Genomic DNA, 114,075 nt, shown 5'->3' with positions numbered 1-114,075 from the left:
CCGAACCAGCACATCACGATGAGCGGGCCAAGACCCAGCGCACCCGAGTGCGCCGCGTAGCCCGCAAATAGCGCTAGCAGCAGGCTATGCGAGGCCGCATAGGCAAACATGAGACTGTAGGCCACATCGCCGTGTTGGCGTATGATGTCGAGGAACGAGGTGAGGTCCGTCGGAAACAGCAATGTAAGCCCGCCCAAACTGGTTCATATGAATATTCCCCCGATTAGCGGGTTCGGGTTGAACGCTAGCACTTCGAAGGACAAGGAAGCCAGTGGGCATACCCACAGCCGCCAGCTTGCACGCCGAGCGTGTTTGCAAGTGAGGCGGGCCGTACAACGGGTTAGGACGCGCACCCATTAATCGAGCTTGATCGGTGCGGCTTGATCGATGTCCACCATGCCCCGATCGCGACCAAATTCCAGAGCACAGCAAAATGACCCGATGTGCCAGAAGGAGACCTCAGCACGAAACTACTCGGCTGCCTTGGTGGATCGACTGAACTCAGCAAAACGCATTGCTGGCCTAGAGCTTCCCAAACTTCAGTTGCTTCCGAAGCTGCTGCGTCTGACCTCTCAGCGTCTCCGAAGGACTTTCTCCAAAGTGCGTGCGGTACGTGACTGAGAACCGGCCCATGTGGGTGAACCCCGTGCTCATGGCAATGTCGGTGACATTCGCTTCCGGATCGGCTCGCAGCAAGGCTTGGCGAACTTGCCTCAAGCGGGCGTTCCGTAGGTAGCGCATCGGCGAGACGCCCTTGAAATCCCTGAAGTGCATATAGAGTGTTCGGCCCGCAACGCCGGTCGCCGTAACGAGGTCGGCCACTGTGACTGCCTGGTCGAGGTGGGCTTCGATATAGTCGACCGCACGCTTCACGTCACGCGGCGCAACCGGCCTCTCGAGACGTCGCAGCGCGTTGCTGTAATTGTGGGGGTGCGACAGCAGCAGCGCGGTAATAATGAACTGCTCGAATTGGCTCATCGTCGTCGGGCTCCAGAGCACCGATCCCGCCTGTTCCAGGTCCGCGACGGCCATCAGCACGTAGCGTGCCAGGCTGCGGCCGTACCCCGCGGCGAGGTCGATGGTGGGCGCAAAGTCGAGGGGGGCGGTTGGTGGCTCGCCGAGTAGGGCGGCAAGCTGACCGGTAAGGCTGGATTTGGTCAAAGACAGTTGGATGCGGCTGCTATCGGCCTCCGATACCAGCCGACAACTCTCGCGCATCGGCGAGATGATCGTGGCGAGGTTCGGATTGCAAACGATGTTGTCATGGCCAATGGTAGCTTCAAGTTGCCCGCGAAGCGGCAGGTGGATCCAGGTGTCCGTGCGGGCGGGGCTCGGAGACAGGACGACCGATGCGCCGCCGTACTGCACGTAACCCACGTAGAAGCCCGGCATGTAAACGCCGTTGAGGCGCGCATCGAGCTGGCGGGCCTGCCGCGCTGCGATGTCGAAGCGGTAGCCTTTCGCGCGCAGAAATGCACCGGTTTCTTCCACATTGCGGCTGTGGAAGATGGGGAGCTGCTCCAGAAGCGGCGCTGTGCCAAGCTGCATGCTCGCCTCCGTGTTGATCGAACATACCACGCATACCGGGGCATGGGCACCGGGGCCGGCAATGTTCCGATCATTCTTGCAGTTTTTGGATAATGATCGTTGGTTCCCGGAGGCGATTTACGCGCCTTGCGGATAGGCCCTCGCGGCAATCGGATATCTAGCACCCAAATGCGCCAGTTAAGCTTCGCGCCCAATGGGGCGGTGCCTATCGACAGAGTGGCCCATCAAGGAGGGAAGCGTCGTGACTGCAGGGCATGTTCACAGAATAGCTCGGCGCCAATTTCTGGGTGAATCGGCTGCAGCGGCTCTGGCCGCAGCCGCGTGCGTGTCTTCGCTGCGACCGACAAGGGCAGCCGTCCATACGGTACCGGTCCACAAATCAGGCAGCCTCGAGACTCTGGTCGTAAGCGACGGCCATTTCTTCCTTCCAGCGGGCTTCCTGGTGACGCCGGACTCTCCGCCCGCCGAGCGCGAAGCCGCCCTGAACGCAGCCGGACAAACCGGCGAACAGCTCCAGCTCGTGAACACTGTCGCGGTGATCCGTAGCCAGTCCGATGTGGTCCTGGTCGACACGGGCACCGGCCCGCGCCACCAGCCCACGGCGGGAAAGCTTGCGGAGAATCTCAAAGCTGCCGGCATCCCACCTGCGGCCGTGACCAAGATCGTTCTGACCCACGGCCATCCCGACCACCTCTGGGGCATCCTCGACGCGAATGACAACCCGATCTATCCGAATGCGAGCTATCTCGTTTCGGCCGCCGAATGGAACCTTTGGGCCAGCCCGGATGTGATGCGAAGGTTGCCGCCAGTGTTGGCAACCAGCGATCGCATCATCAATGGCGCCAAGAACCATTTCTCGCACGTCAAGGACAAGATAAGGACGGTACGGGATGGCGAGGAGATCGTCAGTGGCGTCCAGGTCATCGATACGCCAGGGCATACGCAGGGCCACATCTCGGTCGAAATCGCCGGTGGGGATGGTCTCGTCGTCGTTGCGGACGCGCTTACGCACGCTGTGATCTCGTTCCAGCATCCGTCGTGGCCGGTGCCAGCCGACCATGAGCCCGATCGCGGCATCTCGACCCGCCTACGCCTGCTTGATCGACTCGTCATCGATAAGCGCCGGCTGATCGGCGCGCACCTGCCATTTCCTGGCACGGGCTTCGTCGAGCGCAAGGACGGCGCCTATCGCTTCGTTCCGACCTGAAGTTCGCGCAAAGTCACGTTGAGCGTCATCGCTTTCGGAAGGCGCAGTGAGATGACTGATCAATGGCTGTTCAAGAGCGAGACTTATGACAACTGCAACTGCGCTATGAATTGCGGTTGCCAGTTCAACTTGCCGAGTACCCACGGCTATTGTCAGTCGGCCTTCGTCGGCACCATCGTCGAGGGCCACTTCAACGATACGCCGCTCTCAGGCTTGAACTGGGCGGCGCTGTACAAGTGGCCTGGCGAAATCAAGGACGGAAACGGCCGGCGCCAGATCGTTATCGACGAGCGTGCGGATGAAGCTCAACGGATCGCGCTTGAAACGATCGTCTCAGGCGAGGCATGCGAACCATTGAGCAATCTTTTCGCCGTATTCGCGTCCACATGCTCGGAATTTTGCGAGACGTTGTTCCTGCCGATTGATCTCGATGCGGACTTGGAACTCAGAACCGCAAGGGTAGAGATACCCGGCGTCATGCGGAGCATCGGCAGGCCGAAGATCGACGAGTTTACTGGTCAACCATTCCACATTGCGCTTGCGCGTCCTAGTGGCAGTTTCGAGTTTACCTACGCAGAAGTCGGGCTAGGTACCACGTCGGTCACAGGTGACATGGAAATGGCGTTCGACGATTCATGGGCGCACTTTTGTGTTCACCACTTCAATCAGGATGGCTTGGTCAGGGAGAGATCAAGGCTCACGAAATAGCTTGGCACATGACCGCGCGCTCCCGTGAATGACGCCAGCGTTACCGTTCTGGAAGCGTGACTCCGGAGACGCTTTGAACGCTCACTCGCTGGAGACTCTGTATTGGGTCAAAAGTGGAAGTGGCGGCATTTCCAGAACATGTCGGGTTGGAAAACTCAGGACAGCTTTGCTTGATCGAGAAATGGTTTCCAGCAGAGCGCCTCACAAATCCACCACCACGTAATCGCTCTCCACCGAGACCGCGATGGTCTCTGCCACATACGGTCCCTTCACCACGGCTGATCCCGGCTCGACATTGACCGGATAGGCGCGGGCGCGGAAGCGTTTCGGGTCGCAATAGGACTGCCCGGTGCGGATGTCGAACTCCCAGCCGTGCCAGGGACAGCGGATGATTTCGCCGAGTTTTGTGTATTCGATTTCGCCGGGGTCGGAGGATTGCGCGAGGCCAATCAACGGGCCCTCGCACAGGGCCGCGCCCTGGTGCGGGCAGCGGTTCAGCAGGCCGAAGAACTCGCCCTTGATGTTGAAAATCGCGATCGGCCGGCCGTCGATGTCGAGGAATTTTCGTGTCCCCGGCGGCAATTCGTCCACCGGCGCAATGACGTGCCGAACCATCAAGAAATTCCGTACAGCTTCTTGGCGTTGCCGAGATAGAACGCTTCGCGGTTGGTATCGCTGACGCCGGCCGGCAGGACGCGCGACGGCTCATCAAAGTCCCAATGCGGGTAGTCGGTGGCGAACAGCAGCTTGTCCCAACCGATCCATTCGATGGTCTGGAACAGGTGATCGCGGCGCTCCGGATCTTCCATCGGCTGCGTCGTCCACCAGATGTGGTCGCGGATATATTCCGACGGTTTTCGCTTGAGATGCGGCACCTCGCTGTGCAGCCTCTCAAATGTCTTGTCGAGCCGCCAGCTAAGTGACGGCGCCCAGCCGAAGCCGGCCTCGATCATGACCATCTTCAGTTTCGGGTACCGCTCGAACACGCCTTCGAGCACGAGGCTCGCCAGCGCGGTCTGCTGGCACTGCGAGTGGCCGACCATCTCCTCGATGTAGAAGCTCGGCCAGCCGGACGGCGTGAGCGGATTGCCGCCGAAGCCGAAGGCGTGGACGCCGACCGGCAGCCCGATCTCGTGCGCGGCCTCGTAGATCGGCCAATAGCGGCGCTGGCCGAGCGGTTCGACATTGCGCGAGAGCAGCAGCACCTGAACGAAATTCGGATCGCCCGCGCGCTTGCGGATTTCGACGGCCGAGGCAGGACCGTCCTCATTGGGAACGACGATCGAGGCCTTCAGACGCTTGTCCTTGCTGGTCCATTTCTCGATCTGCCAGTCGTTGATCGCGGAGCAGATCGCGCCGGCCAGATCCTGGTTGCGCAGGCCCTGCCCGCTGGCGAGCGGATTGAGCACCCCGAGTGCTACATTGTAGGGATCGAGAAGCTGTTTCTGCATGAAGGACAGCGAGGAGCCCTGTGGCCCGCCTTCCGGCGGCCAGGCATCGCGGCGCGAGGCGTTGGGCTGCGCCTTCGGATAGGGCGGGCCCTCCATCATGCCGTGATAGGCCTGCTTGCCGTAGGCCTCGAGGTGTTCGTGCCAGCGTTTTGCGAGGAAGGGATAGAGTTCGGTCGCGGTCGCGCGCGCCGGATGGATATCGCAATCGGCGATCGCGGTTTTGAGGCTGACCGGTGATGCGGGCTCCGGACGGTCGCGGAACTGCACATTCATGGCGTCGTCTCCTTCGCGAATTCCAACCGGCCGTAGGTCGCGAGTGGATTATCTATCATAATCTTGCGCACCAGATCGGGCGACAATCCCGGCGGCAGCACCTCGTCGCCATCGAACTGCCAGTGCGGATAGTCGGTCGAGAATAGGAGCAATTCGTCCGACTGCATATGGTCAAACAGGCGGTTCAGGGTTGCGGGATCCGGCGGCGCATCTACCGGCTGAAGCGAGAAGCGGATGTTGCTGCGCACAATCTCCAGCGGCGCGCGATCGACCCACGGCGTTTCCATCCGAATGCCGCGCCAGAATTTGTGCAGCCGCCAGAGATAGGCCGGCAACCAGGTGAAGCCTGATTCCAGCATCACCATTTTCAGATTCGGATGGCGCGCGAACACGCCTTCGACGATCAGGCTGGTGAGCTGAGTCTGGAACGCGGTCGCTTGGGCCACGTAATCCTCGATGTGGTAGGAGCCCCAACCGATCGATGTCGGCGGGTTGTGATAGGCGCTGCCGGCATGGATGCCGACGGCCAGGCCCAACCGTTCGGCGGCGGCGTAGATCGGCCAGTAGGCGCGTTTTCCGAGCGGCATGTCGCCCATGACCAGCATCAGCACCTGGACGAAGCGCTTATCCTCAGCGCAGCGTTCGATCTCCGCGACCGACTTCTCGACGCTTTGCGTCGGGATCACGATCGAGCCGCGCAGCCGATCGTCCTTGTCGAGCCATTCTTTGGCCAGCCAGTCATTCAGCGCGCGGCAGAACGCGTCCTGCATGTCCTCGGAGAACACCATCTGCACGCCGTAGAGCGGATTACAGATGCCGAAACGAACGCCGAACCGGTCGAGCGCCTGCTTCTGCATGTCGGCCAGATCGGCGCCCGGCTTGCCCTGCGCCGGCCTCCAGTCCGGCCGCGACGAGATCGGCGAATGGGTGGGATAGGATTGCGAGACCAGATCGGTCATGCCGCGGGTCGTCACCTGGTCGCGCCAGTAGTCGTTCATGTAGGGCAACAGGCTGGTCAGATGCGGAACGGCGGGATGCAGGTCGCAGTCCACGCCACCCGCGATCGGCGACGTCATGGTGTTTCCTCGTATGGCCGCGTCGACGCAGTTGTTTGAGGCATTCAATCAGGGCGGCCCGCGTGCCGCAACTCGGCAAACGTGAACCTCCTGTGCTAGGAGGACATGACTGGCAAGTGGCTACGCGCAGGAGTTGAAATGAAAGAGCTTGTTACGATCGCCGAAAAGATCGCGACCCAAATGATCGCGCGGAAACAGACGATTTCGGTGGCGGAATCCTCTACCGGCGGGCTGATCTCGGCGGCGCTATTGTCGGTGCCGGGCGCATCGGCCTATTTCCTCGGCGGCGCCGTGGTCTATACCCGCGACGCGCGTCGGCTGCTGATGGATATCCCGGACGAGGCGATGACGGGCATCCGCTCGGCGTCCGAACCATACGCGAAATTGCTCGCCGCCCAAGTCCGCCAGCGCTTTGCGACCGACTGGGGATTGTCGGAAACCGGCGCGACGGGACCAACCGGCAACCGCTACGGCGATGCCGCGGGCCATAGCTGCATGGCGGTAGCGGGTCCGCAAAACGAAGTGTTCACGCTGGAAACTGGGAGCGGCGACCGACAGGCGAACATGCAGCAATTTGCGAGCACGGCGTTGAATTTGCTGTTGGAGAATTTGTCCAGGTGACACGTCGTCCCTGCGAACGCAGGGACCCATACGCCGCGGCGATTTTTTGAGACACGCTGTTCGACGGCTTCGGCTCAACAACCAGACCCGGTGGTTATGGGTCCCTGCGTTCGCAGGGACGACAGCACCTACGCGACAACCTCACCTCTCCCGGAACGAGCGCATCAATTGGTCGCTGAACGGCTTCATCAGATAGGAGAGCATGGTGCGGTCGCCGGTTTGCACGAAGGCTTCCACCGGCATGCCCGGGATGATCTTTACCTCGCCGAGGCGGGCGACTTCGTCCGGCGGCATCGAGACGCGGATGGTGTAGTAGCTCTGACCGGTGCGCTGGTCGGTGGTGACGTCGGCGGAGACGCGGGTCACCACGCCGTTGAGCTCCGGCGTGGTGCGCTGATTGAAGGCGGATAGCCGCAAGAGCGTCTTCTGGCCGATCTGCAGCTTGTCGATGTCCTGCGGGTTGACCTTGGCCTCGACCGAGAGATCGTCGGCCTTCGGCACGATCATCATGATGGCGTCGCCCGCGGTGATAACGCCGCCGACGGTGTGCACGGTCGACTGCAGCACCACGCCGTCCTGCGGCGCGCGGATGTCGATGCGGCGCAGTTGATCCTCCGCGGTGACCTTGCGCTCGACGAACTCGCCGATCTTGTCGTTGGTCTCGCGCAGATCCTTGGAGACTTCGCTGACGACGTCCTTGTCGACCTGGATGATCTGCAGTTCGGTTTCGGTGATCTTGCCCCTCGCCTGCGCGCGCGCGGCGATGTATTGCGCACGCTCGCCCGACAGCCGGGCGAGATCGCGCTCCAAAACCGTCAGGCGCGAGATCTGGATCAGGCGCTGCTCGTAGAGCTGACGGACGCCGATCAGCTCTTTCTCGACCAGCGCGATTTCCTTTTCCTTGGCCTGTTCTTGTGCGGTGAGGCCGGCGATTTCCTCATTGAGCTGGGCCACGCGCTCGCGCAGTTGCGATTTCTGCCCCGCGCGCCCGAACACGCGAACCTCGAACAGTTTGGTTTCGCTCGCGATGATGTCGCGGACGTCAGGGTCGTCGGCGCGATCGGAGAGCTGCGGCGGGAACTTGATCTTGTCGAGGCCGCGCTGCTCGGCTTCCAGCCGCGCCGCCCGCGCCCACAAGCCGTTCAGCGTCTTGACCACGATGGCCAAGCTCGCCTTGACCACGGTCTCGTCGAGCCGCACCACGACGTCGCCCGCCTTGACCACGTCGCCGTCGCGCACCCGGACCTCGCCGACCACGCCACCGGTCGGGTGCTGCACCTTCTTGACGTTGGAATCGACCACCACCGAACCCGGCGCGATCAGCGCGCCCGAGATCTGCACGGTCGAGGCCCAGCCGCCGAACCCGCCGGCAATGACCAGCATCAGCGCCAGACCTACGATGAGATGCGAGCGTATCGAGCGGCGCGCGCCTTTCAGGTCCGCGGTCATGATTTTTTCGCAGCTCCCGCTTCGGACACGATCTTGATCGGCGGCGGCGCCGGGACGCGCTGCAGCACCTGGCCGAGCACGGTTTCCTTGGGACCGAACGCGTGCATACGGCCGTCCTTCAAGACCAGCAATTGATCGACGGCCTCGATGCCGATCGGCCGGTGCGCCACCACAACCACGATGGCGCCGCGCTCGCGGGCGGCGCGCACGGCGCGGGTCAGCGCCTCGTCGCCCTCGCTGTCGAGATTGGAGTTCGGCTCGTCGAGCACGATCAGGAACGGATTGCCGTAGAGCGCGCGCGCCAGCGCCACGCGCTGCGCCTGACCGGCGGAGAGAGCAGCCCCCTGCTCGCCGATCTGGGTATCGTAGCCCTCGCGCATCTTGATGATCATCTCGTGCACGCCAGCCTCCTTGGCGGCGGCAATGATCGCCTCCGATTTCGCCTCGGGGTCAAAGCGGCAGATGTTCTGCGCCACGGTGCCGGCGAACAGTTCGACGTCCTGCGGCAGATAGCCGATGTGGCGGCCGAGTACGTCCGACGACCATTGGTCGAGCGCCGCGCCATCGAGCCGCACCTTGCCGCGGCCAGGTGTCCAGACGCCGACCAGCGCACGCACCAGCGACGACTTGCCGGAACCGCTCGGACCGATGACGCCGACGCCGGACCCGGCCTCGACGGCGAAGCTGACGTCCTGCACGATGACGCGCTGGTCGCCCGGCGGCACGATACTGACCGCCTCGACCGACAGCCGCTTCGTGGGCGCCTGCAACAGCGTCTGTTCATTTGCCGGCGGCATTTGCTGCAGGAGTTTTGACAGGCGATGCCAGCTCTGGCGCGCGGCGACAAAACCTTTCCAGTGGGCGATGGCGAGATCGACCGGCGCCAGCGCCCGCGCGCTCAAGATCGAGCCCGCAATGATGATGCCGGCGGTGGCTTCCTGGTGGATCACGAGGTAAGCGCCGACCGCGAGCACCGCCGATTGCAGCATCATGCGCAGGACCTTGGCGACCGCGCCGAGACCGCCGGCGATATCGCTGGCGCGCTGATTGCCTGCCAGATAGGTCTCGTTGGCCTCGCTCCAGCGCTTCATCAGCCGTCCGGACATGCCCATCGCCACCAGCACTTCGGCGTTGCGCCGGCTGGTGGCGGCGAGGTCGCTGCGCCGCGCGGCCAGCGTCATCGCCTCCTTCGCCGGCGTGCGCGACAGGAACTCGGTGATCAGCGTCAGCGTCACCAGAATGACGGCGCCGACCAAAGCGGTGACGCCGAGCAGCCAGTGGAACAGAAAGCAGATCGCCAGATAGAACGGCAGCCACGGCAGATCGAAGAACGCGCCCGGCCCCATGCTGCCGAGGAACGACCTGACATTGTCGAGATCGCGCAAGGGCTGCAGGCCTTCGTTACGGGCGCCGACCATCAGCGGCAGCCGCACCACGGTTTCGAACACGCGCGCATTGATGGCTTCGTCGAGCGCGGTTCCAATACGCCCGAGAATGCGGCCGCGGATCAGGTCGAGACCGCCCTGGGCGATGTAGAGTCCGCCAGCGAGAATCACGAGGCCGACCAGGGTGGGCACGCTGCGGCTGGGCAGCACGCGGTCGTAGACCTCCAGCATGAAAATCGAGCCGGTGAGGTACAGCAGATTGATCATGCAACTCATGACGCCAACGCCGATAAAGGCGTTGCGGCAGGCGCGCAGCGCCTCACCGAGCTCTGAACGCCGGACGCCGGGAGCGGCTGCCATAAATGCGTGTCTCGCCAAAAGGATCAGGTGACGTGCAGGTTTTACCGATGTTTTCGGACACCGTCCATTTAAGTCACGTTAACCCCGATCCAGTTCACCCCCCCATGACGCGGCCGGAGGCGGCATTCGCGTGATTGGGCAGCTAGTTTGACGGGTTCAGCCTTCGCCTGGCGCGGAAACGGCACCAGAATCACCGAATCGAGACCCGGCCGATCTCGCCGTTGGTATCGAGAAGGACGCCGCTTCCGGCGCCCAGCCCGCCCGTCGGCCGCCATCGGGCTTGCGCGCGAACGCCGACCCATTCGCCAGCAGGCCGGCGGAATGGGCGATGCCGTGGGAACGGTCCGCCGGGCCGGCGATGCTTGAGGTTGCCGAACAGGGCTTGGCGTGATGCTCGGCATGGCGCCGCTGATCAAGGCACGGCCCTTCTGCAGTGGATCGCAGATGTGGTGGCCGCGCCAAATAGCGCCGCGCTAGAACCGCCCGCCGGTCCGCAATAGCCGGACGATCAGCAGCAAGATGACGGCGCCGATGGTGGAGTAGACGATCTCGGACACCAGTCCGGTGCCGAGACGGATGCCGAGCTTGGGAAACAGCAGGCTCGCAAGCAGCGCGCCGGCGATGCCCACGAGAATATCGCCGATGATGCCAAAGCCGGTGCCGCGCACGATCTTGCCGGCGAGCCAGCCGGCCACCAGGCCGACAAACAGAATGACGAGAATGCCTTCGTTGGAAATCTGCATGTGAAGCCCCCGGGTTTGCGGCGCAGGCCGTACGACAGCCTATCCACGATTGTCCGATGTGACGAGCCGCAATCCGCGCGCCGGTCAACTGCACCTGCGAAGTGAACTTTTTTATGTCACGCGCGTTATGTCGGCATGAAACAGGGCGATATTTGGTATGTGACTTTCGGTCCGGACAAGACGGACGATACTGCGGAGAGCACGGCCCGCTCGACCCGCACCTTCAAATCTGAAATTGACGCCAAGCTGTTTGCAATGCAAATTTTGGCCAAGGGCTGGTCCGCCAGCGCCGGCACGCTCAATCCGCATCAGCCAAAGCAGGTGGTCGGGCCGTCGCAAATCGAGCAGTGGGCTGATCCCGGATTGGGTGGGTGAATCAAATCAGTGTATCGCTTCACCTCTCCCGCTTGCGGGAGAGGTCGCATCGCATCGGAGATGCGATGCGGGTGGGGCTCTCTCCATACGAAGGATGCGACTCGCGGCGGCACCCCCACCCATAGCCGATGCTACGCATCGGCGTTCTTAAATCAAGGACGGCGGCCCATCGGCCGCCTACGCCTCCCCCGCAAGCGGGAGAGGGAGTGCAGCGCCCGTGTGGCGATCAGGTCGCAGCAGAAACTTCCGCCGCCTCCGCCAGCACACAACGCGCCGTTCGATCCGGCGATACCTGCACATTCGGCGGCAGACGCTCGCTGCAGCGCGGCTGCGCAACCGTGCAGCGTGGCGCGAACGAACAACTGACGGGCGCCTTGTCGAGCGAGGGCGGCGTGCCCGGGATGGTCTCCAGCCGCTGGCCGCGTTTTGCGCCGTGGACGGTAGCAGCCAATAGCCCCTTGGCATAGGGATGCACCGGGGTGCGGACGATGTCGCGCAGGCGGCCCTGCTCCACGATCTGGCCGGCATACATGACCGCGACGCGGTCGCAGATTTCGATGGCGACGCCGATATCGTGGGTCACGAAAATCACGGACATGCCGAACTCGCGCTGCAATTCGCGGAGCAGCAGCAGGATCTGGATCTGCACGGTGGCGTCCAGCGCCGTGGTCGGCTCGTCCGCCAGCAGGATTTTCGGCTTGCACGCCAGCGCCAGCGCGATCATGGCGCGCTGCCGCATGCCACCGCTCATTTCGTGCGGATAGGCCTCTAAGCGGCGCTTGGCGGAGGGAATCCGCACCACCTCCAGCATTTCCAGCGCGCGCGCGAGTCCCTCCTTTTCGCTCTTGCCTTCGTGGCGGATCACGGTTTCCGCAATCTGGCGGCCGATCGTGTAGACGGGGTCGAGCGCCAGCGCGGGCTCTTGAAAGATCATCGAGACGGTCTGGCCGCGAAACGCCGACAGCTCCTCGTCGTTCATTGCGAGCACGTCGCGTCCCAACACCTTCACGGTGCCCGAAATCTGCGTCCGCTTCTTCGGCAACAGCCGCATCAGCGCGCGCAGCGTCACGCTCTTTCCCGAGCCGGATTCGCCGAGCAGGCCCAGCACCTCGCCCTCGCCAAGCGAGAGCGAAATGTCGTTGACGGCATGAACCGTACGTTCGCCGGTGAAGCGGATGTTGAGGTCGCGGATATCGACGAGGTTGCTCATGCCAGTTTGGGTACCTGCTGGTGATAGTCGGTGGCGCGCTGGAACGCCGCGCCGATCCGCACCAGCCCGGCCTCATCGAAGGGACGACCGATCAACTGCATGCCGATCGGCAGCGCCTTCTTGGTGAAGCCCGCGGGAATCGAAAGCGACGGCAGGCCGAGATAATTGATCGGGCGGGTGAACCGCGTGATGCGCTGAATCACGGCTTCCGCCTCCAGGCTGTTGCCGACATCGCTCTCGGCAATCGTCGCCGCGGGCATCGGGGCCACCGGCGCGATCACGGCGTTGGTGCCTTCGACCGCGGCGAGGTAGGCGGCCAGCGCCGGACCGCGCCAGCGCATCGCTTCGAGATAGGTCACGGCCGGAATGGCGAGCCCGTTCTGCAGCCGCATCAACACCTGACCGCCGTAATCCTGCGGTCGCTCGATCATCCAGCGCTTGTGGAAGGCAGCCGCCTCGGTGGCAAGCACGATCTGGCAGGCCGCCGTGAGCTGGCGCTGGTCCGGCAGTTCGACCTTGACGATCTCGGCCCCCTCGCCCCTGAGTGTAGCGATGGTCTGGTCCAGCACGCGCGCCACCTCGGGATCGAGGTCGTCTACATAGAAGGCTGTCGGTACGCCGATCTTCAGGCCCTTCATCGAGCCCGTGGTCGCGGCCATGTAGTTCGGCACCGGCCGCGTGGACGTGGTCGGGTCCTCGGGATCCGCACCCGCCATCAGCCCTACGAGCAGCGCGCAGTCCTCGACCGTTTGCGCCAGCGGGCCGACGGTGTCGAGCGATTGCGACAGCGGCATCGCGCCGGCGCGGCTGATCAGGCCGACCGTCGTCTTGAAACCGGTGACGCCGCAGAAATGCGCGGGCATCCGGATCGAGCCGCCAGTATCGGAGCCCAGTGCGGCAAAGGTCAGCCGCGCCGCGACTGCGGAGCCCGAGCCTGATGAAGAGCCGCCGGTGATGTGATCGACATTCCAGGGGTTGCGCACCGCGCCGTAATGCACGTTGTGGCCGGTCGGCCCGTAGGCGAACTCGGCCATCTGCAGCGAGCCGAGCCTGACGGATCCGGTATCTTTCAGGCGCTGCAACGCGGTCGAAGTCGTCGTCGCAACGAAATCGCGCCGGATTTTGGAGCCGCAGGTGACGACCTTGCCGGCCTCGTAATACATGTCCTTGTGCGCCATCGGGACGCCGTGCAGCGGGCCGAGATTTTGGCCCTTGGCGAGCGCGGCGTCAGCGGCATCAGCCGCGGCAAGTGCCTCCTCCGCCTCGATCGCCATGAAGGCGTTGACGCGCGGTTGCCATTGCGCGATGCGGTCGAGGCAGGATTGCGTCACTTCGCGCGAGGACAACTTCTTGCCGGCGATCGCCTTGGCGACCGCGACCGCTGACATCAAGGCCGGTTCGCCGCTCATTTCGACACCTTCGCGTTCTGCACCAGCAGGAAGCTCGCGGGCTCAAGATCCATCGGCAGCGTGCCGGCAATGGGCGCAAACCCGTCAAAGGCCGGGCCGATGGAACTGGCGATGCGGGCGGACACTTCCGCACCCTGCGGCACGCCGGCGACGTCGGTCATTACCTTGACCTGCTTGGGATCGGGTCTTGTCATGCAGCGGTTACTCCCATGTCACTTTTCTTGGCATTTTCTTTGGCCGGCGCGCGACTGTGCCCGGAGCCAGGTATGGCCATGTAGCACGCCGCCTGATGGCCCATTGTATCGACATCGCTGAGTTTTGGCGTCGCATTTGCGCAGAGCGGCTCCGCAAACGGGCAACGGGTGTGAAACCGGCAACCCGACGGCGGGTCGATCGGATTGGGCGGATCGCCGGAGATCGGCGGCGTCTCGGTGCGGTTATCGGGGTCGGACGACGGCATCGCCGCCAGGAGCGCCCGCGTGTAGGGATGTGCCGGCGCATCCCAGACCTTGTCGACCGGGCCGAGTTCGACCACCTCGCCGAGATACATCACCAGCACGCGATCCGAGATGTAGCGCACCACGTTGAGATCGTGGCTGATGAAAAGATAGGTCAGGCCGAATTCGCGCTTGAGGTCCGCCAACAGGTTCAGCACCTGGGCTTCGACCGATTTGTCGAGCGCAGACACCGCTTCATCAAGAATCACCAGCCGCGGCGACAACGCCAGCGCACGCGCGATATTGACGCGCTGGCGCTGGCCGCCGGAAATTTCGTGCGGGTAGCGGTTGGCGAAAGTTTCGGGACGCAAGCCAACTTTGCCGAGCAGCTCGCGCGCCAGCGTGCGCGCGGCAGCGTCGGCCATGCCGTGCACCTTGGGGCCGAAGGCGATCGATTCCTCGATGGTCAGGCGCGGATTGAGCGAGGCGTAGCTGTCCTGAAACACCATCTGCATGCCGCGACGCAATTCGCGCAGGGACAACGCGCGGCCGACCTGCATGCCGTCATAGACGATGTCGCCGGCATCGCGCTTCATCAGGTGCATCAGAAGCCGTGCCGTGGTCGACTTGCCGCAGCCGGATTCGCCGACGATGCCGACCGTTTCGCCCTTGGCGATCGAGAACGACACATCATCGACCGCACGCACCGTTTTACGAGGGCTGAACAGGTCGCCGCGCACCGGGAAATGTTTGGTCAGGCCGGTGACCTGCAGCAGCGGTTGCGCCGCCCCGCCGATGTCCTCGACCTGTTCCAGCAATTCGACTGAGGTGGACGTCTCACCCATGCGTCAGTTCCTGATGTCCATGGCGCTGCGCATGCCGTCGCTCAAAAGATTGAAGCAGATCGACACCGCAAAGATCATCACGCCCGGCAGCGCCGCCACCCAGGGATTGATATAGATCGCGGTGCGCAGCGTGTTCAGCATCAAGCCCCATTCCGGCTCCGGCGGTTTGGTGCCGAGCCCGAGGAATGACAGGCCGGCGGCGAGGATCATCGACACCGAGATCAAGCCTGTTGCGTAGACGAAGATCGGGCCGAGAACGTTTCCGAGCATATGCACGCGCATGATGGTAAAAGGTCCGGCGCCGGAGGCGCGCGCGGCTTCCACAAAATCCATGTTACGCACGCCGGTGGTAACGCTTTCGGCGACGCGGGTGATCTGCGGCACGAACACGATGGTCAGCGAGACGATGGAATTGACGATACCCGCGCCCAGCGCGCCGGAGATCGCGATTGCCAGCAGCACCGACGGGAAGGCGTAGAACACGTCCACCGTACGCATGATGGCAGTGTTGAGCCGGCCGCCGACATAGCCGGCGACGAGACCGAGCGAGGTGCCGATCACGAAGGCGAAAATCACCGGCAGGATGCCGATGATCAGCGACAGCCTTCCGCCATAGATCAGCCGCGCCAGCATGTCGCGGCCGAGCTCGTCGGTGCCGAGCGGATAGTTCGGCGTGCCGATATGGCGAAGCCGGCGGATCATCGAGCCCTGATAGGGATCGGCAAGGCCGAGCCACGGCGCCAGCAGCGCGGAGGCGAAGATCAGCACCAGCACGAAAGCGCAGACCATGCTGACCTTGTCGCGCGCGATGCGGCGACCGACGGTGGCCCAATAGCCGCGCGCCTTGGTCGCAGGCGCGGCTTGCAGGGCGGTATCCGACATCACGGTCATGGATCAACCCCGCTTGATGCGCGGATCGATCGCGGCCTGCGCGATATCGACCAGCAGATTGAGCGTGACGAAGAACAGCGCCAGCACCAAAATCGTGCCTTGCAGCAGCGGCAGGTCGCGCTGGAAGATCGCGGAATTGAGCAGCAAGCCCGAGCCGGGCCATGAGAATACGGTCTCGATCAGGATCGAGCCGCCAAGCATGTAACCCAATTGCAGGCCCATCACCGCGAGCGCGGTCGGCGCGGCGTTCTTGATGACGTGGCGGAACACGTCGAATTCGCGCAACCCTTTGGCGCGCAACGCTTCGACAAAATCCTGGCTCAGGATATCACCGGTCAGCGCGCGGACCGTGCGGGTGATGATGCCCATCGGGATCACCGAGGTCGTGATCGCCGGCAGGATCAGGTATTTCATGTGCTCCCAGTCCCAGCCCCACGAACCGGAGCCGCCGGGACCGGCGCCGACCGCGGGCAGCCAGTTGAGCTGCACCGAGAAGATGATGACCATCACCATGCCGAGCCAGTAATGCGGCACCGAGACGCCGGCGATCGCGATGGAGGTCGCGACCTTGTCGATCCAGGTGTCGCGGAAATAGCCGGCGATCAGGCCGAACATCAGCCCGAGAGTAAAGCCGATCAGCGCGGCGGCAACCGCAAGCGTGACGGTGTTGCCGACGGCGCGCAGGACTTCCGACAGCACCGGGCGGCCTGTCGCAATCGAGCTGCCGAGATCGCCATGGAGCGCGCGCCATAGCCAGAGGCCGAATTGCACCGGCAGCGGCCGGTCGAAGCCGTAAGCCGTGCGCAGTTGCGCCGCGAGTTCCTGCGACGCATCCGCCGGCAGCACCGCGACCAGGGGATCGCCGGGCGTGATGTGCACCAGCAGGAAGCACACCAGCGCGACGCTGATCACGATCGGAATGACGTAGACGATACGCCGGGCAATGTAAGCGAACACGGGTTACCTGACTTGATGCAACACGACGAATGCGCAGGTTACAGTAAAGGACGCACGATGCGAGGGTTCCCTCCCCCCTTGTGGGGGAGGGTTAGGGAGAGGGGTGGCCGCACCGGGACTGCCCGTGTGGACCCCTTCCCCCAACCTCGAGAGCGAGCTTCGCTCGCCTCGGACCCCGCAAGAAGGAGGGGAGCCTAACCAGTGTGCTCACCTCACGGCGCCATCGACACCGGCGAGAAGTCGACGAACCAGCTCTTCGGCTGCACGAAGCCTTTCACCTTCGGGCTCATGGCCCGCGGCGAGACGTCGTGGGCGACGTAGAGGAACGCCGCATCGTCCACCGAGGCTGCGTGCAGTTCGGCCAGCGCCGCGTCACGCGCGGCGGGGTCGAAGGTCTGGCGCGCCTTGGTCACCAGTTCGTCGAACTTGGGATTGTTGATGTAGCCCCAATTGTTCGAGACGGGAGGTGCCATCGACGATTGCAGGAAGCGCACCAGAGCGAAGAACGGATCCATCGCCGCGTAGGTGACGTTGGTGGCGTTGGCGCCGTTGGCGGTCGGATCCTTGGCGCCGCGGCGCCAGTTGGTAAACAGCGTGTTCCACTCGATGACGTCGAGCTGAACGTCGAAATAGCATTCCGCCAATGCCTGCTGCAGATATTCGTTCATCGGCAGAGGCTGCATCTGGCCCGAGCCTGACGCGGAGGTCTGGGTCTTCACCGTCAGCTTCTTGTTCGGGCCGTAGCCCGCCTCTTGCATCAGCTTCTGAGCGGCCTTCAGGTCATACTTGATCTCGAAAGTCGGCTTTCCGCGCCAGGGATGGCCGGGCTCGAACGTGCCGGTCGCCGGCACCATCAGGCCGGCAAGCAGGCCTTCCTTGAGCCCTTCGCGGTCGACGCAGAGATTGGCGGCCTTGCGGACGCGGATGTCGTTCCAGGGCGAGCCCTCGATGCGCGAGAACTGCCACGGCCAGACGTGCGGCGATTCATTGGCCTGGAGCTGGAAGCCCCGCTGCTTGATTTCCCTGACCGCGTCGGGTGCGGGCGCCTCGACCCAGTCGACCTGGCCGGACAGCAAGGCCGCGGTGCGGGCATTGGCCTCCGGCATCGGCAGCAGCACCATCCGATCGACCTTGGGCACGCGGCCCTTGTCCCAATAGCCTTCGTTCTTGACGAGTTCGAGCCGCTCGCGCGGCGTGAACTTCGACATCTTCCAAGGGCCGGTGCCCGAGGCGTCCCTGGCGAACGCCGCCCAGGCGGCCTGCGATTTCGCCTTGGCGTCGGCGCCTTCAGCCTTGTCATAGAAGGCCTGCCACTTGGCGGGGCTCGCCATGAACAGGTTGGTCAGATTGATCGGAAGAAAGCTGTCCGGCTCCTTGGTGGTCAATTCCACCGTCATGTCGTCGATCTTGCGTGCGGAGGCCAGCGTCGGCATGCGCGAGGCAGTGACGCCGACCTGGCTGGCGTCAAAATGCGGCGCATCCTGCTTCAGCACCTTCTCGACGTTCCAAACCACGGCGTCGGCATTGAAGTTGCTGCCGTCATGGAATTTGACGCCGGGGCGCAGCTTGAAGGTCCACTTCTTCTTGTCGGCCTCGTCCACCTTCCATTCGGTCGCGAGGCCCGGAATCATGACGCTTGCCTTGTCGCGGGATGAGAGGTCCCACATCGTCAGGCCGTCATACATCGTCAGCCCGGTGAAGCGGTTGCCCTCAAAACCCTGATCGGGCTGGCCGAGGGTGCGTGGAATATCGGCAGCCGTCATGCCGATCCGCAGCACCGTTTCGGCGCTTGCGAGTTGTGGCAACCCGACCACCAGCGCCGTTGCCAGCAGCCACGCGGTGGCCGTCTTCTTCGATTTGTCGTTACGCATATGCAGCAATCCTCTTTTCAACGCCTGGTGACTAATTCTTATGCAGCCGTATGCAACGCCTGTGCCAAACGGCATGCTTCCCTTCGGGCTATGCGTTTGACCGCACAACTCCTTGTGAAGCGCGCATGCAAGTCAAGTCCAATGCCTAAGCTGGCACCAAGCTTGCATTTTTAGCTCCAAACCCTGCCCGATGGAGCCTAATTCATGCGCACCCGAAATTCGATGCTTCTTGCTGCCGCAACTCTGGCCGTAGGCTTGGCTCTTGGCATCTCCACGATTTCGGCGCAGGCCGAGACCGTTGTGCGCTACGGCATTTCGATGGCGGACATCCCGCTGACGACCGGCCAGCCCGATCGCGGCGCCGGCGCCTATCAGTTTTCTGCCTATACGCTCTACGATCCGCTGGTCGCGTGGGAGATGGACGTCGCCGACCGGCCCGGCAAGCTGGTGCCGGGGCTCGCGACCGAATGGAGGGTTGACGAGCAAGACAAGAAGAAATGGCGCTTTTCGCTTCGCAAGGGCGTCAAGTTTCACGACGGCAGCGAGTTCAATGCCGACGCGGTGATCTGGAATCTCGACAAGGTGCTCAACGACAAGGCACCGCAGTTCGACAAGCGGCAGAGCGCGCAGGTGAAGACCCGCCTGCCCTCGGTCGCGAGCTACGCCAAGATCGACGACGCCACCATCGAGATCACGACCAAGGCGGTCGACTCCTTCTTTCCGTATCAGATGCTGTGGTTTCTGGTTTCCAGCCCGGCGCAATATGAAAAGCTTGGCAAGGATTGGGACAAGTTCGCCAGCCAGCCCTCCGGCACCGGGCCGTTCAAACTGACAAAACTCGTGCCGCGCGAACTCGCCGAGCTGACCAGGAATGCCGACTATTGGGACAAGAAGCGGCTTCCGAAGGCCGACAAGATCGTGCTGATCCCGATGCCGGAAGCGCTGACGCGCACCAACGCGCTATTGGCCGGCCAGGTCGACTTGATCGAGACCCCGGCGCCGGACGCGGTGCCGCAGCTCAAATCCGCCGGCATGAAGATCGTCGACAACGTCACGCCGCATGTCTGGAATTATCATTTGAGCGTGTTGCCCGGCTCGCCCTGGACCGACATCCGCCTGCGCAAGGCGCTCAACCTCGCGATCGACCGCGAGGCGGTGGTCGGGCTGATGAACGGTCTGGCGAAACCCGCCAAGGGCCAGGTCGACCCGTCGAGCCCATGGTTCGGCAAGCCGTCCTTCGAGCTCAAATATGATGTCGCGGCGGCGAAGAAGCTGGTGCAGGAGGCCGGCTATTCGAAGGAGAAGCCGCTGAAGACCACCTTCGTCATCGCGCAGGGCGGCACCGGACAGATGCTGTCGCTGCCGATGAACGAATTCCTGCAGCAGAGCTTCAAGGAGATTGGCATCGAGATCGACTTCAAGGTGGTCGAGCTCGAGACGCTATACACGGCCTGGCGCAAGGGCGCGGCCGACGAAATGAACGCCGGCATCACCTCCAACAACATCGCCTATGTCACGTCAGACCCGCTCTACGCCATCGTCCGCTTCTTCCACTCCGGCCAGATCGCGCCGGTTGGCGTCAACTGGGGCGGCTACAGAAATGCGAAGGTCGATGCACTGATCGACGAAGCCAAGCAGACTTTTGATGTCGCCAAGCAGGACGAGCTGCTGGCGCAGGCGCACGCGCAGATCGTCGACGACGCCACGCTGGTATGGGTCGTGCACGACACCAACCCGCATGCGCTGTCGCCGAAGGTGAAGAAATTCGTGCAGGCGCAGCACTGGTTCCAGGATCTGACGCAAATCGGGCTGGAGTAATCTTGTCGTTCCTGCGAACGCAGGGACCCATAACCACAGGACTTAGTTGGAGAGAAGCAAACGAGCTCCAGCGCAAAATAGCTACATCACGCGGTATGGGTCCCTGCGTTCGCAGCGACGAAAGATGAACGCGCTGCAGGATTGTATCGCTTCGCTCCACCCATCCTACACTCTTCCGCGCGTCACTTCGTCAGCAGCGCGAAGGCGCCGTTCCAGTCTTCCGGTGGCGGATTTTCGAGATAACCGCGGATGCGCGCTTCGTAGAGATTGTAGAGCAGCTCCAGCGCGTTTGCCTCGTCGGTCTTGCGGCCGCGGGCTATGACCGCCAGCGCGCCGTCCCAGTCGCGGTTGCGATAGCAGGCGAGCATCTCGATCGTCAGGTTGCGCAGGCGCTGGAAGCGGCCGGACTGCGCGGTGTCCTCGCGGCCAGCGATGGCGTAGATCACCTCCGGCTCCTTCTTGCCTTTCACCATGATGAAGTCGAGCTCAAGAATGGCGAACTTGTCCTTGACCGCGAGCGCGGTCTTGGAGCCGACAATGATAGGAAAACCATATTCTTTCGACTGCCCTTCGAGGCGCGAGGCGAGATTGACGCTGTCGCCGAACACCGAATAATCGAAGCGCTGGTCGGAACCCATGTTGCCGACCACGCAGACGCCGGTATTGAGCCCGATGCCGGCATTGAGCGGGATGAACGGACGTCCCTCCTGCTTGGCCTCCTGCTCGCGCGCCTGGTTGAGCTCGTCGACGCGGTCCAGCATGTCGAGCGCGGCTTCGCAGGCATTGAGCTCGTGGTCCTTGTCGTCCAGCGGCGCATTCCAGAACGCCATGATGGCGTCGCCCATATATTTGTCGATGGTGCCCTTGCGGTCGAGGATGGCGTTGGTCAACGGCGTCAGGAAACGGTTCATCAGCGCCGTGAGGCCCTGCGGATCGTTCTTGTAGGTCTCCGAGATCGAGGTGAAGCCGCGCATGTCGGAGAACATGATGGTCATCTCGCGCTCCTCGCCGCCAAGCACCAGCTTTTCCGGCGACTGCGCGAGCTGTTCGACCAAGGCCGGCGATAGATACTGGCCGAAGGCGGAGCGGATTTGCCGCCGCTGCGCCTGCTCGCGCACGAAGCTCGCAAAGATCAGCGTCAGATAGATCGACGTGGTCGACATCAGGGGATAGGTGAAATCGATCAGCAGCCGATGCTGCGCGTAGAAATACACCGACGTTCCGATCAGGGCGGTGGCAAACGCCGCACCGAGGGCAACCAGCGTGACCGGTCCGAACAGCGGCGCAAACGCGATCACCAGAAGCCCGAACAGAAGCGCGGTCGCGAACTCGACGGCGATGCCGTAGATCGGCGTCGAGATCACTTCGCCGGTCAAGGTGGTCTCGAGCACTTGGGCGTGGATCTCCACACCGGGCATGGCGCGCGATACCGGAGTGGTCTTGATGTCATTGAGGCCGACCGCCGAGGTGCCGATCAGCACCAGCTTGCCCGCGATCATGTCGGGCGCGACATTTTTCTCCAGCACATTGATCGCGGGGACATAGATGGAGGCATCGTTGCGGGCATAATGAACCCAGATCTGGCCATTACGGTCGGTTGGAATCTGAAACCCCTTGACGCCGATGCTCTTGATGCCGGCCTTTTCGGCCTTGATCAGGATCGTGCCCGAACCGCTGGCGACCCGCAGCATCTCGAACGTGAGCGACGGCAAGGTCTGGCCCTGCGCCTGCATGATCATCGGCACTCGCCGGATGATGCCGTCGCGTTCGGGCTTGATCGTGAACAGGCCCCGCCCGGCGGCGGCGTGCTCGAGCACCGGCACGTTGCGCAACAGGCCGGGGAAATCGAACATGAAGCGCTGCGGCTCCTCGCCCAACATCGCAAGCCCGGTGACCGGCAGCGTCTTGTCGAGCGCCGTGACTTCCTCTGGCAGGCCGGATTCGCCGAGCACGACGCGAGAAGCCTTGATGGCGTCGGCAAAGACCTGGTCGTTGCTGGGCAGCGCGCGCAGCCTGGCGCGGGTTTCCTCGTCGAGATTGCGGAAAGTATCTGCCGCCAAGGCAGGGTTGAGACGGTCGGGCTCCGAAAACACCGCGTCGAACGCGATCACGACCGCGCCGAGCTGGGTCAGTTCGTTGATGAGGTCAGCAAGCCGGGTGCGCGGCCACGGCCACTGCCCGAGTTTTTCCTGGCTCTTCTCGTCGATATCGACGATGGTAACCGGCCTTGCCGTTTTCTTGCGCGGGTCGATGCGCTGGAAAGCGTCAAAAGTCCTGATACGAATTTCCTCGACCGGCGCCGGGTCGGCAATGCGCAGCCAGGCAAACCCGATCAGCAGCGCAAGGCACAGCAGCCGGGCGTAGCCGACGCGCCGCTTGAACCACCTCGGTAGAACGCGGAGCTTCATGGCTTCGATTGTTGGCTAACTGACGGCGCCAGACAAGCCAGAAGATGGCATCGAAATCCCTGAGTTAGCACGGGTGGCGAAGCGCCATATTAGTGATGCGGCGACACGATGAAGTCGCTCGCATGCAGACCCGCGGTGGCAAGCCCCTTCAAGGTGATGGTGTCGCCAGTATCAAGCGTGATCAGCTTGTCATCGCCGCTGGTCGTCACATGGACTGGATTTGCAAGCCACGCAGTGATGTTCTCGGCGTTCACGAACTGGGCGAACGCACGGAGATCGATATGGTCCTCGCCTTGGATGAAGTCCATAATCGTATCGGCACTCGGGTCTTCCGGCGTGAAGACAAACTGGTCAGCGCCCGCACCTCCGGTCAGCGTATCGGCATAGCCGGTCGCAAAAATGACGTCCTTGCCGGACGTGCCGTTCAAGATCACTTCCGGGCCCGTTCCAGCGTGGTTGAAAATGAAATTGACCGTATCGGCGCCGCCAAAACTATCGGCAACCGTGAGCGTGACTATGTCGGTCTGCGGTTCGGCAGCGTCGTGCATGTAGGCGATACCGCTGTCCAGCGTCGTGTTGATTTCCTCAAAATCAAGGTCGCTGCCATTTGCCGGCGTCACACTAGTTAGCGGGCTGGCACCGGTCGTCGCTGACATCGCAAAGGTGGTGGATCCGGTAGCATCGACATCCGTGACGTAAAGGCCCGAAAAAGTCGTCGTTTCATCAACATCCTCTGTGACGACGACATCGGTTCCGATCACGGGCGCATCGTTCGCTCCCTCCACTTCCACCGTCAGCGTCGCAGTGCCGGCAGCACCGTGCACATCGATGGTGTGCACCGCGAAGGTATCCGTATAACTGCCTGCCAGCAGCGCATCAATGGCGGCAGCATTGGGCACATAGACGTAGCTGCCGTCGGCGTGCACCGTGAGCCAACCGTAGAGGCCGGCGACCGCGGTGTTCACCGCACTGGATCCGTCGAGCGCAGCATAACGCAGCGAGGCGGTGTCGTCGCTGTCGCGGTCATTGCCATCCAGCGTGCCCGTAAGATCGGCGAAACTGTCACCGGCCGCGGTATCGGTGAGTTTGCCCGCGATCTCCGCAGTCAATGTCGGCGCGTCGTTGGCGCCGTTCACATCGACGGTGAGAATGGCGGTGCTGACGGTGCCGTGCACGTCGGACGTTTGCACCGTAAACATATCGGTATGGCTGCCTTCGTGCAGCGCGTTGATCGCGGCGGCATTGGCAACGTAGGTGTAGGTGCCGTCGGCATTCACCGTGAGCGAACCGTAGAGGCCGGCGACCGCGGTGTTCACCGCACTGGATCCGTCGAGCGCAGCATAACTCAGCGAGGCGGTCTCATCGTGATCGACATCGTTCCCGGTCAGCGTCCCCGCGAGATTGCCAAAACCGTCATTCGCCGCGCTGTCGGTGAGCTCGCCCGCGATCTCGGCGTCCAGCGTCGGCGCGTCATTGGAGCCGGTGATGGTGACCGTGACCGGCTTGGTGACAACGCCGCCATGATGGTCATTGACCTTGGCGGCGTAGGTCAGCGTCAGCGTTTCGCCATAAGCGAGGAAATCGAACTGGCTGTCGGCCACGTCATAGGACCAATTCACCGAACCATTGTTGGTGTTGCCGAGAACCGGTGTCAGCGTCAGGGCGACCCCGATGTCGTCTTGCTGCTGTGCGGTCAGCAGCAGATCGGTGGTGCCGTCCGCGGCCTTGTAGGTGTAGCCGGCGTATGACGCGGATACGTCCGGCCGGTCGCTGAGATCGAGATCGGCAAAGGTGATGCTGCCGCCGGCGTGGTCCATCGTGGCGCTGCCGGTGCCGGCCATTTCTGTAAAGGTGCCGTTGGTTGTGGTAACCACGGGGTCATCATTGGCGCCGTTGACGGTAATGACCACGTCTTTGGCGGTGACGCCGCCGTGGTGGTCGTCAACCTGCACCGTGTAGGTGAGCGTGATGGCCTCGCCGTCAGCGAGATAGTCGAAATAATGATCCGGGGCCGAGAAGGTCCAGTTCTGGGAACCGGTCGCGCCGCCCGTGGAATCGGTCAACGCGCCCAGCGAAAGCCAGCCGAACTGGGTGTTGTAGTCGATTAGATCCGTCTGGGTGCCGGTTGCGACCACATTGGTAATCGTGACGGCATGCGTATCGGTCCAGTCGACATCGGTGAATGTGATCGCGCCGTTGGCGTGATCCGGCGCCGCCGAGCCAGAGGTGTCGGCGATCTCCGAAATTGCTGCGGATTGTGGACTGCTGGCGATGACGGCCGTATCGTTAGCGCCGGTCACGGTGACGGTGAGCGGCGTGTTGATGATCCCGCCGTGACCGTCATTGACGGTCGCGGTGTAGGTCAGCGTCAGGACTTCGCCATCTGCGAGAAAATCGAACGCGCTATCGGCGACGCTGTAGGTCCAGCTCGCCGAACCGTTGTTTGTGTTGCCGGCCGCCTGCGCCACCGTCAGCGCCGCATCGACCGCGTCGAGTTGCCCGGCCGTGAGCGTGAGACTGGCGTCGGCTGCGCTCTGATAGGTGTAGGAAGCAAAGGCGGCGCTCGCCACCGGACGATCGGTCAGGTCGACGTCGGTAAAGCTGATGGTGCCCGATACCGTATGAAGCGTCGGGGATCCGGTCGGATTCGGCTGGCTGGGATTCACCAGCTCGGGGAACGCAGCGTTCGTCACCTCGATGGTCGGAATGTCGTTGGTACCGGAGACGGCGACATCCGCGCCGTCGATCGAGACCGTGATCGACGTCGTAATGACGCCGCCATGGCCGTCATCGACCTGGGCGACGTAGTTGAGCACCAGCGTCTCGCCCTTGGCGATAAAATCGAACTTGTTATCCTCGACGCTGTAGGTCCAGGTCGCCGTGCCGATGTTGCTGTTTCCGGGAGCCTGCACCACGCCGAGCGGCACCTCGACGGCCAGGATCGCGGCCAACTGTTCCGGCGTCAGCGTCGCGGTGATGTCGTTGCCCGCTGCGTCGTAGTAGCGGAACGGATCGGTCGTGGAGATCGCCACGCTGACGACGGGACGGTCGGTCAGGTCGACATCGCCGAAGGTAACGGTGCCGGACACAGTATCGATCGTCGTATTGCCGGTGCCGATCCGCTCCGTGATCTCGCCCCCGATCGCGGAGATCGTCGGCTTGTCGTTGGTGCCGGTGATGACGATCGTAAACGGCACAAACGTCGTCTCGTTGTTCGGCGCAAAATTGTTGTCGACCCGCGCCATGTAGGTCAGCTTCAGCGTCTCGCCGGTGGCGAGGAAGTCGAACGCGCCGTCGGCGATGTTGTAGGTCCAGGTCGCCGTACCGATGTTCTTGCCGTTGGGATCCTGCACCACGGACAGCGGCACTTCGACCGCCTTGATCGCAGCCAGTTGCTGCGCCGTCAGCGTGGTGGTGACGTCGGCGCCCTGCGCGTCCTGATAGACGAAGGAAGAAAACTGCGTACTGACGCTCGGAGTGTCGCCGACGTTGACGTCGATATAGTTGACGATACCCGAGATGCTGTCGAGCGCGGAGCTCGCGGTCACATCGATTCGTTCGGTAGCCGCGCCGCCGAACGCCTCGGCCCGCGGCGGCCCCGGAATATGTACGAGCCTGGGGGGCGGCCCCGGATCCACGGGGGGAGTAGCCCCGCTCGGGATGTTGAGTAGCTGAAGCGTCACGGGAATGAACTCCCCGCCGGTCAGCTTGACGAACAATGTTTCCGGAACGATCGAATCGGTAAAATTGGTAGTGAGCTTGGTGTTCGGATTGTTCAGGTCGGTGAACTTCAGCGAGAACACGTCGCTGATGATCTTCTGCGCGTCGGGCGATAGCTGCACCGACGATTGAAAGCTGACCGTGCCCTGGCCGCTGACAATCGTCTGCGTGCCGGCCCGGTTGACGGTCGCGATCGGCGTCAGCGTGGTCTTGTCGAACAGGATGTAGGAGCCGGTGGTGCCGTCGGGCTCGACCAGCACCTGGAATTTCGCCGGCGGCGCGATACCCGAGCCGGGCACTTCGAAGTCGATCTCGACCAGCACAGCGGTGCCGCGGATGCCCATGGTCGCGACCGGGGTGTCGACCTTCATGTCGCCTTTCTTGGCGGTGGCGCCGGCGACGAACGAGATCGTGCCCTGCACCAGGCTAAGCAGCGACTTGTTGTCCGACCCGTTGGGGTCGTAGACCATTTCGTTCAGCACCATCCTGGCATTCGATGCGAGACCGAACACGCTGCCGTCGATGAAGGTGATACCAAGTGTCGAATCGGAGCCGGACTGGACGACGTCGCCCTTATGGACGGTTTCGCCCTGGTTCAGGATGATCGAGACGCCGTTGCGGATCGCGGTCGCATTGCCCGTCAGCTTGGTGACATGCCCGATCACAGGTGGCGCGACGCTGGCGCTGCCGTCGGCTTGCGCGAACTGGGTGTACCCGCTCAGCGCGTTGACGATGTCGCCGGTAAGATGGGCGCCATCGGGCGAGGCCAGCGCAGCGCGCTTCTCGCCCTTGAAGTAATCGCGCAGCACGAGCTCGCGGTCGCCGCTGCTGAGGATCAGATCGATGCCCGATCGCTTGAAGTCGCCGCTGAAGAGCAGATCAGCATCAGAAATAATTATGGCGTCGGACGGTGCATGTGTCGAAACTTTGTCGACATTGAACTTGCCGGAAGACGGAAGATGGCCGTGCGATGACAGCAGAGACCCAGAGCCAATATCCGCGCCGGAAAAAGGGTCGAGGGCGCCCGATCCGAATTTGCCGGCGTAGTTCAATGGAACACCAATCTAAATGGTTAAGAAGTATGAAATTTCCCTGCGGGGTTTTCATACCACGCAGGTAAGGAACACAAAAGCAGGCATGCCGCGAATACCCTCGATATGGGGTATGTCGGCAACAGGACCGAAAAGGTCCGGAAAAAGTGTCCGGCGAAAGTGTGGCAAGGAAAAGGCCGGAACTTACTCGGGCTGATCGAAAAATGAGCACGGCCTGCCACGGCATAAAGGTAAGCAGTCATAATCATTTATCTCTGCCGCAGCGCAGCGAATGCCGCTTCCTAGTCGCCTTAAGACTGATCACCTCGCGGATCCATTCGAAGCCGTCATCGCCTTCAAGGCGTCCGGGACAGGTTGCAATCGCGCACCGAGCGATCCCGTGGGTAAGGTTAATTCGGTGAGCTGTGACCCTTCCGCAACCGTAAACTTTTGCGCCGTGTCCGCCTCCTGTCTCGGATAGCCAAGCGGCCCCGATGAGCGCCGATCTGAGTGGATCGATAAAATCCTCTGCAAACCGGCAAGGCCACGTTCACGCTCCTTCGCAAACTTCCGATAGGCCTCCCCTCGTTTTAAACGGATCAAAAGCGCCGTTGCCCATCCTGCCCGTTCTGAAATGATCCGGGTACGAGCAGGCAGAGCAAGCCCGCCGATGCCCGGACAAGGGGTGTCAGATGGGGTTGTCAGTCTACGCGCGCGCATGGCGCGCGGGCATCGTCGCGTGCGGCCTGGCCTGGTTCGGGCCTGTCGACCTGCGCGCGGAGACGGGCGAGCCATCCGCGCCGGTGGAGATGATCCTGCGGTCGGCCGAGCCGTTCGGACTTGCCGCATCTTCCCTCGCCGGCGGCGGGCTGCGCGACAAATGGCTTGGCGTGCAGCGCCGGCTCGACGACGAAATGGTGCAGCTTGCGCTCTGCGAAGGCGACCGTGACGGCTGCGTGTCTCCGGCCGCGCTGAAATTCCTCGACATTGTCGACGCCGCGCGCTTGCGCGAAGGCCGCGCGCGGCTCGGCGAAATCAACCGCGCCGTCAATCTCGCCATCCGGCCGATGAGCGATCTCGCCGAGCACGGCCAAATCGACGTCTGGACGCCACCGCTCGCAACGCTCGCGCGCGGCGGCGGCGACTGCGAGGATTATGCGATCGCGAAATTCATGGCCTTGCGCCGCGCCGGCCTCGCGCCCGACGATCTCAGGATCGTGGTACTGCGCGATACCATCCGCGGCGAGGACCATGCGGTGGCTGCCGCGCGGCTGGAGGGGCGCTGGTTGACGCTCGATAACCGCCGCATGGCGATGGTCGAGGACGTCGACGTTAGAAACTTTCAGCCGACATTCGTGATCGGTCAGCACGGCGTGATGCGATATGCCGATGCTCCGCTGCTCGCCGACGCCTCGGGCAATAAGCTTGCGGCTCCGCTTGTCCTGAGCTCTCTGGCCGCTCCGCCGACCGGTCATTCGAACGTGCCAATGGAGTGACCGCGCGCAATTGTTGCGCGGCGACGGCGGGCAACAATCTGCTTTCCTTATCTGATCTTTCCTGCCTTACGGCCAATGGTGCGCTGCAGCCGGTATGCCAGCTTGCATTCGTTCGGTGAAAACGCTCGCGCAAAAACATGCGAGACAAATTTTCTCTTTTTCGTTTCGCGCATCGCGTTGATTGACGCGATCCTTCTCACCGGCATAGCATTCCACCAGATCCGCTAGAGATCACTGGGAGGGAATGAGATGACACGTTTGCCGCGCGTTGATCCCGCTTGCCTTTTATTTCCTGAAATTGCCGTTACTTCCCGTCGGCCGGCGCGCCTTGCGCAGGCCGTGATCGCAATCGGGCTGGGCCTGACGCTGGGCTGCAGCACAGCCCTTGCGCAGACACCCGCCAAGGGATCGCCCGAGCACATCAAGGCGGTTACCTCGGCGGTCGACGGCGCATCGATCAAGGCCAACACCGCGACCTCGGGCGACTGGCCGACCATCGGCCTCGACTATGCCGAGACGCGCTTTTCCAAGCTCAACCAGATCAACGCCGACAACGTGAAGAAGCTCGGACTGGTGTGGAGCTATCCGCTGGAATCCTCCCGCGGCGTCGAGGCGACGCCGGTCGTTGTCGACGGCGTCATGTATCAGACCGCGTCCTGGAGCGTGGTGCACGCCATCGATGCCCGCACCGGCAAGCGGCTCTGGACGTACGATCCGAAGGTCGATCGCACGAAGGGCTACAAAGGCTGCTGCGACGTGGTCAATCGCGGCGTCGCGCTCTGGAAAGGCAAGGTGTTCGTCGGCGCCTATGACGGGCGGCTGATCGCGCTCGATGCCGTCACCGGCAAAGTGGTCTGGGAAAAGGACACGCTGATCGACAAGGAGCATTCCTACACCATCACCGGCGCGCCGCGCGTGTTCAACGGCAAGGTCGTGATCGGCAATGGCGGCGCGGAATACGGCGCCCGCGGCTACGTCACCGCTTACGACGCCGAAACCGGCAATCAGGCCTGGCGCTGGTTCACGGTGCCGGGCGATCCGTCAAAACCGTTCGAAGATGAATCAATGGCGGCTGCCGCCAAGACCTGGGACCCCGCCGGTAAATACTGGATCAACGGCGGCGGCGGAACGGCGTGGGATACCATCACCTTCGATCCGGACCTCAACCTCGTCTATATCGGCACCGGCAACGGCTCACCGTGGAATCGGGATGTGCGCAGCCCGTCCGGCGGCGACAACCTCTATCTGGCCTCGCTGGTTGCGTTGAACGCCGACACCGGAAAATACGTCTGGCACTATCAGGAGACGCCCGGCGACCACTGGGACTACACCTCCACCCAGCCGATGATCCTCGCCGACCTCACCATCGATGGCACGCCGCGCAAGGTGATCCTGCACGCGCCGAAGAACGGCTTCTTCTTCGTCGTCGACCGCACCAACGGCAAGTTCATCTCGGCCAAGAACTTCGTCGATGTGAACTGGGCGACCGGCTACGACGCCAACGGCCGGCCGATCGAGGTGAAGGAGGCGCGCGGGAGGGAACAGTATGACAGCATCCCGGGCCCGTACGGCGCCCATAACTGGCATCCGATGTCGTTCAATCCGCAGACCGGGCTCGTCTATCTGCCGGCGCAGAACATTCCGGTGAACCTCACGCCGGAAACGGCGTTCAAGCACAACGCGCAGGAGCCCGGCAAATTCGCTTCTGCGGCGGGCTGGAACCTTGGCTTCATGCTCAACGCGACGCCGCCGAAGAGCGCGCCGTTCGGCCGCCTGATCGCCTGGGATCCGGTGAAGCAGAAGGAAGCCTGGCGCGCGGAATATGTAGCGCCGTGGAACGGCGGCACGCTCACCACCGCGGGCAACCTCGTTTTCCAGGGCACGGCGGACGGCCGCTTCATCGCCTACAACGCCACGACGGGCGAAAAGCTCTGGGAGACGCCGGTCGGTACCGGCGTGGTTGCGGCCGCCTCGACCTATCTGGTCGACGGCAAGCAGTATGTCTCGATCGCGGTCGGCTGGGGCGGCGTGTTCGGAATTGCCGCCCGCGCCACCGAACTGCAGAGCCCTGGCACGGTCTATACCTTCGCGATCGATGGCAAAGCGCCACCGCCGGCCTTCGTGAAGTACCAGACCGAAGGCCTGCTCGCCGGCGTCAAGTACGATCCGAAGGACGTTCCAGAAGGCACTGCGCTCTATGTCACCGCCTGCGCGCAATGCCATGGCGTGCCCGGCGTCGACAAGGGCGGCAATATCAGGAACCTCGGCTACGTTTCCAAGGAGACCATCGAGAACCTGAAGAACTTCGTGTTCAAGGGCCCGTTCCACGATCAGGGCATGCCCGACTTCACCGGCAAGCTGACCGAAGCCGACGTGGTGAAGATCCAGGCCTTTATCCAGGGTACCGCCGACGCGATAAGGCCGAAGTGACGACGACCGACCGCGGCGCGCGCCAGCGCGAACCCGGGATCTCGAGATTCTCAGATGCGCAGTTGCGCATCTGAGGTCCGGTTCTTCGGACCATCCGGAATGACGGGATGGATTGCTCTTTTCGCTCGGGCTACCTGCTCAGTGCGACCTCCTTGAACGCCGCCACGAGGGCCCTTTCCAACTTTCCCTGCATCCTGGACAGAATGCCGTATGCCTCCGCCCGGGGCATGGTGGGCTTGTAGTGCCGATGCTCAATCAGCGCGGCGAAGATATCGGAAATGGTCAGCACGCGAACGATATCGGGGATACTCTCGGCACAGAGCGCATCCGGATATCCGCTGCCATCGAGATACTCGTGATGATGCCGGACAGCATCCAGGATCTCGGCGGAAATACCTGTCTGGGCTTTGAGAAAATCGTATCCAGCCACCGGATGGCTCTCGATAAGTGCGCGCTCCTCGGCGTCCAGCCGTCCGGGCTTGTCCAGGATCGCCAGCGGGATGGTTGCTTTGCCGATATTATGAAACATGGCGGCAGAGTGCAGCCGCTCAAGATCGGTTCTCCGCAGTCCCAGGCTGAGCCCAAAGTCAATGGCCACGCCGGTTACGAGGAGGCAGTGCTGGTAGGTCCCCTCGTGATGGCGCCGCACAGTCGTGAGCCATTCAGTGAGCCCGCGCTCTGTGATGCGATCGGCGATTTTCCTGCCAGCTTCTTTCGTCCCGATCACATCTATCGGCTCGCCCAACGACGCCGCGGTGAACATCGATCCAATGGCGGCAGCCGCGACCTCAACCGCGTTGTCTTGCTGCGGCGCCCCGGGTGGAGAGGCGCGTTCCGGGTCGGCCGGATCGGCTAATGCAGCGAGCAATTTGGACTGGTTGATTGTGCTCGGTACAACGAGCGTCGCTCCCAGCGCATAGGCCTGCGAGATGCAGACGTGAGATGGTTCTTCGACAAGGAATATACGCTTTGGGACCTTGGCCATGCGGACACTCCTCTTCTTGAGCGCCGCGATGTTTCTGACTACACGTAGATCGGCGCAGACAACCACCGCGTGAGGCGCCTGCGAGAGATTTGCGTCGACATCAAGCCGTTCCGCTGCCACGCGACATCTGCGGTCAAGGATGCCGCAAAGGCCGGACAACTTGGCAGCATCATCAGCCAGAACATGCACAAGCATGAGGGCCGTCTCCGTTGAGCGACTTACTTGCGCGTCTTCAGGCCCAAAACGAACCCCGATCCTCAGGGGGCTCGTTCAACCATATCAGCGCCTCCCGCAATTCCAGGAACACGACTCGCTCTTTTGCGGTTGATGATACTTCTCCGCCGGAGAGATAGAGAAGGAAGCCCTTACCCTCGTCATAAAACAGAGCTTCCTTGGCCTCAAAAACTGCGAGGGAGGGGACTTCGATGAAGGAGATCGTTCGCGAAGAGACTAGCTGCATGTGAGATCGCTGGTCATCCAAGGTCCAGCCCTGCAATACTGACTTGATGTGCACCAGCAAGACGCTCATTCTTGCCAGAGTGCCCTTTCCCCTTCTCCGTGCGGAATCGAACGCCTGCCTGTGCCCCGTTGACCCAAACCAACTCGCACCGGCGAAACGCCATACCGGTGGAGGACAGAACCAGGAAAAATTCCTGTGTCTTGAGTACGTCGGTAGAGCCCTCCACCTCAAGCTTGGCGCCGCTATCAGAAACGTCGAGAAGAGTGCAACTTCGTCGCCATGTCCCATCGACACCCATGATGTTAACGAGATGCTTGCATTCAAAGTGAACGCGGGCTGCCTTTCGATTATTCCACCTCATTGCAATCCCCCGGAATAGAGGTACCAAGTTTAACTAAAGCAATTTTGGGCTCGAAGATGCGCGGCCTCGCCACGCGCGGCTTCGATGAGCTGATCGATCCCCGCGGACTGCGCGAGCAAATGTTCTCTGGCCGCCCCACTCCCGATCTGCCTGATGAACAATTGGATGCACATGTTTGCGAGATCAAGAATGAGGATGGCGCGGCGCAAATCCTCCGTCCGGTAAATTTGCAGACCTTCAATGCTCGACAGCAGCGCGGCGACGTTGGTCAGAACGTCAAATGGTCTCTCGCGCACGGAGCCTGGTCGAGGTTTCCGCTGGTGAGGCTGAAGGGGCTCTAGGACCGTAGACATTTGAGTGTCGCAATTCGTCTGAACCAATCAAAAAGTAAAATGAAACCCGACATGCCACGCACAAGCATACCACTGGGGCAGCTCAGCCTTGACTAGCTTTGCGCAGGCCATGACAAACCGGAGCTGCGCCGATCCGCTGTTGCCCGCGCATGTGTTGAATTCCACGCCATCGTTCTTAATGCGCGGTTATCTATTCGGCAGGATTGGTGGCTTGGCACCGAAAATTCGACGGAAAAGATGTCGAAATTCGGCAGGCCCGAGGCGAACCGCTGAGGCTGTTGTTTTCCGCCAAGCCAGCTCGACCCGTAATACTCCGGGGGTCAGAAGCTCGATCCGTAATGCTCCGGGGGTCAGAAGTTGATCAAAGTCAAACTCCGTTCTGGCGTCAATGATATGCTCATCATGTCGTTACCGGGGACGCCTACTACCTGATGAACAGCGACGCTCTGCCAACACTCGCGCCAAAAGCATTTCGCTTCAGCGACATTGATCAGTTTCGAAGTTCTGTACGAAATCTGGCCGTGGAATTCACCCCGCTTGTGCGGAAAATCTCGGCTGCGCAAATCATCCTGAATCTGCCGGGTTGCGACATCAATTTCACTCGGTCCTTCCCCCGAATTGTGGAAGGCCAACTTGCCCCAAATTGCACCGCCGTCGGATTTTCGATGGACGACGGTGTACCCATTCGCTTCAACGGGGTCGAAAGAGATCGGTCGGCCATTGCGATCGGAAGTAATGGTGCTGCATACACCACGGTCGAACGGGCCGAACGGCAGTACACATCGGTTATCTTCACGCAGGAAATGCAAGATCGTGGATGGCCCCAGGCGGGCCCGAATTGGAAGGTGTTTGAAACGAGCGTATCAGCGCACCATCGGCTCCGCGAGCTGGTGAGGCAGATCTTATCAAACACCTCGGGTTTCGACGCCTCCGAAGTGAGCGAGGTTTCCTCTGCGATGCGTGAGTCGCTGGTTGCCGCCATCGATGCCGCGTTCGCCAATGTTGTCGATGCAAAATGGGCGTCTCGTGCGAACTCCATCAGGCATTTCAAGATTTTTCGAGACATCCAGGCAGTATTGTCCGGTAGCATCGGGCGGCCGGTCTACAGCGGAGAACTTGCGAGACATGTCGGTGTCTCTGTGCGAACTATGCACGATGCGGTTCAGCGATACCAGGGCATGAGCCTCCATCGATATCTACGCATCAGACGGCTATGGCTCGCGCGCCAGCGATTGCTGGCAGGGACGGGCAGCGTCAAGGCGTGCGCACTTGCCTGCGGCTTTTGGCACCTCGGAGATTTCGCCAGGAGCTATCGCTTGCAATTTGGCGAGTCACCCTCAGAAACCCTGCCCAAATCGCTTCAGCGATGAAGCCGGCATGAGGTACTCAGTACCGGCCGCCGCCGGCCCTGAGTGGTTCTGCAGCCGCGCGAGCAGAACTGCAGGTCAGGGTGTAGCGCGCCATGCTTCACCGGCAAAAGATAAGGGCTGCGCGATCTTCTCGCGCAGCCCCCTTTCACGTGAATCCCTGTCGTTAGAGCAAAGCGCCGCTCAGAACATCAGGCCTTCCTTGACCAGCACCCAGCGGCCGTTCTTGATCTGCTGGACCTGGGTAATCGTGTTGGCCAGATGGTCGGTCTTTGAGAACTTGGTCGGCGGCGAGTTGAAGATGTCGCGGAACTGCTCGCCTGACTCCAGCGCGCTCATCATCTTCTGGCCGGTCAGGTCCTTGCCAGCCTTCTCGGCGTAGAACGCAAACGTCATCATGGCGTTGTAGCCGATGATCGCCTGGGTGTTGGCGTCCGAGCCGAACATCTTCTTGTAGTTGGCTAGCCAGTCCTTGACCTTGCCCTTGGCGGTGTCTTCGTACGGAATTTCGAAACCGGACGCCGCGTAGAGGCCTTCCACCGCGTCCTTGCCGAGCGCCGGCACTTCCAAAACGTTAGTCGGCGTCGCACCGAGGAAGGTGACGTCCCAACCAAGCTTCTTGGCCTCGCCCATCGCGCCGATGGTTTCGCGGATCACCGTGCCGAGCACGACGACATCGCAGCCGTCGGACTTCATCTTGGCGATCTGCGCACTGAAGTCGGAAGCGCCGCGCTTGTAGCTGGTGACAGAGGCCGGCTCCAGCTTCATCGCCTTGACCTGCTGCGTGAAGCCGTCAAGCACGTTCTTCCCGTACTCGTCGTCCTGATGCAGGATACAGGGTTTCTTGAAACCCTTGGTCTCAAGCATGTACTTGACGGCGGCGCGGGTGCTCTCGACGTAAGGCAACAGGTTGTTGAACTTCAGTCTCTCCTGCGGCTTCGCCGGATCGAACTTGAAGGTGAATTCGGCCGCTGTCAGCGGGAAGAGCTGCATGACACCGGCGTCGAACAGGATGTCCTGCGCGGCGAGCACGGTGGGCGATCCCATCGGGCCGACCATGGCGAAGACCTTGTCGCGCTCGACCATCTTCTGCGAGGCCAGCACGGCGCGCTTCGGATCGTAGCCGCTGTCTTCGATGATCAGCTTGATCTTGCGGCCGTGGATGCCGCCGGCAGTATTGATCTCTTCGGCTGCCATCTTCATGCCGTTGGATACCGGCACGCCCCAGACCTTGATCGGACCGGACAGGTCCTGATGGGTACCGATGACAATCTCATTGGCCGAGATGCCTTGATCGGTAACCTTGGTTTGGGCTGCGGCCGGCAATTGGGTCAGCGCAAGGGCGCTCACCGCAAGGCCCAGCACCTTGAACGATTTCGACATTGCAGTCTCCTCTTCCTTGGCCCGTGTTGCGCGAAGGGTGGGCCTTCTCAGTCCTTCGCCGTTTTCAAATACTTGGTTCCAAATGTTCGCCTACGCCACCGCCCGTTCGCGATACATGGCGTCGATCTCGGCGGCGTAGCGCTTGTTCACGAAGCTGCGCTTCAGCTTCATGGTCGGCGTCAGCTCCTCGTCCTCGGGAGTCAACTGACGCTCGATGAGGTAGAACTTCTTGATGGTTTCGACGCGCGCGAAGTTGGCGTTGACCGCCTCGATCTCGCGCTGGATCAAGTCCTGGATCTCCTGCGCACGGCACAGGCTGGCATAATTGGTGAAGGGAATATTGTGGTCCTGCGCGTATTTCTCGACATTCTCCTGGTCGATCATGACGAGGCAGGTCAAATACGGCCGCTTGTCGCCGATCACCACGGCATCCGAGACATAGGGCGAGAATTTTAGCTGGTTCTCGATCTCCGACGGCGTGATGTTCTTGCCGCCCGAGGTGATGATGATGTCCTTCATCCGGTCAGTGATCTTGACGAAGCCTTCATTGTCGATCGAGCCGACGTCGCCGGTGTGCAGCCATCCCTTGGCGTCGATGGTCTCGGCGGTCTTCTCCGGCTGGTTCAGATAGCCCATGAACAGGAAGTCGCCACGGATCAGGATTTCGCCCTGCGGCGATATCGCAACCTCGCCCCACGGCGCGGCCTTGCCGACCGACCCGAGCTTGATGCGATCGGGCGGCATGATGGTCGCGACGCCGCAATTCTCGGTCTGGCCGTAGACCTCGCGCATGTCGAGGCCGAGCGCGAGATACCAGCGGATCAGGTCCGGCGCGATCGGGGCCGCGCCGGTAAAGGCCAGCCGGCACCGGTCGAGCCCGAGCATGCGGCGGATGTTGCGGAACACCAGCCAATAGGCGGCGCGGTTGGCCAGCCGCAAGGACAGTGGCGGCGTATCGCCCTGCAGCTTGTACTCGGTCATCCGATTGCCGATGGCGAGCGCGTTGCGGTACATCCAGTTCTGGAACGTGGTCGCATCCTTCAGCGCGATCGTGATTCCGGAATAGAACTTTTCCCAAATTCTCGGCACCGCGAGGAAGGCGGTCGGCTGCACCTCGCGCAGATTGTCCGGCACGGTCTCCGGGCTCTCGGCGAAATTCATCACCGATCCCAGCGCCAGCGAGACGTAATAGCCGCCGATCCGCTCGGCGACGTGGCAGAGCGGCAGGAACACCAGCCGTTCCTCGTTGTCGGTCGACGGAAACAGGTCATTGGCGTGGCGCATCTGGTGCGTCACGCTGCGGTTGGAATGCATGGCGCCCTTGGGTGGGCCGGTGGTGCCCGAGGTGTAGACCAGGATGGCGAGATCGCCTGCGCTGCGGCTTCCGATCATCTCGTCCCACAGCCCCTCGTTGCCCAGCGCATGGTTGCGACCGAGCGCCATGAACTCGGCCAGCGACAACACCATAGGGTCGCTGAAACCGGTCAGGCCTTCCATGTCGAACACGACGATCTTCTGCAGCGTCGGACAACGCGAACGGCAGGCGAGTATCTTGTCGAGCTGTTCCTCGTCCTCGGCGAAGATCACCTTGGTCGAAGAATCGTTGATCAAATATTCAACCTGCGACGAGGAGTCGGTCGGGTAGATGCCGGATGAAACGCCGCCGGCGCAGAGGATGCCCATGTCGGCATAGACCCATTCCGGCACGGCGTTGGCGATGATCGAGGCGACGTCCCCGGGCCGGAACCCGCTGGCATGCAGACCATAGGCCACGTCCTTGGATATCTGCAGCCATTCGCGCCAACTGGTCGGCTGCCAGATGCCGAACTTCTTTTCGCGGATCGCCGGCCGGTCGCCGCGTGTTTCCACGGACAGCAAGAAGCTCTTCGCGATCGTGTCGGCGACCGTCAGCACTGCCGGTCTGGCCATGCGCATCTCCTCCCTCTGTCGCCTGCCTCCGGTGCCGGTGTTCGAACCGGTCTTGGTTTTCGAAGCAGGCTCGAATTTAGCTCTAACTCGTTCTTAACGCCATGCTTTTGACTGCGACGGTTAACGCCAGATCTTCTGACGCCAGATCTTCTAACGCCAAGTCTTCTAACGCCAAGTCTTCTAACGCCACGTCTTCTTCTTTTTCCAGCGCCGCTCGCCGCGGGCGCCCTCTTCCTTGGCACCGAGATAGAATTCCTGGATGTCCTTTGAACTCATCAGCCGCTCACAGGTGTCGTTCATCACGACTCGGCCGATTTCCAGCACGTAGCCGTAATGCGCGGTCTCCAGCGCTACCTTGGCGTTCTGCTCGACCAGCAGGATCGACATGCCCTGCTCCTCGTTGACGCGCTTGATGATGGTGAAGATCTCTTTCACCAAGATCGGCGACAGCCCGAGCGAGGGCTCGTCCAAAAGTAGTAGGGTCGGACGGTTCATCAGCGCCCGCCCGATCGCCAGCATCTGCTGCTCGCCGCCGGAAAGTTGCCCGGCCGGCTGGTTGATGCGTTCCCTCAGCCGCGGGAAATAGCCGTAGACGCGATCGAGATCCTCGGCGACGCCGGCCCGATCCTTGCGCGGATAGGCGCCCATCATCAGATTTTCGCGTACCGAGAGGAATGGAAACACCTCGCGCCCCTCCGGCACGTGGCTCAAGCCCAGCCGGACGATCTTGTCGGCTTCCATGCGCTGGATCGGCTTGCCCAGAAACTCGATCGAGCCTTTTTGCGGATCGAGAATGCCGGAGATGGTCTTGAGCACCGTGGTCTTGCCGGCGCCGTTGGCGCCGAGCAGGGTGACGATGCGGCCGCGCGGCACCTCGAGGCTGATGCCGCGGATGGCCATGATCGGCCCGTAATAGCTCTCGATATTGCTGAGCTTGAGAATGATGTCGGAAGCGCTCATGGCATCATCCTCATGCGCCGAGATAGGCGGCGACGACATCGGGATGGCGCTGCACCTCGGACGGCGAGCCCATCGCCAGCACGCGGCCGTAGTTAAGCGCAATCACACGGTCGGAGACGCGGTTGACCAGAGTCATGTCGTGCTCGACCATCAAGACGGTGATGCCAAGCTCGGTCTTCATGTCGCGGATCCAGAACGACATGTCCTCGGTCTCCTCGACATTGAGCCCGGAGGACGGCTCGTCCAGCAGGATCAGCTTCGGCTCGGAGCACAGCGCGCGCGCCAGCTCGATCACCTTGCGGACCCCGTAAGGCAGCCCCGAGATCAGCTTGTCGCGATAGGCTTCGAGATCGAGGAATTCGATCACCTGCTCGACGCGGCGGCGATGCATCTTTTCGCCGGCGCGCACGCTCGGCAGGAACAACAGTTCCTGCCAGAGCCGCGTGGTGGAGTGGCGGTGCCGGCCGACCAGAAGATTGCTCAGCATGGTCGCATTCTCGAACAATTCGATGTTCTGAAAGGTGCGGGCGATGCCGAGGCCTGCGATATCGTAGGCCGGCTGATTGGTAATATCCTGGTCCTCGAAGAAGATCCTGCCCGAGGTCGGCGGATAAATCCGCGAGATCAGGTTGAAGATTGAACTCTTGCCGGCGCCGTTCGGGCCGATGATCGAGAGTATCTCGCCCTTCTCCACAGCGAAGCTGACGGAATCGACAGCTTTGAGGCCGCCGAAGTGCAGAGAGAGATTTTCGGCACGGAAATAGCTCATCGGTTCCGCTCCGATTTCACGTAGATCTTCTGGCGTTTGAAGGTAGCGCGCTTGTAGAGCGGGAAGAGCTGGAAGAAGAGTTTTATCTTCAGCCAGCGGCCGTAGAGACCGAGCGGCTCGAACAGCACGAACAGCACGATGATCACCCCGTAGATGGCGCCCTTCAAGCCATTGGCGGACGCAATGGCGGCGACATTGTCGTGAATTTTGCCCGCCGCAATGCTGTCGGTGCCAAAGGTCGCTGCGATGCCGGCGATGATGCCGGGCAGGTCGTCCTTCAGGTACGTCAGGAACGGATCGATCATGACCAGAAAGATTGCACCTAACACCGCGCCGTGCAGGCTGAAGGCGCCGCCGATCAGGATCACGATGATGAACTCGATCGAGAGCTGCAGCGTGAACATTTCCGGCGAGATGAAGGAGAGCTTGTGCGCGAACAGCACGCCGGCGAGGCCTGTGATCGCCGCGCTGATCGCAAACGACTTCACCTTGTAGAGCGACACGTTGACGCCCATGCTGCGCGCCGCGGTTTCGCTGTCGCGGATCGCGACGAAGGCGCGTCCTGTCGGCGAGCGCAGCAGATTGAGCGTGCCGACGATAGTGAGGATCAGTACGGCAAGACAGAGATAGTAGAAGGTCGGGCCGTTTTGCGGCACTGCCTGCCCGAACAGGCTCAGCGTCTTGACCCGCATGCCCTCGTTGCCGTGGGTTACGCTTTCCCAACGCGCCAGCACCTCTTCAACGATGAAGGCGAAGGAAATCGTCGCGATGACGAGATAGATGCCCGTCAGCCGCAGCGCCGGGAATCCGACCAGCGCGCCGACCACGCCGGTCAACAGGCCGCCGGCCAGGAAATAGACCGGAAACGGCACGTTGAACTGCTGCAGATAGGCCGCCGTGTAGGCGCCGATCGCCAGAAAGGCGGCGTGCCCGAGTGAGGCCTGCCCGGTGAAGCCGGTGAGAATCATCAGTCCCACGCCGACCGTTGCATAGATACAGACGAACACCAGTTGGCTGACGAGGTAGCTGGAAAGCACAAAGGGCGCGATCAGGAGAAACGCCAGTAGGATACCGTAGGAGACGACGTAGCCGCTGTGCGGAAACAGTTTGATGTCGTCTTCGTAATCCGTCTTGAAGAGAAAACGCATTAGACCTTCTTCCGCATGTGAACACCGAACAGGCCTTCGGGCTTGAGCAGCAGCACCACCAGAAGGACGATGTAGGGAGCGACGTCTTTCCAGCCCTGCGGCAGGTAGAAGCCGGCCATGCTCTCGATCACGCCGATCAGCACGCCTCCGACCACGGCGCCGGGGATCGAGCCGAAACCGCCGAGCACGGCGGCGGGAAATGCTTTCAGACCCAGCACCAGTCCAACATTGGAGTGAATGAAAGTGATCGGCGCCAACAGCACGCCGGCTGCGGTCGCGACCGCCGCAGCGATCGCCCACACGATCGACACCACGCGCTTGACCGGAATGCCCATGTAGTAGGCAGCCAGCATGTTCTCGGAACTGGCGCGCATCGCGGTGCCGAGCGTGGTACGGTTGAAGAACAGGTACAGCAGCGCGCAGAGGATGATGGTGGCGGCGATCACCGACAGCTTGTCGTATGCGAGCACCAGCGAGCCGATTCGCAGCACACCGTCGCTGAACGGCGTTTCGATCTTGAAATCGTCGGTGCCCCAGATCATGCCGACGATGGAGCGCAGGAAGTATCCGAGCCCGATCGTTGCCATGATGATGGAAAACTGCGGATAACCGAGAATCGGACGCACGACGACGCGTTCGGCCAACATGCCGAACAGGGCCATGGCGATGACGGCACCGGCGAATCCGAGCCAGTAATTGAGACCAAGCATGCCGATGAATGTGAAGGCGAAGAATCCGCCCAGCATCATCAAATCGCCCTGGGCGAAATTGACGACCTCGGTTGCCTTGTAAATGAGCACGAAACCGAGCGCGATCAGGCCATAGACGCAGCCGAGCGCGATGCCACTCACGAGCTGCTGAACGAAGTCCAGCATCATTTCCCTCCCCGATGCCGGCGATTCTGTCGATCGCCTCTTTCGCATCTTGTGTCTACACGCTGCCCCGCATCCACGATGCCTGCAGCCGCATATGTCCCGTCGCATTGAGCCCAAAGCGCCGACCGCTGTCAACAAAGCGCTGCGAGCGGCGCCGTTAACAATTGCGGAGAAATGCCGCAGCCCGGGAAGTTGCGGGGGTCGGCGCGATTTGGTCCACCAGATTCACCGCGCCGAAAGTTCTTCGGTTCATGGTCCGCGACGAACAACTGGATCGTTCCGAAATCATGAAAGCGGATGTATCGGCGCTCGAGGTGCGAGGGTTAACGAAGCGTTTTGACCGCCCGGCGGTCGATGCGCTCGATCTCACCGTTCGCACCGGCGAGTTCTATGCCCTGCTCGGCCCCAACGGCGCCGGCAAGACCACGACCTTGCGCATGGTCGCCGGTCTGCTTAAGCCCGACGCCGGCTCTGTATCCATATTGGGCATCGATGCGCTTGCCGATCCCGTCGCCGCCAAGCAGATCATGGCCTGGGTTTCCGACGAGCCGATGATCTACGACAAGCTGACGCCGCTGGAATATCTCGAATTCGTCGCCGGCCTGTGGGGCATCGATCCCGCAACTTCCGAAACTTCCGCTCACCAGCTTCTGGCGTCGCTCGGACTGGAGCCGCATCTGCACGAACGCTGCGAGGGATTTTCCAAGGGCATGCGGCAGAAGGTGGCGCTCGCCGGCGCACTGGTTCACGATCCCCGGCTGATCATCCTGGACGAGCCGCTGACCGGGCTCGACGCGCTGTCGGCGCGTCACGTCAAGGGATTGCTGCAGGAGCTCGTCCGCTCCGGCTGCACCGTGATCATGACGACGCATATTCTCGAAGTCGCCGAGCGGATGGCCGACCGGATCGGCGTCATCGCCGCGGGACGGCTGGTGGCCGAGGGTACGCTCAGCGAGCTGCGCCAGCAGAATGGTCGCGGCGACACCAGCCTCGAAGACATGTTCATCGCGCTCGTCGACGCCGGGGCGGCAGCCGCATGAGTTCGGCCGCGGCGCTCACCTGGTTTGCCCGGCACGAAATCCGGCTGGCCTGGCGCGAATGGCTGGCCATGATGACCGGCAGCCGGGGAAAGCGAAAGCGCGCGATCATCGTCCTGGTCGGGTTCGCCGCCATCATGCACCTGCCAGCCTATGCCGTGATCGGCCGCTTTGCCGATTTGCAGGCGCCGCTAGGCAAGCCCGAACTGATCGTCATCACCGCGACGATCTTTCTCGCCTGGGCATTGATGCTGTCGCAGGCGATCGAATCCGTGACGCGGGTGTTTTACGCCCGCGCCGATCTCGACCTCCTGATGTCGTCACCGGCCAACCTCGCCAACGTGTTCTCGGTGCGGATCGCGGCGATCGCGCTGTCCGTCATCGGAATGGCGCTGCTGCTGTCGACGCCCTTTGTCGACGTTCTCGTGATCGGCGGCGGCGCGCGCTGGCTCTCGGCGTTCGGCGTCGTCGTCGCCATCGGCCTTTCGGCTGCAGCGGTAGCGATCGCGATCACCGTGCTGCTGTTCAGGCTGATCGGCCCGAGCCGTACCCGCCTCGTCGCACAGATCGTGGCCGCCGTCATCGGCGCCGGCTTCGTCATCGCGCTCCAGGTCGCGGCCATTCTTTCCTACGGTACGTTGTCACGCTTCGCCGTGCTGACCTCCGATGCCGCTTCAGCCAATGCGCCTGATCTCGACAGTCCGCTGTGGTGGCCGGCGCGCGCGGCGATCGGCGACGGCATGGTGCTGTCATGGCTCATGGCCGGCGGGCTCCTGCTGCTCGGCGCGGTGATGGCGGTCTTTTCGCCGCGATTTGCCGATACCGTCGTCCGCGTCGCCGCAACCACGCGCGCTGTCCGTCGCGGGCCGCACGCTACTGCATTTCGCGGCGGCTCGCGGCAACGGGCGCTACGCACCAAGGAGTTCCTGCTGCTGCGGCGCGACCCATGGCTGCTGTCGCAAAGCCTGATGCAACTGCTCTATCTGGTGCCGCCAGCCCTGATGCTGTGGCGAAGCTTTTCCGATAGCTCTGACGCGATCGTGCTGATCACGTCCGTGATCGTGATGGCGGCGGGCCAGCTTGCCGGTGGCCTCGCATGGCTGACGATCTCAGGAGAAGATGCCGCCGACCTGGTCGCAACCGCACCGCTGCCGCCCTCGCGCATGATCCGCGCCAAGGTCGAAGTGGTGCTGATCGCCATCGGCGCCATCTTCACGCCGCTGATCGCAGCCCTTGCGTTTGCTTCCTTGACGCAGGCGATCGTCACCGCGCTCGGCGTCATTATCGCGACCGTCTCCGCCGCCGCGATCCAGCTCTGGTTCCGCGTGCAGGCCAAACGCACCCAGTTCCGCCGCCGCCAGACCTCGTCGCGACTGGCGACCTTCGCGGAAGCCTTCTGCTCGATCGGCTGGGCTGCGACGTCAGCTCTCGCCGCCACCATTCCAGTTGCCGCCGTGATCAGCGGCGCGCTGACCGCCGGTATTCTGGCTGCGACATGGAAGATCAGCCCGCGGCGGGGCTGAGCGGCCTCCACCAATGTGCTAGCATCTCACGGTTGCGTTATATACCGCGGCGAAGTCGACTTATCGGCGAACCAGCTCCATCACAGCCGCCGCAAACGCCTCCGGCGCTTCCTGCGGCAGATTGTGCCCGACGCGCGGCACCACGCGATGGACGCGGCGGCCGGTGAATTTCGGTGCGCTGGCGGTGCCATCGGTTGCGGGGGCCACGCCATCGTCGGCGCCATCCAGCGTGATTGACGGCACGGTGATGGGAGGAAGTGCCGCCAGCCGGCGCTGGATGTCGGCATATTGCGGATCGCCTTCGGCCAGACCGAAGCGGTGGCGATAGCTGTGGATCACCACATCGACGTAATCGGGATTGTCGTGGGCCATTGCAGTCCGCTCGAAGCAGGCATCGTCGAACGACCAGTTCGGCGACCACTGCGTCCACAATATTCGGGCGATCTCGCGCCGGTTGGCGGCAAGGCCGGCGCGGCCGCGCTCGAGCTGGAAGTAATACTGGTACCACAGCGCCACCTCGCGTTCGCCGCGCATCGGCACCATGGCGTTGGCAATATCCTGGATCAGATAGGAATTGACGCAGACGAGCCCGAGGCAACGCTCCGGCCATAGCGCCGCGCCGACGCAGGCCGCGCGGCCACCCCAGTCGTAGCCGGCGAACACCGCGCGCTGGATGCCGAGCGCCTCCATCAGCGCCATCATGTCCGCGCCGACCGCCGCCTGTTCGCCCGAGCGCGGCGTTGCGGCATCGCGAAACCGGGTCGGACCATAGCCGCGCAGATAGGGAGCGATGACACGGCAGCCCTGGGCAGCCAGCTGCGGCGCGACGTCGACATAGGAATGAATGTCGTAGGGAAAGCCATGCATCAGCATCACGGCGGGGCCATCCGCCGGGCCCGCCTCGTAATAGGCGATGCTGAGCGGGCCGGCATCGACCTGCCGCAGCGGCTCCAGCCGCTTCGATGACGGGGCACGCGAGGCCGGGGCGGCGGGTTCTTCAGTCACGGCGAACTCCCAGGTTGTTTCTTACAATATGTCATAGCCCGGCCCCGATGAAGCAAATCCGGCGCGCTGCCGTGCGCGAATGCCATGACCTCTCCCGAATTCGGCGATACAGTGTCGCTCACGGCCTTCACCGCTGACGGGTCATGCCATGTTGCGATCCCTTGCTGTCGCCCTCGCCTTCCTCGGTTCGCTGATCGTCCCGGCGGCCGCCCAACAGCAGCCTTTACGCAGCGAATGCCTCGCGATGGCTAATGCGCCGCCACGCGCCGTTCCGGTCAGCCTGCGCCGCACCGCCGCCAAGGTGGAAGAGGTCGCGATTACCTATGTCGGACATTCCACCTACTACATCGACACGCCCGACGGCGTGCGGATCGCGACCGACTTCAACGGCGCCTACCGGACCGGCCGCCTGCCTGATGTCGTTACCATGAACCGCGCGCACTCGACGCATTACACGTTGTTCCCTGACCCGAAGATTGCGCACGTGTTGCATGGCTGGGGCGAGAATGGACAGGCGGCGCATATCTCAACGCGCGTCGGCGACGTCCATATCCGCAACGTGCCGACCGACATCCGCCGCTACTATGGCGAGGGCTCCAGCGGCGGCATGATCAAGGACGGCAACTCGATCTTCATCTTCGAAGTCGCCGGCCTCTGCATCGGCCATCTCGGACATCTGCACCACAAACTCGACGAGACGCATTTTGCGGCGATCGGCCGGCTCGACATCGTGATGGTGCCGATCGACGGCACCTATACGATGTCGCTCGACGGCGTTTCCGAGATCACCCGGCGGCTGCGTTCCTCCATCGTGCTGCCGATGCATCGCTTCGCCACTCCGCTCGACGAATTCATGCGTCTGATCGGGCAGCAATTCCAGATCGATCAGCGGAGCGAGCGAACCTTGAAGATTTCGCGCGACACGCTGCCGGGCACGCCGACGGTGATCATTCTGGAGGGCGTGTAGGCGCATCGCTAGTAACGCCGTCATTGCAAGCCAACCGGGCGCGCATTCGCGCGATCCGTTGGCACGCAACGACGGGCAACAACAATCAAGGGAGCGACGTCCATGGCCAGCACTGCACCCGCCTCCAGGAGCGGGCTCTATGCCGATCCGCGCGAAGACTGGCTGGCGCAGCACACCGAAGAGATCATCGATCCCGCCCTCCCGATCGTCGACCCGCATCACCATCTCTGGGACCGCGGCGGCCTGCGCTACATGATCGAGGAAATGGCTACAGACATTGCCTCCGGTCATAACATTATCGCGACCGTCTATGTCGATTGCCGCTCGATGTACCGCGCGCAGGGGCCGGAAGCGTTTCGCCCGGTCGGCGAAGTCGAGTTCGCCAATGGCGTTGCGGCGATGGCGGCGAGCGGCGGCTATGGCAAGGCCGCGATCTGTGCCGGCATCGTCAGCCACGTCAACCTGCTGCTCGGCGAAGGCGCAAGAGCCGTGCTGGAGGCGGAGATCGCTGCCGGCAACGGCCGCTTCCGCGGCATCCGGCACTCCTCGGCCTGGGATGCCGATCCCAATGTCGCCGGCATGTATGCGACGCGGCCGCAAGGGTTGTTGCTCGACAGCACGTTTCGCAGGGGCTTTGCCTGCCTCGCGCCATTGGGCCTGAGCTTCGACGCCTGGCTGTTTCATCCGCAGATCGGCGAACTCACCGATCTCGCCCGAGCTTTCCCTGACACCAAAATCGTGCTCGATCATTGCGGCGGTCCGGTCGGCATCGGCCGCTTTGCCGGCCGGCGCGAGGAGGTGTTCTCGGAATGGAAGGCCTCGATCCAGGAAATCGCGCGATGCCCGAACGTCGTGGTGAAGCTCGGCGGGCTCGCGATGTGCCTGCTCGGCTACGACTTTCATCTGCGCCCGAAGCCGCCGTCTTCGGAACAGACCGCCGCCGCGTGGCGTCCCTATATCGAAACCTGCATCGAGGCCTTTGGGCCCGATCGATGCATGTTCGAAAGCAATTTTCCGCCTGATAAAGGCCAGTGCAGCTATCAGGTGATTTTCAACGCGTTCAAGCGTATCGCCGCACAATACAGCGAGGCCGAGAAGACGGCGCTGTTTTCGAAGACGGCGACCGACTTCTACAGGCTCTTGCTGGGTTAGTTACGCCCACTCGCCCTTGCGGAATACCGGGACGCGGCTTCCGTCGGCGTGAATGCCGTCAATGTCGGTTTCGGCCGATCCGATCATCCAGTCGATGTGAATGAGGCTCTTGTTGCCGCCCTGTGCCGCAATCTGTTCCGGCGTCAGCTTGTCGCCGCCAACAAAGCATTTCGAGTAGCACTGGCCGAGCGCGATGTGGGAAGCGGCATTCTCGTCGAACAGCGTGTTGAAGAACAACAGACCGCTTTTTGAGATCGGCGAGGAATGCGGCACCAGCGCCACTTCGCCGAGACGCGCCGCGCCCTCGTCGGTGTCGAGCACCTTCTTGAGCACCTCCTCGCCGCGCGAGGCCCTTGCCTCGACGATGCGACCTTCCTCGAACCTGACCGCGATGTTGTCGATCAGCGTGCCCTGATAGGACAGCGGCTTGGAGGAGACGACATGCCCGCTGACGCGCCGGCAATGCGGCGTGGTGAAGACTTCCTCGGTCGGGATGTTGGCATTGCAGGTAATGCCGTTCTTCGCGGTCGAGGCGCCGCCTTCCCATTCGTGGCCGTCGGCAAGGCCGATCGTCAGATCAGTGCCCGGGCCGGAATATTTCAGCGCGTGGAAGCGCTGGCCGTTCAGCCATTCGGTGCGCTCGCGCAGCACGGCGTTGTGTTTTTCCCAGGCGGCGACGGCGCCATCCTGATCGACGCGGGACGCCGCAAAAATCGCATCCGCCAGTTTTTCCACCGCGACGTCCTCGGGGACGTCAGGGAAAACCTGTTTGGCCCAGGACGGACTCGGATAGGCGATGATGTTCCAGTTGGTATCGAAATTGACGATCTTCTCCAGCGCCGGCTGATAGGCGATCGAATTGGCCTTGCTGGCACGCGCCACTTTCACGGGATCCTCGCCCGACAGCAGCATCGGATTGTCGCCGACGATGGCCAAGCGCGCGGTGTTGGCGCCGAACGCCTTCGCCATGCCCTCATAGAGCCAGTTGGCGGCACGATCGAAACCGGCCTCGTGGCCGTAGCGGTAGCGCGCCAGCGTGATCGCCTCGTCCGACAGTAACGGCGTCACCAAACCCGCGCCGGCCTGGTACGCATGTACGGCAATCCGGCGCACCAGCGGCAGCGCGACCGAGGGCGCGGTCAGCAGCAGGTCCTGCCCCGGCTGTAGCCGCAAGCCGACCTTGACCGCGACTTCGGCGAGGCGGTCGAGCTTTACGGGATCAATCGAGACGGAAGCGTTTCGCTCAGGTGCGGTCATGATTCTTTCGGCCAATGCTGAAGGATTTTTAAGGCTTCGCAAGCTTCGACCATGATGACGCAATCATGTCAAAAGCGAGCGAAGCGCCTGACAGCAGCAATAGCACAAGAATGGCCCGGCGAAAGCCGGCCTCGTTGATGTTCCGGAATGCAATAATGCCAAGCCGGGAACCCCGGCTCGGATCAAGTCAACGTGGCAAAGGCGGACATCCTACAATCCCCTTACCGTCAGCACGATGGCGTCGGCGCCCGCTTTGCGATCGACGGAGATTTCCTGATATTCCGGCGAATTCTGAAATTCCTTTGCCGCGGCGTCATCGGGAAATTCCATGATCACGACCTTGTCGCGCGGCCATTCGCCTTCCAGTACGACCGGATCTGCGTCCGCTACCAGCAGCTTGCCACGGAATTTCTTGAATACGCCCATGAAACGCGCCTGATAGCGATCGTAGAGTTCGCGGCGGGTGAACTTCAACTGGGCGATGATGTAGACGCTCATGACGGCTCCTCATTTGAGGGTTGCGCGGCGGGGGCCGTTGAGGTCTCGGTCATGCCGGTCAGCCGCGAAACTTCTTCTTTTTCTTCTTACCGAGTGCAGGTGCCTCCTTCTTGCCGAATGCAGGCGCCTCGCGTTCATGCCGCGGTTTTCCGGCGTGAGCCGGCCTGTCCCGATGCGGTTTCTTCCTATCGTAATGCACTTCCTTGTCAAACCCTGCCCGGTCAGGGCGCTTTGCGTTTTTGCGGTGCGGTTTCGGTGTCCGTTCCTGCTCGCGTGCCTCGTCGCGCGGCGGAGCATTCGTCATCGCCTCGATGCGAATGCTGTCTTCCTTGTCGGGACGGCGGATTCGCGCGGCGAAGCGGTCGGCGACACGCGCGGAAATCTCGAACTCGGTGACGCTGTCCAGAATGCGGATGGTGCCGATATCTTCCTTCTTGATGCTGCCGCGGCGGCACAGCATCGGCAGCAGCCAACGCGCTTCTGCGTTCTTCCGGCGTCCGATCGCGGCGCTGAACCACACGGTGTCCTCCGCCATGCGATGGCGCGCCGCGGATTTCGTCGGCTTCACTCCCCTTCCAGCCTCGCGATCGGCCCGCTCGCGGGCGCGCTCGGCCCGAGATTTGACGCGCTCCTCGCCGGGATCGACGATGTCCTCGGGAGAGGGCAACCGCGCGCGATAGAGCCGTGCCAGCGCGGTGGCGATCTCTTGCGACGACCGTTCCGCAAGCAAGGTTTGCGCGAGTGCCTCATCCTCCGCCGTTATTTCGCCTGCGAACACATCATCGCGCAGCAGCCGCTCCTGATCCAGCTTGCGAATTTCATCGGGCTGCGGCGCCAGGCCCCAGGCCGCGTCGATCCCGGCGAGCTTGAGCAACATATCCGCGCGACGCCGCCGCGCCGGCGGCACCAGCAAGATGCTGACGCCCTTGCGACCGGCCCGCCCGGTGCGCCCCGAGCGATGCTGCATGACTTCCGGATCGTTCGGCAGATCGGCGTGGATGACGAGGTCCAGGTTCGGCAAATCGATGCCGCGCGCGGCAACGTCGGTCGCAACGCAAACGCGGGCGCGGCCGTCGCGCAAGGCCTGCAGCGCCAGCGTTCGCTCGTTCTGGGTCAACTCGCCCGACAGCGCCACCACGGAGAAGCCGCGCTCCAGCAGCGTTGCCTGCAGATGCCGCACGGCCTCGCGCGTGTTGCAGAACACCAGGGTGCCAGGCGATTCGAAATAGCGGAGAAGATTGACGACGGCGTGCTCGACATCACCGGCGGCGATCCGGATCGCGCGATACTCGATATCGGCATGACCGCCCTCGTCGCCGGCGACTTCTATGCGGAAGGCCTGCTGCTGATATTCCTTTGCCAGTGCGACGATACCCTGCGGCAGGGTCGCCGAGAACAGCAGCGTGCGGCGGTCGTCCGGCGTGGCCTGCAGGATGAATTCCATATCCTCACGGAAGCCGAGATCGAGCATCTCGTCAGCCTCGTCGAGCACGATCGCCTTCAACTCGCTGACGTCGAGTCGGCCGCGCCGCAAATGATCGCAGAGCCGCCCCGGCGTGCCGACCACGATATGGGCGCCCGCGGCCAGTTCGCGCTGCTCGCGGCGCGGATCCATACCGCCGACGCAGGAAACCACGAGCGCCTCCGCGTGCTGATAGAGCCAGCCGAGTTCGCGGTGCACCTGAAGCGCAAGCTCGCGGGTCGGCGCGACAATCAATGCAAGGGGCGCGGCAGCCCGCTCGAATCGTTCGGCGCCATCCAGCAGGTTCGTTCCAATCGCCAGACCATAGGCGACCGTTTTGCCGGAACCGGTTTGCGCAGAAACGAGCAGGTCACGGCCATCAGCTTCGTCGGCCAGCACCGCCGTCTGCACCGGTGTCAGCCGATCGTAGTTGCGTTCCGCCAAAGCTCGGGCGAGCGGCGCATGTGCGGGCAGTAATGTCACGAGATGTCAGACCTTGGTTGGCGTTGTCGGCCGGGAATATGAAAAGGGCGCCTCGAACCGAAATGACTTAAAAAGCTGCGCATTGACGACGCGCAGCCGCACGGCCTGACGGATTTGAATGAGCTAGGGATGCTTTAGGCGAAATCCAGCCGGGACGCCATCCATTCTTTGCAGGTCAGCCGATCACTTCTGCGACGGTTAACCTTCCACGCTGCCGGCTGGGAATTCCGGGATGATCCGCTACACTGGGGCTTTCCGGGTATTTCAGCCGTGGTTTTCAACTTAAGCTTATGGGCCATGCACCGTGACCGCGTTCAAGACCATCCGCGCCCGCGCCGAAAAGCGCAAGGGCGGGCCGAAAGCACTCGCCAAGCTGCTGCCGGCCAAGCCGGACCCGAAGGCGCTCGCCAAGCTCGGCGACGACCGCATTCTCGCCGAAATGACCAAGCGGGTGTTCTGCGCCGGCTTTGCCTGGAGCGTGATCGAGAGCAAATGGCCGGGCTTCGAGAAAGCGTTTCTCGGCTTCAAGCCCGGGCCGCTGACGCTGCAGCCGGATGATTTCTGGGACGGCCTGATGAAGGACACCCGCATCGTGCGCAACGGCGCCAAGATCATGTCGGTGCGCGCCAATGCCGGCTTCGTCCGCGACGTTGCGAAGGAGCACGGCAGTTTCGGCAAGTTCCTTGCGAATTGGCCTTCGTCGGACCAGGTCGGATTGCTGGAACTGCTGGCCAAGCGCGGCAGCCGGCTCGGCGGCAATACCGGGCAGATGATGCTGCGTTTCCTCGGCTGGGACGGATTCGTCACCTCCAGAGACGTCGTTCTGTGCCTGCGCGATGCCGGGCTCGACATTGCGGAGACGGTCACCTCCAAGCGCGATCTCGCCAAGGTGCAGGCGCAGTTCAACGAATGGGCGGAGGAGACCGGCCTTTCTTATGTGCATATCTCGCGGATTTGCGCGATGTCGATCGGCGAGAATTACGCCGCGGAGAAGCTCGCGAGCATGATGGGCGCCGACGATTGATGGGTATCGCTGCGCTCCACCATCCTACGCGATCTCAAATCACGAAAAATCCGTGCGTACCGTCGCGACGGAGCTGCTCGACGAGGCCGTATTCCCAGTCGAGATAGGCCTGCATCGCGCTTTCCTTGACATCGGTGCCCTCATAGGGCCGGCGATAGCGGTGTGACGGATCGGGTTTTGGGATCACGCGCGGCGGCCCGATTTCCAGCGTGGCGTCGTAGCCCCCTTCAAGCACGTAAGTTTCCCAGCCCATTTGTGCCAGCCAGGACGCCGTCATGTCAGCGCGCACGCTCATGTTGTCCGTCAGCACGATCCGGGCGCCGCGCACCGGCGCCGCCATGTCGATTTCCTGCACCAATTGCCCGCCGGCGTAATGACGGAAGCCCGTGATATGGCCGGCCGTATATTCCTCCTCCGAGCGGACGTCGAAGCAGTAGAGCGTACGGTTGGCCTGCGCCTGCAACGCCACCATTTCCTCTGATCCGATATGCCGGACGCCGGCGCGATAGGCGACGTCGCGGGCATTGGCTTCGCCGCCTTTGATAGCACCGACCTCGCCGCGCCTGTCACTGCCAAGTTCGAGATGTTGTTTGGCCAGCGTCCAGCCGATGGTGCCGTTGCGCAGCGCCCGCACCTTGTTCGCGACGCCGGCATTGATCAGCGACTGGGTGCCGATGATCGAGCGGGTGCGGCCTGCGCAATTGACGATGATGGTGGTCTCGGGATCCGGCGCGGCGCGGCCGGCGCGCAGCACCAGTTCGGCGCCGGGCACGCTGATGGAGCCCGGGATGTTCATGGTGGCGTATTCATCGAAGCGGCGGACATCGAGGATTTGGATATTGGCGCCGCTCGCAATCAGGGCGCCGACTTCCTCGGCGGCGAGTGAAGGCGTGTGGCGGCGCGACTCAACTAATTCGCCAAAGGCCTTGGCGTAGGAATTGACGTCCTCGAACACCTCATAGCCCGCCGACTTCCAGCCCTGCAGCCCGCCGTCGAGCTGGCGGACATTGGTATAGCCCAACGCTTTCAGGTGGTCCGCCGCTACGGTGACGAGGCCTTCACCGGCGTCATAGAGCACGATCGGCACATCCTTGCGCGGCAGCCGCGTCTCCGCTTCGAGCGCGATCCGGTCGGCCGCCATGTTGGCGGCAAACAGGGGATGGCCGCTGGCGAACACGGCCTCGTGCCTGACATCGAGCAGCGCGATTTCGTCGCGCAGCAGCAGCGCGGCGCGAACTTGCGAGGGGGTAACTGAGGGTACGGTCATGGACGGAGATTCCGAAAACGGCATATGATCGCTTGCATAACAGGCACTCTGGGCACTCGATGGATCTCAAACAACTGCGGACTTTCCGGGCCGTAGCCGAACTTGGAAGCCTGAGCAAGGCTGCGGACCGGCTGCGTGCCGCACAGCCGGCGCTGAGCCGCCACATCAAGCTGCTCGAGCACGAGCTTCGCGTCGAACTGTTCGTCCGCAACGGGCGCGGCATGCTCTTGACCAGCGCGGGCCGGATGCTGCTCGACCGCACCACCGGCCTGATCCGCCAGATCGAGCAGGTCAGCGACGACCTCAAATCGGCGAACGGCAATCCGGCGGGCCGCGTCATCCTCGGGCTGGTGCCGACGGTCAGCGCCGTCCTGTCCGGACGGTTTGCCCGCCGCGTCCTCAACGAGTTTCCCGACGTCTCGCTGCGCATCGTGGAGAGCTATGGCGGGCATCTGGTCGAATGGCTGCACCGCGGCGAGATGGATCTCGCGATCATCTATGGTCCTGCCGTCGATCTCCATCTTCAGGTCCAGTCGATCGGACGTGAGGATATCGTCGCTGTCGGGCCGCCGGGGTCGGGGCTGAACAAGCGCAAGCAGGTCGATCTCAAATGGCTGGTGAAGCAGAAGTTGATCCTGCCGAGCATCTCGCATGGTCTGCGGGCGCTCTTGGAGAAGGCGCTGGCGCGCGAAAAACTGAAGTTAGAGGCCATGATCGAGGTCGATTCCTACCGCGCCCAGATCAGCCTGATGGAGGAAGGGCTCGGCTACACGCTGCTGCCGCCTTCCGCCATCCGCACCGAGGTGGCGGCGAAACGGCTGGAGATGGCTGCGGTCAGCCCCGCCGTGTCGCGCGAATTGATTCTGGCCTCGCCGATCGCCCACCCGCCGTCGATCGCCACGACCACGATCGCGACGCTGATCGTATCGGAGATTCAACAGCTTTCCAGGGAAGGACGCTGGAAGATCAACATGACGGCGTAGCTGCGCCTCAATTATACAGCGCCTCGTCTCCCAACACCGATTGCCGGAAGCGCGTCGTCAGGATGACGCCGTCGGCAGGCGGCATCACGAACACCAGCGCCTCGGGATTGATCTTGATCTGCGCGAAAACCGTTCCTCGCCCTTCATGCGCGAGGTCGCGCAGTTCGGTGACTTCCGCCATCGTGCGAACAATGCGCGAGGTGCGGATGCCGCAGGCGGTCGCGATGGCGGCAAGGTCAACGCCAGAGGCGGTGGGGGTTTTCTGCATGCCGGTCTCGCCGAAGCGCTCGTTGTCGAGAACGGCGATCGTGAGATTCTTCGGCGCCTCCACCGCGATCGTGGCGAGCGAGCCGATATTCATCAGCATCTCGCCGTCTCCGGTGATGACGAGCACCTTGCGCTTGGGCTGCGCCAGCGCCAACCCAAGCCCGATCATCGAGGCGGCGCCCATGGCGCCCCAGAGCGGAAAATTGTTCGGATGGTCGCCGGCGGCGGAGACGTCCCAGTTCGGCGCGCCGAGCCCGGCGATGGCGAGGAGGTCGGCGCGGTCGCGCAACAATTCGTTGACGACATCGCGGCGATGCAGAAGCGCGTTCGGATTGCTCATTTGCGGGCAAGCTCCTTGAAATTCTTGGCGCCAAGCACGCGCTGGCCGATCAGGACCGCCACCGGCTTCCAGGTGTTGAAGGCGAGGTTCGCCGCGCCCTGCACGGTGGAGGCGACGAGATCAGGCTCGTCGACCTTGTTCACGATCACGCCCATGGCCTCCAGCGAGGGCCGCGTGCCCTGCCCCATCGGGATCTGCCACGGATTGAACTCGCCCCAATCGCCGCGCATGGTGACGATCATCAATAACGGCATGTGGCAGATGACGGGCAGCGACAGCATGTTGATGCAATTGCCGACGCCGCTCGACTGCAACAGCAGCACGCCGCGCTCGCCGCCGAGCCACGCGCCCGCCAGCATCGCTACGCCCTCTTCCTCCGTCGTCAGCGTGACGACGCGAGTCTCGGGATCGGCCTCGAAGGAGCGGATCAGGCGGCTGTGGCCGGCGTCCGGAACCATCGCGACCTGGCGAATGGCGGTGTCCTTGAGCACGCAGTAGATCTCGTCCGGCCACGTCGGCAGCGCCGGTGCGGCCTCGGCGCGTGATTTTGCTGCTTCCGCCATCGGGCTCAATTTCCTCCGCGATTCCAAGGGTTGGTTGACGTGCAGAATAGACCGCTATGAGAGTTCGAGGAATTTGAATGTGGACATGGCTTCTATCGCAAAATTGAAAGGCTGGGGGGAGCCGAAGCGTCATGCCGAATGGCTGGCACGCCGACGTTTGGCCCGTCCACGCAGCCGAAATTATTTCGGGAACCTGCTGGCTCCTGCAGCATCCAACCCCAATACCCTGTTATTGGTGGATATCATGCACCAGGCCCACATACCCGACATCGCGCGCCTCGATACCGGCGACGCCGAGTTGGTGCGCCGCGCGCTGGCCCGCGACGAGGCGGCGGTGCGCGCGATCATGCAGGCGAATAATCGCAGGCTGTACCGGCTCGCCCGCGGCATTCTGCGCAACGATGGCGAGGCCGAAGACGTCGTGCAGGAGGCCTATGTCCGTGCCTTCACCCATCTGGAAAACTTTCGCGGGGATTCCAGCCTGTCGACGTGGTTGTCGCGTATCACCATGAATGAGGCACTCGGCCGGCTGCGCCGCCAGCGGCCCACCGTCGAACTGGACTCATTGCCGCAGGGCGCGCTGGAGGCCCAGATCATCCAGTTTCCTCTTGCCACCGACGATCCGGAAAAATCCATGGCCCAGCGTGAAATTCAGCATGTCGTCGAACACGCCATCGACGAATTGCCGGAAGCGTTCCGTCTCGTCTTTATCACCCGCGTGATCGAGGGGATGAATGTGGAAGAGACCGCCGAAATTCTCGGGCTGAAGCCGGAGACGGTAAAAACCCGACTGCACCGCGCCCGCACCATGCTGCGCGACATCGTCGAGAACAAGATCGGTCCCGTGGTGATGGAGGCGTTCCCCTTTGCCGGCCGGCGCTGCGAGCGCCTGACGGAGGCCGTGCTGAAGCGGCTGGGCTTCGACTAACTTTTCCGGGAACCTCTGCACTCCACGCCCATCCAACTCCTGTTCATCAACGCGCGGTCCGCCGCGCTACAGGAGTATCAAACCATGTTCATACGATTGAGCGCGGCGATCGCCGCATTGAGCCTTCTTGGCAGCGCCGTGGTGGCGCAAGGCGCAAAACCCACCGATCCCCAGATCGCGCATATCGCCTACACGGCGGGCGTCATCGACATCAACGCCGCCAAACAGGCGATCGCGAAAGCCAGCAACAAGGACGTCAAGGCATTCGCGCAAGACATGGTGCGCGACCATGAGGCCGTGAACAAGCAGGCGCTCGACCTGGTCAAGAAGCTGAAGGTGACGCCGGAGGACAACGACACCAGCAAGACGCTGTCGAAGCAGGCCACCGAGAAACTCGCCGAGCTCGACAAGCTGAAAGGCGCCGAATACGACAAGGCCTATCTCGCCAACGAGGTCGCCTACCACAAGAACGTCAACAGCGCGCTGGAGGCGCAGTTGATTCCGTCAGCCAGCAATGCCGAGCTGAAGAGCCTGCTACAAACCGGCCTGAGGATTTTTCAAGGCCACCAGCAGCACGCCGAACAAGTCGCCGCCAAGCTGAAGTAGGAGGCCGCTATGCGTCTGGGACGATATCTGCCCCTCATCGCCGTCGCCCTGCTGCTTGGCGCGGCGGCCGTCCCGGCGCATGCAGCGACGATCCAAATCACGATCGACAATCTGGTGTTCGCGCCGGCCGAGGTGTCTGCCAAGGTCGGCGACACCATCGAATGGATCAACAAGGACGTGTTCGCCCACACCGCGACCGCGCGCAACGGCGATTTCGATGTCGCCACGCCGCCGAACAAGACAGTGACGTCGGTGCTAACGAAGGCCGGCAGCGTCGAATATTACTGCCGCTACCATCCCAACATGAAGGCGGTGCTGACGATTGCGCCGTAGCCGCTGGCGAGGCGGCTCAGGCGGCGCGCACCGAGCTGAGGAATTTGCCGACCTCGCGCTTCAGCCGGTCGCTTTCGCCGGACAGCGATTTTGCCGCTGATAGCACCTGCGCGGAGGCGGAGCCGGTCTCGCTGGCACCGCGCTGCACGTCCGTGATGTTGGCGGAGACCTGCTGCGTGCCGTTGGCGGCCTGCTGCACGTTGCGGGATATTTCCTGGGTCGCCGCGCCCTGCTGCTCGACGGCGGCGGCGATGGTGGCGGCAATCTCCGACATCCGTCCGATGGTATCGCCGATCTCCTTAATGGCGCCGACCGATTCCTGCGTCGCCGCCTGGATGCCCGATATCTGCTGGCTGATCTCGCCGGTCGCTTTCGCAGTCTGCTCGGCCAACGCTTTCACTTCGGAGGCGACCACCGCAAAACCGCGCCCCGCCTCGCCCGCGCGCGCCGCTTCGATGGTAGCATTCAGCGCCAAGAGGTTGGTCTGGCCCGCGATGGTGTTGATCAGCTCCACCACGTCGCCGATGCGGGCGGCAGCCTTGGCGAGTTCGGCGACGCGGTCATTGGTCTTCTGCGCCTGCTCCACCGCCTCGCTGGCGATGCGCGCCGAGCCCTGGACCTGACGGCTGATCTCGTTGACCGACGATGCCATCTCTTCGGTGGCGGATGCCACCGATTGCACGTTGGTGGAGGCTTCTTCGGATGCCGCCGCAACCATGGTGGTCAGCTCTTCGGAACGTTCCGCGGTTGCCGTCAGCGTGCCGGCGGAGGCTTCCAGCTCGGTCGACGCCTGTGACACGATCTCGATGATCTCGCCGATCATCGCCTCAAAATCGCTGGTGATCCGGTCGACGCGTTGGCTGCGCTGGATTTTTACATCGGCTTCCACCGCGGCCGCCTCGTCGGCGGCCGTCTTGGCGATAAGGGCGTCCTTGAAAACCTGCAGCGAGCCCGCCATGGCGCCGATTTCGTCGGCACGCTCGATGGTCGGGATCGTGACGTCATGCCGGCCGGCAGCGAGTTCGCCGACCACGCCGGTCAAGTTTGCCAGCGGCGTGATCACGCGCCGCCGCAGCATCACGGTGACGCCGGCAAGCACGGCGAGCAGCGCCGCGACGGCGATGCTTGCCAGCGCCAGCATCGTGAGCGCGCCATCGCGCGCGGCCCCTGCACGCTCGGCGGCTTCCGCGAGCGCCGCATCGCGCACTGCGAAGAAGGCCTGCACCGCAGGCACGATCGTTCCGGCAAGCTGATCCGAATTGATACTGTAGTTGCCGTCGGCGCGCCCAGCCGCCATCTCCTTTTCAAGCCATGGCGCGGCCTTGGCGAAATAGCCCTCGATGGCATCGTTCATCGCTTTCGCAAGCCGCGGCGGACTGCCGATCTGATCGACGCCGGCCTCGATCCGCTCGCGGTCGAGATCTACGCGGCCCTGGGCGCGGTCGGTGCTGGAAATTTCAGCCGCCGTGAGCGGGCGGCGCGTGCTGATCGCAAGCGACATGGTGGCGGCGCGGCCTCCGGCGGAGATCCGCAGATCCTGCGCGGTGCGGGCGACATTGAGCAGCGCCGTCAGCGACGCATCCGCCATCGCCACCTGGTTTTCCAGACGATTCAACAGCGGCTCGAGGATTCCGACGACGGCGGCAATGCCCGGCAGAAAGCCCTTGACCGCCGCCGGATCGCGCCCGCTCATCGGCAGACTCAGCGCGCGATCGCTCGCCGCGCGAACCTCGGCAAGCTTGGCCGCCGCCTGGTTCAGACCCTGGACAATCGCTGCGCCATCGTTGAGCGCGCCCACCACCGTTCGCGCCCTGGCGAACGCTGCATCGGCCGCCTGCACCGCTTTCGCGACGGTCTCCATCTGCTCGGGTGTCGCAGCCGTTTCCTTGAACAGCGGGCCGACATAGGGCGCCCGATAGCCGGCGACCTGCTGGCCAACCGCCAGCACCGCGCCATAGGCCTCCACGGTCTTGATCGCCTCGCTCTTGCTGGCAAAGGTGCGGTATTGCGGGACAAGGACTCCGGCGCCAAGGACGACCGCCAGGACCGTCACCGAGAGCATCGATAGTGCAAAAAGCCGACCGATCCGCATTTTTTGTTTCCGCTCTGCCAGGGAGAAGCGGGCAACGTAGGCAGGACGGACTAAGGCCGGCTTAAATCGGGGCCAGTAGTACTACGGGGTTAGCGTCTCAAATGTCGTGGTGCGGCTAGCCGGCAAGGCGAGAAAATTGGAGCGGGCGAAGGGAATCGAACCCTCGTATGCAGCTTGGGAAGCTGCCGTTCTACCATTGAACTACGCCCGCGGGTCGCATCTCATGATTAGCCGACCTTGCGCGATCCGCCAAGCCGTTCCATTGGCCGTCTTGCTCGCGGTCGACTTCGCCAGAATTCCATGCGATTCGTCCGGCCGGTGGTATGATTCGCGTCCGGGGCTGGTGGCGTATGACGGGGCGTGGCTACAGCATTTTCGACACGGCGATCGGCCGCTGCGGGATCGCGTGGAGCCCGGCGGGCATTATCGGCGTGCAGCTCCCGGAAGTCCGCGAGATCGACACGCGGCGGCGGCTCTATCAGCTCTATCCTGATGCCCGCGAGCTTCGCCCGCCAGCGAACGTCCAGGTCGCGATCGAAGGCATCATCGCGCTGTCGCGCGGGGCGGCGTGCGATCTGTCCGACGTTGCGCTCGATCTGACCGGCATTCCTGCCTTCAACCAGCGCGTCTATGCCTATACGCGCGCGATCCCGCGCGGCGAAACGCGGACCTATGCGGAAGTGGCCGCCAGCCTTCGTGCTTCAGGCGCGGTCTCTTCGGTGGCGTGGGTGATCGGCCGCAACCCCTTCATGATCATCGTGCCCTGTCATCGCGTGCTCGAAGCCGGCCATTATGCCGACAAGATCTCAGCCTTTGGCGGGGCGATCTCCAAGCGGCGGCTGCTCTCGATCGAGGGCGCCAGCCAGACCTCCAGCAAGACATTGTTCGACGTGCTGCTGCCGGTTGCACCGCCGCGCCCGCATCCTTAAGTAGGCGGGATGATCGCGACCACGCTTCTTGAACGCAAATCCATATCCGTCTTCGACTTTCGCTGCACCGCGGGACCGGGCGACAAGCCGTTCGCGGAGCAGCATGGCGGTCATTCGATTTCCTATGTGCGCAAAGGCAGTTTCGGCCTGCGCAGCCGCGGCAAGTGCAGCGAACTGGTGGTGGGATCGGTGCTGATCGGCCATCCCGGCGATGAATATACCTGCACCCACGAGCACGTCTGCGGTGACGAATGCCTGTCGTTCTTCTTCGCCCCCGAGCTGGTGGAAACCATCGGCGATAGCCGGTCGCCGTGGCAGATCGGCTCCGCGCCGCCGCTGCCGGAGCTCGTCGTGCTTGGCGAGCTGGCGCAAGCGGCAGCAGATGGCAGCAGCGACATCGGCCTCGACGAGATCGGTCAGGTGCTGGCGAGCCGCTTTGTCGAGGTAGTTTCCGGCAGGCCGCGCAAATCCGGTCCTGATGCGGCGCGCGACCGCCGCCGCGCGGTGGAAACCGCACTGTGGATCGATGCCAATTCGCACCGTCAGATCAATCTGGAGGACGCCGCGGCCGAGGCCGCGATCAGCCCGTTCCACTTCCTGCGGCTGTTCTCGCGAGCGCTCGGCGTCACGCCGCACCAATATCTGGTGCGCTCGCGGCTGCGCCATGCCGCGCGGCGCTTGGCCGACGACGACAGCCCGATCACCGACATCGCCTATGACGTCGGTTTTGCCGACCTCTCCAATTTCGTGCGCACCTTCCATCGCGCCGCTGGCGCCTCGCCGCTGAAATTCCGCCAGGCCTCGCGGGGCATGCGCAAGATTTTCCAAGAACGGCTGGCCCTCCACTAACTAGGCTTTCTCCACGCCGCGAGTTCGCGGCACTTTCTTGCTGGAGAATGTCATGTACGACCACATCGGATTACGCGTCGGCGATCTCGACGCCAGCGTGCGCTTCTATACGGCAGCGCTCGCGCCCCTTGGCTTCGTGCTGTGCTCGCGGGATGATTCCGGCGCAGGCTTCGGCCCAAAGGGCGCGCCCGCGCTCTGGCTGCATCTGCACAAGGGATCTTCAGGCTCGGCCGCGCATGTCGCGTTCCGCGCCCAGGATCATGCGGCGATCAAGAAATTCCACGCCGAGGGCCTGAAGGCCGGCGGCCGCGACAATGGCGGCGCCGGACTGCGCGCGGATTACAGCCCAACCTGTTACGCCGCGTTTTTGATCGACACCGACGGCAACAATGTCGAGGCGGTTTGCACGTAATGCTCTCTCCACGTCATTGCGAGGAGCGAAGCGACGAAGCAATCCATGTCTCGGCAGGTGGCGAGATGGATTGCTTCGCTCCGCTCGCAATGACGGCGGAACATCCATCCTCCTACAACAAGGAATCATCCATGGCTTCCATCCACAAAGAAATCCTCATCGACGCGAACCCTGCCGACGTCTGGGACGCATTGCGCGATTTCGGCGCGCTGCATACCCGGCTGGTACCCGGCTTCGTCACCGACACCAAGCTCGACGGCGATGCGCGCATCGTCACCTTTGCCAACGGCACCGTCGCGCGCGAGACGCTGGTCGATTGCGACGACGAGCGAAAGCGGCTGGTCTATGCGATCAACAGCGAGCGTGTGAAGCATTATAGCGCGTCCGCCCAGGTGTTTGCTGATGGCGACGCGCGCAGCCGATTGGTCTGGATCGTCGACGTATTGCCGAACGAGATCGCGCCCTACGTCTCCTCACAGATGGACCAGGGCGTGCTTGCCATGCAGAAGGCGTTCGGACGAAGCGCGGCATGATGCGTTACCGGCACTAGCTAGCTGGCGTGATCCTTCTCACAGATTGACTCCCTGCCCACTCCTAGCCTCGGCGCGTGCGTCCGAATGGCGCCGCGCCCGCGGCCGCCGGCGCATGAGGAGCAGAACCATGACGGGAGCTGACAAGGTGGTGTGCCAGGCGGCCACGCTGCTGTTGCTGTTCGCCCTGACGTCGACGCCGGCAAAGGCGCAATTTGCCGGCTTCGGCGGCGGCGGTGACGGCGCAGACATGATGACGCAGATGGCGCCGATGCTGGAAATGATGAAGGCGAAGATGGGCAAGCGCCGCTTTGCCATGATGATGCAGACCATGGGCCCGATGATGAGCCGCATGATGGAAGGCGGTGGCGGGTTCGGCGGCATGATGGGCGGTGGTATCCCCGGCGGCTTTGGCGGCGGCTACGTTCCCGAGGGTTACGGCGTGAACGCCGGTGGAATGAATTTCGGCGGCGGCGGCGATTTCATGGGCCTGCTCGGCGGCGCTGGCGGCGGCGAGCTGATGAGCATGGTCCCGCAACTGATGCGCATGGCCAATGTCGGCAGCGGCCGATCAGGGCGGCGGCATAGGCGAAGGTAGTTGTTCTCGTCATTGCGAGCCACCCGGTCGGCGCGAAGCGCTGCCGGATGACAGGCTCCGCGAAGCAATCCATCTTTCCGCGTACGAGGCTAGATGGATTGCTTCGTCGGGCCTGTCATTTTTTTGGTGAAGTCGTGCGATTCATTGCCTGCGTGGATTCGGAGCGCATGATGGACATTCGTATTCGGCAAGCGGAGCGGAGGCAGACCGGTTTTGAACTGGTCGACCTTGAGAGCCTAGTGGTCGAGGATCATCCAGTGCGTGCGGTGTGGTCGTTCGTTGAAGGCTTGGACCTGCAGGTGTTTTACGACCGCATCAGGGCGCGCGGCGAGACGCCGGGTCGACCGGCGACCGACCCGCGCATTCTGCTTGCGCTTTGGCTGTACGCGACGGCCGATGGGATTGGATCGGCTCGCGCGCTGGCGCGGCTGTGCGAGCATCATACGATCTATCGCTGGATTTGCGGTGGGGTCGGGGTGAATCACACGATGCTGTCGGAGTTCCGTCTGGACAGCGGCGAGTTTCTCGATCGTCTTCTGACAGGCAGTCTGGCGGTTTTGATGAAGGAAGGCCTGATCACGCTGGACGAGGTCATCACCGACGGCACCAAGGTCAGGGCCGCCGCGAGCCGTTCGTCGATGCGCCGCAGGCAAACCCTCGGCGAACTGGAAGAGAAAGCCCGCGCCCGGGTTGCCGAACTGAAGCAGGAATTGGAGACCGATTCTGCCGCGGGTGAACGGCGGCTTTTGAAGCGTCGCCTCTCTGCGGCCGAAGACCGCGCCCGTCGTGTCGCAGCAGCACTGGCCAAATCTCCTGCCGCAACGCCGGAAGGCAAGGAGAAGGACCGGGATGGGGATGACGAGCCCCCGCCTGCGAGCGGCAAAGGCAGCAAGAAGCCCAAGCAAGAACGGGTCTCGACCACCGATCCGGATGCACCGCTGATGAAGATGGCGGACGGCGCGGTACGGCCTGCCTATAACGTGCAAGTGGCGAGCGCTTGTGGCTTCGTGGTCGCGATCGAGCCGATGCCGCGGCGCAATGACCGTGGTCTGGCATCGGCGATGGTGGCGCAGGTCGAACAGCGTTGCGGCAAGGTGCCGGATCGACTGCTGGCCGATATCGGCGCGATGACCGCGGCCGATATCGTCACGATTGCGCAAACTCACCCCTCCGTGCAGGTGTTCAGCCCGCCTCCGGCCCGCAAGGAGGCCTCCAAACCGGCGAGCAAGGCGCGATATGAGCGCAACCGCGCCGCCGAACCGCAATGCTTGAAGGAGTGGCGCGCCCGCATGGACAGCGAAGAAGGCCAAGCCGTCTACAAACGGCGCAGCAATACCGAACATGTCCATGCCCGCATGAAGAACCGCGGCTTTGGCCGGATGGTCCTTCGCGGCATCGCCAAAGTGCGCATCGCCTGTTTACTTCACGCCGTGGCTCACAACATGATGTGGGCGCTCAGCCGCCGCGCCCTGAAGGCCGCCTGATGCCAACCATCACACCACCCAGCTCCAATACAATCCCGTGCTGTCCGGCGCGAGCGGACGAAAAACTTACACGCCCGTCGCTTCGCTCCTCGCAATGACGATCGTTACGACAGCGCCGGACTAACCGCGGGCACCCGCTGCTTCGGCCCCCAGCGCGTCAGCACCACGCTCGCGCATGAGAGCACGCCGAGCAGCACCATGGAGGCCGCCGCCAGCACGAAGAAGTTCTGCGCGGTGGCGTCGTGCGTCAACAGCCACCAGCCACCGGCGCCGATGAACAACAGCCGCGCGGTCTGCGCCATCACCGGGCCGATCACCTTGGCCGCGCCCTGCGACGAAAAGTACATCGCGGTGGCAAGGCCGAGGAAGGCGTACATCGGCGCCGCCGTCGAAAGATATTGACGGCTCGCGGCACGCACGGCCGCATCGTCGGTGAAGAGGTTGACCCAGATGTCGGGGAAGATTGCGATGAAGGTCGCGAATGTGCCGACCGAGGCGAATGCGACGAGCCCCGCCGTCCAGGCAATCTTGCGGGCCCGCGCGATGCGCTGCGCTCCGACGGCCATGCCGACCATCGGAACCGAAGCGATGCCGACAGCAAACGAGATCGACGTCAGCATGAATTCGAGCCGCGCGCCGATGCCGTAGCCGGCGAGGACTTCGGTGCCAAAACTGGCCAGCATGTGGGTGAAGATACCGATCGTCAGCACCGACTGAAGCGGCGAGAAGCAGGCGATCGCCCCGACCTTCAGGATGTCGATGAACATCGACCACTGAATACGAAGGCCCCTGACCTTGGGAACGACGCGCGCACGGCCGGAAAACAGATACCAGGACATCACGGAGATGCTGATCAGGTAAGCGATCAGCGAACCGGCCGCGACACCGCTCATGCCGAACTGCGGGATCGGGCCGAGCCCCAAGCCCAGCGTGCCGCCGAGAATGATCTGGCAAATCGCCGACGACAGCATCAACAGCGACGGCAGCTTCATGTTGCCGGTGCCGCGCAAAATGCCGGACATCGTGTTCATCAGCCACGGCACCACGGCGCCGCCGAAGAAGATCTGCGTGTAGGCCACCGCCTGGGTCAGCACATTGCCGCGGCCGCCGAGCAGTTCGAACAGTTTGGGGCCGAAGATCAGCATGCCCAGCATGAAGGCCAACCCGAAGCAGAGGCCGATCAGCAGCGCATGCGCGGCAAGGGTCGAGGCTCGGTCGAGGTCACCGGCGCCGAGCGCACGCGCGATCGCGGATGCCACGCCGCCCCCCATCGCTCCACCCGACATGGTCATGGTCAGGATCACGGTAGGAAACACCAGCGCCATCGCGGCGAGCGACTCCACGCCGAGCCGTCCGATGTAGGAGGTCTCGGCGATGACGACGCAGGTGCCCGCGGTGAGCGCGATTACATTCGGCCAGGCCAGCCACAACAGCGTGCGCAGGATCGGGCCGTCGAGCAACGCGTTTTTCGCCGGCGCCGCCGGTGGCGGAAGCGGACGCTCGTGCTCGTCTACGGGAATTTCGGCAACGCCGAGATCGGACATTTCTGCTCCCAGCGCGCGGACTTGAGGAGCCGCGGCGCGCTGCTTCCTAGCATGGCGGAGGCTGAATCCACGTGCACGGGGCGCAATGGGGGCCTGCGGGATTGCGTGGCGGGCCTTCGGCCGGTCGTTTCACAGGGAATTCATGCCGGAACACGAACGTTCGGGCCGGAACGGCATTGTACGGGCGATATCCCGGAGAACCCTGCCATGCGCAAGACCCTCCTCCTGGCCATTGGCGTCGGCGCGTTGGCGCTGCCGCTAGCCGCCTGTAGCGACCCCAAGGAGACCGCGACCGTGGCGCAGAGCTATGGTCCTTCGCCCAACCTGCCGCCACCGGAACATTCCTGGATCCCGACGGTGGACATCGCAACCGTCAAGCGTTGGCCGAACGGCGCCACGCCGACCGCCGCAAACGGCATGACCGTCAGCGCCTTTGCCCTCGACCTCGAACATCCGCGTACCGTCTACACACTGCCGAACGGCGACGTGCTGGTTGCCGAGAGCAACGCGCCGCCGAAGCAGGGCGGCGGCATGAGCATCAAGGGCTTCATCTACAAGCAGGCGCAGAACTGGGCGGGCGCCGGCGTTCCCAGCGCCAACCGCATCACGCTGCTGCGCGATGCCGACGGCGACGGCGTTGCCGAGCTAAGAACCACTTTCATCAGCGGGCTGAATTCGCCCTTCGGCATGGTGCTGGTCGGCGACGAGCTCTATGTCGCCAATTCCGATGCGATCATGAAATTCCCTTATCGCGAAGGCGACACCAAGATCGGCGGACCCGGCGTCAAGCTTGCGGACCTGCCCGCCGGCAACCTCAATCATCACTGGACCAAGGATCTCACCGCCAGCCCCGACGGCACCAAGCTCTATGCAACGGTCGGCTCCAACAGCAATGTCGGTGAAAACGGCATGGATGCCGAGAAGGATCGCGCGGCGGTGCTGGAAGTCGATCGCGCCCGCGGTCAATGGCGCGTGTTCGCTTCGGGCCTGCGCAATCCGAATGGCCCGGCCTGGAATCCAGTGACCGGCGAACTCTGGGTCGTGGTCAACGAGCGCGACGAACTCGGCAACGATCTAGTGCCGGACTACATGACGTCGGTGAAGGACGGCGCGTTCTACGGCTGGCCATACAGCTATTTTGGCGACCATGTCGACACCCGCGTCGAGCCGCGGCGGCCTGATCTCGTGCAGAAGGCGATGGCCCCGGATTATGCGTTGGGCGCGCACACAGCCTCGCTCGGGCTGACGTTTAACACCGGCAAGCTGTTTCCTGCCGAGATGGAGGGCGGCGCCTTCATCGGACAGCACGGCTCCTGGAATCGTAAGCCCCCCTCCGGCTACAAGGTGATCTTTGTCCCCTTCAAGGACGGCAAGCCATCCGGACCGCCGCAGGACGTGCTCACCGGTTTCCTCAACGACAAGGGCCAGGCGCAGGGCCGCCCGGTCGGGGTGCGGCTCGATAAGCAGGGCGCGCTGCTGGTGGCTGACGATGTCGGCAACACGATCTGGCGCGTGACGCCGGCGGCGAGGTCGGCATCGCGGTAAAAGCAACACAGTTTCCCACGGCCGGCCCGGCTGGGGACAACGCTCCCGAAGGGGCGAGTTCCGCACGTTAGCGGGAACGAGCGCGCCGGCTCCACGTTGACCCCCTGCCGGTTCCCAGATCAGTGGGATGGCAGCGTGGACGAATGGCCGTGTTATCACAGGTCAACGTGCCCCTTAGCAACTTGCGCGCGATTACCATCGTCATCGTGGTCGCGTTTCACTCCGTGCTGCCGTACCTCGCATCGCAACCTGCCGATCCCTTTCCGTTCGACGCACCGCCCTATCGCTGGATTGCATTCCCAATCCTCGATAGCCAGCGCTGGTTCGGCTTCGACCTGTTTTGCGCGTGGCAGGATGTCAGCCTGATGTCGCTGATGTTCTTGCTGGCCGGTCTGTTCACGCCGTCCAGCCTTGGCCGCAAGGGGCCTCGCACCTACACCTTGGAGCGCTCGTGGCGGATCGGCCTGCCGTTCGTTTTTGCCGTCGGCGTTCTCAGCCCTCTCGCCTACTTCGCGTCCTATCGGCTGACCGCGGCCGATCCCTCCTTCAGCGCCTTTTGGCAACACTGGCGCGCGCTTCCGATGTGGCCTGCCGGGCCGCAATGGTTTTTGTGGCAGATCTTTCTGCTGGGCGCCGTTGCCGCCGCCCTCCACGCGTTCGCCCCGCATTGGCTTCGGGCATTGAGCACGCTGGTCGCCCGCGTTGCCGATCGCCCGCTAATGTTCTTCATTGCGCTGGCGGCGCTCTCTGCGCTGGCCTATGTGCCGCTGGCGATGGCCTTCACACCGTGGGAGTGGACTTTTCTCGGCCCATTTTCATTTCAGCTCAGCCGGCCGCTGCACTACGTGGTCTATTTCTTCGCCGGATTTGCGATTGGCAGCCACGGCCCCGAGCACAGCATACTGCGTCCCGATGGTCCACTTGCACGTCATTGGCTGGCCTGGCTTGCGGCCGCCATCGCTAGCATGTCCGTATGGGGCGGGTTCACATCGCTGACCTTGCCGGAGTGGCAGGCGAGCGCGCCGCTCTTTCGTCTGGCTTCGGCGCTGGCGTTTCCAGTTGCTTCCGCGGCCGCCGCTCTGTGTCTGCTCGCGATCTGCCTTCGGCTGCTGCAATCGCGCGACCGCCTGCTCGATAGCCTCTCCAGCAATGCCTATAGCATCTATCTGCTGCACTACGCCGTGGTCGTGTGGCTGCAATACGCGCTGCTTGATGTCGATCTCAACGCGATCGGCAAGGCGACGATCGTTTTTGCCGCTGCGCTCGCCGCAAGTCTGGCTGCAAGCGCCGGAATGAAGATCGGCGGGAGAGCGCTGGTTTCGCGCCATTCCGAGCCACAAGACGAGAGAGCCATCGCCAATCAACCGCGATAACGGATGCCGACATGTCGCTGGTACTGACACTTGCGTCCCGCAACCTGTTCCACGATCGGCTTCGCTTCGTCGCGACCATGGTCGGAATCGTCTTCTCGGTCGTCCTCGTCATGATCCAGATGGGCCTGTTCCTCGGGTTCGGCCGAATGGTCACGACCATGATCGACAATGCCTCCGCCGATTTGTGGATCCTGCCCAAGGGCGCCAAATGCTTCGAGGATCCTTCGCTGCTCGACGTCAAGCTGCGCGACCGCGTCGCCACCATGGAGGGCGTTAGTTGGGCCGTCCCGCTCGTGATCGGCTTTTCGGACTGGCGCCTGGAGCGCGGCGAGGTGACGCCGGTCTTCATTGTGAGCGCCGACCTGCGCGACGGCAGCCTGCAACCGTTCAACGTCGTGGACGGCAACGTGCAGGCGCTGACGCAAGGAGCGAACGTTGCGGTCGACCGCTCCTATTTTGACCGGCTCGGTGTCAGCGGCGTCGGCTCGACGGCAGAAGTCCGTGGCCGCAAGGTGCGCGTGGTCGCGGTCACCGACGGCATCCGCTCGTTCGCCACGACGCCGTACGTGTTTGTGGATCTGAAAAACGCGCGCAACTACACCGGAACGCCGCGCGATCGCGCCAGCAGCGTTCTGGTTCGGCTGAAAGGCGATGCCGATCGGGAGAAGGCGCTCAGCGCCATTCGCGCGGAGGTCGGCGATGCAGAGGTTCTCACGTCGGACGATTTCCGCAGCCGCAGCCGGTCGTTCTGGCTGTTTGGCACGGGGGCCGGAGCCGCGCTGTTTGCCGGCGCATTGCTCGGAGTGATCGTCGGCACCGTGATCGTCGCGCAGACGCTTTACTCCAGCACCAAGGATCATCTGAATGAATTCGCCACCCTGCGCGCGATGGGTTCCTCGAACGCCTATATCTACACCGTGATCATCTATCAGGCACTCATCAACGCCGTGATCGGATTTGCGATCGCCGCCGGGATCGGCTCGATCGTCGTCCAGATCACCGCCAAAAGCGCGTTGCCGATCGTCATCACGCCATGGCTGATGGCGGCGTTGTTCGCGCTGACGGTGGTGATGTGCGTAGCATCCGGCATTGGAGCAATCATCCGTGTCGTTCGTATCGACCCAGCCACGGTGTTCATGCGATGAATGACCATGTAGTCGAAGCCAAGTCGGTCGAGAAGAGGCTGGGTCGCGGCGCCGGCGAGGTGCACGCGTTGCGCGGCATCGACCTCTCGCTGCGGCGGGGCGAGTTGACGTTGCTGATGGGCCCTTCGGGGAGCGGCAAGACTACGCTGCTTTTAGTCCTCGGATGCATGCTGACGCCGAGTTCAGGCAGCGTCACCATATGCGGGACGCCGACAGCCGACGCCGACAAGGAAGCGCTCGCCAGGATTCGGCGCGAGCATATTGGTTTCGTATTCCAGTCCTATCATTTGTTCCCGACGCTGACCGCGACCCAGAATGTGCAATTGGCGCTGGATATTCGTGGCGAGCACGGCAGGCGCGCGGCGCAGAAATCGCGGGAGGCCCTAGCAATGGTCGGGCTTGAGCAAAAGGTGGACAGTTTGCCGGGAGGTCTCAGCGGCGGCGAGCAGCAGAGGGTCGCCATCGCGCGGGCTCTCGTCGCAAACCCTTCCGTCGTTCTTGCCGACGAGCCGACCGGGGCACTGGATGGAAAAAACGGCCAGAGCATCATGCGTATTCTCGCCGAGACCGCCCATGAGCGTGAGCGGGCGGTGCTGGTCGTCACCCACGATCCGCGCGTCCTCCCCTACGCCGATCGCATTGTCGAGATCGAGGACGGTCTTATCGTGCAAGAGCCTACCGACCGTCCGCGCATGCCCACAGCCGTGCCGTTCAGGGCCTGAGCGCAAGGGCCGCCATGAGCCTGCGAGCCGAACTTTTGCGCATCGGTATTCGCATGTTGCTCAAGCGGCGCGGCGGGAGTCTCGATGTCGAGCAATGGCGGCGAAACATGCGTGCGATGGAGCGGTTTGTGCCGCATCCGCCCGCCCGGAGCACAACAGTCGAGATCGAGGCCGGTCGGGTGCGATTTCACCGGGTTACCACACCGGCATCCCGGCCCGAACGTAACGTGCTTTATCTCCACGGCGGCGCCTATGTTTCCGGCGCGCCGGTCCATTACCGGCACTTCCTCTGGCGGATTGCCGACGCCTTGCAAGCCCGCGTCTGGGCGCTCGAATACCGCCTCGCTCCGGAACACGCTTTTCCGGCAGCGCTTGAGGATGCCGTGGAGGGCTATCGTTGGCTCGTCGATCACGCGCCCGATAGTCGCCAGTTGTTCGTAGTGGGAGATTCGGCCGGCGGCGGCCTGGCGCTGGGCCTGCTGTTGAGGCTCCGTGACGATGGCAAGCCGCTTCCGGCCGCGGCCGTCGCCTTGTCGCCCTGGACCGATCTGGCCCTGACCGGCGCTTCGCTGAAGACGAATGCAGCGGCCGAGCCGATGCTGAATGTCGAGGATCTTCCCGATCTGGCGAAGCTCTATCTCGGCGGAGCCGATCCGCGCACGCCCTACGCTTCGCCGCTCTACGGCGATCCCGCCGGATTGCCGCCGGTACTTATTCAAGTCGGCAGCGATGAAATTCTGAAGGACGACGCCGTCCGCATGGTGGAGAAGCTGCGGTCGCACAATCCGCGCAGCAAGCTCGAGATCTGGCGGCGCATGCCGCACGTCTGGCAATTATTCGTGCCGGTGTTGCCGGAAGCCCGTCAGGCGATTGCGCAGATCGGCGAGTTTATCTCTGACGTGCGCGGCTGAGGCGCGCCGGCACAGGCGATCACACCCGGAAGTGCTTGGAGAGCTTCAACCCCTGCGCCTGGTAGTTCGAGCCAATGCGCTGGCCGTACATCGCATCGGGCCGCGACAGCATTTTCTCGTAGACCAGACGGCCGACGATCTGGCCGTGCTCGAGGATGAATGGCACCTCGCGCGAGCGCACTTCGAGTACGGCGCGCGCGCCCTGCCCGCCGGCACCGGCATAGCCGAAGCCGGGATCGAAGAATCCGGCGTAGTGCACGCGGAATTCGCCGACCAGGGGATCGAACGGCACCATTTCGGCGGCGTAATCCGGCGGCACCTGCACGGCCTCCTTCGAGGCCAGGATGTAGAACTCGCCGGGATCGAGGATGAGGCTGCCGTCTGACCGTGCCGGGATCGGCTCCCAGAATTCATCGACCGCATAGCCGCCGCGGCGGTCGACGTCGACCACACCGGTGTGGCGCTTGGCGCGGTAGCCGACGAAGCCGCTAGTGTTCTCACCGGACAGATCGACCGACAGCGCCACGCCATTGGCGAGATCGGCGTCATCGATATCGACCAGGCGCTCGGCGCCATGCAGCGCGTCGAGCTCGTCGGCATTGAGGATGGCATCTCCAGTGCGGAAACGCACTTGTGATAGCCGCGAGCCCTCCCGCAGCAGCACCGGAAACGTCTTCGGGCTGATCTCGGCATAGAGCGGGCCGTGATAGCCCGCGCCGATCATATCGAAGCGGCGGGTGCCGTCGGCAATCACGCGGGTGAAGACGTCGAGCCGTCCGGTCGAGCTCTTCGGATTGGCGGCGGCCACGATCTCCGGCGGCAGCGCGAGGCTTTCCAGTAGCGGCACGATGTAGACGCAATTGGTCTCCAGCACCGCGCCGTCGGAGAGATTTATTTCATGCAGCTTCAATTCGTCGATGCGCTCGGCGACGGTCGCGCCCGGCCCAGGCAGGAAGCTCGCGCGCACCCGATAGGCAACGTCGCCGAGGCGCAAATCGAGGCTTGCGGGCTGGATCTGGCTCTCGACAAACGGATAGGCCGGCAGGATCAGGCCCGCATCCGCCATCGCCGCGATCATGCGGTCGGGGAGAATTCCGTTACCGTCGGGCGGAAGCGTGAACGACACGGCGCGGTCCTCTGAGGTGGCCCTGGATGCCCAAATGTCATCCAAACCTCGTAAATATGGGCTTTTAGGGGTTATCCGATGGTTGCCTTGACTGAAAGGGCGCAAGCGAATATCAGCATGACTTATCCCGTGGTGATTTGAGCCGGCCGGCTTGCAGCCACGTTAAATAAGTAGCTAAACAGGCCGGGGACACGTGTGATCCCGGCCTGTGGAAATTCTTCCAGGCCGGTTTTTTTGTGACCATTTTCCGGTGGTCACGACGGAGGTCACATGTCTGAAGTTGGTTCTACCAAGCGTTTTCGTCCCGAAACCCGCCTCGTCCACGGCGGCACGCTGCGCTCGCAATTCGGCGAGACGTCGGAAGCGCTGTTCCTCACCCAAGGCTATGTCTACGACAGCGCGGAGCAGTGCGAGGCGCGCTTCAAGGGCGAGGATCCCGGCTTTATCTATTCGCGCTATTCCAATCCTACGATTTCAATGTTCGAGCGCCGCATGATCGAGCTCGAAGGCGCGGAAGCTGCTCGCTCCACCGCCACCGGCATGGCCGCGGTGACGACCGCGATCCTCGCACCGCTCAGAGCCGGCGATCATGTGGTAGCCTCGAAAGCCCTGTTCGGCTCGTGCCTTTACGTCGTGCAGGACCTCCTGCCGCGCTACGGGATCGAAACGACGCTGGTCGACGGCCTAGATCTCGACCAATGGCAGCGCGCATTGCGGCCTAACACCAAGACCTTCTTTCTGGAGAGCCCGACCAACCCGACGCTCGATGTGCTCGATATTCCGGCGATTGCCGAGATCGCGCACAAGGGCGGCGCACGGCTGGTCGTCGATAACGTCTTTGCCACGCCGATTTGGCAGAGCCCGCTTTCGCTCGGCGCCGACGTCGTGGTCTACTCCGCAACCAAACATATCGACGGTCAAGGGCGCTGCCTCGGCGGCATCATTCTCTCGTCCGAAGCCTTCATCGCAGAGCACATTCACAACTTCATGCGCCAGACCGGGCCATCGCTCTCGCCCTTCAACGCCTGGGTCCTGCTCAAGGGACTGGAGACGTTGGGCGTGCGGGTACGCGCGCAGACCGACAACGCGGCGAAAATCGCCGAGGCGTTGGCAAGCCATCCGAAGATTTCGCGATTGATCTATCCCGGCCGCGCCGATCATCCGCAAGCGGAGCTGGTGAAGAAGCAGATGCGCGGCGGTTCAACGCTGATCGGCTTCGAGGTCAAGGGCGGCAAGGCCGCCGCCTTCCGCGTCCTCAATGCGTTGCAGATCTCGCGCATCTCCAACAATCTCGGCGACGCCAAGAGCCTCGTCACCCATCCTGCGACGACGACGCATCAACGGCTGACGCCAGAGGCGCGCGCCGAGCTCGGCATCAGCGAAGGCTTTATCCGCTTCTCGGCCGGGCTCGAGCATGCGGATGATCTGATCGAGGATTTTGCACAGGCGCTGGAGAAGGCGTGAGCTCGCTACGCGCGTAGCCACACAACAGGTGTCGTCCCTGCGAACGCAGGGACCCATAACCACAGGGTGTGGTGGGTTAAGCAAGGCGTCAACCACCGCCTCTAATCACCAGGGCCGCGGCGTATGGGGTCCCTGCGCCGAGTGCGCGATTGCGCACGGAGGCAGGGACGACGGCTACATCGGCCGATAGGCTCGCACATCCGACGGCACGGCGACGCCGAGCTTGATCTGGCCGACCGACTTGATGATGTCGTCGCCGAGCAGTTGGGCGAAGCAGGCATAGCCCCAGTCGCTCATGTGCAGGCCGTCGGCGATCACGAAATTCTCGATCGGAATCGCCTGCCGCTCGTGCCAGTCCTTCATCACCGCGAAGCGCGGGAAGATGCCGACCTTGCGAAGCTCGGCCGTCTTGTTCAAGAGCTTCATCATCTTGCCGGCACTTTCGGCGTGCTCGTTGACCCGCGGCGAATATTGCGGATCGATCAGCACGACGTCGGAGCCCGCAGCCTGAATGCGTGCGATGCCTTCGTCGATGAGCTTGACGGTCTCGGCGGGATCGAGGTTGCGCAGCACCGCATTGGTGCCGACCTGCCAGATCACCAGATCCGGACGCAAGTCGATCACGGAGGTCTGCAGCCGCTTCATCATTTCCGGCGCGTCCTCGCCGCCCTTGCCGGCATTGACGACGGAGATGTCGGCCGTCGGATATTTGCGGCGTAGCTGCGCCGCGAGCCTGTTCGGATAAGTGAATTCCGGCGAACTGGAGCCGTACCCCTGGGTCGATGACGATCCGAAAGCGACGATCACTACCGGCTGACCCGCGACGAGCTTGTTCGCGACACGCGGCAGCGATCCCATCGATTTGGAAGCGCCCTTCGGCGGCAGGCAGGGAACGCGGCTGAAGATGTCGCCGGCCGATTTCGCGACTTCCTTCACCTTGTCGATCGCTTTGCCGGTGACGCCCTTCTGCGCGGCCGGATTGCCAGTAGCCGCCGGCGTAGCCTGCGGCGGGGCGCTTTCGGCCGAGGGTTTGTTTTCCGGGTTGTTTTCAGCTTTGGCGCCATCGGACAGCGCCGCCTGCTGACCGGCTTGCTGGGAAACCGTCTGGGCACGCAGCGGCAACACCGAGGCAGGCATCAACACCGCGAGGCCCGCGGCGAAGACAGTCAGCAATGTCGACAAACGAAAAGGGCAGTGAGAACTCATTAACGCCAGTTCCTAATTCTGCTGCGCCTGATCGAGGCGGGCCGCATCGAGCACGAATTTCGAGAGCGCCCGGCCCAGGCAGGCATGAACCCTTTTGGCCATGTCGGTGCCATGAAAGGTACTGAACAGATCGAAATCTCCGGCGTCGTTCCAGTGGCGCATGATGGCGAACCGATCGAACAGCGGAACATTATGCTGCTGCGCCACCACGCGCATATTATCTAGGTACGGCGGCGCGGAAATCATGGTTTCGGTGCGCGGGCTGTATTGCAGATTGACCAAAACCACGTCGGCTCCCGCATTTTGCAGCGCAGCAACCCCTTCGTCGACGGCGCCGCGAAAATCGTCAGGATCGACGGATCGCATAGCATCGACGGTTCCCGTCTGCCAGATGACCAAAGTAGGCCTTTTTGCTTCCACCAGCTTAACGAGGCCGGCATCCACCTCCTCGGCGGTCTTGCCGGTGTGTAGTTCCACGGAGAGGTTGATTGGGGTGGAGGGCAGCTTCTCCTTCAGCGCCGCCTGCAGCCTGGCCGGATAGGCGCTGTTTTCAGAGGACAGGATGGTCGATGAGCGGCTCCCCACCACCAGGACGGTCAGCGGCCGGGCGTTCTTGACGGCCTCGGCCACCTTGGGAAGCGTGCTCTCGGTGGAGAGGAGGTAGGGGGGAACTTCGCAAGCCTGGGGGGCGGCATCCTGGGCACGAGCCAATCCGGCCGCTGCAAGACCCGCAAGCAGCGCCAGGACCAGCACAGTTCCCGAGCCGGGCCTCATGCGCTTCCTCCCGCCATATCGGCGTTGATTGCCGTGCTTTTCGTTTTCGAGGCTCCTTTGTCGGCCGAATGCTTGTACCACGAAATCACCCACGCCATGCCCCACATGATGAGGATACCGGCAAGACTGACCAGGGCGTGCGTAAGGGCACCCCCACCGACTTCGGCCAGCACAAAGTGTCCCGCAAAGGCCAGGAAGACGCCCAGACAGAATATCTCAAGCGAATGCTGGCCACACAGGATCAATGGTCGCAGCCAGCGCGATTTGAGGCCCGACCAATCCTTGGGCAGGAAGCGCACGGTGAGCGCGGCCAGCGCCAGGAAATGGGCAAACCGCAGCACGTCCAGATCCGTCTTGGTGATCGGGTACATCCACTGTTCGATCCGCTTGGGCATCAGGAAGCTGAGTTGCGGAATGTGCCAAGTGAGTGTGACGAAGAACGCCGCCGCCAGGTAGGTGATGCAGATCCACATCGTCACCGGCGACGACAGGATGCGGGACATGCGCTGCGCCCCGCCCAGTGCGCACCAGGCGCCGAACACGAACAGCAACTGCCAGCAGAACGGATTGAATATCCAGAAGCCGCTCGGATAGGCCGTCAGATACCAGTCGAAGTGCCAGGTCAGTGCGTAGAGCAGCACCGACAGTCCCAGCGCGACGTCGGCCCGCCACTTCATCAGCCACAGGATGATGGGCAGAAACAGCATCAGCACGATGTAGAGCGGCAGCACGTCCATGTTGACGGGCCGGAATCTGAGCAGCAGCGCCTGGACGATCGTGACATCCGGCTGCTTGAGGAAATCCATGATGCCCATTTCCTCGCTGTAGAGCGGGTTCTCGAAACGGGTGGCGACGTAGGAGATTTCCGCCAGGAAGATCGTGAACAGGAAAACATGGGCGACGTAGATCTGCCACACGCGCCGCATGATGCGCGCGGTCGCCACCACGAAACCGGCCTCGAGCATCGCGCGGCCATAGACGAAGGCGGCGGTGTATCCGGAGATGAAGATGAAGATCTCGGTGGCGTCGGAAAATCCGTAATTGCGGATCGTGAACCAGGTCAGGATGTTGGTCGGCAGATGGTCGATGAAGATCAGCCACAGCGCCATGCCGCGAAACAGATCGAGCCGCAATTCGCGCTCGCCGGCTACCGGGAACGCAATCGCCGGCGCGGAAGATGCAGCGGCGGCCTTGGCATCGCTGGCCTTGGCATCGCTGCGAGGCGTTCCGGCGACTGGATCGGCAATGGACGACATCTGGCACCGTTTGGGCAATTGAGCTTTTACGCGTGCACTGTCCGGAAAAGATAACATCGGCCCGCAACTTGCACACCAGATACGCAAGGGATACGCAAGCGGAAGGTCCGGGGCCGGGCAGCGCGGCTGCGCTCTAGAACGGAACTATGTTGAAACCGCGATCAAAGCAAGCGGGCAACCCGGCGCAGCGGAGATTGGTTCCCTCGGCATTCCCGGCTATGATGCGACACAGGATTCCCGGAAGCTTGCTCGCATGTACCGCGCCGTCACCCGCCAGATCGAAGTCACCGTCGAACCGAACTTCCTCCCCGAGCGCTCGTCGGTCGACAAGGGCCAGTATTTCTGGTCCTACACCATCGTCATCACCAATACCGGCGCCGAGACGGTGCAGCTTCGTACCCGGCACTGGATCATCACCGACGCCACCGGCCGCAAGCAGGAAGTCCGCGGCGAGGGCGTGGTCGGCGAACAGCCTGTTTTGGCGCCAGGCGAGCGCTTCGAATATACCAGCGGCGTGCCGCTGCCGACCGCATCGGGCTTCATGACCGGGCGCTATCAAATGGTCAGCGAAAGCGGTGAGCGTTTCGAGATCGACGTGCCGACGTTCTCGCTGGACAGCCCGGATAATAAGCGGGTGTTGAATTGATGAGCGCTTGCGCTTGTCATCACCGGGCTTGACCCGGTGATCCATCTTTCTTCGCATGATTCTTCCGAGGGTGATGGATGCCCGGGTCCCGGCTACGCCAAGGCTTCGCCGAGGCTTTCCCGTGCTGGCGCGCCGAAGCTTCAGCGGAGGCGGTAAGCCCGGGCATGACGAATGTGTTTGCCGTGGCCTTATCCCTGTCATTGCGAGCGAAGCGAAGCAATCCACGCCTCAGCGCGGGGATAGATGGATTGCTTCGCTGCGCTCGCAATGACGCGGTGATAGCGACGCAACATATCACCGTCATACCCCGCGAACGCGGGGTACCCAGTACGCCGCGACTTCTCGATTTCGATCACTGCTGTCTCTGGGATACTGGGTCACCCGTCTTCGCGGATGACGACAGTCCGTGGGCTGGGCAAAGCAAAGCGTGCCCACCATCATCAAGCGCGATCGAGGATGATGGTGGGCACGGCGCTATCGCGCCTTTGCCCACCCTACGGTCCCCTACTCCTCCACGCCCGCTTCATGCGGGGTGAACTGATAGACCGAGGAGCAGAACTCGCAGGTCACCACCACCTTGTCGTCCTTGACCATCTCGGCGCGGTCCTTGGGCGAGAAGCTTTTCAGCATCGCGGAGACTGCCTCGCGCGAGCAGGAGCATTTTGCGCGCAAGGAGAGCTGTGAGAACACGCGCACGCCGCGCTCGTGAAACAGGCGATACAGCAGGCGCTCGCCCGACAGATCGGGATCGATCAGTTCGACATCCTCGACAGTGCCGATCAGCGACTGACCTTCCACCCATGCGTCGTCTTCCGCCACCTGATGCGTAACCGCGCCTTCCGGCGCGTTGCCCGGATGCAGGTCGGCCTGCCGCGCCCGCTCGGGCGCCTGCGGCAGGAATTGCAGCAGCATGCCGCCGGCGCGCCAGCGATGCTTGCCGCCGTCGCCGCCACGCCATTCTTCGCCGACCGCAAGCCGCACGCGGGTCGGAATCTGCTCGGAGCGCAGGAAATATTCATGCGCGGCATCCTCAAGGCTGCCGCCGTCGAGCGCCACCAGTCCCTGGTAACGGCTCATGTCCGCGCCCTGATCGATGGTCATCGCGAGATGGCCCTTGCCGAGCAGGGCGCCTGAATCCTGCCCGTCCTTCAGCCGCCTTGCGTCGTAGCGCGCATAGGCGCGGAGCCGATCCGGCGACTGGAAATCCACGATCAGAAACGACACCGGGCCATCGGTCTGCGTCTGCAAAATGAACCGGCCGTCGAATTTGAGCGCCGAACCGAGCAGCGTCGCCAGCACGATCGCTTCGCCAAGCAATTTTCCGACCGGCGCCGGATAATCGTGCTTGGTCAGTATGTCGTCGAGCGCGGGGCCGAGTCGGGTCAGCCGTCCGCGCAGATCGAGCGAGGCGACCTCGAACGGCAGCACCGCATCATCGACGGGAACGGACGAGGGCGCGCGGATTGGCGCCTCGGTCATGATTTTGATGTCTGATTGTGAATCCATGGCGCCTTATCTGGGGGCTCGGAATGCAAAACAAAAGGGGTTGACGAGCCGGCGAAACCATCTCCACGCGTCGTCCCTGCGAACGCAGGGACCCATAACCACAGGGCGTTGTGAGTAAGGCAAGGCGTCAACCACTGCCTTTAATTATTGGGGCCGCGGCGTATGGGTCCCTGCTTTCGCAGGGACGACGGAGAAACCTATGCCACCGCGTCAAAACACCAGGCCAGAATGCCTTTCTGCGCATGCAGGCGATTTTCGGCTTCGTCGAACACGACCGACTGCGCGCCGTCGATCACTTCATCGGTGACTTCCTCGCCGCGATGGGCGGGCAGGCAGTGCATGAAGATCGCGTCCGGCTTGGCCAGCGACATCAGCTTCGCATTGACCTGATAGGGCTTCAGCACATTGTGGCGATGTTCGCCGTCCTTGTCGCCCATCGAGACCCAGGTGTCGGTAACGACGCAATCGGCGCCGCGCACCGCGGCTTCGGGATCGGTGCCGAGCACGATCGGCGCCTGCGTCGCCTTGATCCAGTCCTTCATCGCCTTGTTCGGCGCAAGCTGCGGCGGGGTTGCGACATTGAGCCTGAACTTGAAACGCTCGGCTGCATGCGCCCACGAGGCCAGCACATTGTTGTCGTCGCCGGTCCAGGCCACGGTCCTGCCCTCGATCGGCCCGCGATGCTCCTCGAAGGTCATCAGGTCGGCCATCACCTGGCAGGGATGCGAGCGCCGCGTCAGGCCGTTGATCACGGGCACGGTGGCGTGCGCGGCCAATTCCAGGAGCGCGTCGTGGTTGAGGATGCGGATCATGATCGCATCGACATAGCGCGACAGCACGCGCGCGGTGTCGGCGATGGTCTCGCCGCGGCCGAGCTGCATCTCGGCACCGGTCAGCATGATGGATTCGCCGCCGAGTTGGCGCATGCCGACGTCGAACGACACCCGGGTGCGGGTCGAGGGACGTTCGAAGATCATCGCCAGCGTCTTGCCTTCGAGCGGCTTCTTGCCCTTCTCATGCGCTTTCAGCTTCGCCTTCATGGTGGCGCTCAAGGTCAGCATGCTGCGCAATTCATCTAACGGCAGTTCATTGATGTCGAGGAAGTGACGGACGGATTTGCTCATCAGCCCGCCGCCTTCTTCAACTGGCCAGCGGACAGCGCGACACAGGCGCGCTCCAACCTTTGCACGGATTCCTCGATCTCGGCCTCGGTGACGATCAGCGGCGCGAGGAACCGCACCACATTGTCGCCGGCGCCGACGGTGAGCAATTTCTCGTCGCGCAACGCATTGACGAGATCGCCCGACGGCACCACGGCCTTGACGCCGACCAGAAGCCCCTCGCCGCGAACTTCCGACAGCACGGCGGGATAGCGATCGACGACGGAGGCCAGTTTCTGTTTCAACAGCAGCGACATCTTCTGCACGTGATCGAAGAAGCCCGGCTCCAGCATCACGTCGAGCACGGCATTCGCCGCAGCGATCGCCAGCGGATTGCCGCCGAAGGTCGAGCCGTGCGAGCCCGGCGTCATGCCGCTTGCGGCTTCCGCCGTCGCCAGCACCGCGCCGATCGGGAAGCCGCCGCCCAACGCTTTGGCCAGCGACATCACATCCGGTGTCACGCCGACGCGCTTATAGGCGAAGAGATCGCCGGTGCGGCCCATGCCGGTCTGCACCTCGTCGAACGCGAGCAACAGGCCCTTCTCGTCGCAGAGCTGGCGCAGCGCCTTGAAGAAAGACTGCGGCGCCGAGCGCACGCCGCCCTCGCCCTGCACCGGCTCGATCAGGATGCCCGCGGTCTGCGGGCCGATCGCTTTCTTGACCGCTTCGAGATCGCCATGCGGCACCTGGTCGAAACCGTCCATCGGCGGCCCAAAGCCTTCGAGATATTTGGCGGAGCCGGTTGCTGCGAGCGTGCCCAGGGTGCGGCCGTGGAATGCGCCCTCGAAGGTGACGAGACGATAGCGCTCGGGATGGCCCTTGGAGAATTGATAGCGGCGCACGACCTTGATCACGCCTTCCATCGCCTCGGCGCCGGAATTGCAGAAGAACACGAGGTCGGCAAAGCTCTGCTCGCAAAGCCGCGCGGCGAGCTTCTCGCCATCCGGCGACTTGAACAGGTTCGACATGTGCCAGAGTTTCGTCGACTGCTCCTGCAGCGCCGCGATCAGGTGCGGATGGCAGTGACCGAGCGCATTCACCGCGACGCCCGAGGTGAAGTCCAAATAGCGCTCGCCATTGGTGGCGGTCAGCCAGCAGCCCTCGCCGCGTTCGAAGCCGAGATCGACCCTGGCGAAGACCGGGAGCAGATGCGACGTGGCGCTATTGGTCATGGCAATCACTGAGGTTTGAGACCTGCCTTTGAGACCTGCCGCGGGCGTGCATTGGCGCGAACGCGGCAACAGCCGGTCTTGCGAAAACGAAACGTGCCGCCTCTTAAGGGCGGCACGTGAGAGGCATTCTATGTGGGCGTGGGGCGCTGTCAACACGCCACGGAGCCGGCTTTCCTGCAGTGCAAGATGCTGAAATCCGTAAGATTGCGGTGTGGTGGAAAACACGCAGTGAAATGCCTAGATGTCAGAACATGTGGACGTTCGGGCCCGGACTCTTGCGCCCGAGTCACGCCATATTGTAGCGTTTGGGCTGTCGGGTACGACATCTCGTGCGGCAGTTCTGATCCCTAAGAGTCCATTTTGTACAGGCGTAAACGTTCGGCGCGGTTAGCGCGTCCGGCGAGGGCTAAGGGATTCTGACCGCAGGGATTTTTGAGACGAATGACTCGCCAGCGCTGCCCCCGATCGGCCGGCGCGATGCGAAGGGAAGATTACGATGACGGTTTTGACCTGGTCCGACGATCGCGTCGAACAGCTTAAGAAGCTCTGGGAAGCCGGATTGTCGGCCAGCCAGATCGCCGCGGAACTCGGGAATGTGACGCGAAACGCCGTGATCGGCAAAGTGCACCGGCTGGGCCTTTCCGGCCGTGCCAAGAGCCCCTCCTCGGCCGCCCCGCGGCAGCGCAAGGCACGCCCCGCCCAGCCGATGATGCGGGTGTCGCGCCCGGTCTCGCGCGGCAACACCGCGCTGGCACACGCCTTCGAAGTCGAGATGGAGCCGGATCCGATCGCCTTCGACAACGTCGTGCCGATGAGCCAGCGGCTGTCGCTGCTCGAACTGAACGAGGCCACCTGCCACTGGCCGGTCGGCGATCCCTCGAGCCCGGAATTCTTCTTCTGCGGCGGCAAGGCGCTCACGGGCCTGCCCTATTGCGCCCACCACTCGCGCATCGCCTACCAGCCCGCCGCCGATCGGCGGAGGCAGCAGCCGAAGCAGACGCGGTAAGGGGCGCGCGCCGCTATCTCAACGATGTCGTCCCTGCGAATGCAGGGACCCATAACCACAAGTGCAGGTGGTTATGCTGAGCTGGAGCTCCAGCGCATTTCAACAATCGAGATTGGCGGTTATGGGTCCTCGCGTTTCGCGGGGATGACGGAATAGAGGCGAGAACCCCTCAACTTGTCGTCCCTGCGAACGCAGGGACCCATAACCACAGGTGTCTGTGGTTACGCTGAGCTGGAGCTCCAGCGCATTTCAACAATCGAGATTGGTGGTTATGGGTCCCCGCGTTCGCGGGGACGACGGAGAAGTTCGCGAGGACGGCAACGGAGGGTTACGGCTCGACCTTCGCAAACCGGTCATCCAGCGCGTAACCTGCGCCGCGGACGGTGCGGATCGGGTCCTGCTCGCGGCCGGGGTTGAGCAGTTTGCGCAATCGGCCGATATGGACGTCGACGGTGCGCTCGTCGATATAGATGTCGCGGCCCCAGACGCTGTCGAGCAACTGCTCGCGGCTGAAGACGCGGCCGGGGTGCTCGAGGAAAAATTCGAGCAGGCGATACTCGGTCGGGCCGAGATCGATCTGACGGCCCGAGCGCGCGACGCGGCGCTTTTCGCGATCGAGTTCGATATCGCCATAGGTCAGCACGGTGGCGAGCCGCTCGGGGCTCGCCCGGCGCAAAAGGCCCTTCACGCGCGCCAGCAGTTCCGGCACCGAGAACGGCTTGACTATGTAATCGTCGGCGCCGGTCGCAAGCCCCCGCACCCGCTCGCTCTCCTCGCCGCGCGCGGTCAGCATGATGATCGGCAATTGCTTGGTTTCGGGACGCGCTCTCAAACGGCGGCACAGCTCGATGCCGGAGAGGCCCGGCAGCATCCAGTCGAGCACGACAAGATCGGGCACGCGCTCCTTCAGCCGCGTATCCGCATCGTCGCCGCGGCCGACGGTCTCGACCTCATAGCCTTCAGCGTCGAGGTTGTAGCGCAACAGCGTGGTCAACGCTTCCTCGTCCTCGACCACCATAATGCGCGCGCTCATTCTGCTTTCCTCAAGTGTTGGAGACGGTCGTGGCAAACGTCGTCATGTCGCCCTTCGGGCGCTTGTCGAGCATCTGCTGACCCTCGATCATGTAGAACACGGTTTCGGCGATGTTGGTTGCGTGGTCGCCGATCCGCTCGATATTCTTGGCGCAGAACATCAGGTGGATGCAGAACGAGATGTTGCGCGGATCCTCCATCATGTAGGTGAGGAGTTCGCGGAACAGCGAGGTGCAGATGGCGTCGACTTCCTCGTCGCCCTTCCACACCGCCATCGCCGCCGGCAGATCGTGCGCGGCATAGGCGTCCAGCACCGACTTGACCTGCGATTGTACCAGATCGGTCATGTGCTCGAGGCCGCGCATCAGTTTCAGCGGCTGGAAATCGTTCTCCAGCGCCGCGACGCGCTTGCCCATGTTCTTGGCGAGGTCGCCGATCCGCTCCAGATCGGTGGCAACCCGCATCGCGCCGACGATCTCGCGCAGATCGATCGCCATCGGCTGGCGGCGGGCGATGGTCAGCACCGCGCGCTCCTCGATCAGATGCTGCAGGCGGTCGATCTCGACGTCGGTGGCGACGACGTGCTTGCCGAGCGCGACGTCGCGGCGGACCAGCGCGTCGACGGATTCGGTGATCATGCGCTCAGCAAGGCCGCCCATCTCGGCGACCAGACGCGTCAATTCCTGGAGGTCGCTGTCAAACGCCTTGGCGGTGTGCTCAGAAGCCATCTGTTATCTCCTTAACCAAACCGCCCCGTGATGTAGTCCTGGGTACGTCGATCGCGCGGCGAGGTGAAAATCTTGTTGGTGTCGTCGAATTCGACCAGCTCGCCGAGATACATGAAGGCGGTCTTGTCCGAGACGCGCGCCGCCTGCTGCATATTATGGGTGACGATGGCGATGGTGTAGTCCTCTGCCAGTTCCTGGATCAGTTCCTCGATCTTGGCGGTCGAGATCGGATCGAGCGCCGAGCAGGGCTCGTCGAACAGGATCACCTCGGGCCTGACCGCAACGGTGCGCGCGATGCAGAGCCGCTGCTGCTGGCCGCCGGACAGCGAGAGGCCGCTTGCATTGAGCTTGTCCTTGACCTCGTTCCACAGGGCGCCGCCGCGCAGCGCCTTCTCGACCCGGCCGTCCATCTCCGACTTGGATATCTTCTCGTAGAGACGGATACCGAAGGCGATGTTCTCGTAGATCGTCATCGGGAACGGCGTCGGCTTCTGGAACACCATGCCGACGCGCGCCCGCAGCAGATTGAGATCGAGCTTGGGGTCGAGGACGTTGGTCTGGTCGAGCAAGAGCTGACCGGTGGCGCGCTGACCCGGATAGAGATCGTACATCCGGTTGAATATCCGCAGCAACGTGGATTTGCCGCAGCCGGACGGGCCGATGAAGGCGGTGACGCGGTGGGTGCCGAGCGTCAGGTTGATGTTCTTCAGCGCATGGTGCTCGCCATAGTAGAAGTTCAGACTGCGCGCGGTCACCTTCGGCGCAGCCTCGGGGAGCGTCGCCTGCGGAACGGGCCCGCTCGCGTTACTCACGGATACGGAGAGATCGGTCATTTGGATGTCCTCTCGGCGCCAAGGATGCGCGCGCCAATATTCAGGGCCAACACGGTGAGCGTGATCAGAAGCGCCCCGCTCCAGGCGAGCTGCTTCCAGTAGACGTAGGGGCTCTGCACGAAGTTGTTGATGGTGACCGGCAGGTTCGCCATCGTCTTGGTCAGGTCCAGGCTGAAGAACTGGTTGGACAGCGCGGTGAACAATAGCGGCGCGGTTTCGCCGGCGACACGGGCGGTGGCCAGCAGGACGCCGGTGATAAGGCCGGCGCGCGCGGCGCGGTAGGCGATCCGGCGGATCACCAGCGAGCGCGGCAGGCCGAGCGCAGACGCCGCCTCGCGCAGGGGATTGGGCACCAGCCCCAGCATGTCCTCGGTGGTGCGGACCACCACGGGAATCACGATCACGGCGAGCGCCAGGCAGCCGGCAAAGGCCGAGAAGCCGCCCATCGGCACCACGATCGCGCCGTAGATGAACAGGCCGATGATGATCGACGGCGCGCTCAACAGAATATCGTTGATGAAGCGGATCACCGAGGTGAGCTTGTCGTGCTTGCCGTATTCGGCGAGATAGGTTCCCGCAAAAAGGCCGAGCGGCGCACCGATGCCGACCCCGATCACGGTCATCATGATCGAGCCGATGATGGCGTTGCGTAGGCCGCCATCGGTCGAACCGGGCGGCGGCGTATCCTCGGTGAAGACGGCGAGGTTAAGTCCGGTTAGGCCGTTATAGAACAGCGTGAACAGGATCAGTGCCAGCCAGGTCACGCCGAACGCTGCGGCGCCCAGGCACAGGAACTTGACGATGACATTCTTGCGGCGGCGGGAGACGTAAATCGGGTTCATGTCAGTTCCCCGCCTTCTTTTCCAGCCGCATCAGCATCAGCCGCGCGGCAGCAAGAACGAAGAACGTCAGAATGAACAGGAGCAGGCCGAGCAGGATCAGGCCGGACTGGTGCAACCCGTCGCTTTCGGCGAATTCGGATGCGATCGCGGCCGAGATCGTGGTGCCGGGCGCAAAGATCGAGGACTGGATCTTGAACGAATTGCCGATGATGAAGGTCACCGCCATGGTCTCGCCCAGCGCACGGCCGAGCGCCAGCATGATGCCGCCGATCACGCCGACGCGGGTGTAGGGGATGACGACGTTGCGGACGACTTCCCAGTTGGTACACCCCACCCCATAGGCGGCCTCTTTGAGCACCGGCGGGACCGTCTTGAAGACGTCGACCGAGATCGCGGTGATGAACGGCAATACCATGATCGCCAGAATCAATGACGCGTTGAACAGGCTGAGATAGGACGGCGGCCCGGCGAAGATCGTCCCCAGCACTGGAACGCCGTCGAACACGCTGATCATGAACGGCTGGAAGTTGTTGGCCAGAAACGGCCCCAGCACGAAGAAGCCCCACATGCCGTAGATGATGGAGGGAATGCCGGCCAGCAGTTCGATGGCAAGCCCGATCGGACGGCGCAGCCAGATCGGGCAGATCTCGGTCAGGAACACGGCGATGCCGAGGCCGACCGGAATGGCGATCATCATCGCGATCACGGAAGTGATCAGCGTGCCGTAGACCGGGCCGAGCGCGCCGAGCACTGGCGGGTCGGCCGACGGCGCCCAGCGCTGCGTCCACAGGAAGGCGGCGCCGTATTCCCGGATCGCCGGCCAGGCGCCGATAATAAGCGAAATGATGATGCCGCCGAGGATGAGCAGAACCGAGATCGCGCAAGCGCGCGTAATCCAGTAGAAGGTGACGTCGCCGAGCTTGAACGCGCTGAGAGCCTTTGCGCGATCGTAAGGTCCGGCAGCGTCCATTACGTCGCTTTCAACCGCCATTTCTGCCACGCCAATCCCCTGTACTTATAGCCCAATGGCCCGGACTTCGGTGCACGGCTTTTTCGGCTCGTGCATTGTTCTTGCCTCTCTTGTCCCGAGAGGGGTGCTCAACCCGGGCATCCCGGGTTGAGCGATCGTGTTGCGTAGCGCTGGACTGATCAGCTCTTGATCTCGGAGGCCCAGGTCTTTTCGATCTGCTTGACGACCGAGTCCGGCATCGGAATGTAATCGAGCTCTTCGGCCATCTTGTCGCCCTTCTCGAACGCCCATTTGAAGAACTTGATGGCTTCCTGGGACGCCGCCTTGTCGGTTGCATCCTTGTGCATCAGGATGAAGGTCGCGCCGGTGATCGGCCACGACGCATCGCCGGGCTGATCGGTCAGGATGACGAAGTAGTTCTTGGCACTGGCCCAGTCGGCATTGGATGCCGCGGCCTGGAATGCACCAATCGTCGGCTGCACGGTCTTGCCGGCCTTGTTGACGACTGCACCGTAGGTCAGCTTGTTCTGCTTGGCATAGGCGTACTCGACGTAACCGATGGAGTTCTTGGTCTGGCTGACGTTTCCGGCGACGCCTTCGTTACCCTTGGCGCCAACGCCCGTCGGCCACTCAACCGCGGTGCCGGCACCTGCCTTGGCCTTCCACTCGGCATTGGTCTTGGAGAGATAGTCGGTCCAGATGAACGTGGTGCCCGAGCCGTCCGAACGGCGCACCACGGTGATCGCGTCGGAAGGCAGCTTCACCTTGGGATTGAGCTTGGCAATCGCGGGATCGTCCCACTTCTTGATCTTGCCGAGATAGATGTCGCCGAGCAGTTCGCCCGAGAACACCAGCTCGCCCGGCTTGATGCCTTCGAGATTGACGACCGGCACCAGGGCGCCCATCGCCTGCGGCCACTGGATCATGCCTTCCTTGTCGAGTTGCTCCGGCTTGAGCGGCATGTCGCTGGCGCCGAAGGTCACGGTCTTGGCCACGATCTGCTTGATGCCGGCGCCGGAGCCGATCGACTGGTAGTTCAGGCCGTTACCGGTCTCCTTCTTGTAGGCATCGGCCCACTTCGAATAGAGCGGGAACGGGAAGGTGGCGCCTGCGCCGGTGATGTCGGCCGCGAAGGCCGACGTCGAAGCGGCGAGCAAGCCGGCAGCGACGACTGTCCTGACGAAATTCATGGTTGATCTCCATATTCTGAGCGAAGCGCCGTTGCGCCCGATCGCGCTCATGCCGCCCGTGTAGGCGCGGTCGATAGAGCTTTTACGAAGGTTTGATGACAGTTGGATGACACATCCAAGCGACTGAAATCGCTTGCATTTATGCCGCCGCCGGGGGTTTCGCCGGGGGAAAACAGGCGGTAAAGGTGGCGCCGTTTTTCGGCACGCTTTCGATCAACAGCCGGCCGCGATGGCGGTTAAGAATATGTTTCACCAAGGATAAACCGAGCCCGGTTCCGCCCTGCGCGCGGCTGTCGCCGACATCGACGCGGTAGAAGCGTTCTGTCAGCCGCGGCAGGTGTTCCGGCGCGATGCCGGGGCCGAAATCGCGGACCGTGACGCGCACTTCGGGCGCGCCCTCTCCCGAGGCGACCTGGCTCAGCGAGACGATCACCTTCCCGCCGGACGCTCCATATTTGAGCGCGTTCTCGATCAGGTTCTCGAACAGCCGCAGCAGTTCCTCGCGATCGCCCGCAATCGAGACCGGTGTCTCCGGCAGATCGATCTCGATCGCGACCTGGCGTTCCCTGGCCAACGGCTCCAGCCCGTCGGCGACCTGGCGAATGATCGGCACGATATCGACACAAGCTTCCGGGCGGACATGCGCCGACAGCTCGACCCGCGACAGCGACAGCAGGTCGTCGATCAGCCGCGCCATCCGCGTTGCCTGCGTATGCATGATGGAGAGAAAGCGCTCGCGGGCCTTGGCATCATCCTTGGCCGGGCCCTGCAGCGTATCGATGAAGCCCGACAAGGCGGCGAGCGGCGTGCGCAGCTCATGGCTGGCATTGGCGACGAAATCGGCGCGCATCTCCTCGACCCGCCGCAGCGGCGTCTGGTCGTGGAAGGTCATCAGCATGCATCTTTCGGTCCCGCCGAACAGCGTCGGCACCGGTACCGGCGTGATGACCAGTTCCATCCAGCGGTCGACCGGCACCTGGTCGAGATAGTTGGCGCGGCGCGGCTCGCTGGTCGCGATCGCCTCGCGCAATGCGGTGATGATCTCGGGAGAGCGCAGCGCGAACTGGGCGAGTTCGTTCTTGCGCAGGGCTGGCGCGAGCTGGGCGGCCGCCGCATTGAGATGAATGACGCGGCCGGCGCGGTCGAGCAGCACGGCCGGGTCCGGCATGCCGGCAACGACCGCACTGACGGCAGCAGATTCAACCGGACTGACGGCGCGGACATCCTCGCGGGAACCGGCGGTATCATGCAGCCGCCACGGCACCAGCGCGGCAGCGGCGATGCAGATGAAGACCGCTACCGCACGCGCCAGCGAGAGATCGGCCAGCAGCACCAGCGCGCATAGCGCCAGCCCGGCGGCCAACAGGATAATGGCCGAATGCCGCAACCGGTCCGGCCACGGTGCAAAGAAGGAGGAGGAGTTCGAATCGTCAATCGCCATGGACGCAGGCTTTCCTTCCGCTATTCGGGAGGCGCCCGCCACATCATCAGGCGCCGGTGTCTCCACGCTCGCGCACATAGACGGGGGCCTCATGCCTCGGCTCGGGGTCGGCGGCAGACGCCAACTGGCGCAGGCGCTTCGATCGCGCGCCGATGATAATCTCCCGAAGCGTCAGCAAGATTACAGATATGACAAAAGGGCCGATATAATAGAGGACCCGGAACAGCAGCATGCCGGCGAGCAGTTCCTCCCGGTCCATCTGCCAGAGGCCGACCAGCATAGCGGCATCGAACACGCCGAGCCCGCCCGGCGAATGGCTGGCGAATCCCAACAGCGTGGCCGAGACGAAGATGACCGCGACGACGATAAAGCCGATATCGGGCTCGTCCGGCACCAGCATGTACATCGCCAGCGCACAGAAGCTGAGATCGACGATGCCGATGGCGATCTGCAGGAGCGTCAGCGGGCCGCCCGGCAGGGTGACCGTCCACGGTCCGCGGCCGACGCCGCGCGGCTGGGCCCAGACCCAGGCGACATAGCCGACCAGGGCGATGATGATTCCGAACGCCGCAACGCGGTTGAGCCAGGCCGGCAGTTGATCGATCGAGGCGGCGGCTTCCGGGTGGTAGGCGATGCCCAGTCCCAATACCGCGGCATTGCCGAGCCAGAAGGTGAGCCCGGCCAGGAAGCAGATCTTGGCGACGTCGATCGCATTCAACCCCCAGGCCGAATAGATCCGGTAGCGCACCGCGCCGCCGGTGAAGACGCTGGCGCCGACATTGTGCCCGATCGAATAGGAGGTGAAGGCAGCCAGCGCGTTGATGCGGTAGGGTATGTGGTGCTGGCCGATGGCGTGGACGGCGAACCAATCATAGAAGGTCAGCGTGAAATAGCCTGCCGCCACGAACAGGGCCGCCAGCGCGATCCGGCGCGGCTCGGTGCCCTTGATGGCGTCGATCACCTCGTTGGCGTCGATGCCGCGTAGCATGTGATAGAGCACGTAGCACGCAACGGCGATGACCGTGATGCTGATAAGGACCCCGAGCTTATGCAGGACCTGTTTCTGGCGCAGAAACGAAGTTGCCCTGCGTATTGCTTCCAGCATCTACACCTCGAATTGCGCTTCTGCGACGACGGCAATGGCGCGAACCCCGCCGCCGCTACGCGGCTCCCTTGCCCCTCTGGTAGCGCGTTTTGGGCCGGAGTGGAATTCGCCGTACGACAATAAAACGCGCTTCTTCAACATATTAGGTATCGTTGATGACGGCGGTAGCACAGATTTACTGTATTCCCGCCGCCCGATGGGGGTTTCGGACCATAGCCAGGACCGGTCAACAACCCGTGACAGTGACGGCGGTAAAGCTGGCCGGCTCATGATGCAGTCAACCCGGCGGCGCACTGCGCGAGACCACCCAATCGCGCAACCATGACCCGACCGCACAGCCGCAGAGGTAGAGCGCGAACATGATCAGGCCGAGATCGAGCCAGTAGCCGAAACGGCCAGGCACGACGCGCGCGAGCGCGGCCGCGACCAACGCCGCGACCAAAACCGAAAGCACCCACCGCCATTTCCGCGAGACGCCTTCGCCGTACTGAACCACGGATATCCAGCCCATGGCGAAGCCGAGCAGCACCGATGCCAGGAGCCAGCCCCAGTAGAATGTGGTCAGATAGGCCATGCTCACTTCACCACGAAATCGATGCGGCGGTTCTGCGCCTTGCCCTGGTCGGTCTCGTTACCCGCAATCGGCTGCGTCGAGCCATAGCCGACCGCGCTGAACCGGTTGGCGGGTAATCCCGCCTTGACCAGATAGTCGGCGACCGCCTGCGCACGCCTCTCGGACAGCGCCTGGTTGGCCGCCTCGTCGCCGTCGGCATCGGTATGTCCCGCGATCTCGATATTGGCGGCCGGACAGCGCAACGCGGTTTCGATTAGGCGGTCGAGCAGACCGGCGGAATCGGTGACGATGTCGGCCTTGCCGGATTCGAAGCGGATCCGGGCCTTGCCGAGCAGTTCGGTAAGCAATTGCTGGCAGACGGTCGCATCCACCGGCGCGGCGGCCGGCTTGACGGAGATTTCCGGCTTGAACTGCCAGCCCTGCGGAAAGTCCTTGCCGAGGCCGGCGCGGATCTGACTGGAGGCGGCTTCATAGAGCGCATCGCCCGACAGCTTCACCTCGCGGTCGGAGACGACGAGCGTACCGGTCGACAGCCGCGACAGCGCGCCGAGCGCTGATACCACCGCGTTGGCGAAGCCTGCGGGCGCGCCGATGCTCGTCTTGAGGTTATCGACGACTTTTTCGCTGAAGAACTTGCGCCCTGCCGCCCCCACCAGCCCGGCGTGGACGTTGTTGTCGGGCACGTTGCCGGTCAGCGTCAGCGTTACCGCGACGGGATCCTTGTAGGCCTGGAAGATGTAGGGCGGTGCCTTGACCTCGTTGGCTGCGACCGAAAAACCCTCGGGAAGATTTTTCAGTGCGGCGGCGATGGCTTCGCGGCCGCCGAGTTCGCGTGCCATGCCGGACAGGCTGACCGTGGTGTCCGACAGCGTGATCTTGCCGTCCTTCAGCTTGCCGATCTGGTCGAGCAGCAACAGCGCAGCATTGTCGAAACGCGGCGGCGCCCCGCGCGCAAGATTCGTCCGGTCGACCACCTCGACGCCGCCGAGGCTGGCGCGAGCCGCCTCCATCAGCCGGACCTTGCTCGCGGGCAAGGGCGAACTGCCCGATAGCGTTACCCGAACGACGTCGCGTTCAGCCGACCAGACGAACGGCTTGGCTTCGGGAACGAGCCGGGTTTCGTCGTTAACCAAACGCACCCCCGGCACCGCTTCGACCGAAGCCACCGCACTCTGCCGGCCGTCTTCCGAGAATGCGTCTGCGGCCAGGGTCACGTCGCGGCCTTCGACCGAGATTCGCCGTTTATCGAGGATGGTGCCCTTGAGGGCTGCGGCCGAACGCTGCGCCAGGTCGATTTCCAGCGGTTCGGTGCTCGTCCAGGCCGCGATCGCCCAACAGATGACCAGCGGAATGACACCCGGCCACCATTTGCTACTCCACCTGAAAAGTCCGCGCATTCGAGTTCCCGCCGGGTCCGGAACGGAGAGAAAACAAACCCTTGCGGGGCTGTCAAACCCGAAATGTCGCAGGCGCGAAAGGAGACGGAAATCGGTCCGGCTAACAGTTTCTTCAGCCGTCTGTCGCTAGTTTCGTCCCCGTAATTAACCGGGCAGCCCCGCATCTCGATGAAACAGCTTCGCAACACCGTCATTCGCGCCGGGCTGGAAGCGCTGTACTTCTCCGGGGCGCATCACCTGCTGCGACCAATCTTCGCAGGCGTCGGCATCATTTTCATGCTGCACCATGTCCGTCCGCGCCGCGACGGCGAGTTTCAGCCCAATCATCATCTCGAAGTCGAGCCGGAGTTCTTGCGGGCGATGCTCGCGCATCTTCGCGCGCTCGACGTCGATATCGTCACAATGGACGAGGTGCATCAGCGACTCCAGAAGCGGAATTTCGCGCGGCGCTTTGCCTGCTTTACCTTCGACGATGGCTATCGCGACAACCGCGATTACGCCCTGCCGGTGATGCGTGAGTTTGACGCGCCCCTCACCGTTTACGTCACGAGCGATTTCGCCGAAGGCACTGGTAGGTTGTGGTGGGTTGCGCTCGAAAAGGTGATCGCCAAGGCTCCCTCGATCGAAGTCCCGATCGGCGGCACAGTAATCCGTCTCGATAGCTCGACGCCATCAGCCAAGCAGGTCACCTTCGACCGCATCCACGATTGGCTGCGCCGACTGCCGGGCGAACACGACCTGCAGCGCGAAATCTCCGCGCTATGCACGCGCCATGACGTCGATGATTATCTCATCGCCCGCGATCTCTGCATGTCCTGGGAGGAATTGAAGGGGTTCGCGGACGATCCGCTGGTGACGATCGGCGCGCATACGGTTACGCATTGCCATCTGGCGCGGCAGAGCGAAGAGACCGCTTGGCTCGAACTGACCGAAAGCCGCGCGCGGATCGAAGCCAAGTTGCAGCGGCCGGTGCTTCATCTCGCCTATCCCTACGGCGACCGGATCGCCGCGGGCCAGCGCGAATTCGCCCTGGCGAAGGCGGCAGGATTCAAGACGGCAGTCACGACGCGGCCCGGCATGATCTTCGCCGAAAGCGCCGGCCACCTCACGGCGCTGCAGCGGGTCTCGCTGAACGGCAACTACCAGGACGAACGGATCATCCCCGTCCTGACCTCCGGCGCCGCCACCGCGATGTGGAACGGCTTTCGCCGCATCGACGCGGCCTGAAATCTCTCCATACGTCGTCCCTGCGAACGCAGGGACGGACCCATATGCCGCGGCTCATCAGTTAAGCGATGTAGTAGTCATCTACCAAGACAATTGTCGCTTGTGGTTATGGGTCCCTGCGTTCGCAGGGACGACGAACTGGCGTCCTTGACTCGCCCTGCTCCCACGCCCAAAACCTCCGGCAAAGCAAATGGAGGAACGCAATGTTCAAGGATCTGTTCTCGCTCAACGGCCGCATCGCGCTGGTGACGGGTGGCTCGCGCGGCATCGGCAAGATGATCGCGGCCGGATTTCTCGCGCAGGGCGCGGCGAAGGTTTACATCACCGCGCGCAAGGCGGGACCTTGCGAGGCGACCGCGCAAGAACTCACCGCCGCCTATGACGGCGAATGCATCGCGCTGCCGATCGACATCTCGACCGTCGAAGGCTGCGAAAGGCTGGCATCCGAAATCATCAAGCTGGAGCCGAAGCTCGACATCCTCGTCAACAATGCCGGCGCGGCGTGGGGTGCGGAATTCGACGAGTTTCCGGAAAGCGGCTGGGACAAGGTCATGGACCTCAACGTCAAGTCGCTGTTCTTCCTGACCAAGGCGCTGGCGAAACCGCTGCGCGCAGCGGCCTCGCCCGATCGCCCCGCCAAGGTCATCAACATCGCCTCCATCGACGGCATCTTCGTCAACCCGACGGAGACCTATTCCTATGCGGCAAGCAAGGCTGCAGTGATTCATCTGACGCGGCGCATGGCGACCAAGCTGATCAAGGACAATATCAACGTCACCGCGATTGCGCCGGGCGCCTTCAAGTCCGACATGAACCGCGCCGCGCGCGATCACGCCGATGAAGTGGCAAAGCGCGTTCCGGCACGGCGCGTCGGCACCGACGAGGATATGGCGGGTGTTGCGATATATCTCGCCTCGCGCGCGGGTGATTATGTCGTCGGCAATACGATCGCGGTGGACGGCGGCGTGGTGTACGCAAGTGCGGGGCTCGAGATCGCGGGGTAGTCACAGCCCGCGATGCCACGTCGTCCCGGCGAACGCCGGGGCCCATACCGTGTGATTCATCAATAGCGCACGGCGGCAGACGCCGTGCCAAAACAACGACGGTCGGTGGTTATGGGCCCCGGCTCAGGGCCGGGGCGACGGAGAAATCACGGCTCGTCCTTATCATATTCGACATCAGCCTCGGGCGCGTTGGGCAATTCGCGCTCCAGTGCCTCCCGATAGCGCAAACACCCGCGCAAAAATTTCGGCCAGGGCGGGACGGCCACTTCAGGCGTGATGCGCTCGGGCAACAGCCCCCAGAGATCGGGATGATGCCAGCACAGGTCGTGACCGGTGCTGTCGCGGTGCGCGCGGATGCCCGCCCTGAGACGCTTCACCTCCGCGACCAACTGGTCGCGGTTCAGTGCTTCGAGATCGCGATCGGGGTCCATGCTGCTGCTCCCCGATTGCGGGGCGGTTCAGGTTTCGATCTTCACGTACTCGAAATCGCCGGGCTTGTTGTCGATGCCGACTTTCGGCGGCGAGATCCAGGAGGCGTACTGGCCGGCTTCGGTGACCGGCTTCATTAGCGAGGCGATGAAGTCGCCGTCCTGCGACGAAGGCAACCATTCGCCCTTGCGTTGGTTCCAGGTGGCGTCGTCGATCAGGACGCCGTCCGGCGTGGCGTGGACGTCCTTGAACTCGCCGATCTGGCGGTGGAACGCGACGTTCGGCAGGGTCAGCTTGTACTGATAGCCCGCGGTCGAGATCACCTTGTTCCAGCGCAGCATGCCCTTGACGCAATCCTGCGTGTAGTCGTCGCGCAGCCGCATGTTGAGCGCCGTCAGCGCCGGCTCGTCGACCCGCTTGATCACGCCGTCGACCAGCTTGAGCACCGGATAGGTAGCGTTCTTGAGCTGGTGGTCGTCGTCGATCTGGGTTTCCTTGTAGCGGCCCTTGATGCCGGCGTTGAAGGCATTCGCCGCGTTGGTGGAGACTTCCGAACCGAACAGATCGAGCGACAGCGAATAGTGCAGGTTCAGCTTCTTCTGGATGGTCGGCAGGTCGATCACGCCGAGCGCGCGGACCTTGGCGATGTCGGTCGGATCGCTGATGCCGGCTTCTTTCATCGCCTCGCAGGTGCGCTGCACGACGCGGCTGATGCCGGTCTCGCCGACAAACATGTGATGGGCTTCTTCGGTCAGCATGAAGCGGCAGGTGCGCGACAACGGATCGAAGCCGGATTGCGCGAGGCTGTGCAACTGCATCTTGCCATCGCGGTCGGTGAAATAGGTGAACATGAAGAACGACAGCCAGTCCGGCGTCGCCTCATTGAAGGCACCGAGCATGCGCGGGGAATCCGCATCGCCCGAGCGGCGGCGCAACAAATCGTCGGCCTCCTCGCGGCCGTCGCGGCCGAAATATTTCTGCAGGAGATAGACCATCGCCCAGAGATGGCGGCCTTCCTCGACATTGACCTGGAACAGGTTGCGCAGGTCGTAGAGCGAGGGCGCGGTCTTGCCGAGATGGCGCTGCTGCTCGACGGAGGCGGGCTCGGTGTCGCCCTGGATCACGATCAGGCGGCGCAGCGTGGCGCGGTGCTCGCCCGGGACTTCCTGCCAGGCCGGCTTGCCGTAATTCTCGCCAAAGGGAATGACGCGGTTCTCTTCCTGCGGCGCCAGCAAGATGCCCCAGCGATACTCCGGCATCTTGACGTAGTCGAACTTGGCCCAGCCGCGCGGATCGACCGAATAGGCGGTGCGCAAGTAAACCAGCGACTGCTGAAAACCTTCCGGCCCCATGTCGCCCCACCAGTCCATGTAACCGGGATGCCAGCCCTCCAGCGCCTTCAGCACCTGGCGGTCTTCGCTGAGATTGACGTTGTTAGGGATTTTGGTCGAGTAGTCGACGTTCATGTAATTCATTGGGGCCTCCCGTGTTTGGGGGTGTTTAGTGAATAGCGAATGGCGAGTAGCGAATGGGAAGAAGGGCAACTATTCGCCACTCCCTATTCGCCATTCGCCCCTAAACTCTCGTCATATCGAATTGCGCCTTCTGGCCGGTGCCGTAGCGGCGCAGCGCGCCTTCTTCGCCGACCGCGTTGGGGCGCTGGAAGATCCAGTTCTGCCACGCCGTGAGGCGCGAGAAGATTTTCGATTCCATGGTTTCGGGACCAACAAAGCGCAGATTCGCTTCCATGCCGGTGAGGCCGTCGGGCGAGAAGGAGGTGCGCTCTTCCAGGAACACCCGCACCTCGTCGTCCCAATCGATGTCGTCGAGCGCGAAGGTGACCAGGCCGAGCTCTTCGGCTTCCTCAGCGTCGAGCGTAGTGCCGATGGTGGCCTCCGCGCGTTCCAGATCGGACGGATCGGCCTGGAAGCGCGATTGCAGGCGGGTCAGGCCGTGGCTCATCGGATAGGGACCGAAATTCAGCGCAGTGAGCTGGATCGCCGGTGGCGGCCGGTTGTCGCCCTGGCGTGAGCCGATCAGCATGTAGGAACGGTCGGCGGCAAACACGAGTTCGGCGAGCGTGCCGGCAAAGCAGGAGCCGGGCTCGACCAGCGTCACCAGCGTGCGCGAGGTGACGTCGATGCGCTTCAACACCCGTTTCCAGTAATGCCTGATCTCGTTGACCAGCCAATGCGCCTTGTTGGCTTCGAGGAAAGCGTCGCAAGCGACCACATTGGCGGGGTCGCCGTGCGACTTGAACACCAGCATCGCGATTTCGAGTTCGTTGATGCGCAAGTGAAGGATTGCATCGTCGAGTTCGCGCGCCACCTGGAGCGGCCAGAACGACGCGCCCTGCCCGATCAGGCCGTCGATATCATCAGGCGGCGCCGCCTCCGGCGCCTTGATCGAAATGGTCGCGATGCGCGCCGCGCGGTCGATGTCGACGCTGACAAAGCCGTAGCGGATGCCGGTCTCGTCGATGGTGCGGTTGAGCGGCGCAAGCGTGATGCCCTTGCCGCTGCCGTTGCGCTTCGAGCTGGCGGCGAATTCCTTGGCGCGCTCGGCGACCTTGGCCTCGAGCTTACTGTTCGGCGCGATTTCATCCACCAGCCGCCACGCGACGGCGCGCTTGCCTTTAATTCCTTCCTCGATGGTGCAGAAGAAGTCGGCATGGTCGCGGCGCACCTTGCGCTTGTCGACCACGCGGGTCAGGCCGCCGGTGCCCGGCAACACCGCGAGCAGCGGCACTTCCGGCAGCGCCACGGCAGCGGCGCCGTCATCGGCCAGGACAATGTGATCGGTTGCGAGCGCCAGCTCATAGCCGCCGCCGGCCGCGGTGCCGTTGACGACGGTGATGAAGCGCTGCCCGGAGTTTTCCGATGAATCTTCCAGGCCGTTGCGCGTCTCGTTGGTGAATTTGCAGAAATTGACCTTGTGGGCGTGGGTCGCGCCCGCCAGCATGCGGATGTTGGCGCCGGCGCAGAACACGCGGTTCTTGCCGGAACGCATCACCACCACTTTCACTTCAGGATGTTCGAAGCGCAGCCGCTGCACGGCGTCGGCCAGCTCGATGTCGACCCCGAGATCGTAGGAATTCAGCTTGAGCTGATAGCCCTCGAACAGACCGGCATTCTCGTCGACGTCCATGGTCAGGGTTGCGACCTCGCCCTCGACCGCCAGCTTCCAGTGATGGTAGCGCGACGGATCGGTTTGAAAATCGATGTATTTCGCTCCCCCCGCAAGGACGCGATCTTCACCGGCCATGAGCCACCCTCTGTCGTTTTCTCAGGATTTGTTCGGTTCGTTACATGCACAATAATGCATGTTTTCAATTGAGTCTAGCCTAAAACGCCGGAACATGCATTTTGTTTCATGTTCGGCCGGCAGCCGCAAAGGCCACGCAATCGGCCTTGGCGAGCTGCGGCTGCTCCAGTTTGGTCTTGATGAGGCCCGCCAGGGCGGCAACCGGAAAGCTGTCGGCAAAGCCGGCGCCGCCGACATTGCGCATACCGAGCGCCTTGAGTTCGCCGAGCGCTTCACCGAATAGCCGGACCGCGACGTGCGGCTTTTGCATGCGCAGCCGCAGATTGGCGGTCGTGATCAGGATGCAGGCGCGCAGCAATATCCGCTCGCGGCCGCCCTGCGGCGCCGCCGCCCATACCGCTTCCAGGATCTCCTGCGATTCCCAGAAATAGCCGTGGTCGTTGAGCGCCATGCCGTAGCGCAGCGCCGGGTGACGCGCCGGCACGTAGCCCTGGAAGCGCGCGGGCACCAGTGCTGCGATCTGTGCCAACGTTTCGTAATCGGCGGCGGCTTCCTTGGACTGGCCGGGCACATAAGCCCATCGCGGCAGCGGCAGATGACCGGTGCCTGAGGGCGGCGCGGTCATCGGAACGGCGCCTCGGCAAGCGCAAGAGAAAATGCGTTACGCGGCCCGTCCCTGCGAGCCGCTACCTGTGTGCAATACCGCCTTTGCGAAATCTGAAATCGCATCGAGCGTCGCCTCCGGCGCTTCGCGATGCGGCTGATGTCCCGCGCCCGGAATCACAGTCACATCGACCGGACAATAGCATTCTTCCCTGGCAATCTCGACCTGCCGCATGGTCCCATACTGATCGTCCACACCTTGCAGGATCGCGATCGGCACGCGGATATAGGCGAGGTATTCGGAAATATCCCAGTTGCGGAAATCAGGATCGAGCCAAGCACCGTTCCAGCCATAGAAGGCGCTGTCGACGTCCCTGTGCCAGCGCGAAAGCTTGCCCTTCAGGTTCGTGGTCTCATAGGCGGTTCGGATATTCGCAATCGACGCCACCGAAATATCCTCGACGATGAAATGCGGGGCGATCAGCGCGAGGCCCTGCACGCGGTGATCCTGATGCGAGCCCGCATAGATCGCCGCGATCGAAGCGCCATCGGAATGGCCGAGCAGCAGGCCGCGGCGAAAGCCGATCTTGTCGAGCAGTTTTGGCAGCACGTCGAGCGCCTCGACATGCATGTAATCGAGCGGCCGCGGCAGTTTTACCGGCGTCGATGCGCCATAGCCTGCGCGCGAATAGACGAACACGCCCGCGCCGGTCGCGGCCTGCAACTTGTCCGGAAAGTCGCCCCACAGGCCGGTCGAGCCGAGCCCTTCATGCAGCATCACGATAACAGGCGCGTGCTCGGGCGACGGGCCGATCATGCGGTATTCGAGATGGGAGGCGCCGACCGTGAGGAAGCCGGAGGCAGTGAGGGTTGTCATGCTGTAAGCTTTCGAAAGTGATCCAGACGTCGCATCCTGCTCACGTCGTCCCTGCGAACGCAGGGACCCATAACCACCGGCCTTCGTTGTGACCAAAGGTCTCGCACATCGCGCGTTAACGGATAAGCCGCGGGCGTATCGGTCCCTGCGTTCGCACTAGGGCATGCACACTTGTTGCGCCGCAAATACTCATGAAAAGCCAAGGGTTTTTGCACTTCTCAAGTGTTGCGACGTAGTTTTGCTCCGCGCTCTCCACCCCACCGAAGCGCTGGATTCCGATCTTGCGCGAAAACGCCAGCCTCGATTCCAAAATTTCGATGAGCTCGCATCTTCGATTCTAAAATTGCATATGAAGCCTGAATCGCACTGCAACATGTGTGCATCCACTAGTGCGTTCGCAGGGACGACGAGAGAGTTACGATGCACCATCCCGCAGCTTGAACCGTTGAATCTTCCCCGTTGCCGTTTTCGGCAGGCTATCCACCACGTCGATCCAGCGCGGATATTTCCATGGACCGATCTTCTGCTTGACGTGCTCCTTCAACGCTTCATGCAGATCATCCGTCTTGGCGCCGGCGCGCAGCACGACGAAGGCTTTCGGCTTCAACAATCCTTCCGGATCGGCCTCGGGCACGACGGCGGCCTCGAGCACGGCCGGATGGGTGATCAGCGCGCTCTCGACCTCGAACGGCGAGACCCAGATGCCGGAAACCTTGAACATGTCGTCGCTTCGGCCGCAAAAGGTGTAACGGCCATCGGCGTCGCGCGTGTATTTGTCCCCGGTGCGAGTCCAGTGGCCTTCGAAGGTCGCGCGGCTCTTGGCGCGCTGGTTCCAGTAGCCTTCGGCGGCTGAGGGCGCTTCCACCAATAGCTCTCCGACCTCGTCATCGGCCACGTCATCGCCCGCCTCGTTCACCAGCCGCACCTTGTAGCCCGGCACAGGCTTGCCGGATGAGCCGTATTTGATGTCGCCCGGCGCGTTCGAGAGGAAGATGTGCAACAGCTCGGTCGAGCCGACGCCGTCGAGAATGTCGACGCCGAAGCGCGCCTTCCAGGCATTGCCGACAGGCTCGGGCAGCGCCTCGCCCGCGGACGTGCAGATGCGCAAGCGCGTGCCGGCGCGCTCGTTCTTCGTTGTTTCGTCATTGAGCATCGAGGCAAACAGCGTCGGCACGCCGTAGAAGATGGTCGGGTTGTACTTGTTCAGCAGCTCGAACATGCGTGCTGGCGTCGGCCGGTCGGCATTGAGCACGGTGCTGGCGCCGACCGACATCGGGAAGGTAAGCGCATTGCCGAGCCCGTAGGCGAAGAACAGCTTTGCCGCAGAAAGGCAGACGTCGTCTTCCCTGATGCCGAGGACCTGCTTCGCATAGGTTTCCGCCGTGGCCTGCAGATTGGAATGCAGATGCCGCACGCCCTTGGGCATGCCGGTCGAGCCTGACGAATAGAGCCAGAACGCCGGCTCCTCGGCATGGGTTTCGACGGTTGGGAAAGAATCGCCCTCCTTCGCCAACTCTTCGGAAAGCAGCTTGTGGCCGAACGAATTCTTGCCGGCGACCACGACACATTCGAGATCCGGCATGCGGCCGACAATGTCTTTCACGGTCGGGTACAGCGCCTCGGAGACGAACAGCACCCGCGCGCGGCTGTCGGCCAGCACATAGGCATACTGCTCCGACGTCAGCAGCGTATTGAGCGGCACCGGCACGACGCCGGCGCGCATCGCGCCGAGGAACACCGCGGGAAAGTCCACGGTGTCGAGTATGATCATTGCCACGCGCTCTTCGCGACGAACGCCGAGCCGGCGCAGCATGTTGGCAACGCGGCGGGTCTGCCGCTGCAGCTCGCCATAGGTGAGTTCGGTGACCGTGTCGGTGAAGGCGAGCTTGGCGCCGCGCCCCTCCTGGACATTGCGGTCGAGCAGCCAGGTCACCGCATTGTACGAACCGGACGTGCCGCTCACGACGCTTCTCCCTGAGCTTTTAAGAATTATAATTCATACAAAGACACCGGCTACGCTTGCTGTCAATCCTCATCGGCATTATGTTTCCGAAATCCATTCACCCCGACGCAATGCCGAACGAGGGAAATGACCGAGGCCAGCGACCCCGAATCCGGCTTTCTCGAGCAGCTTGGCCAGCGTGTGCGCACCATGCGCGCCCTTCGCGGCATGTCGCGAAAAGTGCTCGCAAAAGTTTCCGGAATTTCGGAGCGCTACATCGCGCAGCTCGAAAGCGGCAAGGGCAACGTCTCGATTGTGCTGCTGCGACGCGTGTCGAACGCGATGGGCGCGCATCTCGAAGATCTCATTCCCTCGGCCGAGCCCGCGCCGGATTGGGCCGTGATCCGCGATCTCTTGCGCAAGGCAACGCCGGCGCAGATTGCGCAGGCCAAGGATGCGCTGGCCGGCGGCAGCCTATCGGCGCAGCGGCGGATTTCCTTTGCCGGCATCGCCCTGATCGGCCTGCGCGGCGCCGGCAAATCCACCCTCGGCAGGATGCTGGCGAAGAAGATCGGCTGGAAATTCGTCGAGCTCAACAAGGAGGTCGAGGCGCAGAACGGCTTGTCCGTCGCCGAGATCATCGCGCTCTACGGCCAGGAAGGTTTTCGGCGCATGGAGCAGGCGGCGTTGACGCAATTGCTGGCGCGCAAGGAATTGATGGTGCTGGCGACCGGCGGCGGCATCGTCTCCGAGCCGTTGACCTTCGACCTGATCCTGTCATCGTTCTATACCATCTGGCTCAAGGCCGAGCCGGAAGAGCACATGGCCCGCGTCCGCCGCCAGGGCGATTTGCGCCCGATGGCCGACGATCGTTCCGCGATGGCGGAATTGCGCAACATCCTGGTCAGCCGCGAACCGCTCTACGCGCGGGCCTCAGCCGTGGTCGATACCGCCGGGCTTTCCGTCGACGCGGCGGCGGCGCGCTTAAGCGATGCGGTCGCGCCGGTGCTGCACGACAAGCACGCGTTCGGCCTGCGCAGCGCGGCCTCCTGATTTTTTCTGCGAAAGTCCTCGCAATAGCAGAGGAACGCTTCACCAGACTCAGGCGCATTGTTCGCCTTGCCCTAGCCGAGCTTCGCAAATGCGGGAGCATGCGCAATGATTCCCGTCGCCGTCGGAAGTTCGTTGCCTCCAAGCGGAAGGGCCATCAGATGCGGTCCGGCATAAGGTGAGATGAACCCGCTCGCCTTGCCGGCATCGAATCCAAAACGTCGATAGAAGGCAGGATCGCCGAGGACGAAGATTCCGGCCCAGGCGGCGGCCTCGCTGCGGGCGGTTCCCTGGCGGATCAACCGACTGCCGAAACCTGTCCGCCGATATTCAGGCAGTACCGCGACGGGTGCGAGCGCGAGCGCTGGAAACGGCGCTTTCATCCTTGAGAGCATGATGTGGCCAACGACCGTTCCGTCATCAACGGCAACCAGCGAGAAAACGGAATCGCCGGCATCGCGGAGATCATCGACCAACCGCGCCTCGGCTGACCGACCGAACGCTACTTCTTCAACGAAGCGGATAGCCGCAACATCGCCGGGCGTTTCGGATCGGACAGTCATCGGTCACACCAGCATCGATTTGACCGATGCCGCCGCCTCGCGCAGGCGCGGCAGAAATTTCTCGACCATCTCTTCCGCGGACACGCGGTCGACATGCGCGCCCATGTTGATGGCGGCGATGATCGCGCCGTCGTAGCGGCGGACCGGCACTGAGACCGAACGGAAACCCGGCTCGGCCTCGCGATCGACCAGCGAATAGCCTTGCGCGCGATCGGCGACGATCGTCTTCAGGAGCTGCTTCTTGTCGGTGACGGTGAACGGTGTCAGCGGCGCAAGCTCCATCCGGTCGAGCGCGGCGGCCACTTCGTCATCAGCCAGCCGCGACAGCAGGACGCGGCCGACCGAAGTACAAAAAGCCGGCAGCCGGTAGCCGATATCGATGCCTGACGAGAAGATTCGCGTCGGGCTCGCGCGCGCGATGAAAACGACGTCGTTGCCGTCGAGGATCGCCATCGACGCGATCTCCTGCGCCTCAGCCGACAATCGATCAAGCGCTGGCTGCAGCACCGAGACGACATGGTTGGAGGCGAGATAGCTTGACGCCAGCACCAGCACGCGCGGCGTCAGGCGGAACAGCTTGCCGTCACTTGCGACAAAGCCGGCGCGTTCGAGCGTGAAAAGGATGCGCCGTGCGGTGGCGCGCGGCAGCTCAGCCGCCTTGGCGAGATCGCTCAGCGTCATCGGCTGGCGGCTGCCGCCGAATATTTCGAGCACGCGCAGGCCGCGGTCGAGGCTTTCGATGAAATCGGTCGCACTGCGGTTGTCAGCGTCCGCCGCGCGCTTAAGCTTGGGCATCGCTGCCTCCATAATCCGCTTGCCTCGCGCCCAGCCTACGTTAAAATCGCACAAAAGTTCAATAGGCGAACAAATCCAGCTAGCGGAGATCCTCGCCATGATGAGCCAGGAAGCGAACGACCTGATCACCCGCACCGGCCGCAAGGACCCGTGCGGCAAGCTGATGCGGATGTACTGGCAGCCGGCGGCGCTGGTCGACGAGTTGCAGGGACCGCGGCCGGTTCGCCCGGTCAAGCTGCTCGGCGAAAACCTCGTGCTGTTTCGCGACGAGCAGGGCCGCTACGGCCTGATCGACCGCCACTGTGCCCATCGCGGCGCCGACCTCGCGTTCGGACGGCTGGAGAATGGCGGGTTGCGCTGCGCCTTCCATGGCTGGCTGTTCGACGTCTCGGGCCAGTGCCTGGAGACGCCGGCGGAGCCGAAGGACTCAAAGCTGTGCCAGGGCATCAAGCAGCGCTCCTACCCCGTGGTCGAGAAGAGCGGCATCCTCTGGGCTTATCTCGGCGAAGGCGAACCGCCGGCGTTTCCGGAGATCGACTGTTTTGTGGCGCCCGACAGCCATACCTTTGCGTTCAAGGGGCATATCAACTGCAATTGGCTGCAGGCGCTGGAAGTCGGCATCGATCCGGCGCACGCCTCCTTCCTGCACCGCTTCTTCGAGGACGAAGACACTTCCACCGCCTACGGCAAGCAGTTCCGCGGCGCGTCCGCCGGCAGCGAGATGCCGATGACGAAGATCTTGCGCGAATACGACAACCCTATCATCAACGTCGAACATACCGAGTATGGCCTGCGCCTGATCGCGCTGCGCGAGCTCGACGAAGAGCGCACGCATGTGCGCGTTACCAATCAGCTTTTCCCGCATGGCTTCGTCATCCCGATGAGCACGGAGATGACGATCACGCAGTGGCACGTGCCGATCGATGACGAGAACTGCTACTGGTACGCGATCTTCACCTCTTACACGACGCCGGTCGACAAGAAGAAGATGCGCGACCAGCGCCTCGAGCTGTACGAGTTGCCGGATTACAAGTCGCGCAAGAACAAGAGCAACGATTACGGCTTCGATCCGCACGAACAGGCGACCGCGACCTATACCGGCATGGGGACCGACATCAACGTCCACGACCAGTGGGCAGTAGAGTCGATGGGCCCGATCCAGGACCGCACCAACGAGCATTTGGGACAATCGGACAAGGCGATCGTGCAGTATCGCCGCCTGCTGCGGCAGGAGATCGAGAAGGTGGTCGGCGGCGAAAAGCCGATGCTGTTCCTTGACGCGGCACACGCGCGCAGCATTCAGGGTCCTGCCACCATGGACGGTATTGGACCGACGTTAGGGTGGGAAATCTACTGGATGGAAATTGACGTCAAGCGCCGCCGCGGCGCGCCTTGGGCGGCGCCGGTGCCGACCGAGATTGCCGGCAAGGTGCCCCACCTTACGGCGGCCGAATGATGACTCTGTCCCCGTCATTGCGAGCGAAGCGAAGCAATCCATCGCGCCGCGAGTGGAGAGATGGATTGCTTCGTCGCTTCGCTCCTCGCAATGACGGTGGTGGGCTTCCGCGAGCTTTGGGGGAGTGACGCGTTGAGTTTCGTAGAACGTCACGAGCTGTGGTCGAACGAGCAGCAGGAGGCCGCGAGCCGCCTGCGCAAGATCGTCGAGGAGAAAAACCTCGAAGTCGTCCGCCTGTCATTCCCCGACCAGCACGGCATCCTGCGCGGCAAGACGTTGGTCGCCAGCGAGGCGATTGACTCGCTGGAAAGCGGCTGCTCCATCACCACGACCATGCTCGCCAAGGACACCTCGCACAAGACGGTGTTTCCCGTATTCACAGCCGGCGGCGGGTTCGGCATGAAGGAGATGGAAGGCGCCGCCGACGTCTTGATGGTCGCCGACGCCACCACGTTTCGCGTGCTGCCGTGGGCGCCGACCACCGGCTGGCTGCTGTGCGATCTCTACTTCAACGATGGCCGTCCGGTGCCGTTCGCCACGCGGCATCTCTACCGCAAGGTGATCGATCTGCTCGGACAGCGCGGCTACGATTTCGTTGCTGGCCTCGAAGTCGAATTCCATCTCTTCAAGCTCGACGACGCGCATATGGCGCCGGAGGATGCCGGACAGCCGGGTCGGCCGCCTTCGGTCAGCCTGCTGTCGCACGGCTACCAGTATCTCACCGAGCAGCGCTACGACCAGATGGAGCCGGCGCTGGAGATCATCCGCCGTGACGTGCTGGCGCTCGGCCTTCCCTTGCGATCGGTCGAAGTCGAGTTCGGGCCGAGCCAGTGCGAATTCACCTTCCAGCCGACCAAAGGCCTCGTGCCCGCCGACAACATGGTGCTGTTCCGCTCGGCGGTGAAGCAGATCGCGCGCCGCCATGGCTATCACGCCACCTTCATGTGCCGGCCGAAACTGCCGAACGTGTTCGCTTCGGGCTGGCACCTGCACCAATCGCTGGTGTCACGCGCCAGCGGCGAGAATGCGTTCATGGCCGGCGACAAGGGCGAGGTGCTGAGCCCGTTTGGACGCGCCTATCTCGCGGGGCTCCTGGAGCACGCCCGCGCATCCACCGTGTTCACGACGCCGACCATCAACGGCTACAAGCGCTACCGCTCCTATTCGCTGGCGCCGGATCGCGCGATCTGGGGCCGCGACAACCGCGGCGTCATGATCCGCGTGCTCGGCGGTCCGGGCGATGCGGCCACACGGCTGGAAAACCGCATCGGCGAGCCGGCGGCGAACCCGTATCTTTACATGGCCTCGCAGATTCTCTCAGGCCTCGATGGCGTCGACCGCAAGCTCGATCCGGGGCCGTCAGCGGATGCACCGTACGAGACCAAGGCGGCGTTGTTGCCGAAGAGTTTGCGCGAGGCGGTGTTCGCGCTGCAGGACGATCCGTTTTTCCGGCAGGCGCTGGGGGCGGAGTTCGTGGACTATTACGTCCACATCAAGAACGCGGAGATCGAGCGGTTTCAGGCCGAAGTGTCGGACTGGGAGCATCGCGAATATTTCGAGACGTTTTGAGATCAGGTCCAGCTCCAGCCGGCCGACAACAGGATCGCGGCGGTCAGCGTCACAGTGCTGAGAAGTGTGCTTGCGATCAGCATCGTGCCGATCTGGGCCGATGCCACGCCGTAACGAACCGCAAATAGCACGCCGAATGCACCTGACGGCACCGCCATCAGCATGACCGCGACACGCGCCTCTGCGCCATCGAGCAGCGGCAGGGCCAGGAGTGAGGTCAGCAGCGGCTGAAGCACATTCTTCACCACGACCGTCAAGCCGACGTTGGCGGAAAGTTTGACTGGCTGCGCCGACAGCACGAGGCCGGTGAGAAACAACGCGGTTCCTGATGCACCCTGCCCGACCAGGGTCAGCGTGCTGTCGAGCAGGAGCGGTATCGGCAATCCCGCGAGCGAGCACAACAGGCCAAGCACCGGTGCGATCACGATCGGCTTGAGCAGCGCCCTCTTCATTACCGCGGCCGCGCTCGCTCCCTTGCCGTCAGCGGATTCCAGTATCAAGAGCGAAAGCGGCGTCACGACGATGGCGGCCACCGCCACGGCCACGGCGACCGAGATCGAGGCCGATTGCGAAAACAGCGCCGCGACGATCGGCAGTCCCGCCGAACCGACATTCGGACCGGACGAGGTCAGCGCAATAAGGGCGCTTTCGCGCCGGTCACCGCCGAACCAGCGAGATTGCACGATATACGTGACGCCGTACGCAATCAGCATCGCCGCCAGTAACACCAAGGCAAGCTGCGCCTGATCGATCATGGCACTGCGGGAGGCCTGTGCCATCGCCGTGAACAGCGCGGCCGGCAGCGCGTAATCCATGACCAGTGCATTGATCGAGCCGGTGTTGTGGGTGTCGAACTCCTTCGTTTTGCCGGCCGAATAGCCGAGCGCCATAACAAGGAACACGGGCGCCAGCGACGCCAATATGGTCATGGTCTCCGTCATGGCTTGCCTCCGTTTGAGGTATGGGCGTTCGAAAGAACGTGTCTCCGATTCTTGATCCTCGACCGGGGCCTCAACTGACGGCCCCGGCCTTCCGAGAATCTCCACTATCGTCAAGCGGCGAGATTGGTTGCTTTCGTGCTCTCGCCAACCGGCATGCCCGGGTAGAAGCTCGCGAGCCAGTGTACGATTGCGTGACGCGCGACCGCCGAGTTTCCGAGCTGGCAATGCTGCTCCGCTCCTTCGCGCGCGGTGAATATCCGCGTCGTCACGGACCGGGCGCACACGAGTTCGCGCATGGTCCGATGGACCCAGCCGACATCAAACAGATGATCCTGCTCGCCTTCAGTAAGCAGGATGTCCTGCTTGACGTTGTGCAAGATTCCATCGAGCGAGTGCTTCGCGATCTCGTTGAGGAAATCGTATGGCGTCTTGGTTCCGGTGATGTGCATTCCCTGGACAACACACCATTCGAATACAGAGCTCGGCTGGCGCTCCTCGGCCACAACGGCCTCGGTCCCCTTGCGGTCTCCGGCCTTGAACAGCGAGATCAGCTGCTGAGCCTTGCCCGGTCGCATTTGCTTGAGCGTCATATCGAGACCCGAATACGACGTGGGCATCGAGATGATATGCTTGATCCTGGGCTCGAACGCGGCCGCGCGGATCGACATATAGCCACCGCAAGAGGCACCCAGCCAATCGACCGCGTCGAGCCCGAAATAGTCGATCGCCGCCTTGGCCGGCTTCTCCCACGCATGATCCAGATAGATTCCCTGCCGCAGGGCACCGCCCTGGCCGGGCCCGTCGAAGGCGATGACGGTAATTCCAAGCTCGGTCAGCGGGAGAAGAAAGTTGTAGAACTCCTCAACGAACGAATCGTATCCGCCGGTGAAGATCAGCGTGCTGCGTTCCTTGCCTCTTGCCTGCAGCCTGAAGCCCGGCAGATGTCCGCCGGGATATGGAATGGCGATGCGCTCGTAACCGGCGACACCTTTCATTCCGAGCGCCCAGTTTCGTGCAAAGTCGTCGTAGAGCGCATTGCGCACGTCGCCGGCCGGCAAATAGAACTCGGCACCGTGATAGTAAGAGGCAGCGTCCAGATATCGCTTCTCGGCTTCCGCTTTCTTGGCGACCTCAAGCCAGACCGTGTGCCAGGATTCGTAATCCTTGATGCGCGGCGCGATGGCGCTGAGCTCCTTGAGGCGCGCTGGTGACATCCCGTCTAGCAGTGGCCGGTTGAACGTGTAGTTCATTCCCGGGTCGGGCAACATATGGATAAAGGGCATGGTGTTCGCTCCGTTGATTGGGATTTAGTCGCGGCCGAACATTTGACCCAAGCCGGTGTTGATGCCATATCAATCTCGGCACCGCCTTGTTGCCTGAAATGCAACGTCCGCGGAGAGATTGATCCGATGGATTTCACGGCCCTTCGCTATTTCAGCGCCACCGCCCACGCCCAATCGATCCGCGCCGCGTCAGATCGGCTGCATGTCTCGCCGTCGGCAATCAGCCGCCAGATCGCCAAGCTCGAACACGAATTGCGTGCGCCGATTTTCGACCGGCGCGCGCAAGGCATGAAGCTGACGGCCGCGGGCGAAATCCTGCTCTCGAAAATCGACGGCGTGATGCGCGAATTCTCGCGCGTCAAATCCCACATCGCGGCACTGCAGGACCTTCAGGCAGGCAATGTCGACGTCTATTGCTTCCAGACCGCGATCGAGAGTTTCGTCGCGCCGGTGCTCAACCGCTTCAACACGCAATATCCCGACGTGACTTTCAACATCAGGATGAGCAGCACCGATGAAGCAATGGAGGCGCTGATCGCGGGCACGGCGGAAATTGGCCTCGTTCTCAACGCCCCCGCGCGCGACGCCATCACGCGGCTGGAAGTCTTCCGTGACAAAATGGTCGCAGCATTTTCACCCGCGCATCCGCTTGCCGGGCGCAAGCTCATATCGCTGACAGAGCTCAAGGAGTTTCCGTTCGCCCTGACCGAACCATCATTCGGCCTCCGCCAGCAGATGGAAAAGGTGTTCGCCCGGCACGGTTTCGTGCCGAAGGCGTTCTGCGTCACCAACTCTCTGGCGCTGGTCAAGGAGGTGGCGGCTATCGGCCGGCAATGCACCCTGCTACCGCGTTTCGCGGTAGAGCGGGAGCTGGCCAGCGGATCGCTCAAGACCGTGCCGGTGCGCGAGTTTGCATCGGAATCGCTGGTGTTCTGCATCTGCTCACGCAGCGACCGGTCGCTGTCGCCGGCGGCCAAGGTCTTCCTCGACACGGTGGTCGATTATTGCCGCCGATATCGCCGTTGAGATATCCTCGAACGGTCCGGCACCGGACTTGACCAATCACTGGGGAAATGCGCTGCCGGCAAGCCGTCCTTGTCCGGCTGCCAGAGGGCGAGAGCGCCATGCTCCGACGCCGCAAGTTCCTGCAGCTCGGCGCGGCCGCGATCGCGGCTTCCGCAAGCCCCGCGCTCGCGGCAGCCGCCTATCCGGCCCGGCCCGTATATCTGATCGTCGGTTTCTCGGCCGGCGGCAATACCGACATCGTGGCGCGCATCCTCGCGCAATGGCTCGGGCAACAATTCGGCCAGCCCTTCGTCGTCGAGAACCGCACGGGGGCGGCGACCAACCTCGCCACCGAACAGGTGATACGCGCGCGCCCCGACGGACACACTCTGCTCGTCGCCTCGGCCGCGAACGCCATCAACGCAACGCTGTTCCGCAATCTCAAATTCAACTTCATCCGCGACACCGAACCCGTCGCAGCGATCGCCGGCGCGCCCCTGGTAATGTGTGTCAACCCCTCATTCCCTCCGACATCCGTCCCGTCGTTCATTGAACACGCCAAATCGAATCCGAACGGACTGAACTTCGGTTCGAGCGGCCTGGGGAGCCCTCCGCATGTCGCGACCGAGTTGTTCAAGAGGATGGCTGGCGTCATCATGCAGCACGTTCCCTATCGAGGCGATGCGGAAGCGATCAGCGATCTGGTCGGCGGACGCGTGCAGGTCTACTTTGCCACCCTCCCCGGCTCGATCGGATTCATTCGCGCCCGCGCGCTGCGCGCGCTCGCGGTGACGGCAACAGAGCGCTCCTCGGCCCTGCCCGAAGTCGCAGCCATGGCCGAGTTCCTGCCCGGCTACGACGCCACCATTTGGAACGGCATCAACGCGCCGAAGGGCACGCCGGAGCCGATCGTCGCGGCACTCAACCGCTGCATCAACGAAGGGCTTGCCGACCCAAAACTGCACGCCCGCCTCGCAGAGCTCGGGGCGAAAGCACGGCCAGGCACGCCCGACGACTATGCCAGAATGGTCGCTGACGAAACCGACAAATGGGGCGCGATCGTCCGATCAACCGGCTCATTCATTGATTGACCGCAATCGGCTTTAAATCCCCAAATACCGGTGCTGCAGGTCCGGCTCCGCAATCAACTGCTCGCTCGTCCCCGTCCACACCGTCCGCCCGCGCTCGATGATGTAGTGGCGATCGGCGATGCGGGAGAGGTTGGCGACGTTCTTGTCGATCACCAGCACGGATTGGCCGCGGCCCTTCAGCATCGACAGGCAGTTCCAGATTTCCTCGCGGATCAGCGGTGCGAGGCCTTCGGTGGCTTCGTCGAGGATCAGAAGCTTCGGGTTGGTCATCAGCGCGCGGCCGATCGCCAGCATCTGCTGCTCGCCGCCCGACAGGGTCACGCCCATGTTGTTGCCGCGCTCGGCAAGCCGCGGAAACAGCGCGTGGATCTTGTCGATGGTCCAGGGATCGGAATTGCCTGAGCGGTTGCCCGAAGCCGCCACCAGATTCTCGTAGACCGTCAGGTTCGGAAAAATCTGGCGGCCTTCCGGCACCAGGCCGATGCCGAGTTTTGCGATTCTGTAGGATGGCAGGCTGCGCACTTGCTCACCCGCGAAGCGGATCGTGCCCGCGCGAGCCGGCGTCATGCCCATGATGGAGCGGATGGTCGTGGTCTTGCCCATGCCGTTGCGGCCCATCAGGGCGACCATCTCGCCCGACTTTACCTTCAGCGACAGGCCGAACAGCACCTGGCTGAGGCCGTAGCAGGTCTCGATGCCTTCGACTTCGAGCAGGGTTTCGGCGGCTTTTGATTCAGCCATGGCGTGTCACCGCATGCTGGTCGCCGAGATAGGCGCGCTTGACTTCCTCGTTGTTGCGGATGGCGTCTGGATCGCCCGAGGCGATCACGCGGCCATAGACCAGCACGGTGATGCGGTCGGCCAGCGCGAACACCGCTTCCATGTCGTGCTCGACCAGCACGATAGTGACTTCCTTCCGCAATTCCTTGAGCAGCGCCACCATGCGCGCGGATTCGGTGACGCCGAGGCCGGCCATCGGCTCGTCGAGCAGCAGCAATTGCGGCTTGGTCGCGAGCGCCACCGCCAACTCGAGCTCGCGCTGTTCGCCGTGGCTCAATTCCGACACCAGCACGTCGGCGCGCCGGGCGAGCCCTACCCGCACGAGCGCCGCCTGCGCCGCGTCGCGCAGATGCCTCTCCTTGCGCGCCGAGCCCCAGAAGCGGAACGAGTGGCCGTCATGCGCTTGCGCCGCCAGCGCGACATTGTCGGCTGCGGTAAAATCCGGCAGCAGACAGGTGATCTGGAACGAGCGCGCCAGGCCAAGCCGGCTGCGCTGATAGGACGGCAGCCGCGTGATCTCGCGGCCGGCGAAGTGAATGGTGCCGGAATTCGGCATCAACTGTCCGGTCAACTGGCTGATCAGCGTGGTCTTGCCGGCGCCGTTGGGACCGATGATGGCATGCAGTTCGC

General features: G+C 63.0%; 102 protein-coding genes, 1 tRNA gene, 1 pseudogene and 1 riboswitch (2 of these 105 only partly in view). Of the genes and pseudogenes, 39 read left to right on the top strand and 65 right to left on the bottom strand.

The features are described 5' to 3' along the window. Positions 1-182, bottom strand: the 5' portion of a protein-coding gene (locus tag V1278_RS06045) for a DedA family protein (RefSeq protein ID WP_334365297.1). 409 nt of this gene lie to the left of the window's left edge; the window shows 182 of its 591 coding nt (coding positions 1-182); the start codon lies at positions 180-182; the stop codon falls past the left edge of the window. A gap of 340 nt (positions 183-522) precedes the next feature. Continuing rightward, complete coding sequence (locus tag V1278_RS06040; protein WP_334365298.1) at positions 523-1,548, bottom strand: AraC family transcriptional regulator; 1,026 nt, start codon at positions 1,546-1,548, stop codon at positions 523-525. Positions 1,549-1,873: 325 nt separating this feature from the next. Between V1278_RS06040 and V1278_RS06035 the strand changes: the two genes are divergently transcribed. Beyond that, on the top strand, positions 1,874-2,755 hold the full coding sequence (locus tag V1278_RS06035) for an MBL fold metallo-hydrolase (protein ID WP_334365299.1): 882 nt from the start codon (positions 1,874-1,876) through the stop codon (positions 2,753-2,755). A 51-nt stretch (positions 2,756-2,806) separates the two neighbouring features. Continuing rightward, on the top strand, positions 2,807-3,463 hold the full coding sequence (locus V1278_RS06030) for a DUF1326 domain-containing protein (RefSeq protein WP_334380013.1): 657 nt from the start codon (positions 2,807-2,809) through the stop codon (positions 3,461-3,463). Positions 3,464-3,664: 201 nt separating this feature from the next. Here the strand turns inward: V1278_RS06030 and V1278_RS06025 are convergent, their stop codons facing one another. The 3 genes from V1278_RS06025 to V1278_RS06015 are packed head-to-tail and all read right to left on the bottom strand — an operon-like array spanning position 3,665 to position 6,263. After that, positions 3,665-4,078, bottom strand: coding sequence for a Rieske (2Fe-2S) protein (locus V1278_RS06025; RefSeq protein WP_057860734.1), 414 nt, complete (start codon positions 4,076-4,078; stop codon positions 3,665-3,667). After that, positions 4,078-5,187 carry an amidohydrolase family protein gene (locus V1278_RS06020; RefSeq protein WP_334380012.1) on the bottom strand — a complete coding sequence of 370 codons (1,110 nt, stop codon included), beginning with the start codon at positions 5,185-5,187 and terminating at the stop codon, positions 4,078-4,080. The genes V1278_RS06025 and V1278_RS06020 overlap by 1 nt, the downstream gene beginning before the upstream one ends. Then, on the bottom strand, positions 5,184-6,263 hold the full coding sequence (locus tag V1278_RS06015) for an amidohydrolase family protein (RefSeq protein ID WP_334365302.1): 1,080 nt from the start codon (positions 6,261-6,263) through the stop codon (positions 5,184-5,186). The genes V1278_RS06020 and V1278_RS06015 overlap by 4 nt, the downstream gene beginning before the upstream one ends. 138 nt (positions 6,264-6,401) lie before the next feature. On the opposite strand from V1278_RS06015, the gene V1278_RS06010 reads away from it, so the two are divergent. Next, positions 6,402-6,884: a CinA family protein gene (locus V1278_RS06010; RefSeq protein ID WP_334365303.1), complete on the top strand. Its 483-nt coding sequence runs from the start codon at positions 6,402-6,404 to the stop codon at positions 6,882-6,884. A 141-nt stretch (positions 6,885-7,025) separates the two neighbouring features. Here V1278_RS06010 and V1278_RS06005 read toward each other — a convergent pair whose 3' ends face one another. From V1278_RS06005 to V1278_RS05995, 3 genes are all read right to left on the bottom strand, one after another. Next, entirely contained in the window at positions 7,026-8,333 is a 1,308-nt protein-coding gene (locus V1278_RS06005) for an HlyD family type I secretion periplasmic adaptor subunit (protein ID WP_334365304.1), read from the bottom strand. Next, entirely contained in the window at positions 8,330-10,078 is a 1,749-nt protein-coding gene (locus tag V1278_RS06000) for a type I secretion system permease/ATPase (RefSeq protein ID WP_334365305.1), read from the bottom strand. The genes V1278_RS06005 and V1278_RS06000 overlap by 4 nt, the downstream gene beginning before the upstream one ends. Before the next feature lie 473 nt (positions 10,079-10,551). Further along, positions 10,552-10,821, bottom strand: a complete 270-nt coding sequence (locus tag V1278_RS05995) for a GlsB/YeaQ/YmgE family stress response membrane protein (protein WP_171581084.1) — start codon at positions 10,819-10,821, stop codon at positions 10,552-10,554. A gap of 135 nt (positions 10,822-10,956) precedes the next feature. On the opposite strand from V1278_RS05995, the gene V1278_RS05990 reads away from it, so the two are divergent. Then, positions 10,957-11,196, top strand: coding sequence for a hypothetical protein (locus tag V1278_RS05990; protein ID WP_334365306.1), 240 nt, complete (start codon positions 10,957-10,959; stop codon positions 11,194-11,196). A 226-nt stretch (positions 11,197-11,422) separates the two neighbouring features. On the opposite strand, the gene V1278_RS05985 is transcribed toward V1278_RS05990, so the two are convergent. The 7 genes from V1278_RS05985 to V1278_RS05955 all read right to left on the bottom strand — a co-directional run bounded on the left by V1278_RS05985 (position 11,423) and on the right by V1278_RS05955 (position 18,816). After that, entirely contained in the window at positions 11,423-12,406 is a 984-nt protein-coding gene (locus V1278_RS05985; RefSeq protein ID WP_334365307.1) for an ABC transporter ATP-binding protein, read from the bottom strand. Continuing rightward, positions 12,403-13,815: an amidase gene (locus tag V1278_RS05980; RefSeq protein WP_334380011.1), complete on the bottom strand. Its 1,413-nt coding sequence runs from the start codon at positions 13,813-13,815 to the stop codon at positions 12,403-12,405. Before V1278_RS05980 ends, V1278_RS05985 begins: the two co-directional genes overlap by 4 nt. After that, the gene (locus V1278_RS05975; RefSeq protein WP_334365309.1) at positions 13,812-14,009 is read right to left on the bottom strand and encodes a hypothetical protein; all 198 of its coding nucleotides are present in this window, start codon (positions 14,007-14,009) and stop codon (positions 13,812-13,814) included. The genes V1278_RS05980 and V1278_RS05975 overlap by 4 nt, the downstream gene beginning before the upstream one ends. Beyond that, positions 14,006-15,097 (bottom strand): ABC transporter ATP-binding protein, encoded by a 1,092-nt coding sequence (locus V1278_RS05970; protein ID WP_334365310.1) that lies wholly within the window; start codon positions 15,095-15,097, stop codon positions 14,006-14,008. Before V1278_RS05970 ends, V1278_RS05975 begins: the two co-directional genes overlap by 4 nt. A 3-nt stretch (positions 15,098-15,100) precedes the next feature. Then, entirely contained in the window at positions 15,101-15,979 is an 879-nt protein-coding gene (locus tag V1278_RS05965; RefSeq protein ID WP_035728661.1) for an ABC transporter permease, read from the bottom strand. Between the two features lie 12 nt (positions 15,980-15,991). Continuing rightward, entirely contained in the window at positions 15,992-16,945 is a 954-nt protein-coding gene (locus V1278_RS05960) for an ABC transporter permease (RefSeq protein WP_334365311.1), read from the bottom strand. Between the two features lie 212 nt (positions 16,946-17,157). Continuing rightward, positions 17,158-18,816: an ABC transporter substrate-binding protein gene (locus V1278_RS05955; RefSeq protein ID WP_334365312.1), complete on the bottom strand. Its 1,659-nt coding sequence runs from the start codon at positions 18,814-18,816 to the stop codon at positions 17,158-17,160. Between the two features lie 204 nt (positions 18,817-19,020). Here V1278_RS05955 and V1278_RS05950 point away from each other — a divergent pair, with 204 nt between their 5' ends. Continuing rightward, a complete protein-coding gene (locus V1278_RS05950) occupies positions 19,021-20,634 on the top strand; it encodes an ABC transporter substrate-binding protein (RefSeq protein WP_334380010.1) in 1,614 nt (537 codons plus the stop codon). Between the two features lie 182 nt (positions 20,635-20,816). Here V1278_RS05950 and V1278_RS05945 read toward each other — a convergent pair whose 3' ends face one another. Both V1278_RS05945 and V1278_RS05940 read right to left on the bottom strand, forming a co-directional pair. Beyond that, a complete protein-coding gene (locus V1278_RS05945; RefSeq protein ID WP_334380009.1) occupies positions 20,817-23,042 on the bottom strand; it encodes a CHASE2 domain-containing protein in 2,226 nt (741 codons plus the stop codon). Positions 23,043-23,131: 89 nt separating this feature from the next. Next, positions 23,132-27,814 carry a VCBS domain-containing protein gene (locus V1278_RS05940; RefSeq protein ID WP_334380008.1) on the bottom strand — a complete coding sequence of 1,561 codons (4,683 nt, stop codon included), beginning with the start codon at positions 27,812-27,814 and terminating at the stop codon, positions 23,132-23,134. Between the two features lie 671 nt (positions 27,815-28,485). Between V1278_RS05940 and V1278_RS05935 the strand changes: the two genes are divergently transcribed. After that, positions 28,486-29,289, top strand: coding sequence for a transglutaminase-like cysteine peptidase (locus tag V1278_RS05935; RefSeq protein ID WP_334380007.1), 804 nt, complete (start codon positions 28,486-28,488; stop codon positions 29,287-29,289). A 249-nt stretch (positions 29,290-29,538) separates the two neighbouring features. Next, complete coding sequence (locus V1278_RS05930; protein WP_334380006.1) at positions 29,539-31,719, top strand: PQQ-dependent dehydrogenase, methanol/ethanol family; 2,181 nt, start codon at positions 29,539-29,541, stop codon at positions 31,717-31,719. A gap of 130 nt (positions 31,720-31,849) precedes the next feature. Here V1278_RS05930 and V1278_RS05925 read toward each other — a convergent pair whose 3' ends face one another. Genes V1278_RS05925 through V1278_RS05915 form a run of 3 tightly spaced genes read right to left on the bottom strand, consistent with a single transcriptional unit; the run spans position 31,850 to position 33,525 of the window. After that, positions 31,850-32,899: an HD-GYP domain-containing protein gene (locus tag V1278_RS05925; protein ID WP_334380005.1), complete on the bottom strand. Its 1,050-nt coding sequence runs from the start codon at positions 32,897-32,899 to the stop codon at positions 31,850-31,852. 37 nt (positions 32,900-32,936) lie between these two features. Further along, entirely contained in the window at positions 32,937-33,233 is a 297-nt protein-coding gene (locus tag V1278_RS05920; RefSeq protein ID WP_334384333.1) for a hypothetical protein, read from the bottom strand. Further along, positions 33,178-33,525, bottom strand: a complete 348-nt coding sequence (locus V1278_RS05915) for a PilZ domain-containing protein (protein WP_334380004.1) — start codon at positions 33,523-33,525, stop codon at positions 33,178-33,180. Before V1278_RS05915 ends, V1278_RS05920 begins: the two co-directional genes overlap by 56 nt. A gap of 56 nt (positions 33,526-33,581) precedes the next feature. Here V1278_RS05915 and V1278_RS05910 point away from each other — a divergent pair, with 56 nt between their 5' ends. Together V1278_RS05910 and V1278_RS05905 are read left to right on the top strand one after the other, a co-directional pair. Further along, positions 33,582-33,866 (top strand): hypothetical protein, encoded by a 285-nt coding sequence (locus V1278_RS05910; protein ID WP_334380003.1) that lies wholly within the window; start codon positions 33,582-33,584, stop codon positions 33,864-33,866. 443 nt (positions 33,867-34,309) lie between these two features. After that, positions 34,310-35,248 (top strand): AraC family transcriptional regulator, encoded by a 939-nt coding sequence (locus tag V1278_RS05905; protein ID WP_334380002.1) that lies wholly within the window; start codon positions 34,310-34,312, stop codon positions 35,246-35,248. A gap of 180 nt (positions 35,249-35,428) precedes the next feature. Here V1278_RS05905 and V1278_RS05900 read toward each other — a convergent pair whose 3' ends face one another. The 6 genes from V1278_RS05900 to V1278_RS05875 all read right to left on the bottom strand — a co-directional run bounded on the left by V1278_RS05900 (position 35,429) and on the right by V1278_RS05875 (position 42,309). Beyond that, a complete protein-coding gene (locus V1278_RS05900; protein WP_334365321.1) occupies positions 35,429-36,628 on the bottom strand; it encodes an ABC transporter substrate-binding protein in 1,200 nt (399 codons plus the stop codon). A 90-nt stretch (positions 36,629-36,718) separates the two neighbouring features. Next, positions 36,719-38,557 (bottom strand): AMP-dependent synthetase/ligase, encoded by a 1,839-nt coding sequence (locus tag V1278_RS05895; protein ID WP_334365322.1) that lies wholly within the window; start codon positions 38,555-38,557, stop codon positions 36,719-36,721. A gap of 180 nt (positions 38,558-38,737) precedes the next feature. After that, on the bottom strand, positions 38,738-39,517 hold the full coding sequence (locus tag V1278_RS05890; protein ID WP_334365323.1) for an ABC transporter ATP-binding protein: 780 nt from the start codon (positions 39,515-39,517) through the stop codon (positions 38,738-38,740). A 10-nt stretch (positions 39,518-39,527) separates the two neighbouring features. Further along, positions 39,528-40,286, bottom strand: a complete 759-nt coding sequence (locus tag V1278_RS05885; protein WP_028351788.1) for an ABC transporter ATP-binding protein — start codon at positions 40,284-40,286, stop codon at positions 39,528-39,530. Then, positions 40,283-41,434, bottom strand: coding sequence for a branched-chain amino acid ABC transporter permease (locus V1278_RS05880; protein ID WP_334365324.1), 1,152 nt, complete (start codon positions 41,432-41,434; stop codon positions 40,283-40,285). Before V1278_RS05880 ends, V1278_RS05885 begins: the two co-directional genes overlap by 4 nt. After that, positions 41,434-42,309: a branched-chain amino acid ABC transporter permease gene (locus V1278_RS05875; protein WP_334365325.1), complete on the bottom strand. Its 876-nt coding sequence runs from the start codon at positions 42,307-42,309 to the stop codon at positions 41,434-41,436. The genes V1278_RS05880 and V1278_RS05875 overlap by 1 nt, the downstream gene beginning before the upstream one ends. 287 nt (positions 42,310-42,596) lie before the next feature. Between V1278_RS05875 and V1278_RS05870 the strand changes: the two genes are divergently transcribed. Together V1278_RS05870 and V1278_RS05865 are read left to right on the top strand one after the other, a co-directional pair. Beyond that, a complete protein-coding gene (locus tag V1278_RS05870) occupies positions 42,597-43,349 on the top strand; it encodes an ABC transporter ATP-binding protein (protein WP_334380001.1) in 753 nt (250 codons plus the stop codon). Next, positions 43,346-44,869, top strand: a complete 1,524-nt coding sequence (locus tag V1278_RS05865; RefSeq protein WP_334380000.1) for a permease — start codon at positions 43,346-43,348, stop codon at positions 44,867-44,869. Before V1278_RS05870 ends, V1278_RS05865 begins: the two co-directional genes overlap by 4 nt. A 60-nt stretch (positions 44,870-44,929) precedes the next feature. Here V1278_RS05865 and V1278_RS05860 read toward each other — a convergent pair whose 3' ends face one another. Further along, positions 44,930-45,814 carry an alpha/beta fold hydrolase gene (locus V1278_RS05860; RefSeq protein ID WP_442894175.1) on the bottom strand — a complete coding sequence of 295 codons (885 nt, stop codon included), beginning with the start codon at positions 45,812-45,814 and terminating at the stop codon, positions 44,930-44,932. A gap of 208 nt (positions 45,815-46,022) precedes the next feature. On the opposite strand from V1278_RS05860, the gene V1278_RS05855 reads away from it, so the two are divergent. Both V1278_RS05855 and V1278_RS05850 read left to right on the top strand, forming a co-directional pair. Continuing rightward, positions 46,023-46,841, top strand: a complete 819-nt coding sequence (locus V1278_RS05855; protein ID WP_334365329.1) for an MBL fold metallo-hydrolase — start codon at positions 46,023-46,025, stop codon at positions 46,839-46,841. A 102-nt stretch (positions 46,842-46,943) separates the two neighbouring features. Continuing rightward, entirely contained in the window at positions 46,944-47,993 is a 1,050-nt protein-coding gene (locus tag V1278_RS05850; RefSeq protein WP_334379999.1) for an amidohydrolase family protein, read from the top strand. Here V1278_RS05850 and V1278_RS05845 read toward each other — a convergent pair whose 3' ends face one another. The 3 genes from V1278_RS05845 to V1278_RS05835 all read right to left on the bottom strand — a co-directional run bounded on the left by V1278_RS05845 (position 47,994) and on the right by V1278_RS05835 (position 51,693). Next, positions 47,994-49,250: an aminopeptidase gene (locus tag V1278_RS05845; RefSeq protein ID WP_334365331.1), complete on the bottom strand. Its 1,257-nt coding sequence runs from the start codon at positions 49,248-49,250 to the stop codon at positions 47,994-47,996. It lies immediately after the preceding gene. A 210-nt stretch (positions 49,251-49,460) separates the two neighbouring features. Next, a complete protein-coding gene (locus V1278_RS05840) occupies positions 49,461-49,748 on the bottom strand; it encodes a DUF1330 domain-containing protein (protein WP_334379998.1) in 288 nt (95 codons plus the stop codon). A 58-nt stretch (positions 49,749-49,806) separates the two neighbouring features. Continuing rightward, positions 49,807-51,693 (bottom strand): DEAD/DEAH box helicase, encoded by a 1,887-nt coding sequence (locus V1278_RS05835; RefSeq protein WP_334379997.1) that lies wholly within the window; start codon positions 51,691-51,693, stop codon positions 49,807-49,809. Between the two features lie 304 nt (positions 51,694-51,997). Here V1278_RS05835 and V1278_RS05830 point away from each other — a divergent pair, with 304 nt between their 5' ends. After that, positions 51,998-52,717: a DNA-3-methyladenine glycosylase I gene (locus tag V1278_RS05830; protein WP_334379996.1), complete on the top strand. Its 720-nt coding sequence runs from the start codon at positions 51,998-52,000 to the stop codon at positions 52,715-52,717. Between the two features lie 34 nt (positions 52,718-52,751). Here the strand turns inward: V1278_RS05830 and V1278_RS05825 are convergent, their stop codons facing one another. Further along, on the bottom strand, positions 52,752-53,984 hold the full coding sequence (locus V1278_RS05825; protein WP_334379995.1) for a rhodanese-like domain-containing protein: 1,233 nt from the start codon (positions 53,982-53,984) through the stop codon (positions 52,752-52,754). A 59-nt stretch (positions 53,985-54,043) separates the two neighbouring features. Here V1278_RS05825 and V1278_RS05820 point away from each other — a divergent pair, with 59 nt between their 5' ends. Continuing rightward, on the top strand, positions 54,044-54,967 hold the full coding sequence (locus V1278_RS05820; RefSeq protein ID WP_334365335.1) for a LysR family transcriptional regulator: 924 nt from the start codon (positions 54,044-54,046) through the stop codon (positions 54,965-54,967). Between the two features lie 7 nt (positions 54,968-54,974). Here the strand turns inward: V1278_RS05820 and V1278_RS05815 are convergent, their stop codons facing one another. Continuing rightward, on the bottom strand, positions 54,975-55,574 hold the full coding sequence (locus V1278_RS05815) for a thiamine pyrophosphate-dependent enzyme (RefSeq protein ID WP_334379994.1): 600 nt from the start codon (positions 55,572-55,574) through the stop codon (positions 54,975-54,977). Then, positions 55,571-56,137: a phosphonopyruvate decarboxylase gene (locus tag V1278_RS05810; RefSeq protein WP_334379993.1), complete on the bottom strand. Its 567-nt coding sequence runs from the start codon at positions 56,135-56,137 to the stop codon at positions 55,571-55,573. The genes V1278_RS05815 and V1278_RS05810 overlap by 4 nt, the downstream gene beginning before the upstream one ends. Before the next feature lie 244 nt (positions 56,138-56,381). Here V1278_RS05810 and V1278_RS05805 point away from each other — a divergent pair, with 244 nt between their 5' ends. From V1278_RS05805 to V1278_RS05795, 3 genes are all read left to right on the top strand, one after another. After that, positions 56,382-57,065 (top strand): RNA polymerase sigma factor, encoded by a 684-nt coding sequence (locus V1278_RS05805; RefSeq protein ID WP_334384113.1) that lies wholly within the window; start codon positions 56,382-56,384, stop codon positions 57,063-57,065. A gap of 84 nt (positions 57,066-57,149) precedes the next feature. Continuing rightward, complete coding sequence (locus V1278_RS05800) at positions 57,150-57,671, top strand: DUF4142 domain-containing protein (protein WP_334365338.1); 522 nt, start codon at positions 57,150-57,152, stop codon at positions 57,669-57,671. A gap of 9 nt (positions 57,672-57,680) precedes the next feature. Further along, positions 57,681-58,004, top strand: a complete 324-nt coding sequence (locus V1278_RS05795) for a cupredoxin domain-containing protein (protein WP_334379992.1) — start codon at positions 57,681-57,683, stop codon at positions 58,002-58,004. Positions 58,005-58,020: 16 nt separating this feature from the next. Here V1278_RS05795 and V1278_RS05790 read toward each other — a convergent pair whose 3' ends face one another. Together V1278_RS05790 and V1278_RS05785 are read right to left on the bottom strand one after the other, a co-directional pair. Then, the gene (locus tag V1278_RS05790) at positions 58,021-60,096 is read right to left on the bottom strand and encodes a methyl-accepting chemotaxis protein (RefSeq protein ID WP_334379991.1); all 2,076 of its coding nucleotides are present in this window, start codon (positions 60,094-60,096) and stop codon (positions 58,021-58,023) included. Positions 60,097-60,233: 137 nt separating this feature from the next. Then, positions 60,234-60,307 (bottom strand) — tRNA-Gly (locus V1278_RS05785). Positions 60,308-60,446: 139 nt separating this feature from the next. Between V1278_RS05785 and V1278_RS05780 the strand changes: the two genes are divergently transcribed. From V1278_RS05780 to V1278_RS05755, 6 genes are all read left to right on the top strand, one after another. After that, on the top strand, positions 60,447-61,025 hold the full coding sequence (locus V1278_RS05780; RefSeq protein WP_334379990.1) for a methylated-DNA--[protein]-cysteine S-methyltransferase: 579 nt from the start codon (positions 60,447-60,449) through the stop codon (positions 61,023-61,025). A gap of 9 nt (positions 61,026-61,034) precedes the next feature. Continuing rightward, the gene (locus tag V1278_RS05775; protein WP_334379989.1) at positions 61,035-61,874 is read left to right on the top strand and encodes a helix-turn-helix transcriptional regulator; all 840 of its coding nucleotides are present in this window, start codon (positions 61,035-61,037) and stop codon (positions 61,872-61,874) included. Between the two features lie 52 nt (positions 61,875-61,926). Then, the gene (locus tag V1278_RS05770; RefSeq protein WP_334379988.1) at positions 61,927-62,286 is read left to right on the top strand and encodes a VOC family protein; all 360 of its coding nucleotides are present in this window, start codon (positions 61,927-61,929) and stop codon (positions 62,284-62,286) included. A gap of 131 nt (positions 62,287-62,417) precedes the next feature. Continuing rightward, entirely contained in the window at positions 62,418-62,819 is a 402-nt protein-coding gene (locus V1278_RS05765; RefSeq protein ID WP_334365344.1) for an SRPBCC family protein, read from the top strand. A 127-nt stretch (positions 62,820-62,946) separates the two neighbouring features. Beyond that, the gene (locus tag V1278_RS05760; RefSeq protein ID WP_334379987.1) at positions 62,947-63,414 is read left to right on the top strand and encodes a hypothetical protein; all 468 of its coding nucleotides are present in this window, start codon (positions 62,947-62,949) and stop codon (positions 63,412-63,414) included. A 170-nt stretch (positions 63,415-63,584) separates the two neighbouring features. Then, on the top strand, positions 63,585-64,898 hold the full coding sequence (locus V1278_RS05755) for an IS1182 family transposase (protein ID WP_334379986.1): 1,314 nt from the start codon (positions 63,585-63,587) through the stop codon (positions 64,896-64,898). A 104-nt stretch (positions 64,899-65,002) separates the two neighbouring features. Here the strand turns inward: V1278_RS05755 and V1278_RS05750 are convergent, their stop codons facing one another. Then, positions 65,003-66,442, bottom strand: a complete 1,440-nt coding sequence (locus V1278_RS05750; RefSeq protein ID WP_334379985.1) for an MATE family efflux transporter — start codon at positions 66,440-66,442, stop codon at positions 65,003-65,005. A 207-nt stretch (positions 66,443-66,649) separates the two neighbouring features. Here V1278_RS05750 and V1278_RS05745 point away from each other — a divergent pair, with 207 nt between their 5' ends. The 5 genes from V1278_RS05745 (at position 66,650) to V1278_RS05725 (ending at position 72,138) form a co-directional block, all read left to right on the top strand. Beyond that, complete coding sequence (locus V1278_RS05745; RefSeq protein ID WP_334379984.1) at positions 66,650-67,987, top strand: PQQ-dependent sugar dehydrogenase; 1,338 nt, start codon at positions 66,650-66,652, stop codon at positions 67,985-67,987. Positions 67,988-68,130: 143 nt separating this feature from the next. Further along, a complete protein-coding gene (locus tag V1278_RS05740) occupies positions 68,131-69,360 on the top strand; it encodes an acyltransferase family protein (protein WP_334379983.1) in 1,230 nt (409 codons plus the stop codon). 11 nt (positions 69,361-69,371) lie between these two features. Then, entirely contained in the window at positions 69,372-70,505 is a 1,134-nt protein-coding gene (locus tag V1278_RS05735) for an ABC transporter permease (RefSeq protein WP_334365349.1), read from the top strand. After that, positions 70,502-71,227, top strand: a complete 726-nt coding sequence (locus tag V1278_RS05730) for an ABC transporter ATP-binding protein (RefSeq protein ID WP_334365350.1) — start codon at positions 70,502-70,504, stop codon at positions 71,225-71,227. Before V1278_RS05735 ends, V1278_RS05730 begins: the two co-directional genes overlap by 4 nt. Positions 71,228-71,241: 14 nt before the next feature. Next, positions 71,242-72,138 (top strand): alpha/beta hydrolase, encoded by an 897-nt coding sequence (locus V1278_RS05725; RefSeq protein ID WP_334379982.1) that lies wholly within the window; start codon positions 71,242-71,244, stop codon positions 72,136-72,138. Positions 72,139-72,157: 19 nt separating this feature from the next. Here the strand turns inward: V1278_RS05725 and V1278_RS05720 are convergent, their stop codons facing one another. Further along, a complete protein-coding gene (locus tag V1278_RS05720) occupies positions 72,158-73,264 on the bottom strand; it encodes a 2'-deoxycytidine 5'-triphosphate deaminase (protein WP_334379981.1) in 1,107 nt (368 codons plus the stop codon). A 119-nt stretch (positions 73,265-73,383) separates the two neighbouring features. Then, a riboswitch (SAM riboswitch) is annotated at positions 73,384-73,463 on the top strand. A gap of 71 nt (positions 73,464-73,534) precedes the next feature. On the opposite strand from V1278_RS05720, the gene V1278_RS05715 reads away from it, so the two are divergent. Next, on the top strand, positions 73,535-74,728 hold the full coding sequence (locus V1278_RS05715) for an O-succinylhomoserine sulfhydrylase (RefSeq protein ID WP_334379980.1): 1,194 nt from the start codon (positions 73,535-73,537) through the stop codon (positions 74,726-74,728). A gap of 174 nt (positions 74,729-74,902) precedes the next feature. Here V1278_RS05715 and V1278_RS05710 read toward each other — a convergent pair whose 3' ends face one another. Genes V1278_RS05710 through V1278_RS05700 form a run of 3 tightly spaced genes read right to left on the bottom strand, consistent with a single transcriptional unit; the run spans position 74,903 to position 77,964 of the window. Next, a complete protein-coding gene (locus V1278_RS05710) occupies positions 74,903-75,934 on the bottom strand; it encodes an SGNH/GDSL hydrolase family protein (RefSeq protein ID WP_334379979.1) in 1,032 nt (343 codons plus the stop codon). A 12-nt stretch (positions 75,935-75,946) separates the two neighbouring features. After that, positions 75,947-76,708 (bottom strand): SGNH/GDSL hydrolase family protein, encoded by a 762-nt coding sequence (locus V1278_RS05705; RefSeq protein WP_334379978.1) that lies wholly within the window; start codon positions 76,706-76,708, stop codon positions 75,947-75,949. Further along, positions 76,705-77,964, bottom strand: coding sequence for an OpgC domain-containing protein (locus tag V1278_RS05700; RefSeq protein WP_334365357.1), 1,260 nt, complete (start codon positions 77,962-77,964; stop codon positions 76,705-76,707). The genes V1278_RS05705 and V1278_RS05700 overlap by 4 nt, the downstream gene beginning before the upstream one ends. A 253-nt stretch (positions 77,965-78,217) precedes the next feature. Between V1278_RS05700 and apaG the strand changes: the two genes are divergently transcribed. After that, a complete protein-coding gene (gene apaG / locus V1278_RS05695; RefSeq protein WP_028351829.1) occupies positions 78,218-78,610 on the top strand; it encodes a Co2+/Mg2+ efflux protein ApaG in 393 nt (130 codons plus the stop codon). A 504-nt stretch (positions 78,611-79,114) separates the two neighbouring features. Here the strand turns inward: apaG and V1278_RS05690 are convergent. From V1278_RS05690 to V1278_RS05680, 3 genes are all read right to left on the bottom strand, one after another. Beyond that, positions 79,115-80,116: an Hsp33 family molecular chaperone gene (locus V1278_RS05690; protein WP_334365358.1), complete on the bottom strand. Its 1,002-nt coding sequence runs from the start codon at positions 80,114-80,116 to the stop codon at positions 79,115-79,117. 197 nt (positions 80,117-80,313) lie between these two features. Continuing rightward, positions 80,314-81,240, bottom strand: a complete 927-nt coding sequence (argF, locus tag V1278_RS05685; RefSeq protein WP_334365359.1) for an ornithine carbamoyltransferase — start codon at positions 81,238-81,240, stop codon at positions 80,314-80,316. After that, positions 81,240-82,448, bottom strand: a complete 1,209-nt coding sequence (locus V1278_RS05680; RefSeq protein WP_334379977.1) for an aspartate aminotransferase family protein — start codon at positions 82,446-82,448, stop codon at positions 81,240-81,242. The genes argF and V1278_RS05680 overlap by 1 nt, the downstream gene beginning before the upstream one ends. 496 nt (positions 82,449-82,944) lie before the next feature. On the opposite strand from V1278_RS05680, the gene V1278_RS05675 reads away from it, so the two are divergent. Further along, on the top strand, positions 82,945-83,454 hold the full coding sequence (locus V1278_RS05675) for a GcrA family cell cycle regulator (protein ID WP_028351833.1): 510 nt from the start codon (positions 82,945-82,947) through the stop codon (positions 83,452-83,454). Positions 83,455-83,782: 328 nt separating this feature from the next. Here the strand turns inward: V1278_RS05675 and phoB are convergent, their stop codons facing one another. From phoB to V1278_RS05625, 10 genes are all read right to left on the bottom strand, one after another. Next, positions 83,783-84,487 (bottom strand): phosphate regulon transcriptional regulator PhoB, encoded by a 705-nt coding sequence (gene phoB / locus V1278_RS05670; RefSeq protein ID WP_028351834.1) that lies wholly within the window; start codon positions 84,485-84,487, stop codon positions 83,783-83,785. Between the two features lie 10 nt (positions 84,488-84,497). Next, positions 84,498-85,214: a phosphate signaling complex protein PhoU gene (phoU, locus tag V1278_RS05665; protein WP_334365361.1), complete on the bottom strand. Its 717-nt coding sequence runs from the start codon at positions 85,212-85,214 to the stop codon at positions 84,498-84,500. An 11-nt stretch (positions 85,215-85,225) separates the two neighbouring features. Then, a complete protein-coding gene (gene pstB, locus V1278_RS05660) occupies positions 85,226-86,047 on the bottom strand; it encodes a phosphate ABC transporter ATP-binding protein PstB (protein ID WP_334365362.1) in 822 nt (273 codons plus the stop codon). After that, complete coding sequence (gene pstA, locus V1278_RS05655; protein ID WP_334379976.1) at positions 86,044-86,889, bottom strand: phosphate ABC transporter permease PstA; 846 nt, start codon at positions 86,887-86,889, stop codon at positions 86,044-86,046. Before pstA ends, pstB begins: the two co-directional genes overlap by 4 nt. A gap of 1 nt (position 86,890) precedes the next feature. Continuing rightward, on the bottom strand, positions 86,891-87,889 hold the full coding sequence (pstC, locus tag V1278_RS05650) for a phosphate ABC transporter permease subunit PstC (protein ID WP_334379975.1): 999 nt from the start codon (positions 87,887-87,889) through the stop codon (positions 86,891-86,893). A 149-nt stretch (positions 87,890-88,038) separates the two neighbouring features. Continuing rightward, complete coding sequence (gene pstS / locus V1278_RS05645; RefSeq protein WP_334379974.1) at positions 88,039-89,049, bottom strand: phosphate ABC transporter substrate-binding protein PstS; 1,011 nt, start codon at positions 89,047-89,049, stop codon at positions 88,039-88,041. A 139-nt stretch (positions 89,050-89,188) separates the two neighbouring features. After that, on the bottom strand, positions 89,189-90,490 hold the full coding sequence (locus tag V1278_RS05640) for an ATP-binding protein (RefSeq protein ID WP_334379973.1): 1,302 nt from the start codon (positions 90,488-90,490) through the stop codon (positions 89,189-89,191). A 46-nt stretch (positions 90,491-90,536) separates the two neighbouring features. Next, complete coding sequence (locus tag V1278_RS05635; protein WP_334365367.1) at positions 90,537-91,595, bottom strand: lysylphosphatidylglycerol synthase domain-containing protein; 1,059 nt, start codon at positions 91,593-91,595, stop codon at positions 90,537-90,539. Positions 91,596-91,872: 277 nt separating this feature from the next. Continuing rightward, entirely contained in the window at positions 91,873-92,169 is a 297-nt protein-coding gene (locus V1278_RS05630) for a hypothetical protein (RefSeq protein ID WP_334365368.1), read from the bottom strand. A gap of 2 nt (positions 92,170-92,171) precedes the next feature. Continuing rightward, positions 92,172-93,566 (bottom strand): OmpA family protein, encoded by a 1,395-nt coding sequence (locus V1278_RS05625; RefSeq protein WP_334379972.1) that lies wholly within the window; start codon positions 93,564-93,566, stop codon positions 92,172-92,174. 168 nt (positions 93,567-93,734) lie between these two features. Between V1278_RS05625 and V1278_RS05620 the strand changes: the two genes are divergently transcribed. Together V1278_RS05620 and V1278_RS05615 are read left to right on the top strand one after the other, a co-directional pair. Beyond that, positions 93,735-94,793, top strand: coding sequence for a polysaccharide deacetylase family protein (locus V1278_RS05620; RefSeq protein ID WP_334365370.1), 1,059 nt, complete (start codon positions 93,735-93,737; stop codon positions 94,791-94,793). Between the two features lie 203 nt (positions 94,794-94,996). After that, positions 94,997-95,797 (top strand): SDR family oxidoreductase, encoded by an 801-nt coding sequence (locus V1278_RS05615; protein ID WP_334365371.1) that lies wholly within the window; start codon positions 94,997-94,999, stop codon positions 95,795-95,797. A 146-nt stretch (positions 95,798-95,943) separates the two neighbouring features. Here V1278_RS05615 and V1278_RS05610 read toward each other — a convergent pair whose 3' ends face one another. The 6 genes from V1278_RS05610 to V1278_RS05585 form a co-directional block, all read right to left on the bottom strand. Then, the gene (locus V1278_RS05610; RefSeq protein ID WP_334365372.1) at positions 95,944-96,228 is read right to left on the bottom strand and encodes a hypothetical protein; all 285 of its coding nucleotides are present in this window, start codon (positions 96,226-96,228) and stop codon (positions 95,944-95,946) included. A 27-nt stretch (positions 96,229-96,255) separates the two neighbouring features. After that, a complete protein-coding gene (gene boxB / locus V1278_RS05605) occupies positions 96,256-97,692 on the bottom strand; it encodes a benzoyl-CoA 2,3-epoxidase subunit BoxB (protein ID WP_334369048.1) in 1,437 nt (478 codons plus the stop codon). Positions 97,693-97,801: 109 nt separating this feature from the next. Next, the gene (boxC, locus tag V1278_RS05600; protein WP_334379971.1) at positions 97,802-99,490 is read right to left on the bottom strand and encodes a 2,3-epoxybenzoyl-CoA dihydrolase; all 1,689 of its coding nucleotides are present in this window, start codon (positions 99,488-99,490) and stop codon (positions 97,802-97,804) included. Between the two features lie 106 nt (positions 99,491-99,596). Continuing rightward, complete coding sequence (locus tag V1278_RS05595) at positions 99,597-100,115, bottom strand: DUF309 domain-containing protein (RefSeq protein ID WP_334379970.1); 519 nt, start codon at positions 100,113-100,115, stop codon at positions 99,597-99,599. Positions 100,116-100,151: 36 nt separating this feature from the next. Beyond that, positions 100,152-100,970: an alpha/beta fold hydrolase gene (locus tag V1278_RS05590; protein WP_334379969.1), complete on the bottom strand. Its 819-nt coding sequence runs from the start codon at positions 100,968-100,970 to the stop codon at positions 100,152-100,154. Positions 100,971-101,385: 415 nt separating this feature from the next. After that, a complete protein-coding gene (locus V1278_RS05585; RefSeq protein WP_334379968.1) occupies positions 101,386-102,933 on the bottom strand; it encodes a benzoate-CoA ligase family protein in 1,548 nt (515 codons plus the stop codon). A 63-nt stretch (positions 102,934-102,996) separates the two neighbouring features. Here V1278_RS05585 and V1278_RS05580 point away from each other — a divergent pair. After that, positions 102,997-103,965, top strand: a pseudogene (locus V1278_RS05580) (helix-turn-helix transcriptional regulator); the annotation flags it as partial. 71 nt (positions 103,966-104,036) lie between these two features. Here the strand turns inward: V1278_RS05580 and V1278_RS05575 are convergent. Beyond that, positions 104,037-104,525 carry a GNAT family N-acetyltransferase gene (locus V1278_RS05575; RefSeq protein ID WP_334379967.1) on the bottom strand — a complete coding sequence of 163 codons (489 nt, stop codon included), beginning with the start codon at positions 104,523-104,525 and terminating at the stop codon, positions 104,037-104,039. A 3-nt stretch (positions 104,526-104,528) separates the two neighbouring features. Beyond that, positions 104,529-105,320, bottom strand: coding sequence for an IclR family transcriptional regulator domain-containing protein (locus tag V1278_RS05570; protein WP_334365378.1), 792 nt, complete (start codon positions 105,318-105,320; stop codon positions 104,529-104,531). A gap of 97 nt (positions 105,321-105,417) precedes the next feature. Between V1278_RS05570 and V1278_RS05565 the strand changes: the two genes are divergently transcribed. Both V1278_RS05565 and V1278_RS05560 read left to right on the top strand, forming a co-directional pair. Continuing rightward, positions 105,418-106,776 (top strand): aromatic ring-hydroxylating dioxygenase subunit alpha, encoded by a 1,359-nt coding sequence (locus tag V1278_RS05565; protein WP_334379966.1) that lies wholly within the window; start codon positions 105,418-105,420, stop codon positions 106,774-106,776. Positions 106,777-106,908: 132 nt separating this feature from the next. Further along, on the top strand, positions 106,909-108,345 hold the full coding sequence (locus tag V1278_RS05560; RefSeq protein WP_334379965.1) for a glutamine synthetase family protein: 1,437 nt from the start codon (positions 106,909-106,911) through the stop codon (positions 108,343-108,345). Positions 108,346-108,347: 2 nt separating this feature from the next. On the opposite strand, the gene V1278_RS05555 is transcribed toward V1278_RS05560, so the two are convergent. Together V1278_RS05555 and V1278_RS05550 are read right to left on the bottom strand one after the other, a co-directional pair. Further along, complete coding sequence (locus V1278_RS05555; RefSeq protein ID WP_334379964.1) at positions 108,348-109,286, bottom strand: AEC family transporter; 939 nt, start codon at positions 109,284-109,286, stop codon at positions 108,348-108,350. Between the two features lie 110 nt (positions 109,287-109,396). Then, positions 109,397-110,569, bottom strand: a complete 1,173-nt coding sequence (locus tag V1278_RS05550) for an alpha/beta hydrolase family protein (RefSeq protein ID WP_334379963.1) — start codon at positions 110,567-110,569, stop codon at positions 109,397-109,399. A 126-nt stretch (positions 110,570-110,695) separates the two neighbouring features. Between V1278_RS05550 and V1278_RS05545 the strand changes: the two genes are divergently transcribed. Then, on the top strand, positions 110,696-111,595 hold the full coding sequence (locus V1278_RS05545) for a LysR family transcriptional regulator (RefSeq protein WP_334379962.1): 900 nt from the start codon (positions 110,696-110,698) through the stop codon (positions 111,593-111,595). A gap of 98 nt (positions 111,596-111,693) precedes the next feature. Next, entirely contained in the window at positions 111,694-112,665 is a 972-nt protein-coding gene (locus tag V1278_RS05540) for a tripartite tricarboxylate transporter substrate binding protein (RefSeq protein WP_334379961.1), read from the top strand. A 12-nt stretch (positions 112,666-112,677) separates the two neighbouring features. On the opposite strand, the gene V1278_RS05535 is transcribed toward V1278_RS05540, so the two are convergent. Next, positions 112,678-113,406, bottom strand: a complete 729-nt coding sequence (locus V1278_RS05535; RefSeq protein WP_334379960.1) for an ABC transporter ATP-binding protein — start codon at positions 113,404-113,406, stop codon at positions 112,678-112,680. Further along, positions 113,399-114,075, bottom strand: partial view of an ABC transporter ATP-binding protein gene (locus tag V1278_RS05530; RefSeq protein WP_334379959.1) — the 3' portion only. It continues 91 nt past the right edge of the window; 677 of the gene's 768 nt are visible here — the last part of the coding sequence; its start codon lies off the right edge, out of view — the gene reads right to left on this strand; the stop codon is at positions 113,399-113,401. The genes V1278_RS05535 and V1278_RS05530 overlap by 8 nt, the downstream gene beginning before the upstream one ends.

This window comes from Bradyrhizobium sp. AZCC 1577, assembly GCF_036924575.1.
In the GTDB taxonomy this organism is placed as follows: domain Bacteria; phylum Pseudomonadota; class Alphaproteobacteria; order Rhizobiales; family Xanthobacteraceae; genus Bradyrhizobium.
Note: the sequence above shows the minus strand (reverse complement) of the source record. Positions and strands in the feature narration are given on the sequence as shown.

Bases quoted from the DNA above. Each gene is read 5' to 3' on its own strand.
- V1278_RS05745 (WP_334379984.1), top strand. From the start codon at position 66,650: ATGCGCAAGACCCTCCTCCTGGCCATTGGCGTCGGCGCGTTGGCGCTG.
- V1278_RS05740 (WP_334379983.1), top strand. From the start codon at position 68,131: ATGGCCGTGTTATCACAGGTCAACGTGCCCCTTAGCAACTTGCGCGCG.
- V1278_RS05610 (WP_334365372.1), bottom strand. From the start codon at position 96,228: ATGGACCCCGATCGCGATCTCGAAGCACTGAACCGCGACCAGTTGGTC.
- V1278_RS05870 (WP_334380001.1), top strand. From the start codon at position 42,597: ATGAAAGCGGATGTATCGGCGCTCGAGGTGCGAGGGTTAACGAAGCGT.
- V1278_RS05905 (WP_334380002.1), top strand. From the start codon at position 34,310: ATGAACAGCGACGCTCTGCCAACACTCGCGCCAAAAGCATTTCGCTTC.
- V1278_RS05930 (WP_334380006.1), top strand. From the start codon at position 29,539: ATGACACGTTTGCCGCGCGTTGATCCCGCTTGCCTTTTATTTCCTGAA.
- V1278_RS05990 (WP_334365306.1), top strand. From the start codon at position 10,957: ATGAAACAGGGCGATATTTGGTATGTGACTTTCGGTCCGGACAAGACG.
- V1278_RS05760 (WP_334379987.1), top strand. From the start codon at position 62,947: ATGACGGGAGCTGACAAGGTGGTGTGCCAGGCGGCCACGCTGCTGTTG.
- V1278_RS05550 (WP_334379963.1), bottom strand. From the start codon at position 110,569: ATGCCCTTTATCCATATGTTGCCCGACCCGGGAATGAACTACACGTTC.
- pstS (WP_334379974.1), bottom strand. From the start codon at position 89,049: ATGAATTTCGTCAGGACAGTCGTCGCTGCCGGCTTGCTCGCCGCTTCG.
- V1278_RS05590 (WP_334379969.1), bottom strand. From the start codon at position 100,970: ATGACAACCCTCACTGCCTCCGGCTTCCTCACGGTCGGCGCCTCCCAT.
- V1278_RS05895 (WP_334365322.1), bottom strand. From the start codon at position 38,557: ATGGCCAGACCGGCAGTGCTGACGGTCGCCGACACGATCGCGAAGAGC.
- V1278_RS05595 (WP_334379970.1), bottom strand. From the start codon at position 100,115: ATGACCGCGCCGCCCTCAGGCACCGGTCATCTGCCGCTGCCGCGATGG.
- phoU (WP_334365361.1), bottom strand. From the start codon at position 85,214: ATGGCTTCTGAGCACACCGCCAAGGCGTTTGACAGCGACCTCCAGGAA.
- V1278_RS05900 (WP_334365321.1), bottom strand. From the start codon at position 36,628: ATGTCGAAATCGTTCAAGGTGCTGGGCCTTGCGGTGAGCGCCCTTGCG.
- V1278_RS05675 (WP_028351833.1), top strand. From the start codon at position 82,945: ATGACGGTTTTGACCTGGTCCGACGATCGCGTCGAACAGCTTAAGAAG.
- V1278_RS05780 (WP_334379990.1), top strand. From the start codon at position 60,447: ATGACGGGGCGTGGCTACAGCATTTTCGACACGGCGATCGGCCGCTGC.
- V1278_RS05705 (WP_334379978.1), bottom strand. From the start codon at position 76,708: ATGAGGCCCGGCTCGGGAACTGTGCTGGTCCTGGCGCTGCTTGCGGGT.
- V1278_RS05710 (WP_334379979.1), bottom strand. From the start codon at position 75,934: ATGAGTTCTCACTGCCCTTTTCGTTTGTCGACATTGCTGACTGTCTTC.
- V1278_RS05575 (WP_334379967.1), bottom strand. From the start codon at position 104,525: ATGACTGTCCGATCCGAAACGCCCGGCGATGTTGCGGCTATCCGCTTC.
- V1278_RS05910 (WP_334380003.1), top strand. From the start codon at position 33,582: ATGCGCGGCCTCGCCACGCGCGGCTTCGATGAGCTGATCGATCCCCGC.
- V1278_RS05755 (WP_334379986.1), top strand. From the start codon at position 63,585: ATGGACATTCGTATTCGGCAAGCGGAGCGGAGGCAGACCGGTTTTGAA.
- V1278_RS05775 (WP_334379989.1), top strand. From the start codon at position 61,035: ATGATCGCGACCACGCTTCTTGAACGCAAATCCATATCCGTCTTCGAC.
- V1278_RS05885 (WP_028351788.1), bottom strand. From the start codon at position 40,286: ATGAGCTATTTCCGTGCCGAAAATCTCTCTCTGCACTTCGGCGGCCTC.
- V1278_RS06020 (WP_334380012.1), bottom strand. From the start codon at position 5,187: ATGAATGTGCAGTTCCGCGACCGTCCGGAGCCCGCATCACCGGTCAGC.
- V1278_RS05805 (WP_334384113.1), top strand. From the start codon at position 56,382: ATGCACCAGGCCCACATACCCGACATCGCGCGCCTCGATACCGGCGAC.
- V1278_RS05535 (WP_334379960.1), bottom strand. From the start codon at position 113,406: ATGGCTGAATCAAAAGCCGCCGAAACCCTGCTCGAAGTCGAAGGCATC.
- V1278_RS05875 (WP_334365325.1), bottom strand. From the start codon at position 42,309: ATGCTGGACTTCGTTCAGCAGCTCGTGAGTGGCATCGCGCTCGGCTGC.
- V1278_RS05770 (WP_334379988.1), top strand. From the start codon at position 61,927: ATGTACGACCACATCGGATTACGCGTCGGCGATCTCGACGCCAGCGTG.
- V1278_RS05615 (WP_334365371.1), top strand. From the start codon at position 94,997: ATGTTCAAGGATCTGTTCTCGCTCAACGGCCGCATCGCGCTGGTGACG.
- V1278_RS05570 (WP_334365378.1), bottom strand. From the start codon at position 105,320: ATGCCCAAGCTTAAGCGCGCGGCGGACGCTGACAACCGCAGTGCGACC.
- V1278_RS05725 (WP_334379982.1), top strand. From the start codon at position 71,242: ATGAGCCTGCGAGCCGAACTTTTGCGCATCGGTATTCGCATGTTGCTC.
- V1278_RS05735 (WP_334365349.1), top strand. From the start codon at position 69,372: ATGTCGCTGGTACTGACACTTGCGTCCCGCAACCTGTTCCACGATCGG.
- V1278_RS05565 (WP_334379966.1), top strand. From the start codon at position 105,418: ATGATGAGCCAGGAAGCGAACGACCTGATCACCCGCACCGGCCGCAAG.
- V1278_RS05850 (WP_334379999.1), top strand. From the start codon at position 46,944: ATGGCCAGCACTGCACCCGCCTCCAGGAGCGGGCTCTATGCCGATCCG.
- V1278_RS05955 (WP_334365312.1), bottom strand. From the start codon at position 18,816: ATGCGTAACGACAAATCGAAGAAGACGGCCACCGCGTGGCTGCTGGCA.
- boxC (WP_334379971.1), bottom strand. From the start codon at position 99,490: ATGGCCGGTGAAGATCGCGTCCTTGCGGGGGGAGCGAAATACATCGAT.
- V1278_RS05750 (WP_334379985.1), bottom strand. From the start codon at position 66,442: ATGTCCGATCTCGGCGTTGCCGAAATTCCCGTAGACGAGCACGAGCGT.
- V1278_RS06025 (WP_057860734.1), bottom strand. From the start codon at position 4,078: ATGGTTCGGCACGTCATTGCGCCGGTGGACGAATTGCCGCCGGGGACA.
- V1278_RS05810 (WP_334379993.1), bottom strand. From the start codon at position 56,137: ATGGCGGAAGCAGCAAAATCACGCGCCGAGGCCGCACCGGCGCTGCCG.
- V1278_RS05880 (WP_334365324.1), bottom strand. From the start codon at position 41,434: ATGCGTTTTCTCTTCAAGACGGATTACGAAGACGACATCAAACTGTTT.
- V1278_RS06030 (WP_334380013.1), top strand. From the start codon at position 2,807: ATGACTGATCAATGGCTGTTCAAGAGCGAGACTTATGACAACTGCAAC.
- V1278_RS05795 (WP_334379992.1), top strand. From the start codon at position 57,681: ATGCGTCTGGGACGATATCTGCCCCTCATCGCCGTCGCCCTGCTGCTT.
- V1278_RS05855 (WP_334365329.1), top strand. From the start codon at position 46,023: ATGTTGCGATCCCTTGCTGTCGCCCTCGCCTTCCTCGGTTCGCTGATC.
- V1278_RS05825 (WP_334379995.1), bottom strand. From the start codon at position 53,984: ATGACCGTACCCTCAGTTACCCCCTCGCAAGTTCGCGCCGCGCTGCTG.
- V1278_RS05915 (WP_334380004.1), bottom strand. From the start codon at position 33,525: ATGAGGTGGAATAATCGAAAGGCAGCCCGCGTTCACTTTGAATGCAAG.
- V1278_RS05620 (WP_334365370.1), top strand. From the start codon at position 93,735: ATGAAACAGCTTCGCAACACCGTCATTCGCGCCGGGCTGGAAGCGCTG.
- V1278_RS05975 (WP_334365309.1), bottom strand. From the start codon at position 14,009: ATGACAAGACCCGATCCCAAGCAGGTCAAGGTAATGACCGACGTCGCC.
- V1278_RS05980 (WP_334380011.1), bottom strand. From the start codon at position 13,815: ATGAGCGGCGAACCGGCCTTGATGTCAGCGGTCGCGGTCGCCAAGGCG.
- argF (WP_334365359.1), bottom strand. From the start codon at position 81,240: ATGAGCAAATCCGTCCGTCACTTCCTCGACATCAATGAACTGCCGTTA.
- phoB (WP_028351834.1), bottom strand. From the start codon at position 84,487: ATGAGCGCGCGCATTATGGTGGTCGAGGACGAGGAAGCGTTGACCACG.
- V1278_RS05800 (WP_334365338.1), top strand. From the start codon at position 57,150: ATGTTCATACGATTGAGCGCGGCGATCGCCGCATTGAGCCTTCTTGGC.
- V1278_RS06000 (WP_334365305.1), bottom strand. From the start codon at position 10,078: ATGGCAGCCGCTCCCGGCGTCCGGCGTTCAGAGCTCGGTGAGGCGCTG.
- V1278_RS05630 (WP_334365368.1), bottom strand. From the start codon at position 92,169: ATGGCCTATCTGACCACATTCTACTGGGGCTGGCTCCTGGCATCGGTG.
- pstB (WP_334365362.1), bottom strand. From the start codon at position 86,047: ATGACCGATCTCTCCGTATCCGTGAGTAACGCGAGCGGGCCCGTTCCG.
- V1278_RS05545 (WP_334379962.1), top strand. From the start codon at position 110,696: ATGGATTTCACGGCCCTTCGCTATTTCAGCGCCACCGCCCACGCCCAA.
- V1278_RS05820 (WP_334365335.1), top strand. From the start codon at position 54,044: ATGGATCTCAAACAACTGCGGACTTTCCGGGCCGTAGCCGAACTTGGA.
- V1278_RS05680 (WP_334379977.1), bottom strand. From the start codon at position 82,448: ATGACCAATAGCGCCACGTCGCATCTGCTCCCGGTCTTCGCCAGGGTC.
- V1278_RS05965 (WP_035728661.1), bottom strand. From the start codon at position 15,979: ATGTCGGATACCGCCCTGCAAGCCGCGCCTGCGACCAAGGCGCGCGGC.
- V1278_RS05815 (WP_334379994.1), bottom strand. From the start codon at position 55,574: ATGAGCAATCCGAACGCGCTTCTGCATCGCCGCGATGTCGTCAACGAA.
- boxB (WP_334369048.1), bottom strand. From the start codon at position 97,692: ATGAACGTCGACTACTCGACCAAAATCCCTAACAACGTCAATCTCAGC.
- V1278_RS05865 (WP_334380000.1), top strand. From the start codon at position 43,346: ATGAGTTCGGCCGCGGCGCTCACCTGGTTTGCCCGGCACGAAATCCGG.
- V1278_RS05840 (WP_334379998.1), bottom strand. From the start codon at position 49,748: ATGAGCGTCTACATCATCGCCCAGTTGAAGTTCACCCGCCGCGAACTC.
- V1278_RS05970 (WP_334365310.1), bottom strand. From the start codon at position 15,097: ATGGGTGAGACGTCCACCTCAGTCGAATTGCTGGAACAGGTCGAGGAC.
- V1278_RS06015 (WP_334365302.1), bottom strand. From the start codon at position 6,263: ATGACGTCGCCGATCGCGGGTGGCGTGGACTGCGACCTGCATCCCGCC.
- V1278_RS05690 (WP_334365358.1), bottom strand. From the start codon at position 80,116: ATGGATTCACAATCAGACATCAAAATCATGACCGAGGCGCCAATCCGC.
- V1278_RS05920 (WP_334384333.1), bottom strand. From the start codon at position 33,233: ATGAGCGTCTTGCTGGTGCACATCAAGTCAGTATTGCAGGGCTGGACC.
- V1278_RS05715 (WP_334379980.1), top strand. From the start codon at position 73,535: ATGTCTGAAGTTGGTTCTACCAAGCGTTTTCGTCCCGAAACCCGCCTC.
- V1278_RS05700 (WP_334365357.1), bottom strand. From the start codon at position 77,964: ATGTCGTCCATTGCCGATCCAGTCGCCGGAACGCCTCGCAGCGATGCC.
- V1278_RS05730 (WP_334365350.1), top strand. From the start codon at position 70,502: ATGAATGACCATGTAGTCGAAGCCAAGTCGGTCGAGAAGAGGCTGGGT.
- V1278_RS05950 (WP_334380010.1), top strand. From the start codon at position 19,021: ATGCGCACCCGAAATTCGATGCTTCTTGCTGCCGCAACTCTGGCCGTA.
- V1278_RS05625 (WP_334379972.1), bottom strand. From the start codon at position 93,566: ATGCGCGGACTTTTCAGGTGGAGTAGCAAATGGTGGCCGGGTGTCATT.
- V1278_RS05985 (WP_334365307.1), bottom strand. From the start codon at position 12,406: ATGAGCAACCTCGTCGATATCCGCGACCTCAACATCCGCTTCACCGGC.
- V1278_RS06005 (WP_334365304.1), bottom strand. From the start codon at position 8,333: ATGACCGCGGACCTGAAAGGCGCGCGCCGCTCGATACGCTCGCATCTC.
- V1278_RS05790 (WP_334379991.1), bottom strand. From the start codon at position 60,096: ATGCGGATCGGTCGGCTTTTTGCACTATCGATGCTCTCGGTGACGGTC.
- V1278_RS05640 (WP_334379973.1), bottom strand. From the start codon at position 90,490: ATGGCGATTGACGATTCGAACTCCTCCTCCTTCTTTGCACCGTGGCCG.
- V1278_RS05925 (WP_334380005.1), bottom strand. From the start codon at position 32,899: ATGCTTGTGCATGTTCTGGCTGATGATGCTGCCAAGTTGTCCGGCCTT.
- V1278_RS05890 (WP_334365323.1), bottom strand. From the start codon at position 39,517: ATGAGCGCTTCCGACATCATTCTCAAGCTCAGCAATATCGAGAGCTAT.
- V1278_RS05635 (WP_334365367.1), bottom strand. From the start codon at position 91,595: ATGCTGGAAGCAATACGCAGGGCAACTTCGTTTCTGCGCCAGAAACAG.
- V1278_RS05945 (WP_334380009.1), bottom strand. From the start codon at position 23,042: ATGAAGCTCCGCGTTCTACCGAGGTGGTTCAAGCGGCGCGTCGGCTAC.
- V1278_RS05555 (WP_334379964.1), bottom strand. From the start codon at position 109,286: ATGACGGAGACCATGACCATATTGGCGTCGCTGGCGCCCGTGTTCCTT.
- V1278_RS05995 (WP_171581084.1), bottom strand. From the start codon at position 10,821: ATGCAGATTTCCAACGAAGGCATTCTCGTCATTCTGTTTGTCGGCCTG.
- V1278_RS06010 (WP_334365303.1), top strand. From the start codon at position 6,402: ATGAAAGAGCTTGTTACGATCGCCGAAAAGATCGCGACCCAAATGATC.
- pstA (WP_334379976.1), bottom strand. From the start codon at position 86,889: ATGAACCCGATTTACGTCTCCCGCCGCCGCAAGAATGTCATCGTCAAG.
- V1278_RS05540 (WP_334379961.1), top strand. From the start codon at position 111,694: ATGCTCCGACGCCGCAAGTTCCTGCAGCTCGGCGCGGCCGCGATCGCG.
- V1278_RS05935 (WP_334380007.1), top strand. From the start codon at position 28,486: ATGGGGTTGTCAGTCTACGCGCGCGCATGGCGCGCGGGCATCGTCGCG.
- V1278_RS05845 (WP_334365331.1), bottom strand. From the start codon at position 49,250: ATGACCGCACCTGAGCGAAACGCTTCCGTCTCGATTGATCCCGTAAAG.
- apaG (WP_028351829.1), top strand. From the start codon at position 78,218: ATGTACCGCGCCGTCACCCGCCAGATCGAAGTCACCGTCGAACCGAAC.
- V1278_RS05765 (WP_334365344.1), top strand. From the start codon at position 62,418: ATGGCTTCCATCCACAAAGAAATCCTCATCGACGCGAACCCTGCCGAC.
- V1278_RS06040 (WP_334365298.1), bottom strand. From the start codon at position 1,548: ATGCAGCTTGGCACAGCGCCGCTTCTGGAGCAGCTCCCCATCTTCCAC.